Raw genomic sequence first — 114,151 nt, forward strand, 5'->3', positions numbered from 1 at the left:
GCGTCGGCGATCATCCGGCCGGTGGACTCCTGCTCGGGGCCGCAGAGGACCAGCGCCCGCCGGTGTCCCAGGCGCTCGATCTCCTGGGGCAGCGACTTCACGGCGCCGACGCCGAAGACCACCCGCATCGGCAGGGCGTGGTAGGTGAACGGGGTCACGGCCGGGGCTCCTCAGGACGGAGCACCACATCGAAGTGAACGGTACGGAACGGGTTGGGCAGGCCGGCCTCGGCCGCCCGGACGGGGTCGTCGACGGTGGGAAACTCGCGTACGAGGCTGTCCTTCACGCCGAAGACCGCGTCGGAGTCGATGTAGGGCGTGTCCGCGACGAACAGGTGGGTGACCAGGGGGCGGAAGCCGGTGGCCCGGACGTCGAAGTGCACATGCGCGGGCCGGTTCGGGTGGCGCCCGGTCGCCTGGAGCAGCCGGCCGACGGGCCCGTCGGAGGGGATCGGGTAGTGCCGGGGCACGATCGACCGGAACCAGAAGCGTCCCTCGTCGTCGGTGGTGAACAGCCCGCGCAGGTTGCGCTCGGGTTGGCGATCGGGCTGCTGTACGTCGTAGAAGCCGTCCGCGTTGGCCTGCCACACGTCCACGGCGGCGCCGGGAACTGGAGTGCCATCAGTTGTCCTGACCGTGCCGGTGACCAGGCACGGCTCGCCCTTCCCGTCCAGCGCGATGTCGGCGCCGAGCTCACGCGGTGGCGACTCGACGACGTGGAACGGCCCTTCCACGGTGGACTCCGTGGCCTCGCCCGCGCGGTTGTTCATGGTCTCCACCAGCATGGACACGCCGAGAACGTCGGACAGCAGGATGAACTCCTGCCGGACCGGCGTACAGGTCGCGCCCACCTCGGTGAGGAAGCCGATCGCGGCCGTCCACTCCTCGATCGTGGGCTCGACGTCCTTCACGAACGCGTGCAGGTGCCGTACGAGCGAGGTCATGATGGCGCGCAAGCGCGGGTCCGGGGTGTCGGCGAAGGTCGCGGCGACGATCTCGGCGGAGTGCTCCTCGCTGAAGTGCGCCGCAGGTGCGGTCATGTTTGGTCCTCACACGGTGATGTGAACTAATATTCCGGTTTTGCGCTTGAGGTTGTCAACCATCTCGCTACACTTTCGCAGTGAGTAGTAGCGACGCGTCCCCGACGCCGGTTGCCCGCCAGGCACGCAGCCGTGAGACCCAGAATCGCATCTTCGAGGCCGGCATCCGCCTCCTGGAAGAGGGCGGACCGGAGGCGCTGACCGTCGTCGCGGTCGCAGAGGCCGCCGAGGTGTCGGTGGGCAGCGTCTACCGGCGGTTCGGCGACAAGGAACGGCTGCTGCTGGCCCTCCAGGCCCGGTTCACCGACGAGTTGGCCGCGGAGTTCTTCCGGCGCCTGGCCGACCTCGACCTGTCGGCGGCGACGCCTCCCGACGTGGTGATCGCCGCGGCGGTGGAGGGCGCGGCCGGGTCGCTGCACTCCCATGCCGCCTTGATGCGGGTGTTCATGCTGCTGGGCACCCAGAACCCGGCGGTCCTCGCGCACGGTTCGGCCGTCAGCGTCCAGGGCAACCAGGTCTTTCGCGACACGGTCCTGCTGGCGGCACCGGCGCTGCGGCATCACCCGGACGTCGAGGCGGCGATCGACTTCGCCTACCGGATGATCTACGCGACCTGCGCCCACCGGATCATCCACGGTGAATACCTGGAGTCGCGCCGCCCCCTGCCCTGGCCGGAGCTGATCGACCAGTTGCGGCGAGCCGTCACGGCCTACCTGCTGAGCTCGCACTGAGTCTGTGAACTCATATTCGCATTTAATGCGAATATGGATTTACATTCTGCGGCGACCCAGCGACTCTGGCCCCCTTCGTCGAAACGGCCGGTTCCAGTGGGGTGCTGCGCACGTGGCTCGATGGCGAGCGCACGCTCTACAACCACGCGGCCGAGCGCGACGCGCTGGTCGCCGACTGGTTCGCCGACCACCTGATGTCCGGATCCTGAGAACCGTCCGCGTGCGCGGGCGGGGTGTTGGCTATATACGTTCAACGTAGTATCGTCTCGCTCCATGCTCAGAAGATCGTTAAGTGCCGTCCTGGCCGTCCTGATCGGCGCGACCCCCGCACACGCGGCGACGCCCGCGGAGGCGGCCGGGCCAGGCGGTGTCACCTTGATCACCGGCGACCGCGTCGTGGTCACCGGTGCGTACCAGCGCGTGGAGCCAGGGCTGGGCAGACGGGTGAGCTTCACCCGGCAGGTGATCGACGGCCACGTGTACGTGATCCCGTCCGACGCCCGGCCGCTGCTGGCGCAGGGCCTGCTGGATCGGCGGTTGTTCGACATCACCCAGCTCCTGGCGTGGGGTTATGACGACGTCGGCACGTCCGACATCCCGCTGATCATCCAGTCCGCGCAGGCGCCCACGGGTGCCCGGACGACCCGGAGCCTGCTCGGTCTCGGCATGAACGCGCTCAGCGTGCCGAAGGTGAGCGCCGCCCAGACGTGGAAGGATCTGACCGGCGGCACCCGCGCTCTCGGCACCGCGAAGACGAAGCTCTGGCTCGACGGCCGCCGCACCTTCGACCTCGACCGCAGCGTCAAGCAGATCGGTGCGACGCAGGCCTGGGAGCGTGGTCTGACGGGCAAGGGGGTCACGGTCGCCGTGCTCGACAGCGGCTACGACGCCGGCCATCCCGATCTGAAGGGTGTCGTCGTACAGGAGCGGAACTTCAGTGACGACGCGGACATGCGCGACACCGTCGGGCACGGCACCCACGTCGCCTCCATCGTCGCCGGTGCCGGCGAGAAGTACCGGGGCGTGGCCTACGGTGCCAAGCTGGCGATCGGCAAGGTCGGCAGCCGGTACGTGCGCGATTCCGCCGTCCTGGCGGGCATGGAGTGGGCCGCCGCCGAGGTCAAGGCGAAGGTGGTCAACATGAGCTTCGGCTCGCCTGACACCCCGGAACTCGACCCCGTTGAGCAGGCGGTGAACACGCTGTCCGAGCGTACGGGCACGCTGTTCGTGGTTTCCTCGGGCAATCGCCGCGATCTTCCCGTCTCCAGCCCCGGCAGCGCCGACGCCGCGCTCACCGTCGGCGCCGTCGACCGTGAGGATCGGCTGGCCGGCTTCTCCAGCAAGGGGCCGCGCGAAGGCGACCACGCGGTCAAACCAGACCTCACCGCGCCCGGCGTGGGCATCATGGCCGCGGCCGCCGAGGGCACCGCGGACGGCCCGTACGTCGCCCACAGCGGCACCTCGATGGCGGCCCCGCACGTGGCCGGAGCCGCCGCGATCCTCGCCGGACAGCACCCGGACTGGACCGGCCGACAGCTCAAGGCCGCGCTTGTCGGCAGCGCGAAGCCCATGGACGGGGCGACACCGTACGAAGCGGGCGCGGGCCGGGTGGATGTGGCGCGGGCGGTCACCCAGCCGGTCCTGGCCGATCAGGCCAACGTCTGGGCGGCCTTCCCCTGGGACGGCTCCGGGCGGAGCCGGACCACAACCATCACGTACGCCAACTCCGGTGACGCGCCCGTCACCCTCGACCTCACCGCCGACGGCGGCACGCTGAAACTGTCCACCCGGCGACTCGATGTGCCCGCCAAAGGGACGGCCTCGGTCACGCTGACCATCGACGCCGATGGCAAGGCGCCCGGCGACTACCCCGGAACCATCACCGCCACCTCCGGCGAGACGACGATCCGCACGCTGGCCGGCGCGTACGTCGAGCCGGAGTCGTACGACGTGACACTCACCGCCACCGGCAAAGAGGGCGACGTGACCGACCTCTTCACCCAGGCCTACCGCCCTGGGACCGGTGAGATGCGACAGCGGGTCTTCACCGGCGCGACCGGCGTGATCAGGCTGCCGAAGGGCGAGTGGAACCTGTACGCCGAGATCTACGACTCCGCCGACAAGATCACTATCGCCCACACCGCTCTAAAGGTGGACGCCGACCGGAAGGTGATCTTGGACGGCCGCCAGGCCCGGCAGGTCCGCTTCGCGGTCGACGATCCGCAGGCGACCCCCCGTGCCTCCGTCTTCGTCCAGCTCGGCAACGGGTCGTGGGAAGTGAACTGGGGCGCCGACCTCGATATCCGGCAGGACCTCTTCGTCATCCCCGTCCGGGAGGCCGGCCTGCGTTACATGGTCAGGACCCTCTGGGACGGCACGGACCCCTCCGGGCATCCATACGTTTACGACCTGGCCGACTACCGCGTCGGCGGGCTACCCGAGGACCCGTCGTACACCGCCGAACGGGACAAGCTCGCCAAGGTGACCGCGACCTACCGGGCCTTCGGAGTCGCCGTCAAGGCCAAGCCGTCCTTCTCGCCGCGGTTCGGCGATGCCCCGGGCGCCTTCGCCGAGTCGACCCTGGCCGAAGTGAACCTGCCGGGCACCGTCACGTACTACCGCACGCCGGGGATCGTCTGGGACAGCATGCTGCAGACCGGCACCACGGTGGTCTCCGACCAGGGCAGGGTCATGAAGCCCGGGCACACTCGGGAAGTGTGGAACGCGGCGGTCTCCGGCCCGTCGCTGAGCACCCCCACCGGCGCTCGCACCGGTGACGACCTGACCGTCCACGCCGGCCGGCTCTTCGCCGACGGCGTCGCGGGCCGCACCGGGGCGGACAGCGCGGCCACCGGTACCGCGACTGTCAGCACCGGCGGGCAGGTGCTCGCCAAGGCCGACCTGTCCGGCTGCGACATCGCCGACGCCTCGTCCTGCGCGTTCAACGCCGCCATGCCTCGGGAATCGGCCAGGTACACGCTCAGCATGACGATGCACAGGCAGGTCCCGCACTCGGCACTGTCCACGGCGGTGGAGACGACGTGGGAGTTCGACTCGGCGCACACCACGGAGCGACAGCCGCTGCCACTCACGGCGATGCGGTTCACCCCCGCCGACCTCAACCTCCTCAACCAGGCTAAACCCGGCACGGTGACCAGGGTGCCCATGTGGCTGGAGCGCAATCCCGGCAGCGCCGCGGCGAAAGTGAGGTCCGTACAGCTGGAAGCGTCCTTCGACGATGGAAAGTCGTGGCGGCCGATTCCGGTTACACCGTCCGGATCCAGCTGGACGGCCGCCATCCGGAACCCGCGTACGCCGGCGTTCGCCTCCCTCCGCGTTGCCGTCACCGACGCCTTTGGAACGAAGCTCGTCCAGACCGTCGCGCGCGCTTACGGCATCGCCTGACGGTCCCGGCCTTTCGCCACCTGCGGGAATTGAGGCGACCCACTTCGCGGCGGCGACGCTGTCGCCGCCGCGAACGTGCTGGTGATCGCGGTGGGCCGCATCACCTCTTCCTCGCCTCGTATCGTAGCCATGCGATCACGGTCAGCGACTCGCCGAGGCGAAGGAGCCGCGCTCGACCCGCGGGCGTTCGACCAGATCAACGCGGGCTTGGACCTGACCGTGTCCGCGCTGACCGGGATCGTCACGACCACCAACAGCGGCACCGACGAGGGCGGCGAATGGTGGCGCATGTGGCTGTCCGACCCTGATGTGCCACGCTCGTGGGCCGCGGTCACGTGCAGGCCGGGCTCGAGGATCGCCGTCCAGCAGTCTGGCGACCGGCCGTTGTGGGATGAGGTTCTTCAGGCGTACGCCCGGTGGGTGTCCTGGGGCGAGCCGGGTTGGCGTGACTTCGGCGTCACCGTCACTCCGGGGGGCCGGCAAATCTGGCTGGACACCCCGGAGCGGGTGCTGGGCCCTGAGGCGCGGACCTGAGGGAGAAGGCATGGCCTGCCGGGTGGCCCGGAGGTGAGACTCCTCCGGGCCACTCGTCGCGCCAGCCCCGTTCGGCTAGGCGGGCCCCTGTTCATATCAGGATGCAGGCGGATGATGACCTTCCTTTGGCCTATTTGCCGCCTGCGGCCTCCTCGGCCACATCCGCTACGCCGTCTGAGCGTGAGCCAGCCGGGTCAGATGGGCAGGCAGTCCCGCCGGATGAAGAACCAGCCTTGGTGGCCCTTGCCGTCGTTGTCCCCGTACTTGGTCGCGTGGATCAAGGCGTAGGCACCGTCGCGGGTGACGTACCGCCATTTGACCTGATTGTCACCGCTTGTCGCCGTCCCGTCGACGCCGACGGTGAGTGCTCCCGTAAGCCTGCGGGAGGGTCTGGACACTGCTCTCCACGGTTCGACGTTGCCCCAGCCGTCGATCTTCCCGTTCTGCACCGTGCAGGCGCCATGGGGGTGGAGCTTGATGGGTTGGCCATCGTCGCCCTGCGCGTTGGAGCCGATCATGCCGTTGGTGAACTGTTGCTTGAATTCCTCACCGCTCGGATACTTGCGAGGAGTGCCGCAGGCCGTCGACATGGTGCGCCCACCTGCGGTGGTCGCGTTGTAGAAGATCCAGAAGCATCGGTTCAGGTTGCCGCCTACGCGGGCCCAGGCGTAGGTCTGCTGCCCTCCGTCGACGCGTACGGACCAGCGCTTGTACGCGGTGCCGATCATGAAGCTGCCCGGTGCGCTGCGCAAGAGCGTGTAGTCGCTGTCTACGTGCCTCGGTGCGGGATCGGCCGAGGCGGGGCTGGCGATGGCGAGGATCACGAGCGGTGTCGCGAGCCACATTCGCATGGGATGTCTCCTTGCGGGTCGGAGGTCAGTGGCAGGCGGGAAGGTGCATGGCCTCGACGTAGCCCCAGCGGCCTGCGGCTGGCGCGTACCCGAGGATCCACTCTTCCGGGCCGTGGTGGCCGCAGGTGGCGGTGGTGATGTAGAGCGCGTCGCCGGCGCGTAGGTTGCCGATCACGAAGGACCTCGGCTCGCTGCGGAAGGAGCCGACGGAGCCGAGGTGGATCGGCGTGCCGGTCGGCGACCCGGTGTGCGCCGCGCTGATGGGAACGGCCTTCACCTGGTTGTCGCCCCCGATGGCCTGCAGATCGGGCAGCGGCGCGCCGCTGCCACCCTGGCTGCGCGCGGACGGGTCGGCGAGGCAGGACTTGGCGATGAAGCCCCAGTTGGGGCTTTCCTGCTTGGCGTAGTCGAGGACCATCGCGTACTCGTTGTAGGTGTAGCGCACCCCCACACCCTTGCCGCTGCCCTTGCTCCAGGTCCGATCGGGGACATCCGGCTTGGGGTAGTTCTCGTGGATCGCGCAGTCCTTCTGCAAGGTCGTGTGGTGGGTGTAGTGCGTGTCCGCCGCAGTCGCGGCCACTGCCGGCGTGCCGAGCTGGGAGGCCAGGGCGATGCCCAGGATCAGCGCGCTCTTGAGCGGGAAGCGGGTGGCGATTTTCTGACGCAAGATCTTGCTCCTTTGTCGAGGAGAGTTGTGTCGGAATAAAGTTCCGGATCGCTTGTGCGACCGCTCCGCATTCTTTACGGATCTCCGCCGAATCGGCGAGCGTTTTCCGCGAGAAAAATTCGGAAAGCGTGTGCAAATCGCTGAAAGGCCGCCTAGCCTGGGGGCTCTCGTTAGGGGTCGCTGCTTGACGGAGGGGCTTGAAATGGACAATTTTCACGAAAACGGCATCGCTTCGGCGGTCGTAAACCGGCAGACAGGAGAGGAAGTAAGAAGAGCGCGAGAAGCCGCAAAGATGACTCAAACGGACATCGTGCGCGAGCTTGCGCGGATAAATGTTGAAATGTCCGTTTCCACGTTGTCTCGCAGCGAGGGGGGCTCCCGGGAGTTCAAGGGGGCCGAGCTCCAGGCCATCGGGGAGGTTCTCAAAGCCAGGGGCATGGCACTGGGCCCGACTGAAATGTCGGACGCCAAGCCGCCGCACAAGATCCGTGAATTTCTCCGCCGACGCGCGATCATCATCGGTATTTCCGGGGCGTTGATAGGCCTTTTAGGGCTCCTGGGAATGATCGTGGCATTGAATGTTGCCACATCGGCCCGCCAATCAGATGTGCAGTCGGCCGCGACCGGATGCGATCATTATCGCGTCGCTTCACGCGATCTGTGGTTACGCAACCAATACGACGAAGCGGTCGAGCAGTTGCCCCACGACGCCGACGTCACATACTCCAGAAAGCAGAACGCTGCTGGCCACTGGGAGATTGTCACGGCCGACGGAAGGCACGGCTGGGTGGACTCTTCCTACTTGAAACCCCAGTGCTGATATGCAAGAAAAGGGACCCCTACGGGGGGTGCGCCCTGAGCCTCGCCTGGGCCCGCAGGACGACGATCCCATGCTCAGATACGCAATCGACGGCGAACTCGTCACGCGCCTGAACCTCATCGACGAATCGCATTTTGGAGAGCGCCATGGCCGGGTTCCGCGGCCTGAGCCTGGAGATGACGCGCGGTGCGACGCCGCGGGACCGCCCCGCCACGGGGCGGTCCCGCGGCGTCGCGAGCCGGGGTGAACGATTATTCGGTCCACTCCTGAATCTGCATCTCGTGACTGGCCTGCGCGGGAGTGTATCCGGCGTTTCCCGCCCACTCGACCGTGTACGTGTAGCGCCCTGTCTCGGCCGGGGTGTCAGTGAGTGTTTGAGATCAATGATCTTGGCTAGTCGCAGACGATTCTGGCCTGTCGCCGAGCAGGGCCACTCCGGGTGAGGCGGCGCGCCATACCGGCGATGGCAGCCCAGCGGATGATCGCTTCGGAGACGGCGGGGTCGCGTTCGTAGTCACGAGCCAATCGCCGGCAGGCGGTCAGCCAGGCCAGCGTCCTCTCCACCACCCAACGGCGGGAGATGACGCTGAAGCCGAGCTGGTCAGCGGGCTTGCGCACGATCTCCAGAGTGGTGCGCAGCGTGCCGCGCGCCCAGTCCACCAGCCGCCCCGCGAAGCCCTGGTCGGCGAAGACGTGCCGGATCGGGGTGGTCAGGTAGGCCGACAGCAGCGCAGTTTTGGCACCGTCGCGGTCCTGCCAGTTCGCCGCCATCACTGCCACCGTGATCAGCAGGCCCGTGGTGTCGGTGATGATGAACCGCTTGCGGCCGTTGACCTTCTTGGCCTTATGCCGGTCCCGGCATAAGGCCAATTATCTGGGGTTGGATGTTATGCCGGGCTGGATGGATCAGTGCTGGCTGATGATGGTGCGGCTGGTGAATTGACGTCATAACACCGGAGCTTCACCGTCTCCTTCATCCGGACCGCTCAGGGGCACGCGTATGTGCTGGCGCATCTGAGCCGCTGGCTGGAGCAGGAGGGCGTGGCTCCCGCTGAGCTGGGTGCCGAGCGGATCGCCGCGTTTGTCGCGGCGCGGCGAGCTGGCGGCTGTCGACGGTGGCGGACGGTTGGCTCGCTGCGGCCGATGCTGGGCTAGCTGCGCGGGCTTGGGCTGGTCCCGGCCGAAGAGCCGCGCGCCCTGGGTCCGGTCGATGCGGTGCTGGAGAGGTATCGCCGCTGGCTGAAGCGTGAGCGTCGGCTCGGCGAGCAGACGGCGGACTTGCGTCTGCACTGGGCCGCCAAGTTCTTGATCGCCCAGGTCGAAGGCGGACGGCTGGAACTGAACCGGATCGCTCCGCAAGCGGTGACGGCGTTCGTGCTGGAGATGTCGCGGCACTACGCGACCAGCTCGATGAAGCCGTTGACCTCGGGTCTGCGGTCGCTGCTGCGGTTCTTGTTCGCGGCAGGCGACATCGACCGTGACCTGTCGCCGGTGGTGCCGTCGGTTGCCGGCTGGCAGCTGAGCGGGATTCCGGTCGGCGCGGATGACGAGGCAGTCACCACGCTGCTTGCCTCGTGCGACCGGTCCACGGCGATCGGGCGGCGGGACTTCGCGGTCCTGCTGCTGATGGCCCGGCTGGGGCTGCGGGCGGTGGAGGTCGCGCGGCTGCGCCTGGAAGACATCGACTGGCGCGGCGGCGGCGAACTGACGGTTCGGGGCAAAGGCGGCCGCATCGACCGGATGCCGCTTCCGTCCGACGTCGGCGGCGCCCTGGCCGACTGGCTGCGCAACGGCCCTGGCCGATGGCGGTCGGCGATGACGACGCTGCGTGAGGCCGTTGACCGCTACCTGGCGATTCGCCGGAGCCTGGGCTACAAACTCAAGGTCGAGGGCCGGATGCTCGGTCAGTTCGCCGCCTTCTGTGACACCCGCGGGCTGGACCACGTCACCGTTGCCGCGGCAGTGGAGTGGGCCACCACCCCGGCGGGGGCGGATACGTCCTGGTGGGCGGCGCGGTTGACCGTCATTCGCGAGTTCGCCCGGTTCCAGGCCGCCTTCGACGCCCATACCGAGGTCCCGCCGACAGCCCTGCTCCCACGCACAGGGGACCGCTGCGAGCCCCATCTGTATTCACCGGCGGAGATCACCGCGATGCTGCAAGCGGCCCGGAGGTTCAAAAACCCGCTGCGCCGCCACCATTGAGGCGTTCATCGGTCTGATGGCCGCCACCGGCATCCGAACCGGCGAGGCGATGGGCCTGGACCGCGGTGATGTGGATCTGGGCAGCCTCATCCTGCTGATCCGGGGCACCAAGTTCGGCAAATGCCGCCTGGTCCCGCTGCACTCCAGCACCGCCGAGCACCTCGCCGCCTACCAGGCGCGGCGCGACGAACTGTGTCCGCATCCATCCACCTCGCCGCCTACCAGGCGCGGCGCGACGAACTGTGTCCGCATCCATCCACCGCGGCGTTCTTCGTCTCCTGCGCCGGCACCCGCCTGAACCACACCAGCGCGAGCACGGCCTTCGCCCGTGTGCTGAAGACCGCGGCGATCACCGCCCCTGCCGGGACGGGCAAGCCGCGGCTCTACGACCTCAGGCACACCTTCGCGGTGACCACCATGGCGAACGGGTACGCCACCGGAGCAGACGTCGCGCACCTGCTGCCGGCTCTGTCGACCTACCTCGGACACATCAGTCCCACGACCACGTGGTTTCCTGGACCATCTCGAGACCGACCGGAACAACAGCATCGCCACCAGCAACGCCTCGGCCACGCCGGCACCAAAGCGACCGACATCTACCTGCACGCCGACCTGGCCACCAAGGAGAAGGCCTTGGCCCGAACCGCGCCTCCCAGTGTCGGCACCCGGCGCTACCGCCCCGGCGACAGCCTCCTCGCCTCCCTGGAGAACCTGTAGTTATCACCGGCAACCACGCTGTCAGACCATCGCTGGCCAGCCCTGATCCACCCGGCCCGGCATAACATCCAACCCCAGATAGTTGGGCTGGGTGGCGATCGCTGAATCGTTGCCGTACGTGCTGCTCGGCATGTTCGGCCGGACGCCCATCTCCCGCGCTGCCGCGTTCTCCGTCCTGGCCGTGCTGGATGGTGGTCGTGCTGTACTGATCGCTGTCCTGCCGCCCAGGTGGTGAACGGCCGAACTCCTTGCTCAGCTGTCGCCCTACCTCACCGAGCACATCAACCGGTTCGGCATCTACCCACCGACGACCTGGCCATCAAACCCGCTGCCTTCGACGCCGCCCTGGCCGAGATCGATTCCGAGACCCTCGACAAGGCCGTGTGAACCCCATCACCAGAAACTGACCCGGTCAGTGGCCCTGCACTCCTGCAAGTCCCATCGGAGTGGTGCGCTCGGGAACCTGCCCATCTTCTGGAAGCCACCACCAGCGCCAATCACTTGGGTGCGGTCTCGCGGAGGTTCCGGAAGAACGTCCTGACGTCGCTGACAAGAAGCTCCGGTTGCTCCATCGCTGCGAAATGCCCGCCTCGCTCGTACTCCGTCCACTGCACGATGGTGTTCGTGCGGTCCGCGATATGCCGCAGCGGGATGAAATTGTCCTGCGGGAAGACGGCCAGCGCGGTCGGCGCCGTCGATGGCTCAGGGGGCGTGCCCCAGTAGTCGGCGTGCGCCCGTTCATAGTAGATGCGGGCCGAGGAGCCAGCTGTGCCCGTCAGCCAGTAGAGCATCACGTTCGTCAGCATCCGGTCGCGGTCGACGGCGTCCTCCGGACTGTCCTTGGAGTCCGTCCACTCCTTGAACTTTTCCGCGATCCAGGCCAGCTGGCCCACCGGCGAGTCGGTCAGGCCGTACGCCAAGGTCTGCGGCCGGGTGGCCTGGAGGTCGGCATAGCCCTGACGCTCGCGGCTCCACGCTTTGATGCGTTCCCAGGAGGCCAGCGTGCGCTCGCGCTCGTTCGGGGTTAGCGCCGTCAACTCGTCCGCGTCGGGTTCTTGGGCCTGGAAAGAATCCGGCAGCAGGTTCAGATGGACACCGATGACCCGATCGGGTCGGGTACGGCCGAGCTCGCGGGAGATGGCGGCTCCCCAGTCGCCGCCCTGTACTCCGTATTGTGCGTATCCGAGACGCGCCATTAGCTCGGCGAACGCCGCGGCCACTCGCTTGAATTCCCATCCCGGTTGCGTCGTAGGTCCGGACAGACCGAACCCGGGGATGCTCGGGAGCACCAGGTGGAACGCGTCAGCCGGGTCGCCGCCATGCGCGCGTGGGTCAGTGAGCGGGCCGACCACATCGGTGAACTCGACGATCGAGCCGGGCCAGCCGTGCGTCATGAGCAGGGGGGTCGCATCCGGCTCGGGCGAGCGGAGATGGACGAAGTGGATGTTCGCGCCGTCGATCATGGTGGTGTACTGCGGCCATTGATTCAACTCGGCCTCCGCGGCCCGCCAGTCGTACACGTGCCGCCAGTAGTGCGCCAGCTCCTTGAGGTAGTCGCGTGGGACACCATATGACCAGCCCACACCTGGCAACTCGTCGGGCCAGCGGGTGCGGTCGAGACGTTCGTGGAGATCGTCCAGCTCGCTCTGGGGTACGTCGATACGAAACGGGTGGATGCTCTCGTCAGCCCATGACGTCATGTCGGGCATGCTACGCCTGGGCTCTCGCAGGCAGCTCACTGAGGACGCGACCGGAGATGTCCGGGGGCACCTTGCCGGAGACCGGGAGAAACTGTGGGAACGGGTCAGGCCGGGTTAGCGGCGATGGCGGCATAGGCGGTGGAGCGTGAAATCTTCAGGGTGCGGGCAGCTTCGGTGACCGAGACGCCGTCGTCTATAAGGCGGCGGAGGGTCGCGAGCTCGGCCGGGCCGATGACGCGGGGCCGACCTGTCTTCTTCTTGCCGGGCAGCATGTGTCCTTCGGCTTCGCGGCGTGCGGCGGCGGCGATTCCGTCGGCCTGGCGCTCGGCGCGAAGCTCGAGTTCGTACTCGGCCGCGGCGGCCAGGACAGTGAACATGAACCGACCTTCCTTAGTGTCCAGGTCGAAGCTCTCTGTCAGGGAGACGACCTTTATACCCCGTTCGCGTAGGTCGTTGACGGTGGTCAGGACGTGTGCGGCCTGTCGGACTTCCAGAACTTCACGGTGTCGCCTCGGCCCGCGATCGCCAGGAGTTGGCGCCATTCGGGCCGGTCGACGCCATGCTTGCCCGAGAGCTTCTCGGTGAACATCAGGTCGTAGCCGGAGGCCCCGATCGCGTCGATCTGCGGCTGAGGGTTCTGGTCACGGGAGGAGACCCGCACGTAGGCGAAGACCCGCCCGGCGCCAGCGGCTGGCTGTGGCTCGGCGAACTCCACATCGGGGTAGAGCTCGCGGTGACGGGAGGCGTTGGCAAGCACGTTCGCCTGGCCGGCATTGTTGATGAAGGCGTAGGTACCGCGGGGCTTCCTGTCGTCGGGGACGCGTCGGTCGACCAGCGGACCCTCGGATGTCGGGCGCCGGTGGATGTCGAGGCGGATGAACTCGCGGGCAGCTTGGCTGCGGACAGCGAAGCATCCCTCTTCGGCCGCGAGGTATGCCTGGACGAGTCGACGCCAGTAGTCCCTTCGGCGGTCTCTTCGCCATCCCCGCACCTCCGTGGCGTTCAGAAACGTCTACCTGCCCGGACGATATCGGCCAGGTGCGGCGAAGTGGCGATGGATCAGGGGCGAACGCGGGGGAACAATTCGGTGGATGGCGGGCGTGTCGCCCAATGGAGGTTGTTGCTGGGAGGCGGTTGTGAGCGCTGCAGGCGGCAGGCGATCGCGGCTGCGGCGGGTGTGGTAGTCGGCGCGGTGGTGAATGTGGCTACGGGGATGCTGACCCAGCAGTGGGGTGTTGCGTGGCCTGGCGGCGACGGTGGCGTTCGTACTGGCGGGTGGTGGTCTGCTGGCGTGGCTGACGATGCGCGGGACGGAGGATTGCGGACCGGCCGGTTCGGTGCGGGTAGCTGCGTCGGGGGATGGCGCGGTTGCGGGCGGTGATGTTCGTAGCTCCCGCACCGATGTCACCGGGGACGACCCGGCGACATCGTGACCCGCCGCCGTTACCCGCCTCCCAAAGAGGCGGACGGGCAGGGCCTCGGGCGGGTGGAGGCGGCTGGTACCGGGGCGATGGCCGCTGGGGGCGACATCATCGGCTCATCCACGCATGTGGGCGATGGGGATTTGGCGGTGCGGCTGCCAAGGCCGGAGGATGTGGAGCCGCCGCAGGGTGTGCCGCCTGCGCCGCCGTTGCGCACGGCGCTGTTCGTCGGCCGTGCAGCGGAGCTGGCGGAGTTGGATGCCGCGTTGGCCTGCACCGGTGGGGCCGTGGTTCAGGCGGTGCACGGGCTGGGTGGGGTGGGCAAGAGCACGCTGGCCGCGCATTGGGCGCACCAGCATGCCCGTGACCATGTCTTGACGTGGTGGATCAACGCTGATTCGGCGGCCAATCTCACCGTGGGTCTTGCTGATCTGGCCGCGATGCTGGTGCCGGAGATGGCTCGCGCTGTCCCGACGGCGGCATTGGAGGAGCGGGCGGCGTGGGCGCGGCGGTGGCTGGCCGCCCATACCGGCTGGCTGGTGGTACTCGACAACGTCACCTATCCCGCCGATGTGGCCGAACTGGTGATAGGTGCCCCTGGCGGCCGGTTCCTGATCACCAGCCGACTGCGTGAGGGATGGCACGACATTGCCCCCACGATGATCGAGCTGGGCATTTCAGCCTGTCGGAGGCACGGGAACTGCTGCGCGGTATCGTCACCGTTGGCCGTCCCGCCGTCGACTTGGCCGGCGATGCCGACCTGTGCGCCGAGCTCGTTGATCGCCCACATACCCGACGACCACCGCCTATGCCTCTCATGAGGCCAAACGGCCAGTGGCGGAAACTGCTCACGACGCGATCTCTACCGCGCCACGTAGCGCCAAACCCGATCCGATCCTTTCCGGAAGCCTGTGCGCGTCGCGGGATGCCACGGCTGTGGCGTGCGGTCAGACGACGATGAGGACGCAGCAGTGGGCGTGCCGGCGCGGTCATGTCCGCTGCGCAATGAGGGCGGCCAGGCCGTCGAGGATGCGGTCGAGGCCGAAGCGCCGGGCGTTGTCCGTCAAGGCGTCAGCGCCACCGGAGACGGCTTCGGCGAGTGCGGGGAACTCATCACGCCTGCTGTGCAGCAGCTCGGTCAGGGTGGGGGCGAAGCGTCCGCCTGAGGCCCAGGGCTGAGTTCCCGCTGTGGCGATGGACTGGGTGTTGCGGATGTGAGCGAACAAGATGAAGGCGGTCGCCAGTCGTTCGTCGCCGCCCAGGCCGGTGCCGGACAGTGCCTGGACCGCCCGGTCGGTCCAGGCCACTTCGTTGGGTCCCATCGGCCGTTCGCCGACAGTGGCTCCGAGTAGCCAGGGATGGCGAGACCACGTCTCCGCCAGGCACTGGAGGAGGTGCTCGGTGCGCGGACGCCAGCCGCCGGGGACCGCCGAGACGGCGGGCGGCTCGCCCACCGCTATGTCGATCATGATCGCGAGCAGCTCCGCCTTGTTGCTGACATGGCGATACAGCGCCATTTTCGTGAAGCCGAGGTCGGCGGCGATGCGTTGCATGGAGACGGCGTCCAGGCCCTCGGCGTCGGCGATGCCGATCGCGGTTCGCGCGATCTTGTCGTGGGAAAGCGGGGGGCGCCTGTCCTGGCTGCTGGTCTTCGACCACAGAAGCCGGGAGGCATCCGGCAATGGGGAGCTCGACATGTCGGGTCCTGCTCTCGCTCGGGCGGGGTTGCGTTCTCTCAATGTCTGTGTCTAACTTATACCCATGTTTCCGCCGGATACATCAGATACCGCCGGATACATTCGCTACCGCAGGATACCAGGCACGGTCGCCGGGGCCGTTCACGAAGGAGCACTGACATGCCCAAGCTGCGCGTACACAACTTCACGCTCTCCCTGGACGGCTACTCCGCCGGTCCGAACCAGCGCCTGGACGCCCCGTTCGGCGACGGCGTGGACGGCATGCACGACTGGATGTTCGCCACCCGTGCCGTACGAGCGGCGCAAGGCCTCGACGGCGGTGTGGAGGGCCTGGACAACGACCGGATCCAGCTGGCCGAGCAAGGCATCGGCGCCACCATCATGGGCCGCAACATGTTCGGCCCGATCCGAGGCGAGTGGCCAGACCACTCATGGACAGGATGGTGGGGCCCCAACCCGCCGTACCACAACGACGTCTTCGTGATGACCCACCACCCCAGGCCCGCCTTCAATCTGGAAGGCGGCAACACCTTCCACTTCGTCGACCAAGGCCCCGAAGCCGCGCTGAAGCTCGCCCTCAACGCGGCCGACGGCAAGGACGTCCTGCTGGCCGGAGGGGCAACCACCATCCGGCAATTCCTGCAGGCCAGGCTGATCGACGAGATGTACCTCGTCATCGCCCCGATCTTCATCGGCGGCGGGGAGCGCCTCTTCGACAACCTGAACGGCGGCCTCGACGGCTACCACTGCATCGAACAGGTCAGCACCAGCGCCGCCACACACCTGCACATCACGCGCCGCAACCCCGACCCCGCACTTTGACGCCAGGGTGCGTCTCCTGTGGAGGCGCACCTGGCCTGAGGGATCAATGTTCAAGGCGCTCGGGACTGTTAGAGAGCAACGCGGCCCGATTAGATGAATGATTCCAAGGGGCGTGGGATCAGTGAACTGCGTGATGAGCCACCGAACCGTGTCTGAGCTGGACTTTCGTCGGCCTTGATGGCCTCGGCGATTATCCACCCTCTGCGTTTATGGTCACGTCGGGGAATCGCGCCGGGTAAGGGGAGCGTCCGTTCAGGACGATTCAGGTCTATCCGCTCCGGCCGCCGGCCAGGATGGCCTCCAGCGCATCGGCTGCCTCGCACGGGCTGGCGAAGACGTGTCCCGCCTCGGCGAGCAACTCGCGGAAGGGGGCGACCGGCGGGGTGTCGACGCACCCGCGAGGAGGATGTGCCGCACGCCCGGCAGGCCGCGGGCCCGCCACCGGTATGCGCCGTGATCAGCACCTCATCTGCCCGGCACCGGGCGTGCGGAGTCACCATTGAAGCTCTCTACCAACCCAACGAACCCGTCGGAATCAACCGTTGAGGTCTCCATCAAAGTCGGGGCGGTTCACCTGACACCTCCAGCCGGGAGAAGGAGATCTTTGACCACTGGAGCTGTCTACGCCCTGATCGACCCGCGCGACGAGCAGCGCCGGCTCAGCCGTACTTGAGCCGCTGACCGACCAGCTCGGCTGCTGCGGCGGCCGAGCCGCGCGGATGTGGACCGGGAGGGCCGCGCGCGCCGACGCCGGCTGTGACCGCCACGACAAGAGCGAGGCCGACACCCGCGCCCGCGTTCAGCTATGGCCTGCCGTGCAGCCGCGGCGGGGGCGACCCGGGTAACGCCGGACCCGTGCCCGGCGATCCCATTTGAGCGACGCGAAGGACAGACTGTTGGCACACGACGACATCTCCCGCACGATCGCCGGTTTCTGCCGCGAACTGAGCGACGGCACGCTCGAAGCGCTGGCCGCGGAAGAAGGCATGGGAGAGGCCTTCCGCCGCACCCGCGCCTCGCTCGCGACGGGCCGCGCCGAAGAGGGCGTCAACGCCGATCTGCGCGCACTCGATGAGCCGGCGCGAGCCCGGTTCGGTCAGGGCTTCATCCCCAGGAGCAGCCGCACGGTGGATCCCCTGCCCGGCGCCAGGAACGCCTCCGGGGGGATGGCATTGGAGCTGCCCGCTGGAGCTGTGCAGGCTGGTGGTTCGGGTGGAGCTGATCCTCGGGTGTCTGCGCCGACTGCTTAAGAGAAACCTTGCGTAATTCTTGAGGGTCGTCTACGGGCGTGATCCCTCTACTGAGGGGTGAGGAAGGTTTCGAGCATGCGGCGGACCTTGGGGACGGCCGTGTTGTCACCGATGCGCAGGGCCGTGTTGGTGGCCATGAGCACCGCGTCGAGTTGAAAGGCCGTCAGGTCGGGGTCCAGGGGGGCACTCTCGCCGGTTTCGGCGGCGTGGCGGAATTCGGTGGTGAGGAGGGTCACCCAGTCGCGGTGGTGGCCGAACAGGGCGTCGCGGACCGGGCCGGGGCGGCTGTCGAAGTCGGGCAGGTTCGCCGCCCAGAAGCAGCCGCCGGTGAACAGCGGGGTCTCGGCGTAGGAGATCCAGTGGTCGGTCAGGGCGCGCAGCCGAGCAGCGCCGTGGGGGGCCGCTGTCGAGGCGGGGTGTACGACCGCGTCGAGGAACGCTTCGCGGGCCGAGGCTACGGCGGCGAGTTGGAGTTTCTCCTTCGTTCCGAAAAGGGTCGCGACGCCGCTCTTGCTGAGGCCCAGGTCGGTGGCCAGTTTGCCGATGCTGAGGCCGTTCAGGCCGTCGAGTGAGGCGACGTCCACCGCGTGGCGGGCGATGGCCTGCCTGGTGCGGGCACCACGCAGGAGGCGCTGGTCGGTGGTGGCCGGTCCCAGGGTGGTGTCGCTCATGGGGACCATTTTGCCATGGGTTGCGATAAGTGTACGAACGATCGTACGGTTACTTTATGAGAGTTGAAGAGAACGATCCCTTCTGCCTGCCGGTCGGGCAGGCCGTGGAGCTGCTTCGTGGGGCGCCGTGGCGGCGGTTCGCCGTGGTCGGGGACAGTTTGTCGGCGGGAACCGGGGATCCGAGTCCTGGGTACGCGGACGCCGGGTGGGCCGATCGGGTCGCGGAGGTGCTTCGGCGGGTTCAGCCCGAGCTGGCGTACCTGAACCTCGCGCAGGTCGGGGCGACGACCGCCGACACGCTGGCCGGGCAGGTGGAGCGGATGGTGGCGTTCGGGCCGGATCTGGTGCACGTGCCGTGCGGGGCCAACGATCTGTTCCGCGCGGAGCCGGACTTCGCGGCGATCGAGCGGGGGCTGCGGCGGTTGTTCGAGGCGGCGGTCGGTACGGGGGCTCGGGTGACGGTGTTCACGCTGGGCAAGGCATTCGTGGTACCGAAATTTCGGGATTGGGGGGATCGGGTTCGCGCGGTCAACGCGATCACTCGTCGGCTGGCCGTTGAGCACGGCGTGGTGCTGGTGGACATGTGGGATCACCCCGTCAACGAGCGCCCGGATCTGCTGAGTGCGGATCGCATTCACTTCTCGACCTCGGGACAGGCCGTTATGGCCGCCGAAGTCGTCAAACGGCTCGCGGGGGCGATGAACTCATGAATGGCGACGCACACAAAATGCGGCTGCCGTGGGGAGTCGTTTCGGTGGTGCTGGTGGGAGCGTTCATGGCGACGCTCGACGCGTTTATCGTCATCGTCGCCGGGCCTGCCATTCAGGCCGACCTGGGTGCGTCCGACGGTGAACTGCAGTGGATCCTGGCCGGTTATCAGCTCACTTACGCGGTGTTCCTGATCACGGGAGGCAGGATCGGCGATCTGCGGGGGCGGAAGCGGGGTTTCATCACGGGCATGGCGGCGTTCACGCTGGCGTCGGTCGCGTGCGCGGTGGCGTGGTCGGCGGGCGTGCTCATCGTGGCGCGACTCGTTCAGGGATTGGGGGCGGCGTTGATGTTGCCCCAGGTGTACGCCGTCATCGCGGTGTTGGTGCCGGAGAAACAGCGGCACCGGGTTTTCGGGGTGCTGGGAGTGGTGGTCGGGCTCGCGACGATCGGCGGTCAGCTCATCGGCGGGCTGTTGATCGGGGCCGATCTGTTCGGGTCGGGGTGGCGGCCGGTGTTCTGGATCAACGTTCCGGTGGGGGTGGCGGCGATCGCGTTCGCGGCCAGGCGGCTGCCGGAGTCCAGAGCGGCGCTGGCTCGCAGGCTGGACGTGCGGGGTGTTGTGGTGCTCAGCGTCGCGCTGTTCCTGCTCGCCTTTCCGCTGATTCAGGCGCAGCACGAGGGGTGGCCTTGGTGGGCTTGGGCCGGAATCGGTGGGAGCGCTGTGATGCTCTTTGTGTTTGTGCTCCTTGAGCGGAGAGCCGGTGATCCGCTGGTGAGGATGTCGCTTTTTCGGGCGCGGTCGTTCTCCGTCGGGATTGTGCTGGTGCTCGTGATTTACATGGTGATCACGTCGTACTATCTCGTGCTCTCAATATCGCTTCAGGACGGGCTGGGGATGTCGGCTCTCGGAGCGGGATTGGTGTACACGCCGGCGGCGGTGACGTTCTTCGTGTTCAGCATGATCGCCAGCAGGCTCATCCCCGCGTACGGGCGGCGGGTTCTGGAGATCGGGGCCATAGTGCTCGCCGTCGGGTACGCGTCCACGGCGATCGTGCTGGGTAACGGGCTGCCTTTTGAGCCGTGGATTGTCATTCCGACGCTGATGGTGCAGAGCGCGGGCGGGGGGTTGGTCATCACGCCGTCGCTCAACGCGGTTCTGACGCGGATAGATCCGGAGGACGCCGGGATCGCGTCGGGGGTGTTGTCGACCGCGCAGCAGATCGGCGCGGCGCTCGGGGTCGCGGTTATCGGGGTGGTGTTCTTCCGGTCGTTCGACACCTCGGTGAGGGATTCGGCCGCGGCGGCCGGGCATGCGTTGGCGATGTCGTCGATATTCACGTTCGTCACGGCGACTGTGGCGGCCGTTCTAGTGCGTATGTTGCCGGACGGGCGGCGCGTTCGTACCCGAGCGATCGCCACGCGTTAGGCGGTGTCGGTCTGCCGCGTCTGAAGCGTCTTGAGCGGTGTCGGTCTGCTGGACGAGTGCATCGCCCAGCGGGGTGCGCTGGTAGAGCACCTGCTGGCCCCGGCGGTGGGAGGCCAGCAGGCCGGCGTCGCGCAGTACGGACAGGTGGGACGAGACGGACGATGGCAAGACGCTCGGCATCAGCAAAGAACGCAGACACGGTCAAGATCCACGTTCATCGAACTCATACGCCGCACTCGGCACGTGGCGGGTGCGGTGAGAGCGTCAGGTCGTGCCGAGGGCCTTGCGCAGGACATGGATGGCCTGTTCGACGGCGCCGGTGGTGGCGGCGGTCTGCCGGAGCGGGTTGAGCATCATGAAGTCGTGCAGGATGCCGTTGTAACGCAGGCTCGTCGTGCGCACCCCGGCCGCCAGGAGCTTGCGCGCGTACGCCTCGCCCTCGTCCCGCAGCACGTCGTTCTCGTCCACGATCACGAACGCCTCGGGCAACCCGTTGAGGTCCTCCAGGCTCGCCCGCAGTGGTGAGGCGGTGATCTCCGCGCGACGGTCGTGGTCCGGCAGGTACGCGTCCCAGAACCAGGCCATGGCCTTGGCGGTCAGGAAGGGCCCGTTGGCGAACTCCCGGTAGCTGCCGGTGTCCTGGGCGGCGTCCGTGACCGGGTAGTAGAGCGACTGGTGGACGAACCTCACGTCGCCGCGCTGCTTGGCCAGGATGGCCAGGGCGGCCGTCATGTTGCCGCCGACGGAGTCGCCCGCGACCGCGAGGCGTGCGGCGTCGAGCCCTTCGGCGGCACCGTCCCGGGTGATCCAGCGGGCCGTGGCGTACGCCTGCTCGATCGCCACCGGGTAGCGCGCCTCCGGCGAGCGGTCATACTCGACGAAGACCACGGCGGCCTTCGCCCCGACGGCCAGCTCGCGGACGAGCCGGTCGTGCGTGCCGGCGTTGCCGAGGATCCAGCCGCCGCCGTGGACGTACAGGACGACGGGCAGCGTGCCGGTGGCGCCCGGGGGCTTGATGATGCGGACCCGTACGTCCCCGACCTCGGCCGGCACGGTGATCCACTTCTCCTCGACGTCGAGCTTGTCGATCGGGGCGGCCTGGATGTCGTCCAGGACCTTCCGGGCGCCCTCGGGGCCCAGTTCGTACAGGAACGGGGGCTTCGAGGTCGCGTCCGCGATCTCCTGCGCCGCCGGCTCCAGAATGTGCTCAGTCATGAGACGTCCCCCTGGTCGTCATGGATGCTCGAGCCCCCCGGGCTCACGTACCCGCAATCCGGGGGGCGAACGCACGGTCGTCCAGACCCTCGCCGAGCAGGGGAGGGGAGGTGGGCAAACGCCGTACCGTCGTGCGGTGCGGTGTAGGTGAAGGTCGGGCATGGCTCAGACCTCCCCGGTGACCAGCACGGTGCGGACGCCGGCCACCTCGGGCGCGCGCCACGCGGACTCCACGTCGGCCAGCGGGACCGCCCGGGCGGTGACCGCGATCCCGCCGTGGTCGATCTCGTCCACCAGGGACGGCAGCTCCTCCAGGTACGCCCGGGTGGACACGGCACCCTGGCCGTTGCCCTGCAGCCGGAAGTTCGCCGAGCGCAGTGCCACGGATGGCAGCTCGATGGTGGGACCGGCCATCGAGCCGATCTGGATCCAGTTCAGCTCGCGGCTGCGGTCCGCGCGGCCCATCAGCAGCGCCATGATCGCGGAGGCGGCCGGCCTGCCCCACAGGTAGTCGATCACCAGGTCCACCTCGGCGGCCGCCTCGGCCAACGCGGCGTCGGCCTCGGTGGTGCCGGGCCCGGCGGTGTCTGTTTCGGCGGTGTCGGTGAGGGCGACCGTGGCGTCCGCGCCGATCCCCGGCAGCAGGGCCAGGCGGTCCTTGTCGCGTCCGGCGCCGACCACCCGCCCGGCGCCGAGCCGCTTGGCGACCTGGATCGCCATCTGACCGGCGTTGCCGGTGGCGCCCAGGACCAGCACCGACTGGCCGGGCCGGATCGGCACCCGCCGGCGAAGCGCGACCCAGGACGACATGGCCGGGTTCATCGCGGCGGCCAGCTTGACCACGTCCGCGTCGGCCGGCAGCGGGACGCACCGGCGCGCGTCGACCACGGTGCGGGTGGCCATCGGCCCGGTCAGCTCGTCGTCGGCCACGAAGTAGACCAGACGGCCGTCCGGGAGGCGGCCGACGCCGTCCACGCCGGGGACCATCGGCAGCTTGCCGGTGCTGGTGTAGTGCCGGCCGGAGGCTCCGGTGCGCACCCGGGGGTGCAGCCCGACCGCGAGCACGTCGAGGACCACCTCGTCCTCGTCGGCGGGCGCGGGCAGATCGAACAACTCGTAGCGGGGCGGGTGGTCGAACGAGCGGACCACGGCGGCGGTGATTTCCATCGGCCCTTCCTTAGGTACGAAGTGTCATGAAGGCACGCGAGATAGAGCCCTTGTCACCTTGATCAGTTATGGGTGCAGGACTACCTTGATCGCGCCGGTGGACCGGTCGGCGGCGACCTGGAACGCCTCGGTCGCCTCCGCCAGCGGGAACCGGTGCGTGATGACGGTCTCCGCGATCTCCGGCTGCTCGGCCAGCATCGCGGCCACGTCGGCGAACTCGCGGCGGCCGTCGCGGTGGTCGTACGCGATGGCGTTGATGTATGTGAGCTCTTTCACCAGGCTCGCCGAACCGGGGACCGGGGCGGTCTCGAAGTACACGCCGACCACCACGACGCGGCCGCCCGGCCGGGCCAGTTCGGCGCATCGGGTCAGCGCGGTGGGGCCGCCGGCCGTGTCGATGACCACGTCGTACCGGCCGTGCGGGCGCCCGGCCCCCAGCTTGTCGGCGGCGCGTCTCTGGTGTTCGTGCCGCGCCTCGACGTCGACCTCGAATCCCATCCGGCGGGCGGCCGCGGCGGCCAGCAGCCCGATGGATCCGCCGCCCACGACGGCCAGGCGTTCCCCGGCGACCAGTCCGGCCCTGCCTACCCCGTGCCAGGCCACCGAGCCCGGCTCGACCAGGCACGCGTCCTCCACCGGCAGCCCGCCGGGGAGCGGGAGCAGGGTGAACTCCGGGACGACGATCTCCGAGGCCATGCCGCCATCCCGGAAGATCCCCAGCACACCGTGCCCCTCGGCGTCGCAGCGCTGGACGTTGCCGCTCGCGCACTCGGCGCAGTTGCCGCAGTAGAGCGAGGGTTCGACCGCCCAGACCTGGCCGTCCGGGGTGGTGCCGGCCATTTCGTGCCCGTACGTGAAGCCGCGCAGCCCCATGGCGGCGAACGACACGTCGGTGCCGCAGATTCCGGCAGAGGCGATGCGCAGCCGCACGCCCGGACCGGACGGTTCGTCGACCGTGACGGCGCGGATCCCGGACTCGGTGTTCCTCACGGCGAGCATGACTGTCCCTTCGCTAGCGTAGTCTAAGCGAACGCAGTTCACTTAGACTAAGTGAACGCGGTTCGCTTAGCAAGAGGGTGGATGCACATGGAAGACGCCACGCCGATCCGGGCCGGCACCGCGGCCTGGTGGCTGGCCCGGGCCGAGAACGCCGATGACCGCCCGCGGCGTCGGCGGATGCTGTCACTCGATCTGATCGCCGACGCCGCGCTGTCCCTCCTGGACTCCGAAGGCGCGGACGCGCTGACCATGCGCCGTCTCGCCCAGCAGCTCCAGTGCAGTCAGGCCGCGCTGTATCGGCACGTCACCAGCCGGGACGAACTCGTGGTCCTCGCCATGGATCGAGCCGTGGGACAGGGCCTGAATCCACCGCCACAGGGCCTGGACTGGCGGCAGACCGTGGAATGGCAGTCGCACTCGTTCCGCGATTTCCTGCTCGCGCATCCGGGACTGGTCGCGTTCCTGCGCGGCACCGAGCGGCTGGGCCCGAGCTCGCTGAGCGGGATGGAGTACTGGCTCGGGCAGCTCATCGGCATCGGGCTGAGCGTCCGGGATGCCTACGCCACGGCATCAGCGCTCGCGACATTCGTGATCGGCTCGGTGCAGTTCAGCCAAGGCGTGGACACCGCCGACCCGGAGGAGCAACGGATGCGCCAGAGGCTCTACGAGCGTTTGGACCCCGACCGGCACCCCGTCCTGGTCGCCCACGCCGAAGAGCTGTCCCGCGTGGGCAGCCGCGAGGAGTTCGAGTTCGGCCTGGCCGCGCTGCTGGACGCCATCGCGGCCCGGATTCCCGGCTGAGGTCGTGCGCGGGGCGTTTGTCCCCCGTGCGAGCTACCCGCGAGTGTCCACCACGCGGTGACGATTCCCGGTCGCCGGATCCCTAGCGTTCTCGACGTAGCCGCGGCGCTCCGGCCGCGGAAGCTCAGGGAACCTCTCAGAGGAGTCGTCATGCGGCTGTTGAAGCAGCTCGTGGCCGTCGCGGTGGTTGCCTTCGTCGGCAGCCTGGTCGTGGGCGCGGTACAGGGGAACGCGTTTCTCACCCTGGTTCTCGGTGTCGCGACGGCCGGGCTCGCGGTGTTCGTGTACGCCCGGGTGGTGCGGTGGTCCGAACGCCGCGACCCGGTGGAAGTGGCCACGAAAGGTGCCGCCACCGCCGTGGGCAGGGGGACTCTGATCGGTATCGGGTTGTTCACGGCCGTCATCGCGAACATCGCCCTCATAGGCGGCTACCGGGTTGACGGCGGCGGCTCGGTGGCGAGCGCGGTCGGGATGGTCGGGTTCATGGCCGCCGCCGCCGCGACGGAGGAACTGCTCTTTCGCGGCGTTCTGTTCCGGATCGTCGAGGAACGCACCGGCACGTGGATGGCGCTGACACTGACGGGTCTGCTGTTCGGCATGGTGCACCTGTTCAACCAGCACGCCAGCCTGTGGGGCGCGCTCGCTATCGCGATCGAGGGAGGTGGCATGCTCGCCGCGGCGTACGTCGCCACCCGCACCCTGTGGATGCCGATCGGCCTGCACTTCGGCTGGAACTTCGCCGCGGCCGGCATCTTCGGCACCGAAGTCTCCGGCAACGGCGCGACGGAGGGGCTGTTGCACGGGGTGACATCAGGCCCGGCCCTGCTCACAGGAGGCGACTTCGGGCCGGAGGGCAGCCTGTACTCGGTGGTCTTCGGCGTGCTGGCGACGATCGCGTTCATGTGGCTGGCCTGCCGTCGCGGCAACCTGGTCCCTCGCCGGCGCGCCGCCCGGCCTGGCACGACCGCTACGCTCTCCCAGTGATCGGTCTCCATCGGGTCCCGGATCTGTGGCGGCGGTGCGACGTCACGGTCCGGGATTCTCCGCTCGCGCTGCTGCTGGCCGTCGCGTCGTTCCTGCCGGGCCTGCAGAGCGCCGGGACGCAGGTGGGCGACATACCGCTCCGCCCCTACGACGCGCTGGCCGTCGTGGCGGTCGCCCTTCAGAGCCTCCCGCTCGCCGTGCGCCGGCGGTGGCCGGCCGTCTGCCTCATCCTGGTGTCGCTCGGCTTCGCGCTCGATCAGCTACGCGGCTACCACGCGTTGGCGGGCACCGGGCTGGCCATCGCGGCGATGAGCGCGGGCGCCCATCTGGAGCGTCACCGTCGCGTCATCGTGGTTCTGCTCTCCGTGGCGTACGTGCCGCTGGCGGTCGCGCTGGACCGGCCCGGCGGGCCCGAGCGGCCGGAAGGATTCGTGCTTTTCTACCTGGCGGTGGTGCTCGCCTGGGGCATCGGGGCTTGGCTGCGCTCCACCCGGGCCGCCGAGGCCGAACTCCGCCGCCACGTCGCCGAGGCCACGCGCACCGCCGAGCGCACCCGCATCGCCCGCGAGCTCCACGACGTCGTGACTCACCACGTGACGGCGATGGTCGTACAGGCCGAGGCGGCTCGCTATCTGACCGCCGTACCCGACCGCCTCGACGAGACGCTGAGCGCCGTCACCGACACCGGCCGCCGGGCCATCGCCGACCTGCGGCACCTGCTCGACCTGCTCAACCCCGGCCACGACACCGACGTCAGGACGCCGTCCGTCGGCGAGCTGCACGCGCTCGTGGAGCAGACGCGCCAGGCCGGGCAGCCGGTGGAGTTCACCGAGGAGGGCCGGCCGGCGGAGTCGGCCGGCAGCGCCGAGTTCGTGACCTACCGGGTCGTGCAGGAGGCTCTGACGAACGCCCTCAAGTACGCCCACGGCAGCCGCACCGTGGTCCACGTGCGCTATGGCCGGAAGGAGATCAGCGTGGAGGTCAGCACCGATGGTTCCGGCTCACGGAGGGGCTCCCCTGGCGGGAGCGGGCGGGGTCTCGCCGGGCTCCAGGAGCGGGTCGACGCCCTGGGCGGCGAGTTCAGCGCGGACCGGCCCACGGGCGGCGGCTTCGTCGTGCGGGCACGCGTCCCCGCGGGGAACCCGTCGTGAACGCGCCGGTTGTTCGGGTCCTGATCTGCGACGACCAAGCGGGGAGCCTGTCGTGAGCGCGCCGGTTCGGGTGCTGATCTGCGACGACCAAGCGCTGATTCGTACCGGGTTCGCGACGATCATCGGTGCGCAGCCCGACCTCGAGGTGGTGGGGGAGTGCGGGGACGGTCGCGCCGCGGTCGACCTCGCCCGCCGGCTGAAGCCGGACATGGTGGTGATGGATGTTCGGATGCCGGTGCTCGACGGGATCGAGGCGACCCGCCTGCTGGCCGGTGCCGGGGTGGCGGATCCGATCAAGGTGCTCGTGGTGACGACGTTCAACCTGGACGAGTACGTGTACGAGGCGCTGCGCGCGGGCGCGAGCGGGTTCCTGCTGAAGGACGCCCCACCGGCGCAGCTGCTGAACGGCATCCGCACCGTCGCGACGGGTGCCGCCCTGCTGGCACCCGAGGTGACGCGGCGGCTCGTCGGCAGGTACGCGTCGAGGATCCGTCCCGCCGAGGACACCCCGGACGGCATCGCGCTGACCCCGCGCGAACTGGAGGTCCTGCGTCTCATCGCCGACGGCCTGTCCAACAGCGAGATCGCCGCGACACTGGTGATCAGCCAGGAGACCGTCAAGACGTACGTGTCGCGTATTCTCACCAAGCTCGACCTGCGTGACCGCGTGCAGGCCGTGGTCTATGCCTACCGCAGGGGGCTGGTGACCTGAGACGCACCACGGGCCAGAGGCGGCACTCTCAATCGGCGACGAGCCGGGCTTCGCCGGCCTGCTCGCGCTGGCGCCGCAGCTCGTAGGTACCCGGTGCGATGCCGGTGAAGGCGTGTTCGGGATGCGCGAGGTAGGCGGTCGCCCCCTCCGCGACGGTCAGCACACCGAGCACCAGTCCGCCGCCGAAGCGCTCCGGGCTGAAGAACGCCTTGCCGGTGGCCAGCAGGAGGTGGGTGTTGGCCTCGGCCTGGCCGCGGACGATCGGGACGCCGGTCTCGGGGACGGGGGTGCGGGCCGGATCCCGGTTGACCGGTACGACGGCGACATCGCCCTGGAACTGCAGGCCGGACAGGACGGGGATCTCGGCGTGCCGGTCGAGGTGCTCGTCGATGGTGACGCCGAAGGTGGCGATGGCCTGTTCGATGGTGGGCATCTTTTCGGGCTCCTTTGCCGGTGGGCGGAGGGTCAGGATCGTCGTTGCGCCGTGATGTACTGCGCGGAGGTGAGGCCGTAGGTCCAGGCGGCGGCTTGGAGCGGGTCGGCGCAGTCGGCGGGGACGGTTAGGCCGAAGCGGCGGCGGGTGCCGTCCCGTTCGACGGTGCCGTTGGTGCACAGCAGGACCCGCACGCGTGTGGCGTAGATGTCCGCGGGGACCTCGTGCAGGGTGAGGGTCTGCCCGGGGTTGCCGGGGTCGGGTACAGCGGGGCCGACCTGGGCGAGGCGGGCCTCGGTGATGAAGCGATCCCAGCCGCGACGTTCGATGGCACAGCGGCGGATCTCGACGTTGGTTTCGCGGAGGATCTCGTCGGCGGTGAGGGTGTCGTCGATGACGGCTTGGGTGACGTGGGTGCCGTGCCAGAAGTACAGCCCGAACCCGTCGGCCCAGTCGACCGCGGGGCCGTCGGCGCGATGTGGCCGATGCGTGGCTCCGGCGTCCTCGCCGACTTGCTCGAGGTGCAGCTCGGCCGGGCGCGGGCAGAGCATGACAAAGTCCTGGAAAGGCCACCACCACCAGCCGGCGGGTGCGGATCGCGCCGCGGCCTGCTCCGCGACGGTTAGCCACGACCGGTGCTCGTCGATCGGCGGGACCGCGTCCTGCACGAAGAGGCCGACCAGGGTCAGCCAGGTGTCGGACCGCTGGCCCGCCAGATGGGCCCGCCACAGCCGACGCACCTCGCCGCGGATCGTGTCCTGCCGTGGGCCGCCCACCGCCGCGTCCACCGCCGCCTCCACGGCCGCTTCCAACGCCGTGGCGAGCGTGGCCAATACGCCGGTGGGCACCTTCCGGCTCTCCTTGTAGGCAGGCGTGACGCGCGCTTTTTCCCGCACCGCGGAGGCCATCGTCTCGGCGATCTCGGTGTGCAGGGCGGTGGCCGCCGCGCCGTGCACCGGATCGCTCACCGCGCCATCGGCCGCGACCCGGACCGCGGCGCGCACCGCGTGACCGACGGCCTCACCGGCGGTATCGTCCACCGCGCGGTAGACAGACTCCAGGACGCGGTTGTTGCGGTGGCCGGTGCTCAGACAGGCGGCGATCGGTGCGGCGAACGCGCCGACGAGCGGTGAGGACACCCACACGACCCGTTCGGGGAACGGGAGCCCGATCTTCTGGTAGCAGGCACGGGCCGCGGACTCCCACGCCCGCCTCTCGGCGGCGGTGTCGTCCCGGGGCATGCGCTCCGCGTCCCGGTCGTCGGTTGCCGAACGGGCTGAACCCGGTGGATTCACGGTGGAGACCTCCAGCTGAGGCGGGCCCCTGACTCCGTCCGAGGACGCCAGGATGTACTTGTGCCGCTGGGCTGTTCACCCCAGCGATCATGTACTCGGCGCAGCAGAATACCTGCCCGCGAGGTCACTTGGGGTCTGTTCGCTGATGGTGTGCGGCGCCTTGACACATCTGTCGATCTCCGTACATTCGTACGAATGCAAGTGACCGCCGTCGAAGACGCGTTACGGGCTCATCCCGATGACCTGGCCTCGTGGGGTGCCTACAGTGACTGGCTGCTGGAGCAGGGCGACGCCAGAGGCACGCTGATCCGCCTTGAGCAGCGTCTGGCGCGTACCCGCCCCGCCGATCGCCCGGCCGTGGAGCGCGAGATCGCCGACCTCGTCGCGGAGCACGAGGACGGATGGGACGACGGGTTGCCGGCGACGGCGCGTGTGCTGGCGCGCCGGTACGGGTTCGCCGCGGAAGTGGCCGTCCAGTGGTCGGACGACGTCCGCGAGGTCGTGGAGCAGGTGCTGCGTGGGCGGTTCGTCACCACGCTGAGAATCACGCCGAACGCGACGGCCGACGAGGACGACGACGAGGACGACGACTGGGACGACGACTGGGACGACGACGATTGGGACGACGACGAGGAAGACGACGACGAGGGGGAGGTGCGCCCCGGCCGCTTGGACATGCGGATGCTCGACGGACTGGATGTCGGGCGACTCGTCGAGCTTGATCTCTCCTATCTGGATCTCGGCCCCGACGGCGCCGAGATTCTCGCCGCCTCGCTCCGCACCGACCGGTTACGGGCGCTGGAACTGCGGTATTGCCGTATCGGCGACGCCGGTCTGGCGGCCCTCGGGGCGTCCCCACACCTGCGCGGACTGCGCCGCCTGCTCCTGCAGCGCAACAGGGCGACCGCCGAGGGCGTGCGTTCCCTGCATCGGTTTCCGGAGCTGACCGTGCTCGACCTGCGGTACAACGACATCGGCGAGGCGGGCGCGGAAGCCCTGCTCGCCGCCCCGTTCGTCGGGTCCCTCACGCGGCTGTGGCTGTACGGCACCGATGTGGGCGAGGCAGGCGTGCGGAAACTGGCGAATGCCGCGAACCTTCCGTCGGGGTTGCGCAGCTTGTGGAGGTGCGTATGAGCATCGAACTTCGGGATCGGTTCTTCGTCCTGTCGACCGGGGACGTGGCCGCCGATGAGGCCGCTCGGTATCGGGCGGAGGTGGACGCGACCGATGCCGAGCCGGCCGCGACGGTCGATGGACTGGACATCTCGTGGCATCCGTCGGCGCGGTTCAAGGCGGTGCGGTTCATTGACGCCGAGCGAATCGACGAGCGGGTGCGGGATCTGTTCGCCCGGCCCAGCGCGGACGCGCCGTACCTGGCGGCGGTGTTCGTGGATCCGCACGAGTTGTCCTTTCGCACCTTCGAGAACATCGTCCCGCTGGACCGCCTGTTCGAGGACGTGCCGTTGGAGGCGGAACTGGCCGGGCGGGCGGAGCACGCTGAGGGGGTGTTCTCGTTCTCGCTGCGGTTGCCGGCGCAGGCCCGGGCCCGGCTGGCACAGCTGGATGAGCTGAACCTGTACGTGCCGCCGCTGAATGCCGCGTCCCGGGGCGGTGATCGGTTCATCTTCCACTCGGCGCTGCTGGCCGAGGCGTTGACCGAGGCGGTGGCCGATGCGTTGCCTCCGGCGGCGGTGGAGGGGTTCTCGCACGTGAACCCGGTGTTCAGGTGCAACCGGTTCGAGCCGGGCGACGCGAACTTCCACCGGCATCGGGACACGCCGTACTTCGACGCGGTGCGGCGGCACATCTCCCGGTACACGGTGCTGCTGTACCTGACCGGCGGTACGGGATCGCCGGCGCTCGACCTGGTCGGAGGTGCCGCGCTCAGCGAGATCGGCGACTTCACGTGTGTGATCTTCGATCAGCGGTACGAGCACGAGGGCGCCCCCTACCGCGACGGCCGCAAGGTGTTCCTGCGTACCGAACTCATCTTCACCGCCGACGAGGTCACCGAGGCGCCGGAGATCGGTGAGCTGTTCAGCAAGGCGTGCTACCTGACCGGTGAGAGTGTGTTCGCGCCAGAGTTGGCCCGGTCCGCCGACGCGTACTACAACCAGGTGGCGGCCGCCCACTGGAGCGGCTTGGGGGGAGGCCGCAGCCGTGAGACCTTCGTGCACAAGGAGTTCCGTGGCGTGCACTTCGTGGCCAACGGCTACGACTTCTGGTTCCCCAAGGCCGAGGCATTGTCGCTGGCGGAGTGCGCCGCGCTCACCCTTCTCGACTACTTCAACTGCAAGCTCGGCGACACCGCGTTCCGGGCGCTCTGCCGGACAGAGGTGATCGAGTCCGACAACGCCGGCTGGATCCCGGAGTTCCTGCGGGCCCGGCATAGCGGCTCGGCCATGACACGGGTCGACAAATCCGCGTTCTTCCCCGAGCCGGAGCGGCCCAACGGCCGGATCTGCTGCCCGTTCCACTCCTCCGGAGGCTACGACCCCACGCGCCACGACGAGATCATCGAGCTCTACACCGACGCGCAGTCCTTCGCCAAAGCGCACATCCTGCCCGCCCCGATCCTCATGCTCGGCGAGGACGTGGCCCTTGACCCAGACCGGTTCGTCATCCAGGACACCCTCATCCACGTGCTCGGCAAGGGCGCGCTCAAGCCGGTGAACTTCGCCGCCTGCTGGAACGACGAATCCTTTCCCGAGGACTATGTGACCGTCGCGGCCAAGGTCGGCGTGACGCAGTTCCTCGTCCCGCCCATCATGTACGCCGAGTCCGCCGGCTGCTACCACCTCAAGTTCGACTTCTTCCGCAACTCCTGGATGGTCGACCACCGGCGGGCCACCATCCCCGTCCCGAGGATCACCGAGGAGGACTGGGCCGACCCGGACGAGAGGGGCGCCTGGCGCCGCTCGGTGGACAGTTCCCTCATCGACGACGAGCACCCGCTGCCGACGAGCGACCTGTGGGACGACGATGAGGACGACTGGGACGACGAGGATGACGCCGAGGACGATTCGGATGAGGACGGTTCGGATGAGGAGGATGAGGCGGACGACTGACGCGGCGAGGACCGTCGCGATGCCGCTTCTGTGCGGCGGTCAGTGGCCGGCGCTCATACCTCCGTCTACGTGCAGGATCTCGCCGGTGACGAACGGTGCCGTCTCAAGGTAGACCACCGCGTCGGCGATGTCGCTCACCTCGCCCATCCGCCCGACCGGGTGCAGGCCGGCGAGGGTCTGGTGGATCTCGGCCGGGTGCATCGGGGTCTTGATCGTGCCCGGTGAGACGGCGTTGACGCGGACGCCGCGAGTCGCGTACTCGATGGCCAGGGACTTGGTGGCGGACTGCAGGCCGCCCTTCGTCAGCGAGGCGAGCACGGAGGGGACGTTGGCGTCGGCGTTGTCGACCAGGCTGGTGGTGATGTTGACGATGTGGCCGCCGCCTTGGGCGAGCATGTACGGGATGGCCAGCTGGGTGATCTGGAAGAACCCGGTCAGGTTCACACCGCTCACGGCGGCGTAGTCGGCGGCCGTGTAATCGGTGAAGGGCTTGGCGATGAAGATCCCCGCGTTGTTGACCAGCGTGTCGATACGGCCGAAGCGCTCGATGCCGGCGGCGATGACGCGCTCGGCGGTGACGGGGTCGGCGATGTCGCCCTGGACGGTCACGACGCCGGTGTCGTCGGCGGGGGCGATCGTCCGTGAGGTGGCGACGACGGCGTAGCCGAGCTTGCGGTAGGCGGCGACGAGTCCGGCCCCGATGCCCTGCGACGCTCCGGTGATGACCGCGACCTTTTGGATGCTCATGATGACCTTCTTGGTGAGTGAGGATGTCACCGGACGGATTACTAGCCGACCGGTCGTCTATTTGCAATGTAGACGACCGGTCGACAATTCGTCAAAGTGAGATGGGACACCCCGAGGGAGATCGATAGTCGACCGGTCTAGTAAGACGTACACTGATGGTATGGGACGAACCAGTGATGCCAAGGAGAGGATCCTCAGCGCCGCGCAGACGCTCATCGAGCTGCGTGGCTACTCCGCGCTGGGCGTGGCCGAGATCTGCAAGGCGGCAGGCGTGCCGAAGGGTAGCTTTTACTACTTCTTCAACTCCAAGGAGGAGCTCGCCCTGGCCGTCATCGACGAGCACTGGGCCGGCCAGCACGGCAACTGGAACCGTATCCTGCGCGGCGATGACCCGCCCCTCCAGCGACTGCGGCAGCTGTTCGAGGCCACCGAGGCCGACCAGCGCGCCGGGCAGCAGAGCTGCGGCACCGTCTCGGGCTGCCTTTTCGGAAACCTGACCCTGGAGATGAGCAACCAGACCGAAGCCCTCCGCGAACGCCTGCAGCAGATCTTCGAGTCGCAGGTCGACATGGTGGAGAAGGTCATCACCGAAGCCCAGGAGCGCGGCGAGGTCACTGTCGTCGACGCCCACGAGGCGGCGCGATCCGTCGTCGCTCAGCTCGAAGGCCAGGTGCTCTTCGCCAAGCTCTACAACAACACCCAACGCCTCGACGCTCTGTGGACGAACTGCCTGGCCCTGCTCGGCGCCACCGCACCCGCTCGGTGATGAACGAATTTGTTTATTTCGCTTAACGAATGGGCTGGCTAATATGAACAGATGATTTCCGGGGGTGCGGCCATATCGCCCTTACCTGCGGGTTTTAAATAACAGCCGACGTGATTATCAACGCGGCCGAAACCCCCTATATGGTGGGGTCTCGCATGATCGGGCGGGCATGGCGGCCTGCTGCGATATCTGATAATTGATGCGTCGGGGAGATATTGGTGAGCGGCGATAACCTCCGCGAGGAACAGGCGATTCGCCGGACCACCGACCACCTGGTGCAGGTCTTCGCCGGCACACATTCCGCCGAGCACGTCGAGAGCGTGATGCAGGCGGCTTATCGCCGCTTCGACGGTCTTCCGGTCCGTGACTTCGTCCCCGTCATGGTCGAACGCATCGCTCGCGGTGAGCTGACGGCACGGGTGGCGGCGCCCACGCCCGCCGAAGCACCCCCCGCCGAAGCACCCCCCGCCGAAGCACCCCCCGCCAAGGCCGCGCCCGCCGGGCCCGCGCCCGCACCCGCCGGGCCCGCGCCCGCACCCGCCGGGCCCGCGCCTGCGCCCGCTGAGCCTGCGCCCGCCAAGGTCGCGGTAATGGAGAGAATGCCCAGCCGCAAGGTGCTGCTCCCGATCGGCCTGGGCGTCGCGGTCGTCGTGGTCGCCGCCGTGGTGGTCGTGAACCTCGGGAAGACGGAGGCCCCGCCCCCGGCCCCGCCGCTCACGGTCGTGCGGGGCGTGATCGGCTCCGAGAAGAAGGCGTTCTTCGAGGACCCACAGGTGGTGCGGGCGTTCGCCGACAAGGGGGTGAAGGTCGAGATCGAATCAGCCGGTTCCCGGCAGATCGCCACCTCGGTAGACCTCAGTCGCTTCGACTTCGCGTTCCCGTCGAGTGCGCCGGCGGGTGAGTACATCCAGCGCAAGCGCAAGGTCAGTACGAAGTACACGCCGTTCTCCTCGCCCATGGCGATCGCGACGTTCCAGCCGATCGCGGACCTGCTCACCAAGGCGGGCGTCGTGAAGCAGGGCCCCGTGCCGACCTTCAACATTGGCCGCTACCTCGAACTGGTCACCACGGACACGAAGTGGGACCAGCTCACGGGCAACTCCGACTACCGCGTCGACAAGAACATCCTGATCTCCACGACGGACCCGCGCACGTCGAACTCCGCGGCCATGTACCTGGCGATCACCAGCTATGTCGCGAACGGCAGCAAGGTCGTGCACGGCACCACCGCCGAGAAGAACGTGCTGCCCCTGGTGACCCAGCTCTTCACCAGCCAGGGCTACACCGACAACACCTCCGAGGGGCCGTTCAACGAATACCTCACGGTGGGCATGGGCCCGTCGCCGATGGTGTGGATCTACGAGGCGCAGTTCGTCGACGCCGCCACGCGAGGGCAGATCAAGCCGGGGATGGTGCTGATGTACCCGTCGCCGACGGTGATGTCCAAGCACACGCTCGTGCCGCTCAACGCGTCCGGCGACCGCGTCGGACGCCTGCTCAGCACCGACGCGCAGCTGCAGCGGCTCGCCGCCGAGCACGGGTTCCGGTCGGCGGACGCCGCCGACTTCGCCAAGGTCGCCGCGGATCACCAGGTACGCGTCGCGACCGACCTCATCGACGTCGTGGACATCCCCTCCTACGACACCCTTGAGCACCTGCTCGACAGCGTCGGCAAGTCATATGGCTAGCCGCGGCTCCGGGCATGGACCCCGGCGCGGGAGATCCGCGCCGGGGTCCGCTCCTGCTCAGCCGAGGCCGAGAGAGACGCGGTCCAGGTCCGGGGCCGGGGTCGTGTCGTTGTGGAGTTTGATGGTGTTCGGGCCGGCCTTCAGCGTGACGGGGACGCTGACGGTGTAGAGGGTGTTGTTGGTCGTCCCGTTCACCTTCACCTCGGTCGGTGTGCCGCCGTTGACCGTCACGGAGTACGACTTGGGGCCGTTCACCGTGAAGTCGATGTACAGCGTGTACGCCCCTGCCTCAGGGACCGTGACGTCCTCGACCAGCACATAGGCGTTCGGTTCGCTGCCCTGGTCCGGCCCGCCACCGATGTTGCGTACCTTCTGACCGCCCGAGCAGGCCGCGCAGGCGGTGATCCCGGCTTCGCCGATCTTGTTGCGTGAGTCCTCGGCCTCCCGCATGAACACCCGGTCGGCGGGACGCGGACGCACTCCGACCTGGTTCGTGACCGTGTAGGGGCGGCCGAGCGACTGGAAGGTGGCGGAGATCGGGATGTCTGTCGCGGTCACGTCCTTTCCGGGGGGTGAGGTGAGCGTCCACGAGCCCGCCAGCGTCTGCCCGAGCCGTAGCGCGGACGCCTTGATCGGCTCGCCTTGGACGGTCCAGCCCGCCGGGACGGCAGGGGCGAACGCGACCTGGTCGAGCACGTCCTCGCTGTCCAGGCGCAGCGTGGCCGAGACCCGCAGCGTCTGCTGCCCGGGGCTGACCCACTGCAGGCCGGCCGGGTCGACGGTCATGGTGGTCTTGGGGGTGTACGAGGCGGGCGGCATCGGGGCGACCGCCAGGCGGTCCACTCCCGCGTCCCCGGACAGGGTGATCGTGTTGGCGCCCGCCTTCAGGGTGACGGGCAGGGCGCTGGAGGCGGGGACGCCCTTGTTGTCGCCCGGCACCCGCACCTGGACCGGCGCCGCGCCGTTGACGGCGACCGACAGCGTCGCGGGCGTGGCGGAGGTGTGGTCGATCTGCAGGCGGTACTCGCCCGCCGCCGGGACGCCCACGTCGCGGTAGGTGAGCGCGCCGTCCCGCAGCCCGACCACCTGGGCCCCGCCCGAGCAGGCGGCGCAGGATTCGACGCGGGCCCGGCCCGTCCGCTGCTGCCGCTCCGCCTCAAGCGGCAGGTTGTCGCGCGAGACCGGGTACGAGTCCGCGACCTGGATCTCGTCGATCCGGAGCTTGCGGTGGAAGCGTGGCGCCTGCGCGCCCGCCCAGGTGTTGAGCACCTCCAGCTTCACGTAGCGGCCGTGCTGCTCGCCGAGGTCGAGGACCTGCATGCCGCGGGCGCTGCGCATTGCGCCGGCCCGCACCGGCTTGTCCCAGCGGCGGCCGTCGTCGCTGACGTAGACGCGGTAGTCCTTGATCCGGGCGGAGTCCTCGGGCCGCCCGAAGGTCACCCTGGCCAGGACAGGCGACCATTCGCGCTGGTTGACCGCCAGATAGGCCACCTTCTTCCGCTTGCCGAGGTCCAGTGTCACCGACACCGGCAGGTTGCCCGCGGAGTCCCAATATTTCGTGAAATCACCGTCTACCAGGGCGGCGGCGGGATGGTCGGCCTGCGCGGCGGACGCCGTGGCCTTGACCCCGGTGAGGAAGCCCTGGCGGCCGGCCGTCTCGACCTTGAACACCGTGTCGTAGTCGTCCCACCGCGTGATGCCGAGGATCGTCAGGGAGCCGCCGGACTGGGTGAACCGCATCCGCTCGCCCGTACGCAGGTCGCTCACCCCGGTGACGCGATAGCCGTTGTCGCGCAGCCGTACGCGGTCGGTGCTGGGCTTGGTGAGCACGTGGACGTACTGGACCTTCCCGCCGTCGTCGCGCCGGACGGTGATCACGCCGTGCGCGCCGTCGTTCCAGAAGCCGGGCTGCAGGCCGCCGTACATGTAGCCGCCGCCCTCGGTGGCGTGCAGTGACTCCTTGATCGGCGGGACCCACGTGGACATGAAGGAGTTGAAGGCCTCCTGCTGCGGCGGGAACTTACCGTTGACCATCGCGGTCTCCGCCATCAGTGACTTCATCGACGAGCCGGCGTTGGTGATGTACCGGCCGGTGGACAGGCGGGCGTCCACGGGGTGGTCGGCACCGTCGTACCACCAGTCGCCGACCGTGGGCAGCTTGTAGTCGGCCTCGACCAGGCGCGGCATCGGGGTCCACGCCGCCTGCGGGTAGTCGTAGGCGGGGGTCATGCCGGTCTTCTGCTCGTTGCTGACCGTGTCCATGATCGGGGTGTCGGTGTTGTTGTTGCTCAGCAGCCAGTCCGGGCGCCGTTCGCGGACCTTGTCGTACAGGCCGTTCTGCTGCCAGTACTCGTTCTCGTTGTCGATCCAGAACCCCGCCAGGTCCGGATATTTCTCCATAACCTCCAGGAAAAGATCCTGGCTGTACATCCCGAAGCCGGGTCGCGTGGTGATGTCGACCTGCCGGCCCTTGTACGCCGAGTAGGCGGCCGAGTCGAGCATCTCGACGCCCGTGTTGTTGTGCCATTGCGGGTCGTCGGTCATGTAGAGCATGACCCGCACACCCTTCGCCTTCCCGGCGTTCACCAGCTCGCCGAGGAAGTCGCGGCGGGTGGCGCAGCTGCCCGGGATCGCGGACGGCCAGGGCCGGGCGTAGCCCAGCGCGCTGTGGAAGGTGGCCAGGACGATGTACGAGGCGCCGAGGTCACGGGCCTGGTCGATCCAGTAGTCAGGGGTCCAGCCGCCATCGGTGACGTCGCGTTCCCATGAGGCGCAGTCCAGGTGCCGGGGCGCGGTGAACATGCCCCAGTGCAGGAACAGGCCCGCGGTGGAGTCGCGTAACCACTGCTGGCGAGGATGGACGACTTCGGCGTGGGCCGGTACGGCGGTGAGCAGACCGACCAGCATCGCGAGGGCGAGGATGGCGCGCAGGCGCATACGGATCTCTTCCTACTTGACGCTACTTGGCGCTAATCGGCGACGCGCTATTTGGCGACGCGCTGGATGGCGGCGACCGCGGTGGTGGCGGCCTCGCTCGGGGAGGACTGTCCGGCGAGCACGGCGCTCCACGCCTCGGCCACGGGCTTGCGCATCTGCGTCAGCTCGGTGCCGAACCCGGGCAGCAGGTACGGCACGCCGTTCTCCAGGGCCTTGTTGAACTGGGTGTAGATCGGGTCCTTCATGCCCTCGGTGTCGGCCAGGTCCTTGCGCACCGGCATGCTGCCCGCCTCTAGAGCGGCGAGCTCGCCTTCCTTGCTGAGGAACATGGCGGCCACGGCGTTGAAGGCGGCGTCCTTGTCCTTGGTGAACGCGCTCACGTGCACGTTGTCGCCGAACTGGTAGACCTTGGCCGGGGCGCTCCCGTTGGGCACGGGCACGACGCCGTACTTGAAGGAGGCGGCCTTCTTGGCGTTGCCGTACTGCCAGTTGCCGCCGAGCACGAAGGCCATGCCGCCGGCGGTGAACTTCTGGAAGGCGACGTCGGGGGTCCAGGTGGCGGCGTCCCTGGGCACATAGCCCTTCTCGGCCCAGCCGCCGACCAGCTTGAGCGAGGTCTCCAGGGCGGCGGCGTCGGGCTTGGCGTAGTCGAAGCCGTACGCGGTGATGAAGGAGAAGGCGTTGACGTCCTGGTCGCCCTGGCCGGGCAGGCCGATGCCGATGTACTTCTTGCCGATCTTCTCCAGGGCGGCGCTCAGCTCGTCCATCGTCGTGGGCGGCGTTATACCCAGCTCGTCGAGGATCGTCTTGTTGTACCAGAGGGCGGTCGTGTTGTTGAAGCCCTGGACGCCGTAGACCTTGCCGTCCTTCTTGATGACGTTCGCATCGGGGATCTGCGCCTTGTCCGGGAATTTGTCGAACTGGGCGGTGATGTCGGCTATCGCGCCGGCCTTGATGAGCTGGAGCAGGTCGGCGCCGCCCTGGACGAAGACGTCGGGGCCCTGCTTGGTGGCCGCCGTGGCGATCACCTTCTGGGTGAGCTGCTCGCCGGGCACGTACACGCTGTTCAGCGGCTTGGCCAGCTTGGCCTTGGCGTAGGTGTCGTTCAGGTCCTTGGTGAACTTCGCGGTGGCGGGGATGCCCTGGGCGTAGTAGTGCCAGAACGTGACCTTGTTGGCGTCGCCCGAGCCGCCGGAGCCGGAGGTGCCGCAGGCGGCGAGGGCGCACAGGGCCGCCGCGGCGGCGACGACGCGGAGTCTTGCAGAGATCAACGAACGCTTCCCATCGTGATACCGCCGACCAGCAGGCGCTGCCCGAACAGATAGATCAATACAGTCGGGGCCGAGACCAGGACGGAGACCGCCATGAGACCCGGCCAGTTCACCCCGTAGGAGGACATTTGCTGCGCCAGCAGCGCGCTCACCGGGTATTGGCCCGGGTCGCTGAGAAAGGTGATCGCGTACAGGAACTCGCCCCACGCGCCGATGAAGGTGAGGGTGGCCACGGTGGCGATCCCGTTACGGGTGATCGGTAGCACGATCTTGACGAACCGCTGCCATCTGCTCGCGCCGTCGCTGGCGGCGGCCTCCTCGATGGCGATCGGCACGCCGGTGAAGAACGGCCGCAGCAGCAGCATGCTGAAGGGCAGGTTGGTCGCGGCGATGGCGAGCGCGACGCCGTACAGGTTGCCGGTCAGACCCCACTGGGCCAGCAGCCGGTTCAGGGGGATGAGGGTGGAGGTGGCCGGCACCATCTGCAGGATGATCAGCGCGGCCAGCCCGCCGGTCACCACGGCGCCGTTGAGCCGGGCCAGTCCGTACGAGGTGGGCACGGCGACGACGAGCACGATGACCGTGGTGGACACGGCGATGATCACGGAGTTGACGGCGGAGGTGGCGAAGCCGCCGTTCCACACGTCGATGTAGGCCTGGAGCGTGGGCTTGAAGATGACCGCAGCCGATCCGGCGAACACGTCCTTGAGACTCTTGAACGAGGTGGCCAGCAGCCAGTACAGCGGCAGCGCGTAGATCGCCAGCAGGAGGACGCAGCCGAGCACGGTGACCGGGGTGTTGCGCTTGGCGTCTGTCATGTCTGCTCCCTCCGGTTCATCCGCAGGTAGACGGCGCTCAGGAAGAGCACGATGACCAGCGACAACGTCGCGGTGAACGACCCTTGGCCGAACTCGTAGAACTTGAACGCCTGCTGGTAGCCCAGGTACGGCAGCGTGGTCGTGGAGGTGCCGGGCCCGCCGCTGGTCATCACGAAGATGAGGTCGAACGAGCGGAAGGCGTTGATCACGACGAGTACGCCGAGGATGGAGATGACCGGGCGCAGCAGCGGCAGCACGATGTGCCTGGTCACTTTCCAGCCGGCCGCGCCGTCGAGCGCGGCGGCCTCCAGCAACTCCTGGGAGACGTCGAGCAGCGCCGCGCGCAGCACGAGCGCGCAGAACGGCACCACCATCCAGGCGTTGACCAGTCCGAGCACGACGATCGCCAGCGTCCCGTTGGCCAGCCAGGGGACCGGCTGCTGGATCAGGTGCAGCCAGAGCAGCACCGAGTTGACCGGCCCGCCGGACTCAAGCAGAAATTTCCATAGATTTCCGGCGACCACCGCCGGCAGCGTCCACACGAACACCATCGCGCCCAGCGTCACGCCGCTCAGCCGGGTGCGTGGCCGCAGGATCAGCGCGGCGGCGAACCCGCCGGCCAGCCCGACGACCAGCACGATCACCACGATGGCCAGCGTCTGGAGCACCACGTGGCCGAACGACGGGTCCTCGATCACCCGCCACATGTTGTCCAGCCCGTTGAACGGCCGCTCGCCCAGCAGGTTCTCGGCGGTCACGTCGGAGAACGCCGTACGGAACAGGTCGATGAGCGGGTAGACCGACAGCACCGCGAGATAGATCGCGCCCGGCAGCAGGAACAGCATCGTCTTGGGGCCGAACAGCGTGCTGCCCGCCCGCTGCCGCGATTTGCGCGTCGCGACCCGGTCGGCGGCGGCCGTCACCATCGCCCGGCCCTCGCGGCGGAGGTCACCATTGTTCGACCCTCCTCCGCTCCCCGGTGCGGATGGAGGTCACCATTGTTCGACCCTCGTCCGCTCCCCGGTACGGGCGGAGGTCAGCGCGGCCTCCAGCATCGCGACGCTGCGCGCGTTGTCGGCGGCGGGCGAGGTCGGCTCACCCGTGCCCGCCACGGCGTCGACGAACGCCCGCAGCACCCCGGCCCGCTCGAACAGTGGCAGCTCGGGCACCTCGACCGCGCGCACCTGCCCGGCCGCGTCGGTGATCGACACGGCCCGGTGGTCGTCCGGCGCGGCCCCCCAGGTCAGCAGCCCTTCGTCACCGGAGATCCGCCACACGCCGGGCCACGGCGTCTGCGGCCCGACCCCCTGACTCGACAGGACGTAGTCGATCGTGAGCCCGCCGTCCAGCTCGACGATGAGGCTGGCTCCGGGGGTGTGGTCCTGGGCCGAGCGTATGGGCGTGACGGGCACGCAGGTGATCGCCGCCCCCTCCCGCCCGAACAGGTACCGCATCAGGTCGAAGTGGTGGATGGCCAGTTCGATCAGGGAATTGGCGTCCCGGACACCGGCGTGGTCGCGGTGCCATTCGACCGAGACCCGGCGGACGGCGCCGACGGCTCGCCGGTCGAGCAGGTCGCGGACGACCGGGGCGCCGGGGAAGATCCGGTAGTTCTGGTCGATGCCGAAGACCAGGCCCTTCCGTTCCGCGAGGCCGGCGAGCTCCCTGGCGCTCGCGGCGTCCAGGGTGAACGGCTTCTCCAGCAGCAGATGCGCGCCGGCCTCCAGGACCTGCCGGGCGACGGCCGCGTGCGCGCCGATCGCGACCGGCGCGACAGCGGCCACGGCACCGGTGGCCGCCAGCGCCTCCTCGACGGTGGCGAACACGTTGTCGTCACCGGTCTTGGCGGTGAACGCGGCCCGCGCCTCGGGGGAGGCGTCCACCCAGCCGGTCACCCGGACGTCGGGGAGCTTCGGGAAGATGTTCGCGGCCCAGTCGAGCCCCCAGGGGCCCAGGCCGATCTGGATCAGGTCGGTCATGCCTCGGCCCACCAGTTCCGCGGCCATTCGCCCTTCCTGGTGACCTTCGGCTGGGGCTGGGCGGGCGGCGTCGCCCACTCGACCGCGTTGGCCAGCACACGCCTGATCTCGGGCTGGAAGTAGATCGGGGACTCCTCGTGGCCGGGGGCGAAGAAGAAGATCCGGCCCTTGCCCCGCTGCCACGCGCAGCCGCTGCGCAGCACCTCGCCGCCCTCGTACGAGCTGATGAAGACGAGCTCGTCCGGCTCGGGGATGTCGAGCGGTTCGCCGTACATCTCGCCCTTGGGGATGACGACCGGGTTGGGGACGCCGCGGACGATGTCGTGGCCCGGCAGGATCGTCCAGAGCAGCTCACTGTCGTCGTGCCGCCAGCTGGCGATCTTGCAGGAGGTGCCCAGCAGGACCTGGGCGACCTTCGACTCGATGGCGGAGTGCAGGATGAGCAGGCCCATGCCGTCGAGCACCCGCCGCCTGACCCGCTCGACGACCTCGTCACTGACCTCGTCGTGCTTGAGATGACCCCACCAGAGCAGGACGTCGGTCTCGTCGAGCACGGCCTGGGTCAGACCGTGCTCGGGCTCCTCCTGGAGCGCGACGCGTACATGCGCCTCGGGGCCGAGGTGTTCGGCCAGCGCCTGCCCGAGGACGACGTGCAGCCCGTCGGGATACACCGACGAGACGCTGGGATACGTCCGCTCCTCATAGAACTCGTTCCACACGGTCACGTTCATTCGTTCGCGCACCCATCCGATGTTTCTGTGAGCCTGCCTCTATTTATGCAAGACTTCTGCATATTAAGATGGGGTGACTCTAGGCACAATGCCGGGGCTCCAGCAAGGTGAAAGGTCTCACATCGTGAGACTTGTGCAAGTGAGTCTGCTCCTCGCGAGTGCGATGATCTTCACTTGAGACATCCGATGACATAACGAAGAAAGGTCAGGATGACGAAGACCTCCGACGTCGCGCGGCACGTTGTTCAGCTCCGAGCCGCCGGCGTGGCCCTGATCCTCGACCTCCGGTCCGCCGGGCTGCCCACCGTCGTTCACTGGGGCGCCGATCCGGGCCCGTGCGACCAGGCCGAGCTGGACGCGATGGCCGAGGCCGCCATCGCGCCGCACGTCATCAACCTCATCGACGGACCCGTCTCGCACTCGGTGCTGCCCGAAGGTCACACGGGATGGTTCGGCATTCCCGGTCTGTCCGGCTCCCGCTCGGGTGCGGCGTGGGCGCCCCGCTTCACCGTGAGCAAGGCAGTCCAGGAGGAGCGGCGGCTCACCGTCGAGGCGGCCGATCCGGGCACCGCGCTCGGGCTGTGCCTCGTCATCGAGCTGACCGGCAGCGGGCTGGTCCGGCTGCGCACCTCCGTACGCAATGACGGGGATGACGACTACCGGGTGGACGCGGTGTCGGCCGTCCTGCCGGTGCCCGAGCGGGCGGCGGACCTGCTCGATCTGGCCGGGCGCTGGTCGCGGGAGCGGCAGCCGCAGCGGGGGGCGTTCAACATGGGCGTGCACCTTCGGGAAGGGCGGCGCGGCCGGACCGGGGCCGACGCCGCGACCGTGGTGGTGGCCGGCGTGCCGGGATTCGGGTTCCGGTCGGGGGAGGTGTGGGCGGTGCACACGGCCTGGAGCGGCAACCACCGCACCTGGGCCGAGCGTACGGGCGAGGGCTTCAGGACGCTGGGCGGCGGCGAGTCGCTGCTGCCCGGTGAGATCGTGCTGCGGCCGGGGGAGAGCTACGAGTCGCCCGAGCTGTTCTTCGGGTACGCCGACGGGCTCGACGAACTGGCCGCGCGCTTCCACCGGCACCTCAGGGAACGGCCGCACCATCCCGGCTCTCCTCGGCCGGTCAACCTCAACGTGTGGGAGGCCGTGTACTTCGACCATGACCTCGGCAAACTCCTCGCCCTGGCCGAGCGGGGCGCCGGGATCGGGGTGGAGCGGTTCGTGCTGGACGACGGCTGGTTCCACCGCAGGAACGCCTCCGACCGAGGGCTGGGCGACTGGTTCGTGGACGACCAGACCTGGCCGGACGGGCTGCATCCGCTGGTCGACCGGGTGAAGGAGCTCGGCATGACGTTCGGGCTGTGGTTCGAGCCGGAGATGGTCAGCCCGCTCTCGGAGCTCGCCGTCAAACACCCGGAATGGATCATGCGGGCCCGTCCCCAGCTGCCGCCGGCCTCGCGCTGGCAGCAGGTGCTCGACCTGGCGCACCCGGAGGCGTACGAGCACGTGCTCACGCGCATGTCCGAGGTCATCGCCGAGTACGGCGTCGGCTACCTCAAATGGGACCACAACCGCGACCTGATCGAAGCGCCGCACGTCCACCGGCAGACGCTGGCCGCCTACCGGCTGATGGACGAGTTGCGGGCCACCTTCCCCGGCCTGGAGATCGAGTCGTGCTCGTCCGGGGGCGCCCGCGTGGACCTCGGCGTCCTGGAGCACACCGACCGGGTGTGGGCCTCCGACTGCATCGACCCGCTCGAACGGCAGACCATCCAGCGCTGGACCAGCCAGCTCATCCCGCTCGAACTCATCGGCGGCCACGTCGCCTCCACCGTCTCGCACACCACCGGCCGCCGGCACGACCTCGCCTTCCGGGCGATCACCTCGCTGTTCGCGCACTTCGGGCTGGAACTCGACCTGACCAGGCTGGACGACGCCGAGACCGCGGAGCTGGCCGAGTGGATCGGGATCTACAAGCGCTACCGGACGCTGCTGCACTCCGGCACACTGGTCCGCGACGAGCACCTGAGCACGGGCCGCTGGTTGACCGGCGTGGTGACGCCGCGGTTGGCGCTGTACTCGGTGGCGGCGGTGCGCCGCTCCGACGAGGAGCCCGCGGGGCGGATGACCTTCCCCGGGCTCGACCCGGCCCTGCGGTACGCGGTGCGGATCGTCGGCCCGAACCGGGACGATCTCGGCCCCCGGCCCGGCTGGCTGGACGCGCCGGGCCTGCTCAGCGGCGCGACGCTCGGCACGGTCGGGGTACGGTTGCCCACGCTACGGCCCGAGACCGCCATGCTCATCGAGATCGCGGCACAACCGGCGCTCGACGGGCAAGCTGTGGGCAACGCTGAGTCGGTAACAGAGCAGAAGGCGAATGGATGACCTCCTCCAGGGTTCGGCCGAGCACGGGCACGCGGCTCGGCGGTGACACCTCCACCCTGCGAACGCTCAACCTGCGCTCTGTGCTGCGCGTGCTCTACGGCGGCGGCAGCCACACGATCGCCTCGGTCGCGGCGGTGGCCGGCATCTCGCGCCCGACCACGACCCAGGCGATCTCCGACCTGCTCGCCGCGGGCTGGATCCAGACCGCCGACCAGGTCATCGACAAGGTCGAGAAGAAGGACGGGCGGGGACGGCCGGCCCAGCGCTTCGAGTTCCGTCCGGGCGCGGGCCACGTGCTCGGGGTCGACATCGGCGGTCACAAGGTGCTGGTGCTGGTCAGCGACCTGTCCGGGGAGATCGTCGCCGAATGCCGCGAGAGCCTGCGCCCGACCTCACCCCGCTCCAGACGTCTGACGATCATGAACGAGGCGATCAACGAGGCTCTGGAGGCGGCGGGCCTGACCGCCGCCGACATCTCGTGCGCGGCGATCGCCACCCCTGGCGTCGTCGGCCCGGACGGCAAGGTCGCGCACGCCCCGGCCATCCCCGAATGGGCCGGCGTCGACCTGGGCGGGCACGTACGGAACCGGTTCGGCATCCCGACCCAGGTCTTCAACGACATGCGGATGGCCGCGCTGGCCGAACACTGGAAGGGCGTGGCCCGTGACGCCTCCGACGTGGTGTACGTCCACGTCGGCCGCCGCATGGGCACCGGCCTGCTGGTCGCGGGCCGGCCGCACGCCGGTCGGCACGGCGCGGCGGCCGAGATCGGTCTGTGGCGCGGGTTGCCGTGGGCGCACGCGTACGAACGGCTGCTGGATCTGGCACCGGGGCGAAGTACGGACCACGAGGACGCGATCCAGGCCATCTTCGAGGCGGCCAAGGCGGGCGACAAGGCGGCCCAGGCGGGCATAGACGGGTTCGCCGACCTGCTGGTGGAGGGTTTGGCGCCGGTGATGGTGACGATCGACCCCGAGTTGGTGATCATCGGGGGCGGCATCTCGGCCGCCGGCGAGGCCATCCGCGAGCCGGTACGCGTCCGCGTCGAACGCGAGACGGACTTTCCGCCCAAGGTGGTCTGCTCGGTGCTGGGCGACCATTCCTCCGCGATCGGAGCCGTGCGCTGCGCACTCGATGTCGCGGAGGAACGTCTCTTCGCCGAGCTCAAGCCGGGTCCGGGAACGCCGGCTCAGCAGGGGGCAGGGGTCGCGCTCAGCAGGGGGTGAAGTAGTACTTCGCCTGGCCGTCCGTCGTCCCCCACTGGCCGGGCGGCTGGGAGCATCCGGACCAGCGTTGTCCGACGATCTGGTCCCCCACGAAGTAGCTGATGACGAGGAGGAGGTCGCCACCCGGCGGGGGAGGGGGAATGGCCTGGGCCGGGGTGGAGCCGAGGGCGAGGGCGCTGAGAGTCAGCGCCACCACTAAAACGCCGCGCTTCATTTTCATGCAGGTTCCTCCAGATCAGCCGTTTTCGGGCCAGAGTGAACGCTATTCGCCTGAATGAGATCACGAGAACCGCTGTCGATCAAGAGCCGTTTCTCCGCCACCGTTCTCGGGGACTCGATGAAAGTTTCACCATTTTTGACGTGTTTCCCCAGCTCAGGCGCATCCCGGCTTGACCGGTCGCCGCTCTGCGAGGACGTTCGTGTCGAACCTTCTGAGTTGGGAGTCCGATGAGTCACCCCCGCCGCCGGTTGCTCGCCATTCTGCTCTCCGCTTTCCTGGTCGCGCTGGGCGCCTTGGCGCCTCTGACGGAACAGTCCGCCAGCGCGGTCAGCGACCCGCCCGGCCCGGTGACGGGCAACGCCACCTACTTCGACGGACTCGGCTCCCCGTACGGTGGCTGCGGCCTGCCCCAGGCGAACATCGACTCACCGGACTTCGTCGCGCTCAACGTCTACAACACGCCCGGCGACTACTCCTTCTACCCCCGGCCGTTGACCGGGGCCAACCTCAGCAAGGCCGGGCTGTGGAACAACGGCCTGAACTGCGGCCGCTACGTGCAGGTGGAGATCGGCGACTACTGCACGGGCACCAACGACGGCGCGCAGAACCAGGCGTTCTGCCGCAACGGCTCCTGGGTCGCCGACGCGTACAAGGGCGCGAAGCTGACCATGCTGGTCGCCGACAGCTGCGGCGACTCCAACGGCTGGTGCCGCGACGATCCGTACCATCTGGACCTGTCCAAGGACTCGCTCAACCGGTTCGTGAAGAACGGCGCCCCGATCGGCGACATGTATCCCAGCCATTGGAACAACCGGCACGTCACCTGGTCGTTCGTCCCCGCGCCCAACTACAGCGGCGACATCAACATCGGTTTCCTGCAGTCCGCCCAGGTCTGGTGGCCCGCCATCTCCGTCTCGCATCTGGCCAACGGCATCCACGGCGTCGAGTACTTCGCCAACGGGGCGTGGCAGACGGCCCAGATGAACGGCGACATGGGCCAGTCGTACATCATCGGCGGGACCACCTCGGGCGGCAACCAGTACCAGATCCGGGTGCGCGACGTCACGGACACGCTGATCAACGGCGGGCGCGTGTACAGTTTCACGCTTCCGTCCACCTGCAACCCGTGCGGCACGCCGTACACCAAGGTCAGCTACACCACCTCAACCGGCTCGACCTCCACACCCACCCCGACCCCCACGCCCACGCCCACACCGACGGGAGGCACCGGCGTCTCCTGCGGCGTGGACTACCAGGTCCCCAACGCCTGGCAGGGCGGCTTCACGACCAACGTCACGGTGCGGAACACGGGCACCACGACCTGGAACAACTGGACGGTCACCTGGACCATGCCGTCCGGCGTGACCCTGACCAGCGCCTGGAACTCCACCATCACGCCGTCGGGTTCCACCTGGACGATCAAGGCCCCGAGCTGGGCCACGACCCTGGCACCGGGCGCGTCGACCACCTTCGGCTTCCAGGCCAGCGGCCCGTCCACACCCGGCCCGACCAACATCACCTGCTCCTAGACCGGCCAGGTTTGCTCAGGGCGTCGTCAGCCCGGAAGGCGCCAGTTGCAGAAACCCTTGGCACAGAGTTCGGTGGTCGTCTTGCGGCGGTCCGGCGCCTTGATCGACACCTTGCCACCCCAGCGGCTGTAGCGGGTGTCGACGTGGAAGGTCTTGCCCACCAGTTCGTCCGTGCCTTCGGTCAGGGTGTACGCGCTCCGCACCCGGCTGATCAGTCCCGCCGAGGTCAGCGTGAGAGTGTAGGAGAGCTTCGTATTCTCGCCCCAAGAACTGTGGGTTGAGTGGTCGAACCAGAGGGAGACCTTGCGGAGCTCCTTGAAGCGGATGGTGCCGGTGACGGTGTTCCTGCTCCGCTGCCCGTGCTTCAGCAAGGCGGCCAGGGTGGCCGGCTCGGCCGGGTTGATGAGCTGCTCGTCGTCACCGAGCAGCTCGGTGTGCCAGAGATGAAACTGGTGAGAATCCTTCCACCAGGTCTTGCCCTTCGCCAGCCACTTCCCTACGAGGCCGCCAGACCGGTAACCGGTGCCGCCGATGTCATGGTTGAAGCCGATAACGCGTTCGCGCCCGTCCTCACCCCCGGTGGTGGTGACGTCCAGGGCTTGGACCTCGCCCTTGGCGTTGAACTCGAAGACACCCTCGCGCCGGCGTTTCGCCCGTTCGCGGGTGCCGGCTAAAAGGGTGGTCGTCTCGGTGATGTGGACCCCGTGCCCGGGTGCCAGAACGGCCTTCAGCGCCTGGACGGGGTCCTTGGTCACCGCCTGCGCCGGAGCGGCACCCGCCAGCAGGGCGGCACAGGTCGCCAGAATGGTGATCGTCTTTCTCATGATGGTGATCCTGCCGCGACGGGATCACGTCCGGAACACGGGCCGGCTACGCCGCTATCGGCGGAGCCTGGCCTTGGTGGCGGCGGACACCACCGCGTTCTTCTCGGCGGTGGTCATCAATCCGGCCCGGATCCAGTCGTCGGCAGTACGGGCCACCGCCGACACGAAGCAGCCCTGGTTGTCGAAAGGGGCCATGGCCCAGAGCGCGTCCAGGAACGTCACCGAATCCGCCCGCGTGTAGTTCGGCACGCCGGAGTCCACCTCGCCGAAGACGATCTTCGGCTCGACGCGGTGGAAGTAGGCGTGGTAGCGGTCGGTGTCGCCGCTGTAGAACGGCACCAGCGGCAGGCCGTGCGTGGTGAAGGTCATCGGCGCCGTGGATGTCATGGTCCGCGCGAGATCCCCGGACAGTGTGAAGTCCTTGTAGAAGGAGAAGTCCCGGAAGGTGGTCTCGGCGCTCTTGGCGACCATCGGCACCGGTCCGTACGCGATGCTCTGGGTGGTCGGCACGTCCAGCGCCTTCTCCACCCGCAGGGAGAACGGCATCGACACCCTGATCTTGTCGCCGCGCCGCCAGTTCCGGTTGAGCGTCACGTATTCGCCGGGCTTGGCCTGGACCTTCTGGTCGGCGCCGTTGATCCGGACCGTGAAGCCCTTCTCCACCCAGTAGGGCACGCGTAGCTTCACGGCTAGGCGGCCCGTGCCCTCCACCGTGAGTGTCGTCACCCCCGCCGGGTCGGTCGGGTAGTTCGTGGCCTGTTTGATCGTGAAGCCCTTCTCCGGCCAGCGCAGTTCCGAGGCCAGGTAGAGGTTCACGTAGAGCGCCGAGTCGTCCGCCGACCGGAAGTAGATCGAGTCCTGGAACTTGGTGTGGCTCTCCAGCCCGGTGCCGCCGCAGCAGGTGCCGAGGTTGCCGTAACTGCGGGAAGCACCCGGACGCATGGGGATGAAGTAGGTCAGCAGCGGATCGGTGGTGCTGTCGATGTTCCGGCGCGAGGCGAGGATCTGGCCGTAGAGGGCCCGCTCGTAGTACTGCATGTACTTCGGGTTCGCCGTGTGGAAGAACAGGCCCCTGCTCAGCTTCAGCATGTTGTAGACGGGACACGTCTCGGCGTTGTTGGTGCCCAGGGTGCCGACGATGACGTCGCGGGCGCCGAAGAGCTCGCCGTTGTCGGTCGGTCCGGCCGTGCCGCCGTCGGTGAAGGTGCGATGGGGTACGACCATGTCCCAGAAGTTCACGGCTGCGTCGAAGTAGTGGCGTTCCTGGTCGCGCTCGAAAATGGACAGGTAGCCGATGAACTGGGGGATGTGCTGGTTGGCGTGCTTCCTGTTGAGAGTGTCCTCGTTGTTGACCGTGGCCGTGAGGAGCGCGGTGTTGTCGAAGCACTTGGCCGTCGTCAGGTGTTCCTCCTTGCCGCCGAGGGCGTAGAGGTCGGCCATGACGGTGTTCATGCCGTTGTACTCGCCCGCGATGTAGATGCTCCACATGCGGTTGAGTTGCTCCCGGGGAAGCGGTCCAAGTCGGCTGTGCACCCAGTCGCCCATCTTCATCACGATGGTGCGCGCCTGCTCGTTGCCCGCGTACTGATAGGCGTCGAGCAGCCCGCGCATGATCATGTGGCAGGTGTAGTAGGGCGCCCAGATGGTGGGATAGGTGGCGTACTGCTCCAGCAGGATGAACTGCGTCTCGGGGTAGGCGGCCAGGAAGCCGGGGTAGCTCGGCCCGGGAGACCCGGTGGGCTCGGAGACCAGCCGGGCGTCCTTCCCCTTGCCCGAGGAGTCGCCCGCGCTCTCGCCGCTCTCCTCGTCGAAGCGGTACCACGCGACGTCGCCGCCGCCCAGCCCGCCGTCCGCGCTGGTCGTCAGTGCCGCGACCTCCGCCTCGGTCAGCGCACGGCCGTAGATCTGGAACTCGTCCACCGAGCCCTTCAGGTACGCGTCGCCGTACTGCGACTTCCCGATCCAGTTGTTTCCGGTCGGGCCGAGGCTGGATGGTTTGAGGGTCATGGCGGTGTTCGTGCCGACCGGTGCGCCGTTCACGTAGAGGGTTCCGGTGCCGCCGGACAGGGTTACCGCCAGGTGGGTCCACTGGCCGGTGGGTAACTGGGCGGTTCCGTTGATGCGCTGCTCGCCGCTGCCGCCGCTGGTGGTGATGGCGAATCTCGGGGCGGCGCCCGCGCTCACGGTCAGGAACATCGTGCGGGTCGTACCGGTGCCGAAATCGAAGATCCGCGACCAGGTGGTGATCGCGGCCGGGTTCAGCCATACGGCGATGGTGCAGTCGTCGAGGCCGCTCACGAGGTCGGCGGGCAGCGACACGTACTGGGGGCCGTCGAGTTTCGCCGCCTTGCCGAACTTCCCCGCCACCCTGGCGACCGGCTCCGGAGCGGGCGCGGGTTGCCCGACCCTGGCGGCCAGCGCGTCCTGGCACTCGCCGAGCGCCTTGACCATGTAGTCGACCTTGTCCTTGTAGAAGGCGTCGCCAGAGCCCGCGTACGCCAGGGCCAGCGCGCTGAGGAAGTGCCCGCTGTAGTGGCCGCGCAGGTTGCCCGTGGCGTCGTCCCAGCTGCCGGGCGGCTGGGCGCCCAGCGTGTCCAGTCCGGCGTTGGCCCGGAAGTTGGCCAGCATCCGGTCGGCGGGATAGGCCCGCAGGAAGTTCAGGATCCGGTCCCGGTTGACGCTGAACAGGCTCTCGCCCAAGGTGACCTGGCTGTTGGCGAACGGTTTCACGATCCAGGCGCCGGGCACCGGCGGGTCGTGCTGCGGTGGCGGGGCCAGTGGCGGACGAGCGGCCTGGGCGGTGCCGAGGGGGAGCGAGGCGAGCGCGGAGGGGGTGACGGCCGCCAGCACCGCCAGTCGCAGGGCCTCTCGCCTGGGCATCATGTTCGACATCGCACTGTCCTGTCCATGCTCGGGTCCGATGGATGGTAGCGCTAACATTTCTGGCCGAGCACCCTGGTGGTTGCGTGCTCGGTGGGAGTGTTAACGATCTCGTCGTACCCGTCAAGGCGCCGAGACGGCACTCTCACCCTGACAGTCGTTTTGACCCTTTGAGTACTGGGATTGACCTTATTGATCTATTCACTTCGACGAACGATCATCGAGGGCAGTAGCGCTTCCGCACCTCAGGAAGGATCTTCATGATTCGCCGCGCATCGCTGGCCGTCCTGGTCGCCCTCGGCGCCCTCACCGTCATCAGCTCGCCCGCGCACGCCCGTGCCTGCATGATCGACTACCACTGCGAGACGTACTACTACACCGATTCCACCCGCACCACGCTGACGGGGGTCAAGTACGAGGACTGCTTCGGGAATGAGGAGTGGGTGGGCAGGCGCGGGTCGTACCCGGTGTTCAACGAGACCCCCTGCTGAGACCGGTTAAAAGCCGCAGGCGACCGCTCTCAGCCCAGATTGAGGCGGTCGCGCTGGGCCGTGTACAGGTCGGTGACCCGGGGTCGGGTGCCGTGGTCGGCGAGCAGGTTCTCCAGGTCCCCGGTGAAGTCGGGAGCCAGCTCACCGGCCGTCCCCGTGGTGCCCTGCACCCCGACGGTGAGGCTGCGCGGCGCGACGTCCGCGATCGTGATCGCGTACGGGCTGCCGCCGGTGATACGGATGTTCCAGTGCGCGATCCGCGCCCCGAACAGCGGGCCCGAGGCCGCCGAACCGCCGACCCGGCCGTTGTTGACCAGGGTGATGTTGGTCCGCGCGTTCTCGAACGGCAGCGCCCGGTGCGAGTCGAACGTGCCCTCCGCCATCGTGCCCCTCCGCCAGACGTTCCCGGATGACAGTCCCTCCAGGTTGAGGCCATGGTGGACGGCCCCTGCGGGGACGGGCACGGTGAACGCCTCGATCTCGAAGTCGTCCACGAGGTTGTCGTGCGACTGCATCCGGCAGGCGAAGCTGTGGTGCGCGGAACGGCCGCCGACCGCGACGCGGGTCAGGGTGTTGGACTTGGCGGTGGTGAAGCCGAAGCCGAGGTCGCAGTTCTCCACGCGTACGTCCCTGGCCCAGCAGTCGTGGACGGCCTGGAAGCACACGCCGTTCGAGCCGGGGTGCTTGTTGTGGGCGGTCATCGGGACCAGGTCGTTGCGGATCGTCAGGTCCTCCACGCCGCTGTCGTGCACGGTCGGGCCGGGGGCGCGCAGCCGGGCGGGCCAGCCGGGGCGCAGGTCGTACCTGATCGGCTGGGCCAGCCTGACGAGGCGGGTGCCCAGAACGGCCTCGATCCGCACCGGCCATTGGAGGAGCGCGTACTGGATGTACTGACCGCCCGATCCGGTGACGAGCTGGGGCGCGCGGCTCGGCCAGTCGTACGACCGGGTGCCCGGAACGTCGCCCGCCAGGTGCTTCAGCAACGTCGCGTCCGGCGGGTTGTCGCATTCGAGCACGACCAGGTCGCCCGCGCGCAGCTTGCTCGTGTCGGACACCAGCAGGGTCCGCTGGCCGCGGGAGGCCGCGCCGACCTCGGCGAGCGTGTCGCCGAGCAGCCAGCCCTCGGTGCCCGCGTAGTCCTCGGACTCGGAGCGGGCGCGCCGCTCGGCCGCGATGAACCAGACCTGGCCGCCGGTCCACGACCAGCGGCTGTTGCCGTTGGACTGCCTGGCCGGCCGGTAGCCGTCGTCCAGTGTGCGGGTGAAGCGCAGGATGGTGGACTCGCGCCCGGCGCCGCGCAGGACCACGTTCGACCAGTGCATGAACACCGGCGACGACAGAAGGTAGGTCCCGCCCGGCACCAGCACCGCGCCGCCGCCCCGTTCACCGGCGGCGCGGACGGCCGCGTTGAAGGCGGCGGCACAGTCGGTCGTGCCGTCCGCGCGGGCGCCGAAGTCGGTCACCTTCGCCACCACCCGGAAGCGCGGTGGCCTGGCGCCGAGCCGGTAACCGGCCCGCGCGATGTCGGGCACCAGCGGGTGCCCGCCTTCCGCCGCCGCCCACTCCTCCAGCAGCGCCGCCGACGTGTCGCCCTGGCGGGCTCGGGTCTCCGCCTTGGCGGCGGACAGGGGGAGCGCCGGTACGGCGGCGACGCCGCCGATCAATGCCCGGCGGCTCAGTGTGAAAGGCTCAGGCACACATCGGAGGATTACATCGGCAATGATCGCGGTCAAGGTGGTATGGCCGTTGGAACGCGGCAATCCATCGGATGACTTGTCAGGACGTGGTCATGAGGGTGAGGCTTTCGTCCTTCACGGATGCCGCGATGTCGCGGGTGACGCGGTACGGGGCGAGGTCGGGACCGTCGCCGTTGGTGATCTCCGCGGCCACGAGCCGGCCGAGCTCGGGTGCGAGGTTGACGCCGCTGTGAGTGACCAGGTGATAGAGGCCGGGGGCGTCGGGGTGCGTGCCCGCCAGCGGCAGGCCGTCCGTCGGCACCGGCCGGACGCCGAGACGGACACCGGCCAGCCGGGCGGTGCGCAGCGCGGGCAGGATCCGCTGGCCACTGGCATGCAGCCGTTCCGCCAGGGCGTCGTCACCCTGGCCGGGCAGGAGCGCGTCCACGGGCCAGGAGATGGAGCAGATCCGGTCGCCGGGGGCGGGCCGCAGGTCCACCTGGGGTGTGGCGAGGATCGCGCCGAGCCGAAGGCCGGGGATGGGGGTGCTCTCGCCGACCAGGCCGGGGATCCGGGTCATGGGGAGGTCGGTGCCGGCGAGCGCCGCGATACGGTCGGCGTCCGGGCCGGTGCAGTTGACCACCCAGTCGGCCGCCCAGCGTCGGGTGCCGGTCTCGACGCCGGTGACGGTGTCGCCGCTGCGGATCAGCGCCTCTGCCCGCAGGCCGTACCTGATGTCGGCGCCGAGCGTGGCGGCGCGATCGAGCAGGCGCTGAACGAAGAGCGGGGCGTCATACCAAGCGCTCTGGTCGTGGACGACGAGCTCGCTCGCCGTGCACGCCGCCGGGTCGACGTCGGGTGCGAGGTCGCGCAGCTCGGCCGGGTCGGCGATGCGGCAGGCGTGCCCCCAGGACTTGAGGCGGACCGCGCGCTCCCTGAGGCTCCGCCGGCTCTCCTCGCTGTCACCCCACTGGATGGCGGGCATGGGGTGCCGCCATGACGGGCCCCCGAGCTCCTCGGCCAGCGTGGTGTGCAGGGCGGAGCTGGCCCGGTTCAGGTCGTAGTAGGTGCGCGGGGTCTTCAGGTGGGTGACGTCCATGGAGAAGGTCGCGCTGGAGGTGCCCGCGGCGGGGCCGCCGGCCTCGATGACGACGACCTGAGCCCCGGCGACGGCCAGGTGGTAGGCGACGGAGGCACCGAGCACTCCGGCACCGAGAACGATGACGCGGGACACGTGGATATCTTTCCTTCGGAGTCTTCGAGGTCTTCAGAGGACCTTGCTGAGGAATGCCCGGGTGCGCTCGTGCCGGGGCTCGCCGAGTACGGCGCTGGGCGGCCCGGATTCGACGACGACCCCGTCGTCCATGAAGACGATGGTGTCGCACACCTCGCGGGCGAATCCCATCTCGTGGGTGACGATGATCATCGTCATGCCGTCCTCTTTCACCAGGTCGCGCATGACGTCCAGGACCTCGCCCACGAGCTCGGGGTCGAGGGCCGAGGTCGGCTCGTCGAACAGCATGAGACCGGGCCGCATCGCCAGGGCGCGGGCGATGGCGACGCGCTGCTGCTGGCCGCCGGACAGCTGGTCGGGGCGGCTGTGCGCCTTGTCGGCCAGTCCCACCCTGGTCAGCAGGGCGTGGGCGCGCTCGCGTACCTCGGCCTTCGGCTCCTTCTTGACCATGATCGGCGCCGTCATGATGTTCTCGAGCGCGGTCATGTGCGGGAAGAGGTTGAAGCGCTGGAAGACCATCCCGATGTCCACCCGCTGGGCGGCGATGGCCTTGTCGGGCAGCTCGTAGACCTTGCCCTCACGCTCCTCGTAGCCGATGAGGCGCTCGCGGAAGTAGAGGCGGCCGGCGTCGATGCGTTCGAGGTGGTTGACGCAGCGCAGGAAGGTGGACTTGCCGGACCCCGACGGGCCGATCACGGCCAGCACCTCTCCCTCCGCGACCTCCAGGTCGATGCCTTTGAGCACGTCGACCGTTCCGTAACGCTTGTACACGCCCTCCGCGCGGACGAGGGTCTTCATCGGCTGAACCGCCGTTCGATGTAGTGCTGCCCGGCGTTCAGGACGGTCGTGGCCACGAGGTACCAGAAGCACGCCACCGTGAGCAGGGCGACCTGCTGGAAGTTCCTGGAGTAGATGCCCTGGATGGAGGTCAGGAGTTCTGGTACGGCGATGGCGAAGACGAGGGAGGTGGTCTTGAGCATGGAGACCACCTGGTTGCCCGTCGGCGGGATGATGACCCGCATGGCCTGCGGAAGAATGATCTTGCGCAGGGTCTGGAAGCGGGTCAGCCCCAGGGCGTGGGCCGCCTCCGTCTGGCCGGGGTCGACGGAGGTGATGCCGGCCCGGACGATCTCCCCCATGTAGGCCGCCTCGTGCAGGCCGAGGCCCAGCACCGCCGCGGTGAGCTGGGTGATGATCATGTTGGTGTCGAACTCGACGAACGTCGGCCCCCAGGGCACGCCGAGCCCGATCGTCGGCACCACCGCGGACAGGAAGTACCAGAACAACAGCTGTACCAGCAGTGGCACACCGCGGAAGACCCAGATGTAGAACGCGCTCAGCGCCGCCAGCAAGGGGTTGGGCGACATGCGCAGCACCGCGAGGACGATGCCGCCCGCGACGCCGACGACCATGGCGAGCACTGTGAGCAGCAGCGTGGTGCCGAGCCCGGTCAGCACCGCCGGGGAGAAGAGGTACTCCCCGACGACCTTCCACTCCATGCGCGGGTTGGCCGCCCACCCCTGCAGCAGGAAGATCACCAGGAAGCCGAGGACGCCCGCGCCCACCCAACGCCCCGGATGACGGAGCGGGACGGCCTGGATCCGCACCTGCGAATCCGGGCCCGCCGTCTGCCGGGTCGTGGTCACGACTCGCCGCCGTTGATCACCGCTTTGTCGAGGGCGCCCGACGCCATCTCCCACTTGGCGAGGATCTTGGCGTAGGAGCCGTTGTCCATCAGCTTCTGCAGCGCCTGCTGTACGGCCTTGGTCAGGTTCTGGTCCTCCTTGTTGACCAGGATCCCGTACGGGAGGAAGCGGTAGGGCTGACCCACCTGCTTCATCCGGCCGCTGGACTGGGCGGCCTGGTAGGTGATGGTGGGGGTGCCGCCGATGAAGGCGTTGGCCCGGCCGGTGGAGACGGCCTGCAGACAGCCGGCCGTGTCGGGGAACACGAGCACCTTGACCGCCGGCTTGCCCGCTCCCGTGCACTTCGTGTTCTGCTGCTCGGCGTCGTCGGCCTGGGCGGTGCCCTGCTCGACGGCCGCCGTCTTCCCACAGAGATCTTCGAGGGACTTGATCGCCTGAGCGTCCTTCTCCTGGACCAGGAGCGAGCTGCTGGTCTTGAAGTAGTCGACGAAGGTGACCTTCTCGCGGCGTTCGGGCTTGTCGAGCATCGCCTGGACGGCCAGGTCATAGCGGCGGGCCTGCACGCCGGCGATGAGGCTGTCGAAGCTGGCCTGGTTGAACGTCACCTCGACGCCGAGCACCTGGCCGATGGCCTTCATCAGCTCGGGTTCGAGGCCGATGACCGTCTTGTTGTCGGTGTCGAGGTAGACCAGGGGCGGGTAGTTGTGGCCCGCCGCGACGTTGAGCGTGCCACTCTTCTTGATCTTGTCAGGCAGAAGCTCGTGGAGCTCCTGATTCTTCTGCTGCGCTGGCGCGGCCGCCTGGGACGTGCCGCTTCCAGAACAAGCTGTCAGGGACAGGAGTCCCACCAGGCCGAATGCGGCGGCTGCTTGGGTGAACCGCATGGAGCAGGACACCCCCTCTCAGGCGTAGTGACGTTCCGTAAACACCAATATTGGGGGTCCGTTTGGAAACGACAAGGTGAGCGAGCATTCGCATTGGTGCACAGGCTGTTCAGCCGTGCTTATCCTTTTACCCGGCTCGACCAGCAAGCCGACCCAGACGGTCGGTCGCATCGCCTCTTGTCGGCTCGCGGTCTGGTGATGCTAGTCGCCGGACTGTTAAGTTGGCCCGATGCTTACCCCGGGCCAGTTGCAGGCCATCCGTGAAGTGGTCGCCACCGGTTCGCTCAGGACCGCCGCCAAGCGCCTCGGATTCACCCCGTCAGCCATCTCGCAGCAGGTCTCCTCGCTGGAGCGCAGCCTGGGGGTCCAGCTGTTCGAGCGCCTGCCGCGCAGCATCCGGCCCACCGCGGCGGGGGCCGAGCTGGCCCGCAAGGCCGCCAGGCTGCTGGCCGACCTTGAAGCGGCGGAGGAGGAGATGCGGGCCTTCGCCGCCGCCCACCGGGGCAGACTGCGGCTCGGCAGCTTCTGGTCGGCCGGGTTCCGGCTGGCGCCCGCCGTACTGGCCGAGTTCCTCCGCGACCACCCCAACGTGGACATCCGCTATGAGGAAGGCGATCCGCACCGGACCATTCCCGCCGTGAACGAGGGGCGGCTCGACCTGGCGGTGGTCTTCGAGTACGGCATGGTGCCGCACAGCTGGCCGAAGGACCTCAACATGACGTTGATCATGGAAGAGCCGCTGTACGTGCTCGTGCCGACCGGCCATCGGCTGGCCGCCCGCAAGCGCATCCAGTTCGGCGAGCTGTCGGCCGAACGATGGATCTCCTACACCGAGGGGATGGACGCCTCGCTCAATCTGTCGCACATCTGCGCGGCCAGCGGCTTCGACCCCGACGTGCTGTTCCGGACCAACGACTACAACCTGCCGTTCGAGCTCGTACGCAAAGGGCTGGGGGTGGCGATCGTGCCGGAGCTGGCGATGATCGAGTCGCACGACGTGTGCGTGTTCCGGCTCGGCGACACCTCCCACATTCGCCGGGTCTTCACCGTGTGCCGCGCCACCGACCCCAACCCGCTGCTCAGCCACGCGACGAGCATGCTCATCAGCGCGGCCGAATCCCTTCACCGGCGGACGGATCTGCCCGTCGCCGTATAAGCCGGGTGTTATCCGGCAAACCTCTTTGCGACGTCCCGCGCCCATTGAGCGGCCTTGGCCGCATCGTCGCCCGTGAAGGGCGCGCCGGGCATCCGGCTCAGGCGCTCCACCTGCTCGGCGAAGCGCAGGTGCTCCTGGTGAGCGTGTTCGCGGCAGGCGAGGCAGGTGACGCTCTCCGGGCGCGGCGAGGTCATCGCATAGGGCACCTGGAGTCCGCAGCCGGTGGTGACCACGCTCGGTGCGTCGGGCACGGCGCCCAGCGTCGACACGATCATATTGCGGAAGGCGGCACCGGCCTGCATCACCTTCTGCTCGACGTGGATGTGCGGATCGGCCTGGCTCATCTGCGTTCGCGCCTCCGTCCGAGTCGTCCGGGAATCAGATTAATGTTGGGCGCCTGACCAGTCGGGTAGTGGTTCGCAGCTTTTTCTCCACTGTGGCGGCAGTTGAGTGCTTTCGGCGGCCGCGATGATCCCGCCGACGATGGCGCACGTGGTGTCGACGTCCCCACCGGCCGCCGCCGTGGTCCACATGGCCGTCTCGAAGTCGTGGCGCTCGCGAGCCGCCACCCAGAGGGTGAACGGGACCGTGTCGTGCGCGCTGACCTGCCGGCCGTTGCCGAGCATCCGGGCCGCCAGCGTGGGGTCGCTGATGGTGAGGAGCTGCCGGGCCTCGGCGATGCCGTCATGGACCATGCTCGCGGGCACGTGTTCGCTGACCCGATCGAGGAAATGTCCAGCTGACAAGTCTGACTCTTTCACGGTGACGGCGGTGGCCACGGCTACGGCTATGGCGCCGGCCACCGCTTCGGGATGGGTGTGGGTCACCTGGGCCGACAGGGCGGCCTGTCGTACGACGTGGGTCAGGTCGTCGGCGAGTCGGGCGCCGAGGGGAGCCACGCGCATCGCGGCACCGTTTCCCCATGAGCCCATGCCGTCGAAAAGCTCCGCCGAGAGCGTCCGCCAGTCGCCGCCCTCACGCACCAGCCGGAGCATCCGGTTGGTGGCGGGGCCGTAGCCGCGGTCGAAGTCGTGGCGGGTGGCGAAGCTGGCAGCGAGTTCGTCCTGGTCGATGGTGCCGTGGTCGGACAGAACGCGATAGATGGAGCAGGCCATCTCGGTGTCGTCCGTCCACTGCCAAGGGCCGGGCGGAAGGAGGCGGGAGGAGAGGGCGTGCTTGTTGTCCGGTACGAAGAACTGGGAGCCGAAGGCGTCGCCGAGAGCCAAGCCGAGGAGAGAGGCGGCGCTCCGCGCGAAGAGATGAGCTGACATCACTCCCATTGTGCGGCACTTCAAGCGCCGCCACTCGCGAGAGTGGCGGCGCCGATGGGGGCTAGCGGGCGGTCATCGTGTACGTGTGGCCGGGCGTGGTGGCGAAGGAGAACGTCATCTCCCCGGTGTCGGCGTCGTGGCCGAAGGTGAGCGGCACGGGCCGGTGCCCGGAAGTGTCCACCACGACCGGACGGCGCTCGCCCCACGGGTTGGCGAGGGTGGCCTTGCCGCCCTTCTCGCTGGTCAGCTCGATGGCCGAGACCGGACGCCCGGCCCGCCGCTCGGCGGAGAGCAGGAAGGCGCCCTTGGCACGCAGTCGGACGAACCTGCCGTCACGCCCGGCCGGCCAGGCCGGGAAGACCCGGATGGTGTTCTCGAAGGTCTGCAGGAACATCGAGTTCACGGTCTCCAGCGAGCCCGAGGTCTCCTGTCCGCCGCCCGACTGGGACACGGTCAGGTTCGGCCGCCACAGCCGGTTGATCACGGTGGTGAACTTGCCGACGAGGTCCTCGGGATCCCAGCCCGCGCGGGCCGCGATGGTGAACGTCTTCGGGAACCCGTTGATGGAGGAGCCGCGCGAACCCGGCAGGAACGGGTCCACCCACTGCAGGGTTTCGCGGACCTTCCGCAGCTGCTCGGGGTCGCCGCCGATGGCCAGGTTGTCGCTCGGGTGGACGACGCCCTCCAGGTTGATCGGCTGGTCGTTCTTGTTGAGCAGCGCGTTGCCCTTGATCGAGTTCTCGATCTTGCTCGCGAGGAGGATGACGTCCAGGCCGTCCATGGTCGCCGTCGGATACGGGGCCAGGTCGTTCAGGTAGCCCTGCCAGACCGGCCGCAGCTCCGCGTCCACGCCGAGCACCTGGCTGTACTCGATCAGCGCGGTCAGCGTGCGCCGGATGTAGCCGAGGTCGTAGGTGGAGTCGACGTCGTCCCCGCCCTCGTTCACGGCGCTGTGCAGGACGTGGTACTTGCCGTCCTCGCCCTTCTCCAGATAGTCCATCCAGAAGTCACCCAGTTCCTTGAGGAACGGGTAGGTCGTGGTGCGCAGGAACTGCTTGTCGTGGGTGTAGTCCCAGTTCCACATGTAGGGGATCGCGACGAACGTGCCGTTCGTCTTCTGGTCGGCGAGCTTCTTCGGCGACTTGGGCCCGGTGACCGGCACCTCGGCGGGGGCGGGACGGGTCTGGTTGTACGGGTAGACGGTGCGGGCGAAGGTCAGGCCCTTGTATCCGGCGGCATGCGTGGTGTTGCGCTGGTACGGGAGCTCGGCCGTCATCGTCTTGTAGTACGGCGCCGCCAGCTCGGGCCGGTTGGCCGAGTAGACGCCGTAGAACTGGGACTGGGTGTTGTAGTTGAGCCAGTAGCGGTTGGCGCCCCCGGTCTGCTCGACGGTGCGCCACGGCGAATAGGTGCCGGGCAGGAAGGAGCCCTCGCGGCTGGCCGCGCCCATGGCGTAAAGGGCGCCGTAGTAGTACTTGTTCAGGGTCGAGTCGCCGGTGTCGACGTACGACTTCAGCCAGAACCTCCGCCACCAGTCGCGGTGGGTGGACTGGACTCTGTCGAGATCACGGCCGTCGACCTGGCCCGCCCGGTTCACCGCCTTGGTGATGAAGTCGGCCAGCGGCGTGAGGTTGGCGTAGCCGCCGTTGCCCTGGAGCGAGGTGACGAGCCGCACGGGCCGGCCGGGAGCCAGCTCGAAGGCGAGGCGGGCGAGGTTGCTCGACGGGGTGCTCGCGGTGACCGGGGTGCGCGAGCCGACGACCCTGGTCGACGCGGCCGCCTTGGAGACCCAGCCGCTCTCGCCGTCCGCGCCGGTCGCACGGGTGATCCACACCTGCCCGTCACCGGCGACGCCGGTCGTCCCGTCCGGTGTGGTCAGGTCGATCTGGAGCGGCAGGGGCCGCGCGCCGTCGGGGATCGACAGCTCGGTGACCAGGAGGTTCTCGCCGTCGGCGGTCCAGGTGCGGGTGCTCAGCGCCCGGCCGTCGACCGTCTGGGAGCCGCGTACCTCCGCGTTAAGGATGTCCTGCCGCTGCCGGTAGTTCGGGTCGGTGCCGGTCGCGCCCGTGAGGACGTTGGTCTGGCCGTCGAACAGTTGCAGGTCGCGGATGTAGGCCTTCTGGTTCGGGTCGGCGGGGTCGCGTACCGCACCGGTGATCAGCAGGCGCAGGTGGCGGGCGGTGAAAGCGGGCACGGTCCGTTCGGTCAGCTCGGCCGTGTTGCCCGTCACAGCGTCCACGTCGGTCCACGTACTGCCGTCGTCGCTCTTCTGCAGGGTGAAGCTCTGGGTGTTGAGCCGCTGGAAGGCGTCGGCCCTGCCTTGGAAGCCGTTGTGCCTGAGCACCCAGTGGTCGATCGTCTGGGTCTTGCCCAGGTCGATGGTGACCCACTGCGGGTCGCTCGTGCTCGCGTTGCTCTGTGAGACCCAGCGGGTCTCGGGATCGCCGTCGATCACGCAGGCCGCGCCGCACTCCAAGGTGTCCTTGGCGGCGGCGATGGCCGGGGTACGCACGGGGCCGATGGAGATCTTGCCGAACGGCGTCTGCCCGTTGCTGCTGTGCCAGAGGTCGGACTTGGACAGATAGTACGTCTGCCGCTGCTCGCGAGCGTCAGAGGTGACGTGCATGTCGCCGTTGCCCAGGAGCAGGCCGGAGGTGTAGCGGACGGTCTCCACGGTGTTGAGCGCGGGCGGGGCGGTGTAGGCGTCGTCGATGGCCGAGAGGATCCTGCGGATGTCCTGCCACTCCGCCGCGCCGGCCTGGGCGATCGCGGGGGTGGCGGTGACCATCGAGGTGGCCTGAGCGGGCGCGGTTTTGGCGATGACCATCGAGGTGGCTTGGGCGGGCGCGGTGTTGGCGGCGCTCATCGAGGTGGCCAGCACGGCGAGGGCGAGGAAGGTGCGTTGCCTCATTGGGGGTGCTCTCCGTTCGAGAGGGTTTGTACGGTCGCGGTGTGGCGGGCCCGTTCGGCGGCGAAGACCACGCGGTGGCTGTCGACGCTCTCCTGGATCCCGGAAAGGATCAGCTCGGGCCGGCCCTCGTGCAGGGCGGAGACGAACGACTCGATCAGCGCGGCGTCGCCGCCGGCGTGGCCTTCCGCCGCGCTGGAGCCGTCCAGCGAGGTGTCGATCGTGGTGGTTTCCTCCGACAAGAACTCATAAATGTGGATAAATCGGCCGTCGCCGGTCAGCTGGCCCTTGGTGCCGAACAGCTTGGTGTGCCGGTTCTCCAGGGGCGTGAACGCGGTCATCGTGAAGGCGGCGGTGATCCCGCCCTCGTACTCGATGGTCACCACCTGGTGATCCACCGCGTCGTTGTCGCTGGCGTACACACACCGTCCGTAGGGGCCCTCGGCCAGCGCCTCGGTGACCGCCTCCTCGGTGAGCGTGCCGCCGGTCATGACGCGGGTGAAGTACTGCTTGGTGCCGCCGTTGCGCAGCCCGTCGCGGTAGAGCCGCACGGCCGAGTACGGGCATTCGCGCTCGATCGGGCATTCCACGCACCGGTCCGCGGCGCCCGGCGGCCGCTGATCGGCACGGAAGTGGCGCAGCCCGCCGAAGGAGGAGACCTGCTCGGCCTTGCGGCTCACGACGTGGCTCAGCCAGTCGATGTCGTGGCAGGCCTTGGCCAGCAGCGCGAAGGCGCTCTCGTCCTCGCGCCGCCAGTTGCCGCGGACGAAGGAGTGGGCGAAGTGGTACCAGCCGACCGGCTCCAGGTGCTCCACGCTGACGATCTCGCCGATGCGGGGGAGCACCTCGCGGAGCCGGCGGGTGTAGGGGGTGTAGCGCATGACGTGGCAGACCGCGATCATGGCGCCAGTACGAGCTGCCGCCGCCCCGATGGCCACCGTCTGCGCCTCGGTGGGGGCGACGGGCTTCTCCAGCAGGATGTCGTACCCCTGCTGGGCGAAGACCTCGGCGGGCGCCAGGTGATCGGCGTCCAGGGTGGCCACGATGACCGCGTCGGCGATCCTGCCGAGCGCGGCGAACTCCTTCCAGTCGCGGAAGACCCGCTCCGGCGCGAGCGCGTGGCGTACCGCGAACTCCTGGCGGGCGGCCTCGCGCGGCTCGGCGACGGCCACCACGCGGGCCCGGTCCGGCAGGCGGGCGGCCAGCTCGGCGTAGGCCGTGCCGCGTGCGCCCGCGCCCACCACTGCCAGGGTGATCGGCCGGTCGAGGGCCTGCCCGATGTGGTCCCTCAGGTTGATCATCCTTTGACCGCTCCCCCGGTGAGTCCCTTGACGAAGTGCTTCTGCAGCGCGAAGTAGAAGATGAGGATGGGCAGAGCCGACAGCACCATCAGCCCGAACATGTCGCCGTAGTCCCGCTGGAACTGGCCGAGCGCGCGATAGACGCCCACGGTGACCGTGGTGCCGCCCGCCGGGCCGAGGATGATCAGCGGGTTGAGGAAGTCGTTCCAGATCCACACCCCGAGGAAGATCAGTACGCTGGCCGTCGCCGGGCGCAGCAGCGGGAAGACCACCCGCCAGAACGTGCCGAACTTGCCCGCCCCGTCGAGCGAGGCGGCCTGCTCCAGCTCGATCGGGATGGCCCGGATGAAGCCGGAGAAGACGAAGACCCCGAACGGCACGTAGTAGCCGACGTTGAACAGCACCAGGCCGCTGATCGTGCCCATGAGGCCGGTCAGGTTCAGCACCTGGGTGACCGGCACCAGGATCACCTGTGGCGGGATCATCAGCCCGGCCAGCAACACCAGCAGGGTGATCCGGGCGAAGCGCGCCGGGGTGCGGCAGATGTAGTGGCCCAGCATGGCCGAGACGACGGTGAGGATCACGATCGACGACAGCGTCACGGTGACGCTGTTGATCAGGCCGTTCCAGAACAGATGGTCGGGGCGGATCAGCGCCTGCGTGAGGTTGTCCAGCGTCGGCGGGATCGGCGGCGCCGCCGGGGAGGCGGTGATGTCGGGCCCGTGCTTGAAGACGTTGGCCACGACCAGGTAGAGCGGCAGGAAGAAGGCGGCGGCCACGATGATCGCGACCACCGGGCGCAGCGCCCTCATACGTCGACCTCTCTGCGGTTGAGCACGCGCAGCACGACGGCGGAGACCGTCGCGACGATCACGAGCATGAGGATCGCCATCGCTGAGGACTCGCCCGTGCGGTTGGCGGTGAAGCCCACCTGGATGACGTTGAACGCCACCGTCGCCGTTGTGCCCAGCCCCGGGCCGCCGGCCGTCAGGACCTGGATGTGGTCGTACGCCTTGAAACCGGTGATCAGCAGCATCACCGTGTTCGTCGTCAACGCCGGCGCCAGCAGCGGCCAGGTGACCCGGCGGAACCGCGTCCAGGAGCCCGCGCCGTCGATCGCCGCCGCCTCCAGCAGAGAGGACGGCACGCCCTGCAGCGCGGCCAGGTAGACCACCGAGCAGAAGCCGAGCATCTGCCAGCTGATGATGAAGCCGATGGAGTACAGCGCCAGATCGGGATCGGACAACCAGCCGACCCGTACCCCGAGCAGCCGGTTGATCAGGCCCTCGTCCTGGAGCATGGCCATCCAGACCACGCTCACCACCACCGAGCTGAGCACGACGGGGACGAAGAAGACGCTGCGCAGCACCCGGTAGAGCCAGCTCGTACGGTCGAGCAGCACGGCGAGGGCGACGCCCGCCACGTTCGGCACGATCACGACGATCAGCGTCAGGATCGTGGTCACCTTGAGCGAGGTCAGGAAGTCCGGGTCGGTCAGGAGACGCAGGTAGTTGTCCAGCCCGACGAAGCTCGTCCGCGCATTGAACAGGCTGGCGTTGGTGAGGCTGTAGCCGAAGCTGAGCATGATCGGCGCGAGCACGAAGCAGGCGTAGACCAGCACGCCCGGCGCGACGAAACTCAGCAGGTACGTCAGCCGCTGCCAGGGGACGGCCGCCCGCTTGTCCTGCCCCATCTACTGCCCGCCCGCCTTGACCCATTCGGCGTCCAGCGCCTTGGCCGCGGCGGCGCCGTCGGTCTTGCCGGCGATGATCTCCTGGGCGAGCGCGAACACCTTGTCGCCCACGCCCGGCAGCAGCGAGTCGTCGCCGGTCTCGACCGTGAAGGCGTTGACGACCCGCCCCGACCTGAAGACGTCGAGCGTGGCACCGTAGACCGGGCCCATCGGCGGCGGCCGGTAGCCGTTGATCGCGATGATGGCCGCGTCGGACTTGACGAGCACGTCGTTGTTGGCCGCGTTCTGGTTGAACTCCAGCGCGAACGTCCTGGCCGCCTCGAGGTTCTTGGACTTGGCGTTCACGATGGGGCCGCCGCCGGTGTACGAGGGCACGACGACCTTGCCGTCATCGGTGGGCCAGGCGAAGACCCCGATGTCGAACGGCGGCTCGCCGGCATCGGCCGACGCGGCGAACCACGACCCCATCGGGTACATCGCGCCCTTGCCGTCGAGGAACGCCTTCTCGGTCGAGGGATAGTCGCGCGACAGCCCGGCCTTGTCGATGTAGCCCTGCCTGACCAGGTCGGCGAACTTCTGGGTGGCCTTGACGAAGACCGGGTCGGCGAACCTGACCTGCCCGGCGCGCCGCTTGACCAGGAAGTCCGGCTGCTGGGCGTAGACGTCGGCACTGACGAGCGCGATCCAGAGGTAGCCGGCCGCGAACGCGTCCTTGCCGCCGCCGCCCACCACGAACGGGTTGATCCCCTTGGCCTTGAGCTTGGCCGAGGCGGTGAGCAGTTCCGCGTACGTCTTGGGCGGCGCCTGGACGCCGGCCTCGGCGAAGAGCTTCTTGTTGTAGTAGACCAGCGGGGTCGGCTGGGAGTTGTAGGGCAGCTGGTAGATCTTGCCGCCCAGCGGGTTGGAGCGCGGGTAGGTGTAGTTCTTCAGCTCCGCGTCGCTCCAGGCGTACAGGTTGCCGCTCTCCGCCAGGCCGCTGGGCGCGATGGCCTGCATGACGTCGGGCAGCTGGCCCGAGGCCAGGAGCTGCTTGGCGTAGGCGTTGCGCTCGCCCGCGCTCGGCGCGACGAGCTTCTTCACCGCGATGTCGGGGTGCTTGTCGGTGATGCGCTTGATGGCCGCGTCCCAGTACTCCGGCGTCAGATTGGGCGTCTCGAACACCAGGAAGGAGATCTCCTTCTTCCCGTCCTCCACTGGCTGCCGTGAGCCTGCCGGGGCGCACGCGGCAAGCGCCAGGGCGGCGGTGACCAGCACGATGGCCTTCTTCACCTGGGGGTCCTCTCTCAATGCCGGCCGACCGGCGGCACGTGCCCCGGCCTTCTGGAGACCGTTGAGCTCTGCGTCAGGCGGCGTTTCGCCGAGGAGGCCCTGGCGCGCGAGTTCGCCCGCAGAGGCCTCCTCTCGTCCTGGTTATTTTTAGTAGTTCATCAAATAATTAGCAATGCCCTAACATCGGATCGTGACCTTGACCGGACAGGACCCGGCGCTGCTGCGCCGCCTCAACGCCGCCGCGGTGCTGCGCGCGCTGCACGCCGCGGACGAGCTGACGCTGACGCAGCTCGTGAAGACCACCGCCGTCTCGCGGGCGACCGTCGAGGACGTGATCGCCGGGCTCGCCGGGCTCGTCGAGGAGGTCGGCGTCAAGGCCGGAGACCCCCGTCCGGTCGGTCGGCCGGCCAAGCGTTACCGGTTCCGCGCGGACGCGGGCCACGTCGTCGGGCTCGACATCGGCCCGCACAAGGTCCTGGCGCTCACCGCCGACCTCAAGGGCCGCATCGTCGACCGCCGGCGCACGGTCGTGACCCCTGAGACCAGCACCGCCGACAGGATCGCCGCCGCGAAGCTCGTCGTCCGCAGGACCCTGCGCGCCGTCGGCGTCGAGCCCGGAGAGGTGCGCGCGATCGGCGTGGCCACGACCGGCGTGGTCGACCCCGCCGACGGCCGGATACTGATCAGTGACCGGCTGCCCGGCTGGGCGGGCGTCGACCTGCCCGCCGCGCTCGGCGGCCTGGCGGCCGGCCCCGTCCTGGTCGGCAACGACACCAACCTGGCCGCGCTGGCCGAGCACTGGTGCGGCGCGGCCGTCGGGGCGAACGACGTGATCTGCCTGCTGGCCGGGCGCAGCATCGCGGCGGGCCTGCTCATCGGCGGCAAACTGCACCAGGGTCGCAACGGCGCGGCGGGGGAGATCGGCGTCATGCGGGCGTTCGGGTGGTACACCGCGTTCGACCGCTTCCTCGCCTACGGCGGCGATGTCCCCGCGGCGGAGCGCGATGTGCCTGTGGCGGCGGAGGCGGCGGGGCGCGATGTGCCTGTGGCGGAGGCGGCGGAGCGCGTGTTCGAGGCCGTGCGGCAGGGGGACGCGGAGGCGGCGGCCATCGTCCGCGCCTTCGCCCGCGACCTGGCCAAGGGCGTCGGCGCCGCCGTACTCACGATGGACCCCGAACTGGTGGTCCTGGGCGGCGGGCTGTCGGGCGCGCGGGAACTGCTCGCCGCACCCCTGCGCGAGGAACTCGCCGAGCTCTGCCTCTTCCCCGTACGGGTGGAGTCCTCGGAGCTGGGCAGCGAGTCCGTCGCGCTGGGCGCGGTACGGCTGGCACTCGACCGGGTCGAGCGGACGATCTTCGGCGTGTGACCCGGGATTGCCTGCTGCTTACGCCTGCTCGGTCACCTCGATGGCGGCGCCGGGGCAGACGGCGGCGGCCTCGCGGACCGCGCTGTGCTGGTCGGCCGCGGGCTCGGGTTCGAGCAGGATGACGATGCCGTCCTCGTCCCGCTGGGCGAACACCTCCGGCGCGATCAGCACGCACTGCCCGGCGCCGCAGCACTTGTCCTCGTCCACAATGACTTTCATCTCAGGGTTCCCCTCCTTGTCGATCAGGATCACCAGCGGACCGGCACCGTACGCAGGCCGCCGACCGCCAGCCCTTCCACGCGCTCCAGCTCCTCCACCGGCACCGCCAGCTCCAGCGTGGGCAGCTTGCGCAGCAGCACCTCCAGGACGACCTGCAGCTCGGTGCGGGCCAGCGCCTGACCGAGGCAGGAGTGCGCGCCGGACCCGAAGGCCAGGTGGGGGTTGGGGCTGCGGGTCAGGTCCATCTGGTCGGCGGCCTCGAAGGCGCTCTCGTCCCGGTTGGCGGCGGCCATGCTGCAGATCACGGTGGTGCCCTTGGGCAGTACGGTGCCGCTGACCTCGGTCTCCTCCTTGAGGTAGCGCGGCAGGCCGAAGCCGGAGTTGGCGTCGAGGCGCAGCGTCTCCTCCACGGTGGAGCGGATCAGCGCGGGCTCGGCCAGCAGGCGCTCCCACCGGGTGCGGTCGGCCAGCAGCATGGAGACCATCTTGCCGATCATGTTGGCGGTGGTCTCGTGACCGGCGACCAGCAGCGCCATGCCGGTGACGAGGATCTGGATCTCGGCCAGCCCGCCGTCTTCTGGGCCGCCGGCCGCGATCAGCTCGCTCAGCAGGTCGTCGCCCGGCTCGGTGCGCTTGGCAGCGAGATGGTCGGACATGTACTGGAAGAACTCGGCCTGGGCGGCCTCGATCTCCTCCTTGCTGTAGCGGGTGAGGTTGAGCAGCGTGTCGGACCAGTACGAGAACCGGTCCCGGTCCTCGGCGGGCACGCCGAGCATGTCGCAGATGACGTACACCGGCAGCGGGAAGCCCAGGCCCGCCCTGAGGTCGCCGGGGGCGCCACCCTCGACCATGTCGTCGATCAGGCCCTCGGCGATCCGCGCCATCTGGGGCCGCAGGGCGTTCATGCGCTTGGCGGTGAACCACTTGCCGACCAGGCGCCGCCAGTGCAGATGCTCCTCCCCGCCGTCGGGGATGATCGCCGCCATCTCGCTGTTGAACAGCCCGCCGTCGTCCGTGGCCGACAGCCGGGCCGCGTCGGGGGCGTTCAGCAGGCGGGTGAAGCGCGGATCGGCCAGCACTTCCTTGACGTCGTCATAGCGGGTCAGCAGCGTCGCCTGGTCGCCGCTGGGCAGCTTGACGTGCGCCACCGGGCACTTGCCGCGTAGCTCGGCCCACTCCGCGGGCGGGTCCAGCGGCGCGTCGTTGGGGATCGGATAGCTCAGAACCTGCTCGTTGACGCTCAACGGACATCTCCTCATGGATGGTGGTCGTGCGGGTTCTCACGCGGGCGTGAGTGGTGGGGTGGGCTGCCAGGTGCCCAAGAGCTGCTGCCGTAGGAGGCGGGCCTGCTTGGGCATGTTCCAGCCGAGTACGCCGGTGACCTGGCCGCCCTCGCGGTAGACGGCGGCGAAACGGTGCTGCTCCGGGTCGCCCTCGGCGATGGTGACTTCAGCCGCCGGTGAGGGCAGGCCGTGGGCCTGGATCTTGATGTCGTACTGGTCGGTCCAGAAGTACGGGATCGGTGTGTACGGGCGGTCGGCGCCGAGGAGGTTGGCCGCCACCACCTGGGCCTGCTCGGTGGCGTTGGTGCGGTTCTCCAGCCGGAGGCGCCTGCCGAGCCCGGAGTGCTCGAAGGAGGCCACGTCGCCGACGGCGTACACGCCCTCGACGGCGCGGCAGCGCGCGTCGCATTCCACCCCGTCGCCCAGGGTGAGGCCGCTGCCGGTCAGCCAGCCGGTCGCCGGGCGGGACCCGATGGCGACCACGACCGCGTCGGCGGGCAGCGACTCGCCGGTGGCCAGCCGCACGCCGGTGACCCGGCCGCCCATGCCGGTCAATTCGGCCACCGCGACGCCGAGTCGCAGCTGGACCCCATGCTCGGTGTGGGTGCGGGCGAGCAGGCCGCCGACCATGTCGCCGAGCTGCTCGCGCAGCGGCGTCTGCCCCATGCCGGCCAGGGTGACCTGCAAACCCATGGTGCGGGCGGTGGCGGCGAGCTCGGCGCCCAGTACGCCCTCACCGACGACCACGAGCCGGGTGCCGGGGATCAAGCGGGCGCGCAGGGCGAGCGCGTCGTCCAGGCCGCGCAGCACATGTACGCCCGCCAGCCCGTCCTGGCCCGGCAGCCGGTACGGCGTCAGCCCGGTGGCCACGACCACGGCGTCGGCCCGCAGCACGCGGCCGGAGGCGGTGGTGACCGTCCGCTCCGCCGCGTCCAGCGCGACAGCGGGCTCGCCCCGGACGAACTCGGCCGCCAGGGCGTCGAGCTGGGCCGCGGTACGGAGCTGCGCGCGGGCCGGTTCCCAGACGCCGGCCAGGACCTGCTTCGACAGCGGCGGCCGATCGTAGGGGAGGTGGGTCTCGGCGTCGACCAGGGTCAGCCGGCCCTCGTGGCCGAGCCGCCGCAGCGCCTCCCCGGTGCTGAGCCCGGCGGCCGACGCCCCGACGATCACTACGTGTCCGGGCGAGGTCACGAGGCGCTGCCTGGGGCGAGGGCGATGGGGGCATTTATCCACATAAGTCGAGATCCCTTCGTCGTCCCGGTCACACATTAGCCTACAGCTGCAAGGAAACTTGCACTTGTAGGCGTTCGATAAGATGGCGACTGTGGACACCGCAAGAGAGAGCAAGGCCGCATCGGGTGACCGGCGCGTGCGCCGCACCCGGACAGCGCTGGCACGCGCGCTGATCCAGCTGGTCGAGGAGCAGGACCTGTCCCGGATCAGCGTCTCCGACGTCGCCGAGGGCGCCGGCGTGAGCCGTTCGGCCTTCTACGACCACTACCGCGACGTCCACGAGCTGGCCGAGGACGCCTGCACCGCGATGATCGACGGCTTGATCGAGTCCTTGCCCGCTCCCGAGCTGGACTCGCCGGACCTGGTGGGGGAGGCGATCCGGTCGCTGGCGGCGTTCTTCGCCAGCCTCGCCGAGCACGCGGGGCTGTATCGCGCGCTGCTGGGGCTGGAGGGCAGCGCCCGCGTCGTCGGCCACATTCGCCACCGCATGGCCACGGTCATTCGTGAACACCTGGTCGCGGCCGACGCCGGGCAGTGGCCGGAGCTCGTTCCGCATGACGTGACGGCCGCGTTCACCGCCGGGGCGCTCCTCGGTGTGGCCGTCGACTGGCTTGAGGGCGGATGTACCCGCACCCCTGCCGAGATGGCCGAGGTGATCTGGCCGCTCTTGAACGCGCACTACCGCATCAACGAGGGCGGACGGAGATGAGGCCGACGGACCCGTCAGCCTCTGGACCGCTCAGGTCTGACGAGATGAGGCCGATGGACCCGTCAGCCTCTGGACCGTACGCGCGCCCGTTTTCCCCCGAAGGAGAGCACCATGTCCACCGCTGATGTGTCGAGCAGGTCCCTGGCCGAGCTCGTTTCCCTGACGGGCCGCCGCGCGGTCGTGACCGGAGGCGGTCGCGGACTGGGCAAGGCGATCGCGTCACGCCTGGCCGAGGCGGGCGCCGACCTGCTGATCGGCGACATCGACGAAGAGCTCGCCCTGGCCGCCGCCGGGCAGCTCGCGCGACGCCACGGTGTACGCGTGATCGGGGCCGCCATGGACGTCACCGACGCGGCGTCCGTCGCCGCAACGGCCGACCGCGCGGTCGCCGATCTCGGCGGCCTGGACATCTGGGTGAACAACGCCGGTATCTTCCCGGCGGTCCCCCTGCTGGAGATGACCGAGGAGACGTGGGACAAGGTGTTCGCGGTGAACGCGCGCGGCGTCTTCGTCGGCGCGCGTGAGGCGGCCCGGCGGATGGCGGCCGCGGGCACGGGCGGTGTCATCGTGAACATCGTCTCGACCGCTGGATTCCGCGGTAGCGCGCCCGGCCTGGCCGCCTATGTCGGGTCGAAGCACGCCGTGCGCGGCGTCACACGCGAGCTCGCCCTCGAACTCGCTCCCCTCGGCATCCGGGTGCTCGGCGTCGCACCGAGCTTCGTCCCCACCGAGGGCAACATGATGGCCGCTGCGGCCGTGATGCCCGACGACCTCCCGCCGACCGACCTCCCGATCCCGCCGACCGAGATCCCACCGACCGAGATCCCACCGACCGACCTCATGCTGAACGGGCCGATCGGGCGGGTCGGAGTCCCTGACGACATCGCGCGCGTCGTCCTGTTCTGCGCGTCGGACTTGTCGACCTTCATGACGGGCAGCACGCTGCTCGCCGACGGCGGCGACACCGCCTGACCCGCCTCGGTCAGCGTCAGTGGTCCCGCTCGGGCAGCCGCAGGTACGTGTCCGGATCGGTGATCACGCGGGCGTTGGCCGGGCGCAGGCCCGCGCCGGCGAAGCAGTAGGCCTCGGCTTGGCCCTGGTACAGGTACTTGAGCAGGACCTCCTCGGCCGAGTCGTCCTCGGACGCGTCGCCGCCGCCCGGGTGGGTGTCCCAGTCCACGACCTCGCCGTCGCGGAAGACGCAGCCCTGGTTGCCGCTCTTGGGATTGGCGTACATGCCATAGGCGACCGTGCCCGCCGACAGCGCCTCCATGACGACGGTATCCGAGGCCATGTAGCCCCATGGCTGGCTGACGACGCAGCCGCCGGGTACGTCGGTGAAGCCGATGAACTGCATGGCCTCCTCGTCGGACGGGTCTTCCGTGATCTCTTCCAGCTCTTCCTCGGCGACGGGTGTGGCGGCTAAGCGCTGTGCCGCCTCGGCGGCGCTGATGCCGCGTACGCAGGCCAGGCTGTAACCGTCCCACCCGATGCCGTCCAGCGCGCCGATCAGGCGTTCGGCCTCAGTGACGGCGGCGGTCTCCGCCTCGGTCAGCCCGGTATGGCCCGGCGGGAACGGGAAGAACAGGCCAGGCGTGGGGCCCGCCAGGCTGAGCCGGCCGGGCGACCAGCCGGCCATCATGGGCCGCCATGGGTCCGCTCCGGCGGCGACCAGGGCGAGGGCGTTCTCGGGCTGGTCGTTGAAGACCGCGTCCCAGAGCGCGGTGCGGCCCTCGCACTCCGCGTCGACGTCATCGACCCGGCCGGCCAGCTCGGCGACCACCTCCGGCGAACCGCGCTCCGCCGCGGCGTGCAGCGGCCGCTCGAAGGAGTAGGACCCTTCGTTCGGGTCGGCGCCCGCGTCGAGCCTGGCGCGGACCAGGGTGAGGTCCTTCCAGGAATCCCACCCGAAATCTGACCATCCTGCGGTTTCTTCGGTGGTCATGACAGCTCCTTCGAGATCACGTACGTGGACACGAGCGGGGCCATCATGGCGGAGGGCAAGGACAATTTCGGCGCGCGTCAGCCTGACGTGCCGAACATCTGGGCGGCCATCCGGAGCGAGGCGTCGACGGTGTCGAAACCGCGCGGGATCATGACGCGTTCGTACGCGGCGACCGCGTCGATGAGTGACTTGTCGCCGCGTGCGGCGGCGAGCAGTTCGCCGGCCAGTGTCGCGGCGTCCCGCAGCGCGGTGTTCGCGCCGACGCCGCCGGTCGGCGGCATGGTGTGGATGGCGTCGCCGAGGAGTGTGACCGGGCCGGACGTCCACGCGTCGACTCGCTCGCCGGCCCGGATCGTGATCGAGAAGAACCTGTCCGAGTCGGCGTACGCGAACAGCTCCCGGAGTGCCGGATGCCAGTCGGCGGTCATCTCGAGAGCGAGCTTCCACAGGGCCTGCGGCGAGAGCTCGAACAGCTCCTCGTCCGGCGTGCCGAGCCGCTCGGGAGTGGCGAGCAGGGTGGTCATCAGGTAGTCGGACGCGCCCTCCGGCCGGGAGCGGAACCGCACCGGCGCGAACCCGGCGCCGCACCCGCTCTCGTCGGAGACCCAGGAGAAGCCGCGGCTGAGGGCCTCCGGGATGAGGGCCTCGGTGGTCTCGTTGATCGTCATCCGGCCGTAGACGCATCGGAGGCCGAGGTCTTTCACGGTGGCGTTCGGGAGCAACTGGCGGCGTACCGGCGAACCGACGCCCTCCGCGCCGACCAGCAGGTCGCCCTCGTCGTCCCCGCCCTCGGCGAACTCCACGCGTACCCGGCCGGAATCGGTGATCCGGTAGCCGGTTAGCGTCCGTCCGAAGCGGACGGTGTCGGCCAGGCCGGTGAGCAGGCCCTCCCGGAAGGTCTCGCGATCCACGTTGGTGATCAGGTCGTCGGTGATTCCCGGGAAGGTCCGCGTCGTCACCTGCCGCAACCGGTGGGTGTAGCCGGCCACCACGTCGTCGTTGACCCCGCTGGTGCGGCGGACCAGGTCGAGTGTCGGCGCCGGTAGGCAGGCCCGCAGCGCGGCGTTGCCGTCCGGGTCGATGTGGATGCGGTAGCCCTGGCTGCGGATCTTTGGCGTGGAGTCCCGCTCGTACAGGGCGACGTCCAGGCCGCCGTGACGCAACGCCTGCGCGAGCGCCAGCCCGCCGACGCCGGCGCCCGCGATGAGGATCCGTGGTGAATCTGGCATGTCATTCTCCTTCGCTGTCCAAGGGCTGTCCCCGCCATCGTCAAACGTCCGAAGGACTCTGTCAAGCGTTCATTTGATTAAGTCATAGTGATGCTTGATATTGCCAGGCGTATGTATAGTTCTGCGTGTGTCTCCGTCGTCGAGTCCTCGTAGGTCGCCCAAGCCGCAGGAGCGGCAGCGCGATCCCGAACGCACCCGCAAGCGGATCCTGGACGCGGCATCGGCGGAGTTCGGTGCGCACGGCTACGCGGGCGCCCGGATCAGCGCGATCGCCGCCAGGGCGGGCGTCAACGTGCAGCTGATCTCGTACTACTTCGACGGCAAAGAGGGCCTGTACGAGGCCGTGTCCCAGCAATGGCAGCAGCGGCGCCGCGAGCTGGCGCCACCGGGCACGCCGCTGCCCGAGCAACTGCGCCGATACGCGATGGAGGCGTTGCACAACCCGGAGGGCACCCGGCTGCTCGCCTGGAACGGCCTGCAGTACACCGGTCCGGAAGACGACCCCGACCACGCGCCGCGCACCCGCATGCTCGCCGAGAGCGTCGACGAGCTGCGCGCGCTACAGGCTGCCGGACGGCTTCCAGCCGACGTGGACCCGGCGAGCCTGCTGGTCATGCTGATGGCCGCCGCCATGGCGACCACCACGCTGCCGCACGTCATCGAAGGCGTCTGCGGCGCGGATCCCACCTCGCCGGAGTTCATCGCGCACTTCGCCGACCAGGTCGCCGTCCTGGCCCGGCTCATCGGGCTCGACGGCTCTGAGCAGTAGTGGGGAAATGACCGCTATCGTCCCGGCCAGTACGGGCTGAGCAGGTCGAACTGGTTCGGCAGACCGAGCAGGTAGCGTGCGTCGTCGGTGTCGTAGAGCAGCTTGAACTCGCGTGGCAGATAGAGGCTGAACAGCTGGGCCCGGGACGCCGGGGAACCGGTGGCGTCGAGGATCCCGTTGGCCGCCATGCGTCCGGCCTCGTTGCCGCCCTCCATGGTGGCGAGGTTGATGCTGTTGCGGACGAAGTCGGCGGCCAGGAACAGGTTGGGGATCCGCGTCGTGGCGGTGGGGCGGTTGGTCCAGGACGCGGGCGTGTTGATGAGCAGCGGCTCGTCGTTGGCCACCGCCGGGGTGGCCTCGCCGGTGATCGCCGGATCCACGAACCAGGACCGTACGATCGAGTCGGGCAGCAGCGCCGCACCACCGGGCAGGGCCGAGCGGACCTGGGCCAGCACCTCCTGGACGATCTCCGCCCGGGTGCACTGCCGGGCGGTCTTGCCGAACAGGACGCCGGGAGTGCTCCAGTCCGAGAGGTCGAGGGACAGGCAGTCGGTGACCGTGCCGTCCCCGTAGCTGGTCGCGAAGTCCCCGCGCCAGAACTGTGCCTGGCTGATCGAGGTGAGCGCCCACGGCGTGCCCGCGTAGATGAGGTGGCCGTTGGCGATCGGACGGGGCTCCTTGAGGTAGATCATGACCCCGTTCATCCAATCCGTCTCCAGATGATCGAGCCGGGCCAGGGCGGGGTCGGCCGTCTTCATGGCGGAGGTCAGCAGGGGGCGCAGGCGCTCGACGGGAAGGGCGGCCACGAAGTGGTCGGCGGTGACGGTGCCGGCGGCCCCGCTGGGGTCGGTCACCCGCGCGCCGGTGATCCGGCCGCCGGAGTAGTCGAACCCGGTGGCGCTCCAGCCGACCTTGAACTGCACGCCGAGGCCGGTCAGGTAGCCGATCCAGGGGGTGAGCCAGACATCGTTGGACGGACCGCTGAGCACCCGGTCGGGCGGACCGTACGGGCCGAGGCCGAGCCCGCTGTAGACCAGCGCCTCGAACATCAGGCCCATGGTGCGGGTGTTGGCCTTGTTCGGCTGGGCCGCGACCAGCGACGCGGTGAACAGCCTGACCAGCAGATCCCGATATTCCTGCGACATGATGCTCGCCTTGATGAAGTCGGCGAAGCCCATGTTCTCCCACTGGCCGAGCCGCCGGCGCGGGCCGCTGGTGACGAAGGTGACGAGCTTGGAGGCGAAGAACTCGACCTGCGTCAGCGGGACGGTGGTGACGGCCGTGAGAGCGCTGCGTAAGTAGTCTCTGATCGCGTCGGGGGTGAGAACTCCGCCGACGTTGCCCGGCACCGGGACGCGTAACTCCTTCCCCTTGTACGCGATCACCTCCAGGCTCGCCGGGACCAGGTTGTCGCGTACGGTGCCGCTGCCGGTGCCGTACGGGATGCGGCTCATGGTGTCGGGCAGGTTCTGGTAGAAGCCGGGGAAGAACCGGAAGCCGTGCTCGCCGGGCAGGTCCTGCCTGCCTCCGGCGCCGGTGCCTGGAACGGGGATGCTCCTGGACTTGCCGCCCAGGGCCTTGCGCTCGTACACGGTGACCTGGAATCCGCGTTCGGCCAGTTCGTGCGCGGCGCTCAGCCCGCCCATGCCGGCGCCGAAGATGGCCACGCTCTTCCCCGCGGCGCGCACCAGGGACGGCGCCGCCGCCTTGGCCGCCGTGGTGCCCCACAGAGGGCCGGTCGCGGCGGCCATCGCGCCCGTGACGAAGCTCCGGCGCCCGATCCTGTTCCGGTTCTCTTGCTGGCCCACGACGGAACCTCCCGCCTAACCGACACACCTGTTGGTTGAGTTAGGCGAACGATGAACGCGTGGCTCACATCTGTCAATACGTGAACGTGAGCGTCACTTCCGGGGAACGTGAAGGCTCAGCGAGCGCGTCGGTGCCGGGATCGTGAAGGCTCAGCGAGTGTCGGTGCCGGGGAGTCGCGACAGCCCGTTCCACACCACGAGCATGGCGGCGTCCACGAGTTCGTCCCGTGACACCGAGGGGTGCCGCGCCCACCACTGGGCCAGGCCGTCCGTGCCCGAGATCAGCAACTCCACCACCGCCTGGGCGGCCTCGGTCTCGGGGTCGAGGCCGAGACGGCGCAGGTCACGGCCGAGCATCACGGCCACCGAACGCGTGCGGGTCTCTCTGATGCCCCAGCGCACGGCCTTGATCTCGGGATCGTCCTCGTCGGTGTGGTCGAACAGCAGGCGGCGCGCTGCGGAGTTGGCCTCGGCGAAGCTGAAGTAGGCGTTCAGCGTGGCCCGCAGCCGTCGGCCGGGCGAGCCCGAGCCGGTGATCCGGGTGCCGACATGCTCGACGAGCAGGGCGTTCTGCTCCTGAAGCACCGTGATCAGCAGCACCCGCTTGGACGGGAAATGGTCGTACAGGACCGACCGCGTGACCCCCGCCGCGATGGCGATCTCCTCCATCGCCGTGGCGTGGTAACCCCGGCCGGCGAAGACCTCCAGAGCCGCCTCGACGATGCGGGCCCGGCGGGCCGAGCCCGGCATGCGCTTCTTCAGCTCCTTGCTCGCCATGCCGTGCACACTACCGTCCGGCCGTCCGTTGACTCCGGACTTCGGGCCGCTTACCGTCCTTACAACCGACATCTTCGTCGGTTAACTCCGCGAGGAGGCCCGATGCCCGAGCAGGCCGACGTCGTCATCGCCGGGGCACGCTGTGCGGGCTCGGCCGTGGCCACCGCCCTCGCCAGGGCGGGGCGCCGGGTGATCGTGGTGGATCCGGTCCGGTTCCCTGCCACGACGGTCTCCACCCACCTGCTCTTCGCCGGGGGTGTCGCGGAACTGGCCCGCATCGGCGCGCTGGAACGGGTCGAGAAGATCGGCGCGCCGCGACTCTCGCGCGCCTTCATCGGCGGCCCCGGTCACGCGGCCGACGGCTGCTACACGCCGATCGACGGGATCGACTACGGCCTGTGCGTACGGCGCGCGCCCCTCGACACGGCCCTGGCCGAGACCGCGCGCGAGGCCGGCGCGGAGATCAGGCACGGGCATCGCGTCACCGGCATCATCTGGCGGGACGGCCGCGCGGTGGGCGTGCGCGTCCGCGACCAGACCGGACGTGGGTCCCACCGAAGCGCGCGCGGGTCCGATCGGGGCGCGCGCGGGTCCGATCAGGACGGTCGGGAGTACGAGATCCGCGCCGACCTGGTCGTCGGCGCGGACGGTCGTCGCTCGACCGTCGCGCGTCTGGTCGGTGCCGAGGGTCCGCGCATCGCCCACGCCAACGGGCGGGCCTGCTACTACGCCTACTACGAGGACCCGCACCCGGACTGGCGCTCCACCGCCGCGATGTGGCTGACCGGCCGCGAGCTCGGCAACGCCTTCCCCTGCGACGGAGGGTTGTCGCTGGTGCTGCTGATGCCGCCGGTCGAGCGCGTCGCGGACTTCCGGGGGGACCTGGAGGCGGAGTTCGATCGGACCGTGGGCCTCATCCCGGGGCTGGCCGCGCGCCTGGCGGGTTGCCGCCGGAGCACGAGGATCGTCAGCTCCGCCGAGCACCCGTCGTACTTCCGCCGCTCGGCGGGCCCCGGCTGGGTCCTGGCCGGCGATGCGGGACATTTCAAGGATCCCGTCACAGCCCAGGGCATCCGCGATGCCGTCCGGTTCGGGCGGTTGCTGGGCGAGGGCGTCGCGCCCGTGCTGGACGACCCCGCCGCGCTCGACCGGGCCACCCGCGCGTGGGAACGCACCCGCGACGCGCAGTGCGTGGACACCTACCACTGGACGAACCTGCTCGGCCGCGGTGACGGCCTGGCGCACGTACAGTTCGAGCTGCTCCGGGCGCTGACCGACCGGCCGGACGGCGTCCGGCGCGTCCTCGACGTCTACTCCCGGATCCGCGACCCGCGCGAGACGCTCGCCCTGCCCGGCCTGCTCAAGGCGACCACCCGCGCGCTCCGGAGCGGCGCCGGCGCACGACCCGCCATCGTCCGGGCGGTCGGGGACACCCTCCTCGAACTCGCCGGTCACCGGGCGGAGGTCAGACGGCTGCTGACCGGTGGGGCGGCGGCCGTCCAGCCGTGAACACGGGCCCACTGACGGCCTACCCATCGGACGCCCAAGTCACTTTGACGGACGTGGGCATCGGCCTCAATCGCATGATCCAAAAGAGGGTTGACACGAATCTGGTGACCAGGTCATCCTGTTCCGCGGCGTGCCCGGAAAGTCACAAAACTCAAAATCGGCAGGCATGACATTGGATGCACCACACTTAGCATCTGTTCTGCGGCTTTACCAAGACCGGCTGTCCACAGATCCAGTCAGGATCGCTGTTTCGGACAGTCAGGAACACCTCACCTACCGAGAGTTGGATCGCCTCGCGAACGGCATCGCCGCTCAGCTGCTTCGTCTCACGACGACCGGGCAGTCCTGGGTGGCCGTGCTGGCGGGCCGCTCGATCCGGCTGGTCGCGGGCCAGCTCGGTGCGATGAAGGCGGGCCTCGCCTTCGCGCCGATCGACCCCGCCACGCCCGCCGAGCGGATCCACACCATGGTGGCGGGAGCCGCGGCCGTGGTCACAGCGCCGGAGTGGAGAGCTCTGGTCCCTGACGGCATCCCGGTGATCGATACGCCCGGCGTGGCGGACGCGTCACCCCCGCCGGACATCAAGCCCGGCGATCTCGCCTACGTCATCCACACCTCCGGCTCGACGGGGACTCCCAAGGGCGCGCTCGTCCCCCATCGCGCGCTGACCAACCTGGTCAGGTGGTCGCACGAGACCTTCGGAACCGGCGGCCGGGCCCCGCTGCTCACCAACCCCAACTTCGACGCGTCGGTCTGGGAGATCTGGCGGTACCTGACCGCGGGCACCACGATCGTCATTCCCAGCGAGCGGACCAGGCTCTCCCTGCCCGCGTTGCGTGACTGGATCGTGGATGAGGAGCTGACCACCTGCTTCGCGCCGACCCCCATCGCCGAGGGCCTGCTCGGCCTGTCCTGGCCGGAGCGGACCAGGCTGGCGACGCTGAGCACCGGTGGCGACCGGCTCACCACGTATCCGAGGCCCGAGCTGCCCTTCCGGCTGTTCAACGTCTACGGCCCGGCGGAATGCGCCGTCATGGCGATCGTCGGCGAGGTGCCGGTCTCCGACGGCCAGAGTCGCCCGCCCGGGCTCGGCACGCCACTGCCCGGCGTCACCGTCCACTTGCTGGACGAGGCGATGCGGCCGGTCGAGGAGGGCGAGATCTACCTCGGCGGCGTGTGCGTCGGCCTGGGCTACCTCGATCGGCCCGACCTCACGGCCGAGCGCTTCGTCCACGACCAGGACGGACGGCTCCTCTACCGCACCGGAGACCTGGGCCGCCGTGACCAGGCCGGCCAGTTCGAGTTCCTGGCCCGCGCGGACGACCAGGTCAAGATCCGCGGCAACCGGGTGGAGCTCGGCGAGATCGAGACCGTGCTCGGCCGGTGCCAAGGGGTCCGGGCCGCCACCACCGCCGTCCGCGGCCACAACCTGGTCGCCTACCTCGTGGGCACGGCGACCGAGCAGGGGGCGCGCGCCCACCTGCGCAGGTTCCTGCCCGACTACATGATCCCCACCGCCTGGGTCTTCCTGGACGAGCTCCCGCTGACCCGTAACGGCAAGGTGGATCGCGCCGCGCTGCCCGACCCGGTCCGCGAGGGCCGCTCCATCACGCCGCCCGGCACCCCTACCGAGAAGTTGCTCGCCGAGATCTGGCAGGACGTCCTCGACGCCGGGCCGATCGGCGCCGACGACGACTTCCTGGCGCTGGGCGGCCAGTCGCTGCTGGCGATGCGCATCGCCGCCCGCGCCTGCGGGAGGCTGAACAAGGCGGTCGAGCCCCGGATGCTCTTCGAACATCCCACGCTCGCCGCGCTGGCCCGCGAGATCGACGGCCTGCCGCGGATGACGTCGGTGACCGCCGCCGAGGGCGGGCTCACGCCCGCACAGCGCCGGCTCTGGTACATCGACCAGGTGGCGCCCGGCTCGCAGTACAACGTGCCCATCCTGTACGCCCTGGACGGCCCCCTCGACACCGGCCGCCTGGAGAAGGCGATCAACGAGATCGTGCGCCGGCATCCATCCCTGCGCACCCGTTACGAAGAGCACGACGGCGAGCCGATGCCCATCGTCGTCGAGCCGGCCGACGGCCTCATCACGATGAAGGTCGTGGACGCCACCCCGCGTGGCGCGGACGCGCTGGTTCGGCATGCCGCCCGTGACCTCTTCGACCTGCGGACCGGTCCCGTGCTGCGGGCGCTGCTGCTCCGGCTCGCCGACGACCGGCACCGGCTGCTGGTGACCGTGCACCACATCGCCTTCGACGGCTGGTCGGCCGGGGTCTTCCTGGACGAGCTGGCCCGCCTCTACACGGGGGAGAGCCTGCCCGCGCCGACCGTGCCGTACGGGCGCAGGCAGGGTCTCGACGGCCTGCCGTACTGGAGAAAAGTCCTGGAGTCCGCGCCAGAGCGGCTGGGACTGCCCGCCGATCTCCCGGGATCGACGGGGCCGCTCCGGCCCGGCGGCCGGGTCCGGGCCACGCTGCCGGACGGGCTGCTCGCCGAGGTGGAGTCGCTGGGCAGGAGCGCTCAGGCCAGCCCGTTCATGGTGCTGTTCGCGGCTTTCCAGGCGTTGCTGCACCGCTACAGCGGCCAGGACGACCTCGTGACGGGCGTGCCGTTCGCCGTTAGGGAGGCACCGGGCGCGCACTCCATGATCGGCTTTTTCGTGGAGACGCTGCCGATCAGGACCGGCCTGGCGGGCGACCCCTCCTTCGAGCGCCTGCTGGCACAGGTGCGGGCGGCGGTCCTGGCCACGCCTACGGATGTGCCGCTCGAGGAGATCGTCCGGGAGTTCTGCCCCGACGGCCGGCCGCCCTTCGACGTGATGTTCGCGATGCAGGAGTCGCGGGACGTCAAGCGGGGCGACGGCGTGACCTTCCGGATGCTCGAGGAGGTGGAGAACGGCGGTGCCAAGGCCGACCTGGTGCTCTACGCCGAAGGGCGGGAGATGAGCCTGGAGTTCGCCGCCGACCTGTTCGAGCGCGCCACCGCGGAGCGCCTGCTGGGACATTACCTGCGCGTCCTGGAGCAGGTGACGGCCGACCCGGCCGCGCCGATCTCCACGCTGCTCGCCCGGCGGCACGAGCCCGCCGGTCGCGGTCCCGACCAGTGCCTGCACCGGCTCTTCGAACAGCAGGCGGACAGAACGCCCGGCGCGGTCGCCGTCGAGTTCGACGGCGCCGCCCTGACCTACGACGAGCTCGACCGGCGGGCCAACAAGCTGGCCCACCTGCTGCGCGAGCTGGGGGTGGGCCCGGAGGTGCCGGTCGCCCTGCACGTACGGCGCTCGCTCGACCTGCCCGTGGCGCTGCTGGGCATCCTGAAGTCCGGCGGCGCGTACGTACCGCTTGACCCCTCCTACCCCGAGGGCCGCCTCACCCAGGTGCTCGGCCTGGTCGACACCCCGGTCCTGGTGACGCACCAGGCGCTGGCCGGCGCACTGCCGCACGAGCGGCCCGTCCATGTCGACACCGACCTCGACGGCCGGCCGGAACACCGGCCGGACAGCGGCGTCACGCCCGACGACCTGGCCTACATCCTGTTCACCTCGGGCTCGACCGGTCAGCCCAAGGGCGTGGCGATGCCGCATCGCCCGGTCGCCAACCTCATGGCCTGGCACAGCGGGGCGTACCGGAGCCTGCAGTTCACCGCGCTCGGCTTCGACGTCTCGGTGCAGGAGATCTTCAGCACCTGGGCGTACGGCGGGACACTGGTCATGGTCAGCGACGAGGTGCGGAGCGACTCGGCCGCCCTGCTCGACCACATCGCCCGGACCCGGGTGGAGCGGATCTTCCTGCCCTTCGTGGCGCTGCAGGCGCTGGCCGGCGCCGGGATCGAGCCGCCCACCACGCTGCGTGAGGTGATCACCGCGGGCGAGCAGCTCCAGGTCACGCCGCAGCTGGAGCGGTTCATCAGGCCGTGGATGACGCTGCACAACCAGTACGGCCCCACCGAGGGCGCGATCATCGACATCGCCCACACGCTCACCGGCCCTCCGGAGAGCTGGCCGCGGCTGCCGCCCATAGGCAGGCCGGTCACCGGCGTCCAGACACCGATCCTGAACCGCCTGGGCCACGAGGCGCCCGACGGCGTCCCCGGTGAGCTGCACCTCGGCGGCGCCTGCCTGGCCAGGGGTTACTACGGCCGTCCCGAGCTGACGCGGGAACGGTTCATCACCTGGCGGGACGGGCGCAGGCTCTATCGGACCGGGGACCTGGCCCGCCGCGACGAGGCGGGCGAGATCGAGTTCCTGGGTCGCGCGGACGACCAGGTCAAGATCCGCGGCTACCGGGTCGAGCCCGGCGAGATCGCCGCGGTGCTGGCCGGGCACCCTGCCGTGCGAGAGGCGTTCGTCATGGTCCGGGACGGCGCCCTGGTGGCCTACGTGGTCGCCGACGACACCCCCGAGCTACGCCCTTACCTGGCCGAACGGCTGCCCGAATACATGGTGCCGAGCACATTCGTCACGCTGGAGTCCTTACCGGTGAGCCCCGCGGGCAAGGTGGACCGGCAGGCCCTGCCGGAGCCCTGCCGGAGCGCGCGGATCGTCACGCCCCCGGCCACTCCGGTCGAGCAGGCCATCGCGGCCATCTGGCAGGAGGTCCTGGGCGGGCAGGTCGGGCGGCACGACAACCTGTTCGAGCTGGGTGGCAACTCGCTCAACGCCACCCAGATCGCCTCGCGCGTGCGCGAGGCGCTGGAAGTGCGGGTGCCCGTGCGGACGCTCTTCGCCCACCCGACCGTCGCCGAGCTGGGCGCGTGGCTCACGTCGCCGGACGTGGAGGCGGCCGCCGAGCTCTATCTGATGGTCGCCGCGTATTCGGACGACGAGGCCGAGGCCCTGCTGCGCTCGATGGAAGGTGATCAATGAGCCTGTCGCCCCAGCAGCGCCAGCTCCTGGACGCGTTACGCAAGACGAAGCAGCGGCAACAGACCGAACGGCCCAGGCCCGATCGGCTGCCGATGTCCTTCACCCAGCTGCGTGTCTGGTATCTGGACAAGATGGCGCCGGGCGCCGCGCACTACCTGATACCGCTCGCCTTCCGCATCGAGGGCCCGCTCGATCGCGAAGCGCTGCACCGCGCGCTGAACGCCCTGGTGGCCAGGCACGAGAGCCTGCGCACCACGTTCGCCATGGACCAGGACGGCCCGTACCAGATCGTGGCCGACTCGCTCACGGTCGACCTGCCGGACGTCGAAGACGGCACGCCGATGGACCTGACCACCGGCCCCCTCATCCGCGCCCACCTCGTACGCGAGGGCGCGGAGCGGCACGTCCTGCACCTGCTGCTGCACCACATCGTCGCCGACGCGTGGTCGCTGGACGTGCTGCGCCGGGAGCTGAGCGCGCTCTACAACGGCCAGGAGCCGCCTGCGCTGTCGCGGCAGTACCCCGACTACGCGATCTGGCAGCGGGAGAAGGACCACAGCGAGGATCTGGCCTACTGGCGCGAGCGGCTGGCGGGCGCGCCGCCGTTCACCGAGTTACGGACGGACCTGCCGCGGCCGGCCGTCCAGACGTACGCGGGCGCCGAGCTGCCCTTCTCCCTCGACCTTCCGCGCGAGGAGTTCGCGGCCTTCTGCCGCGGCCTGGGCGCCACGCCGTACATGGCGCTGTTCGCGGCCTACCTGGTGGTGCTCTCGCGGCGCTCCGGCCGGCTGGACCTGGTGGTGGGCACGCCCATCGCCAACCGGGACCGGATCGAGGACGAGGGCCTGATCGGGTTCTTCACCAACACCCTGGCCATCCGCGCCGACCTGTCGGGCGAGCCGTCGTTCGCCGAGGTGGTCGAGCGGGTCAAGGAAGCGGTGCTCGACGCCCACGACCACCAGAGGATGCCTTTCGAGCGGCTGGTGGAGGAGCTCAACCCGGAGCGCCGCCTGGATCGTTCCCCGGTGTTCCAGACGATGTTCTCCATGCTGCCCGAGGTCACGGCGAGGTTGGAGCTGGCCGGCCTGACGGTCACCTCCGTCGACATCCCCGAGCACACGGCCAAGTTCGACCTGACCGTGAGCGTCCGCGAGACGCTGGACGGGCTCGTGGAGTACAACACGGACCTGTTCCGCGCCGGCACGATCCGCGGTCTGGTCGCCGACCTCCAGCAGGTGCTGGCCGGGGCGATGAGCGGGGACGAGACGCCGAGGGAGGTGCCGAGGGAGCTGCCGCGCCACGAGATCTCCCAGCTCGTCACCCGGGCCTGGCGCGAGGCGCTCGGCACCGACGCCTTCGGCCCCGACACCAACTTCTTCGAGGTGGGCGGCCATTCGCTGCTGGTACTCAAGGTGCATGAGCGATTACGCGAGCGGTTCAGCCTGATGGTCACCGACCTGTTCAGGTACCCGACGATCGCCTCGCTGACGGCCTACCTGAGCGCTGATGGCCCGGCACCGGCGGCGGTCTCGACCACCGCGCCCGCCGCCGACGGCGCGCTCGCCATCGTCGGCATGGCCTGCCGCTTCCCCGGCGCCACCGGGCCCGAGGAGTTATGGGCGGCGATCCGCGACGGCGTGGAGGCCGTCCAGGACTTCACCGACGAGGAGCTGCTCGCCGACGGCGAGGACCCCGACCGGCTGGCGGACCCCGCCTACGTCAGGTCGGGTACGGTGCTGGACGGCACCGACCTGTTCGACGCCACGCTGTTCGAGTTCACCCCGCGCGAGGCCGAGATCCTCGACCCGCAGCAGCGGCTGTTCCTGGAGAGCGCCTGGGAGGCGCTGGAGGACGCGGGCTGCGACCCCGCCCGCCACCCGGGGCAGATCGGCGTCTTCGCCGGCTCGGCGATGAGCGGCTATCTCATCGAGAACCTGCTGGCCGCGCCCGACGTGCTCAAAGCGGTCGGCGACTACCAGGTCATGCTCGGCAACGACAAGGACTCCCTGCCCACCCGCACCTCCTACAAGCTCGACCTGCGCGGGCCGAGCGTCAGCGTCAACACCGCCTGCTCCACCTCGCTGGTCGCGCTCCACCTGGCCAGGCAGAGCCTGATCGCGGGGGACTGCGACATCGCGCTGGCCGGGGCGGTGCGGGTCAACGCCTGGACCCGCCGCGGCTACGTCTACCAGAGCGGCGGGATCGGGTCGCCGGACGGCCACTGCCGTCCCTTCGACGCCGAGGCCCGGGGGACGATCGCCGCCGGCGGCGTCGGCGTCATCGTGCTCAAGCGGCTGGCCGACGCCATCGCCGCGGGCGACACCATCCACGCCGTCGTACGCGGCTCCGCGGTCAACAACGACGGCACCAGGAAGGTCGGCTACACCGCGCCGGCAGTGGACGGCCAGGCCGAGGTCATCACCGCGGCGCTCGCCTCGGCCGGCGTCGACCCCGGCACGATCGGCTACATCGAGGCGCACGGCACCGGCACCGCGCTCGGCGATCCCATCGAGGTCGCGGCGCTCTCCCAGGTCTTCACCGGCGATCGGCGGATCGCCCTGGGCTCCATCAAGTCCAACATCGGCCACGCCGACGCCGCCGCCGGGATGGCCGGGCTGATCAAGACCGTACTGGCGCTCAAGCACCGTACGCTGCCGCCCACGGTCAACTTCGCGACGCCCAACCCGCGCATCGACTTCAGCCCCTTCTACGTGCCCACCGCCAGCGCCGAATGGCCGCAGGAGCCGGGGCCGCGCAGGGCGGGCGTCAGCGCCTTCGGGATGGGCGGCACCAACGCCCACGTCGTGCTGGAGGAAGCGCCCGCGCAGGTCCCCCGGCCCGCCGCCCCACAGGCGATCGGCCCGCACCTGCTCGTCCTGTCGGCGGCCAGCGGCTCGGCGCTGGGGGAGACGGCCACGCGACTCCGTGCCCACCTGCGCGCGCGTCCGAACACGGACCTGGGCGACGTCGCCGCCACGCTCCGGCACGGCCGCCGTCAGCTGCGGCACCGCGGCATCCTGATCGCCGAGGACCGCCGGTCGGCGCTGGAGGCCGAACTCGTCACGGGCGAGTCACGCCCGCGTGAGGTCGCCTTCGTCTTCCCCGGCCAGGGCGCGCAACGCCGGGGGATGGGCGCGGGTCTGTACCGATCGGAGCGGGTCTTCCGCGCCACCGTCGACGCCTGCTCCGGCATCCTTGAGCCGTACCTCGGCCTCGACCTGCGCGAAGTCCTGTACGGCGAGGCCGGCGACCTCGACCAGACCTGGCTCACCCAGCCCGCGCTCTTCGTCACGGAGTACGCCTTCGCCCGCGCGCTGATCGAGCGCGGCGTCCGCCCGGCGATGATGGCCGGGCACAGCATCGGCGAGTACGTCGCCGCCTGCCTGGCCGGGGTCTTCACCCTGGAGGACGCCCTGCGCCTGGTCGCCGCGCGCGGCCGCCTGGTGCGGGGGCTGCCGCCCGGCTCGATGCTGGCCGTGCCGCTGCCCGAGTCCGAGGTGGGCGATCTGCTCGGCGCGGACGTCTCACTGGCGGCGGTCAACAGCCCCGACATGTGCGTCCTGGCCGGGCCGGAGCAGGCCATCGCGGAGCTGGAACGGCGGCTGGAACGGCAGGATGTCGCCTGCCGCACGCTGCGCACCTCCCACGCCTTCCACTCCGCCATGCTGGATCCGGTGCTCGACGCCTTCGCCGCCGAGGTCGCCTCGGTGCGGCTGGGCACGCCCGAGCTGCCGTACCTGTCCAACGTCACCGGTGGCTGGGCCTCCGCCGCCGAGACCAAGGATCCCGCCTACTGGGTGCGCCATCTGCGGGAGACCGTGCGGTTCGCCGACTGCGCCCGCGCCCTCGTGGCGGCCGACGCCGCGGTGGTGGAGGCCGGGCCGGGCCGTACCCTCACCACCCTGGTACGCCGCCAGGGTGGCCAGGCGACGGTCGCCCCCTTCGCCCTCGCCGAGCCGGAGAGCGGGCGGACCGCTCTGCTGGAGGCCGTCGGGCGGCTGTGGGTGCACGGCGCCGACGTCGACTGGACGGCGTTCGGACCATCGGGCAGGCGGGTGCCGCTGCCCACATATCCGTTCGAGCGGCGCCGCTACTGGATCGGGCCGCGCACCCGGCGCTTCGAGGTCGCGGCCGCGCCGGTGGCGGAGGCGGTCCAGGAGCCGGTGGCGGAGGCGGAGGCGGTCCAGGAGATCGACGTGGTGGCCGCCGTCTGGCGGGACGTGCTCGGCATCGCGCCCACCGGCCCGGAGGACGACTTCTTCGGCCTGGGCGGCGACTCCCTCGTGGCCACCCAGCTCGCCTCGCGCCTCGGCCTGCCCATCGAGGCGGTCTTCGACCACCCCACGCTGGGCGGCCAGCGGGCGCTCGTCGCCTCGGCGGCCTCCCGCGAAGCGATCCCGGCCGTCGCCTCGGCGGAAAACCGAAAGGTCCTTGCCTCGGCGGGCCAACCTGGGGTGACACCGGTCGTCGTCTCGGCAAGTCCCCGTGAGGTGATCCCGGTCGGCGAGGAGCCCGCGCTCGTCTCGTTCATCCAGCGGCGCATGTGGTTCATCGACCAGGTGCACGGCTCGGCCGCCTACGCCGTGGCCACGGCGCTGGACCTGCGGGGCGAGCTGGACGTGGCGCGGCTGCACGAAGCCCTGCGCGAGCTGGTGCGGCGGCACGAGACACTGCGGACCGTCTTCCGCGCCCCCGACGGCGAGCCGGTGCCCGTGGTGCTGCCCGCGGGGGAGACGCCGCTGCCGGTCGAGGACTGCGACGACGCCGAGCGGGCGCTGAGCGAGGCCGCGACCGAGCCGTTCGACCTGGCGTACGGGCCCCTGTTCCGCGTCCGGCTGCTGCGCCTCGCCCCGGATCACCATGTCCTGTCGCTCAACTTCCACCACATCGTCGTGGACGGCTGGTCGATCACCTTGCTCAGGAGCGAGTTGGTCGCGCTGTACAACGGCGAGACCCTGCCCGAGCCGCGGGTCAGATACCGCGACTACGCGCGCCGGCAGCGGGAGCAGGTCGCCGATCTCGGCTTCTGGAAGGAGCGGCTGCGCGGCATCCCGCACAGCCTGGACCTGCCCACGGACCGGCCGCGCCCGCCGATGCAGACCTTCGAGGGGGCGGTCGCCACCCACGTGCTGCCCGCGGAGCTGGCCCAAGGGCTGCGGAAGCTGAGCCAGGAGCGCGGCGCCACGCTCTACATGGCCCTGCTGACCGCGCTCCACACGCTGCTGTACCGCTACAGCGGCCAGGACGACATATGCGTCGGCTCACCGGTGGCCGGTCGCACCCGCCCCGAGCTCGAAGGCATCGCGGGCTGCTTCATCAACACCCTGGTCATGCGGGCCACGATGGACGGCGGCCTGCGCTACACCGAACTCCTGGCGCAGGTACGCGAATACGCGCTGGGCGCCTACGCCCATCAGGACGTGCCGTTCGAACAGCTGGTGGAGGAGCTCAACCCGCCCAGGGACCTGTCGCGCAACCCGCTCTTCCAGGTGCTGTTCAACCTGCTCAACCTGCCCAAGAGCGACCTGGACATGGCCGGGCTGGCCGTCGGGGAGCTGGCAGTGGAGGTCGGCACCGCCCAGGTGGACCTGGTGCTCTACGTCAACGAGCAAGGCGAGGAGCTGGAGTGCAGGCTGGAGTACAACACCGCGCTCTATGACCCCGGCACCGTCCAGCGGCTGCTCCGGCACTACGAGGCCCTGCTGTCCGCGATCGTCGCGGCGCCCGAGACCACGCTGTCCGAGCTGGACTTCCTCACCGGCGAGGAGCTGGCCGAGCAGCTGGACAGCCAGGACGTCGAGGTGCCCGACCTGTGCGTCCATGAGCTGGTGGAGGCCCAGGCCGACCGGACGCCCGACGCCGTGGCCGTCACCTTCGAGGGCGACTCACTGACGTACCGGGAGCTGGACGGGCAGGCCAACCAGGTCGCCTGGCGGCTGCGCGCGGCGGGGGTGAGGCCCGAGACGCTGGTGGGCGTCGCGATGGAGCGCTCGGCCACGATGCTGGTCACCCTGCTCGGCGTGCTGAAGGCGGGCGGCGCGTACGTGCCGCTCGACCCGATGTACCCGCAGGACCGTCAGGACTACATCCTGGACCACTCCGGCATCGGTGTCCTGGTCACCGAGCGCGAGCTCGCCGGGCGCTACACCGGCTTCCAGGGGGAGCTGATCCTGGCCGACGGCGGCTTCTCTGAGGAGAGCGCGGAACGGCCGCCCGCTCTTGCTACCCAGGTGAACCCCTCCTACGTCCTCTACACCTCCGGCTCCACCGGGCGGCCCAAGGGCGTGCGCGTCCAGCACTCCTCGGTGGTCAACTTCCTCACCTCCATGAGCCGCGAGCCCGGCCTGACCGGCCAGGACACGCTCCTGGCCGTCACGACGACCGCCTTCGACATCTCGGTGCTGGAGCTGTTCCTGCCGCTCACGGTCGGCGGCCACGTGGTGATCGCGAGCCGCGAGGCGGCCTACGATCCGCTGCGGCTGGCCGCCCTGCTGGACGGCGCGACGGTCATGCAGGCCACCCCGGCGACCTGGCGGCTGCTGCTGTCGTCGGGATGGGCGGGCAAGCCGGATCTGAAGGCCCTGTGCGGTGGCGAGGCGCTGCCCGCCGACCTGGCCGCCGACCTGCGCGGCCGGGTGGCCGAGCTGTGGAACATGTACGGCCCGACCGAGACCACCATCTGGTCCACCCTCACCCGGGTCACCGACGGGCCGATCACCATCGGCCACCCGATCGCCAACACCCAGATCCACCTGCTCGACGCCGCGATGCGACTGGTGCCCACCGGCGTGGTCGGCGAGCTCTACATCGGCGGCGCGGGCCTGGCCCGCGACTACCTCGGCCGGCCCGAACTGACCGCCGAACGCTTCATCACCTGGCGCGACGGGCGCCGGCTCTACCGGACCGGTGACCAGGCCCGCCGCCGGGCTGACGGCTTGATCGAGTTCCTCGGCCGGGCCGACGGCCAGGTGAAGGTGCGCGGCTACCGGATCGAGCTGGGCGAGATCGAGTCGCTGCTGCTGGCGCATCCCGCGGTCCGCGAGGGGGCGGTGGTGGTGCGGGGCTCGGACGATGACAAGAGCATCGCCGCCTACCTGGCCGCCGACGCCGAGCACGACTGGCGCGAATACCTGCGGCGCAAGCTGCCGGACTACATGATCCCCTCGGCGTTCGTGCTGCTGGACGCCCTGCCGCTCACCCCGAACGGCAAGGTGGACCGCAAGGCGCTGCCCGAGCCGGTCGCCCAGGTACGCGCCGAGGGCGCGGCGCCGCGCACGCCGGCCGAGGTCAAGCTGGTCGAGCTCTGGTCGGCGATCCTGGGCGTGAAGGGAATCGGGATCGACGACGACTTCTTCGCGCTGGGCGGCGACTCCTTCAAGGCCGTGCGCGCCGTACGGGACTCGGGGATCCAGGCGACCGTGCTGGACCTCTTCAAGAACCCCACCATCCGCACCTTCGCCACACTCGACGGATCATCCCGAAATATCGGGTTATTGCATGAACTGACGCCGCCACGATCCGCCGCCTCGCTGACCCTGGTCTGCGTGCCGTTCGCGGGCGGCGGCGCGATCACGTACCAGCCGCTGGCCTCGGCCCTGCCCGAGCGCATCACCATGCTCGCGCTGCAGCCGCCCGGCCACGAGACCGGCAACCCCGGCGAGCCCGTGCTGCCCTTCCACGAGCTCGTCGAGGGCTGCGTCAAAGAGATCAAGGAGAAGGTCGACGGCCCCCTCGCCCTGTACGGCCACTGCATGGGCGGCGCGCTCACCGTCCAGCTGGCCCGCAGGCTGGAGGAGGAAGGCGTCGCCCTGGAGAAGGTGGTCATCGGCGGGCACCTGCCCGCGCCCCGCCTGCCGGGCAAGACCTTCGCCTGGTTCCGCAAGGTCTTCCCGATGGAGCGGTGGACCTCCAAGCGGCAGGCGCTGGAGTTCCTGCGGGCCATGGGCTTCTTCACCGAAGCGCTGGACCCCGCCGAGCGCGACTTCATCATGGGCGTCTTCCTCCATGACACCCAGGAGGGCGAGGACTACTACACCGAGCTCTACCAGGCGCCCATCAAGAAGCTGGCCGCGCCGCTGGTCTGCGTGGTCGGCGAGAGCGACCGCGCCACCGAGCTGTACGAGGAGCGCTTCCGCGAGTGGGAGGCCTTCTCCGACGAGGTGTCGCTGGAGGTGATCCCCAAGGCCGGGCACTACTTCCAGAAGCACCAGGCGCCCGAGCTGGCCGAGATCCTCGATGGCGGGGACCGGTCACCGGCGCCGCTGCCGCCGCGCTACCAGCAGGCCAGCCTGAAGACGTTCTTCCTGGTGGCCTTCGGCCAGCTGGTGTCGCTGATCGGCACCGGGCTGACCACGTTCGGCCTGGGCCTGTGGGTCTATCAGCAGACGCGGTCGATCTCGATGTTCGCCATCGTCTCGGTCATGGCGTTGCTGCCGGCCGTCGTGCTGGCGCCGGTCGCCGGAGCGGTGGCGGACCGCTGGAACCGCCGGCTCGTCATGATCACCGCAGACTCGGCGGCCGGGGTCTCCTCCGCCTCGCTGGCCGCCCTGCTGTGGACGGGCGGGCTCCAGCTCTGGCACGTCTACCTCATCGTCGCCGTCGGCGCGGTGTCGACGGCCTTCCACCAGCCCGCGTACATGGCGGCCGTGGCCCAGCTGGTGCCCAAACGCTATTACGGCAGAGCCGGCGGCCTGGCCCAGCTGGGGCAGGCCGCGGGGACCGTACTGGCGCCGCTGCTGGGCGGCGCGCTCGTGGCCGCCATCGGGCTGCACGGCATCGTCGTGATCGACCTGTCCACCTTCGCCTTCGCGGTCACCGTGACCCTGGCGGTCCGCTTCCCGAACACGCTGTTCAAGAAGCGGGAGGAGACGTTCTGGCAGGAGATGACGGGCGGCTGGCGCTACATCACCCGCAGGCACGGGCTCCTGGCGATCATCCTGTTCACCTCGTTCCTGAACTTCCCCTTCGCCATGGTCGAGGTCCTGTCCACGCCGCTGCTGCTCAGCCTCACCGACACCCGCGGCCTGGGCATAGCGCTCTCGATGACCGGCATCGGGCTCCTGGTGGGCAGCGTGATCATGACGGTGACCGGGGGACTGGCCCGCCGCACGTACGGCATCCTCGGCTGCTTCATGGCCCTGGGCGTCTCCTTCGCCGTCATCGGAATCGCGCCCCATCCGGTGCTGCCCGCGGTCGGGCTGTTCTTCATCGGGCTGTTCACCGCGCTGCTGAACGCGCACTGGTTCGCCATCGTGCAGCAGAAGGTCGGGCTCGACCTCCAGGGCCGGGTCATCGCCACGAACCTGATGCTCAGCTGGGCCATGGTCCCGGTGGGGTTCCTGTTGGCGGGGCCGCTGGTCGAGCGGGTCTTCGACCCGATCGCCGGCGCCCCGCACGGCAGGGGGATCGCCCTGCTCACCATCGTCGCGGGCGCGGTGACCGTGCTGATCGGCCTGGCGGCCTACCGCTACCGGCCGGTCCGCTTCCTGGAGGACGACCTGCCCGACGCGATCCCCGACGCGGTGGTCATCACCGACAAGGACCTGATCCAGCGGGCGGCCGACAAGCAGCTCGTCGCCTGAGCCCTGTCCCGGACGGGAAACGCACAACGCTTTCCATCCGGGATATTGACGGTCCTGACGGAGGAAGTTACGTTTCGTCGGCAGATCGGGGGCCCGAGCGTCACAACGAGGAGCCAGCCCATGATCCGAAGAATGCTGACATTCTGCACGATCGCGATCGCGTTAGCCGCCGGACTTCCCGCTCCGGCCTGGGCGGTCGACGCGACCCGTACACCGGGCTCGGCCTCCTACACCGTGAACCTCACCAGCAACGCCTCGGGCACCACCTGGACCGGCCACGAGAGCGTCAGCTTCACGAACCTGGCGGCCGACCCCCTCACCGAGGTCTACCTGCGCCTGTGGGACAACTACCACGGCAGCTGCCCGTCCACCCCGATCACGGTCACGAACGTCACCGGCGGCACGGCCGGCTCGCTGACCGTCGCCTGCACGGCGCTGAAGATCACCCTCCCCGCGCCGCTGGCCCAGGGGCAGAACGGCTCGGTCGGCTTCGACCTGAGCATCGTCGTGCCCAGCGGCGCCGACCGGTTCGGCCACGACGGCGCGTACAACTTCATCGGCAACGCCCTCCCCGTCCTGGCCGTACGCGACGGCGCCGGGTGGCACCTGGACCCGTACACCAACAACGGCGAGTCCTTCTACCAGCTCGCCAGCGACTACCGGGTCACCCTGGACCACCCCAGCTCGCTGCTCGTGCCCGCGACCGGCACCTCCGTGGACACCCCCGGCACCTCCGGCCGGACGATCACCACCGCGACCGCCAGTCACGTCCGCGAGTTCGCCTGGGGGGCCGGCGCGTTCACCAAGACCACCGGCACGACCACCACGGGCGTCACCGTGAACGTCTACCGCGTCAGCGGCATCAGCGCCGCCAGCGCCACCTCGATGATGAACACCGCCAAGAACTCGCTCGTCGCCCACGCCGGCCGCTTCGGCGCCTACCCCTACGGCGAGGTCGACGTCGTCCTGGACAACAACTTCTGGTTCGGCGGCATGGAGTATCCAGGGTTCGTGCTCGACCTGGTCAGCTCCACGGCGCTCGCCCATGAGCTGGCCCACCAGTGGTGGTACGGCATCGTCGGCGACGACGAGTACAACACCCCTTGGCTGGACGAGTCCTTCGCCGACTACGCCACCGACCTGTACCAGGGCATCAGCGGCACCAACTGCTGGAACAGCGTCTCCTGGCAGTCGTCGGCCGAGAAGATCAGCAACTCGATGGCCTACTGGGACGCCCACTCCAGCCGCTACGGCACGGTCGTCTACACCTACGGCAAGTGCGCCCTGCACGACCTGCGCCGCCTGATCGGCACCACGGCCATGCAGACGCTCCTGCACGACTACGCCGCTTCACACTGGTACGGCATCTCCACGGTGGCCGACTTCAAGGCCGCCGCCCAGGCCGCGACGACGGTCGACCTGTCGTCGTTCTGGACCACGCACCGCATCTAAGAGTTCTGCCGGGTCAGCGTGAAGTCGATCTCGAACGAGCGCTGCCAGGCAAAGGTGACGTCTTTAGCAGCAGGCGCCGGGCGGCCGTCCGGTCCAGGGTCTCGTCCCTGGTGCCGACGACGGTCGCCACGGCGGCGGCCACCACGGCGCCGATCGTGTTGCCCGCGGTGTTCCAGCCGCCGTAGGCCACCAGGCCGTCGATGGGCGCGATCGGCTGTGGAGGATCAAGGGAAGACCAGCTCGATCAGGCTGAGGTCGCGGGCGGCGACGACGATGATCGCGATAAAGGCGAGAGCGATGATCACTCGGAACGTCTGATTGGACCGCGTCTTTCCTTCGAACTGGAGGTTGAGCTTGATGCGGGAGCGGAACATGGTGTCCTCCTTTTCTATGCTTCGACGGTAATTCACGCGGTCGGCAATGGCCATGAATTCGAAAAACGCGGTTTTGGAGTTACGCCACCCGATTTCCCCAATAAATGACCGGCCGCACAGCGTTTTCGCAAATTGATATGTCGGGCGGGTTTCCCCTGCAACACTCGGCCGCAATTTGCGTCAGATCGTGAGCACCCGGAGGTAGGCGGAGTCGGCGGCGATGGGGCGTCCGCCGAGTTCGACCCAGGCGTGGAAGCGATAGGGGTCGGTGGCCGCGCCCAGACACCAGTCGAGATGCCGCAACGAGGCCGCCGCGAACAGCACGGTGGCCAGCGAGGTCTCCAGGCAGGCGGCGCGTCCCGGATAGCGCCGGGCGGCGCGCCGTACGGCATGCGCGGCGGCCTCGGCCCACGCGGTGCTCATGTCACGTCTCCTGGCCACCCCGCGGATCCAGCCGACCACGGCGGCCGTGACGCGGAACGGGAGCACGAGCAGGAGCACGGCCAGCACGAGGCAGCACCAGGCCAGCAGCGCCGCACCCCAACCTGGCCGGAGATCGTGATCGAGGGACGTCGTCGCGTCCGCGGTCTCGCGCGAAGGGGCGGACCGGGGGCGGGTGCTTCCGTGTGCCCCGGTTCCCACGAGACCACGTCGCAGCAGGTCGTGGAGGAGGTTGACGGCGTCCTCATGAATTCGCTCCGGGGCCACGCCCGGATGCCGGGCGGAGATCTCCGCCACGCTGCGCTCGAAGTCCGCTCCCTGGGCCCAGCTCGCCCAGAGCATGCCGGCGGCCGGGTTGAGCGCGTGCCAGTGGCCCGTGGCGGTGTTGATCAGGACGACTCCGCCGTGTTCGTAGGCCCGGTGATGGACGTGGCGGGGAATCCTGACCTTCAGCATGAGCCCGGCCGGGAGCCTCGCAGCCAGCATTCGGTCGCCACGAGCTGGGCCATCGCGCCCAGCGGCGCAGGCGCTCCGGCGAGCAGCCGGTCTAGGCAGGCACGCACGGGCCCGGGCTCGACGACGCCGAGTGCCGCGAGCCGGGAGTCGGCGATGAGCCGGTGAAGCCGCTCCGCCGAGGCGCGGGCGCCGTGGTACTCCTCGGCGCTGTAGTCGCCCTTGGTCCGGCGCACGAACACACGCTCGGGCACGAGGTCGCGCAGCGCACGGGCGAGCAGGGGCTTGCCGGCGGTAGGACCCACGCGCCTGTGGGCCGGCACGGCGAGGCAGGCGCGGACGACGGCGTCGTCGAGGAAGGGCGCGTGGACCCGGGTCCCGGTCAGCACAGCCCCGAGCTCGCGTAGCTGGCGTTGGGCGTCAGCCGACTGCCTCAGCTCGGCCCTGGTCGCCACGTGAGCGGGCCCCAAGTCCGGATCTACCCGCTCGGCCAGTGCGGGGTCGGCCAGGCGGGTGGCGAGTTCGGCCCGCATCGCTCGGGTCAGCCAGCCCAGGACCGTGCCGTCGACCGGCCACCAGGCGACGGCATCGAGCCAGGTCAGACTCCCGGCACCATGCGAGGTCGGGCTCCCGGCAGCTGGATCCAGGAGGCGGCGTGCGAGCCGGATCAGGGCCTGGCGCGGGCTCGTACGCGAGACCCGCCAGGCACGGGTGGCGAGGCCGAGCGGTGAGGCATGTTTGAGAGCCGCGTTATGGGCGCAGTGCCTGGCCAGCTCGCGCAGCTCCCCTGGACGCGCGAGTTCCGCGAGGTAGGACGGGGCGGCGCCGAAGAGCGCGTCCCCGCCTTCCCCGGTGACATGCATGGGCGCCGCCTCCGCGAGGCGTAGCAGGGAGCGCCGCCAGGCGAGATTGCCGCGAACGGGTTCGCCGCCGAGCGGGTAGGTCAGCTCGGCATAGGGAAGGGTGCTCTGGTCTCCTGCCACGGCGGTCAGGTCCATGCCGTGTCCGGCCAGGCTGCTCGCGTGGGCCAGGTCGGTGGTCGGGAGATCCGGGTGGTGGTAGACGATCCCCTTGACCTGGGTGTGCCGGGCGGCGAGGAAAGCCAGCGAGGTGGAGTCGAGCCCGCCACTGAAGTCCGCGGAGATCGGCGCCGCGGAACATCTGGTCGCCACGGCCTCCGTCAGCGCGGCGCGGAGGTCGGGTGCCGGGCCGGCGGTGCCGTACCGGATCGTGCTCTGTCCCACGTGGATCAGGCGGCCGCCTGGAAGGCGGCTCACGTCCTGGTACGGCGAGCGATGCTCCCACAGTGGCAACACGCTCGGGCAGGCGATCGCGACCGCGAGGGTGACCGGATCGACGGACCTCTCGTGCAGGTCGGACAGGACTCCGGGGTGCGAGGCGAGCGCGGTCCGCCCGCCGAGCCGCGACAGGTAGAGGGGGAACTGGCCGGCGAGATCGGTGTACGCGACGAGCTCGTCCTGCCTGGCCAGCACCCATGCGTACGACCCGGGCAGGCGCGTGAGCGCACCGAGATCGTCACGCTCGAGCGCGGCCGCGATCGAGCGCCGGTCAGCGAGGCAGTGACCGACGACCAGGAGCCGATCGATCTCGGTCACCTCGGAAGCGTGCCAGGTGCCGTAGGGGCGGAGAGCCGCCTCGCCCTCGGCAAGCGTGGCGATCAGACCGGGGACGAGCGCCGGTAAATCAGGCCCAGTAATACTGGGAGTTGGCGTCCGCCGAGCCATTGCCCGAGCTTCCCTTGGTGAGCTCCCGTACACTGCCGAAATCGAGGACCGCGGGCGGGATATACGGGTATTCCGGCTCGTCGGCGTCGGGCATGGTCCCATCCAATCGCGCTGGCGGCATTGAAGGCAATGATAGTACGGCCGCCGTATATGAGAAAGCCGCGAGGCTTTTACTCAATTTGAGGTCATCATCGGGTCGGCGAGGTCCCGAAAGCCACAATTCATGCTCGGCCCTCGCCGTCGATTCCCAGCAGCAGCGCGCCGTGCGCGGTCGCGCGGGGCGACTCGGTGGCGACGACCAACGGCCTCTCCGCCTGGGCGGCCGCCATGGCGGTCCTGCTGATCCCTTCGTTGCACGCCTTGATGGCGAGGTCCCCCGCCCGGCCGAAAACCCCGCCGAGGACGATCACGTTTGGGTTGAGCAGGTTGCACACGTTGCCGATGCTCTGGCCGAGCAGAGTCGCGGCGTCGCGCACGATGCGCTGGGAGATCGGATTTCCGGCCTCCGCCTGATCGATGAGCTGGTTGACGCTGAAAGGTCTGGTGAAGATCTTGTCGCCCAGCATGGCCTGGGCGTCGCGCAGCATCGCGTCCGCGCCCACCAATGTCTCCAGGCAGCCGCGCCCGCCGCACAGGCAGAAGCGGCCGTCCGGCTGGACCATGGTGTGGCCGATCTCCCCCGCGCACCCCTTGGCTCCGCGGAAGAGCTTTCCGCCGATGATGATCCCCGCGCCCACCCCGGTGGACGCCTTGATGTAGATCAGTGTCTCCTGGTGCGGGTGGGTGTAGACGTGTTCGGCGTACGCGCCGAGATTGGCGTCGTTGTCCAGCCGTACGCGCAGGTTGGCCGGCACGCTCATGTCCTTGGCCCCGGCCAGCCGCTTCGTCAGCGCCGCGGCGGGATTCTCGCCCTCCTGCCAAGGTGGCAGCACCGGCGGCACGAGGGTCTGCTGCTGCGGATCGACCACCCTCGGGATGCCCATGCCAATGGTGGCCAGCTCGTTGGGCCCGCCGCCGACCTTGATGACCACCTTGCGGATCGCGCTCACCAGGTCGGGCAGCCAGCTTTCCCGGCCCTGCGCCGCGCCGCTGTCCAGGAACTCGGTCTCGGCCTCGTCGAAGGACTGGTGCGCCAGGCGCGCGGCGACCACCATGTGCTGGTATCCCAGCTCGACACCGACCGCGACGCCGGTGAGCGGCATGAGCCGGATGTCCTCCCTGCTGCCACGCTTCGCCGGCGCGATGATGCCGCGGTCGCGCAACTCGTCGATCGCAGTGCTGATCGTGTTGGCCACCCGACCGGTCGGCCTTGCCAGGTCTGCTCTCAGATACGGCCGTGCCATGAGCGCCTTGACGATCGACAGCTGCGTTTCTTCCTTGGGACCGTGCGGCGGCTTGAGGAGATCGAGCATATTGGGCACGGGAACACCGTTCGCTCTACGGACCTACGATGTGAGATATACACCACCCGGGCGGCTCGTGCGCGTCGCATCAGGATCCGGCGCTGCTGCGCCGCCTCAACTCCGCCGCCGTGCCGAGCCCTGGGTTCGGGTGTCCCTCAAACCTCCAGGGCGAAGAGCATCCAGGACTGGCCCGGCGCCAGCCCGGCCAGTTCCCGGCCGCACTCCCGAAGCACCTGCGGGCCCGAGGTGATGTGCTGGGTGCCGGCGTGGACGTCCCTGAACAGCCGCTGGATCAGCCCGTCCCGCAGCGCCGAGGTGCCGCCCGACGCGTAGACGAACCGGGCCACCTCGGCGATCGTCGACGTGATGTGGTTGAGCGCGAGCCGCACCATGGTCTCCTGGCGTACGTCGAGCGTCCGGCCCGCGTCCAAGGCGCGTTCGGTGTCGTCCCAGGTCTCGTGCACCAGGGCCTTGGCCGCACGGAACGCCGCCTCGGCGCGGGCGAAGTCGGCGTGGAAGGCATCGCTGGCGGCGATCTGGCCGGGCCGCCCGGCCCGCGCCCCGGCGTGACGGCTCAGCTCGTCGAGCAGCCGGCGGCCGACACCGAGCGCCCAGCCGGAGTGACAGATCAGCGCCTGGTCGAGGACGCCGAGCCGGAAGATCGCGCCGCCGCGCAGCGGTTCGTTGTGCGTGAAGATGTGCGTCTGCGACTCCGGTACGAACGCGCCGTCGATGGCGTAGTCGATGCTGCCTGTGGCGCGCAGGCCCAGGACGTCCCAGTTGCCGAGCATCTTGACGTCTTCGATCGGGGTGATGAAGATCCGGGCCTCGTCGGTGCCTTCGACGGCGCCCAGGCTGTGGGCGTACTGGGCGTGCGGCATGCCCGAGGCGAAACCCCACTGGCCGCTGAGGCGGAAACCGCCGTCTTCGCGTACGGCGGTGCCCGGCCGGGTGCCCTGGCCGGCGATGACCGGCATCCGCGGGCCCGTGAAGATCCGCGCGACGGCCTCGTCACCCAGGTAGGCGCCGGCCGTACCGTTCGCCAGAGTGGTGGCCATGACCACCCAGCCGGTCGAGGGGTCGGCGTACGACAGCTCCTCGAAGACGGCGAGCAGCTCCCTGGGGGACAACTCGGCACCGCCGAGCGGTGTAGGCACCCATATACCGAAAAGTCCCGCCTCATGCAGGGCATCCACGACGGGTGTGGTGAGCCTGCCCTGCGCCTCGGCGGCGGCTGCCTCACGCTCGATCAGTGGACGCAGGTCACGGGCTCGGTTCAGTAGGGCGGGGCCGGCTGTGTGGAGTCGCAGCGTGTCGCTCATGTCCAGGTACTCCTGTTCGTGATCGTTGACGCTCTTACTCCGTCAGATCACGTCGGCAGCACATTGTCCAGAGCCGCATCCGTTCTTCCTCCCGTTGGGATTGCTCTGGGAGGGCCTCTGCCAGGGACGGGCCGTCTTGTTCCGCGCTCTCCGTAGGGGGTGTCTGTTCTTGGGGTTTCTGCCGGGGTGGGCCGTTTTCTTTCCCACCCTCGGAGGGGGTATCCCTCCCAAAGACCCCAGCTACAACGGACCGTCACAGGGATCGAGACGGTCGCGTGACTATCCGAGGTGGGTATCGGCTCCCGTACGGATCTGGCGCGACCAGTAGTTCTACAGAAGGCGCCCGTAGCCGGCGACGGCATGCTTGGAGGCATGCAAAACGTGAACATCTGGAGCGAAGAGTTCGGCGCCGAGACGGATGCGCCGATCCTGTTGATCATGGGTTCGATGTCGCAGGGCATCCTGTGGCCGGACGAGTTCGTCGGCCGGCTGAGCGCCGGGGGCCGCCGGGTGATCCGGTACGATCACCGCGACACCGGCATGTCGGGCACCGTCGACTTCGCGGCGCAGCCGTACACATGGGATGACATCAAGAACGACGTCTACCGCGTGATGGACGACCACGGCCTGGAAAGCGCGCACCTGGTCTGTCACTCGGCGGGCGGCCTGCTCGGCCAGTTCGTCTCGGTGGAGCGGCCGGAGCGGGTGTGCTCGCTGACCGTCATCGGCTCCTCCCCGCTGGGCGGCGGCGAGGGCCAGGTGATCATGCGGGCCCTGATGGGGCAGCCGCAGCCGGAGGGGAGTCTGCCGGAGCCGGCACCGGAGTTCGTGGACTTCTACCGTGGGTTGATGGCCGCCCCGCCACCGGCGGACCGGCGCGCGCGGATCGACGGCATGATCGCCGAGCAGCGGCTGCTGCACGGCACTGGGTTGCCGTTCGACGAGGACGCGGCGCGGCGCCTGCAGGAACGGATCTACGACCGGGCCCGCGACCTGTCGGCGGTGGCCAACCACCGGCTGGCCGCCATGGCCAAGCCCGACTTCGAGCCGGTGGGCGTACTCCATCAGGTGAAGGCACCCACACTGGTCATCGAGGGCAGCCACGAGCCGGCCAAACCGGGCCACAGCGCGATCATCGCCGAGCAGATCCCAGGGGCGCGGCTGATGATCGTGGCGGGCATGGGCCACACACTGCCACCCGAGGTGCACGAAGAACTGGCCGCCGCCATCCTCGCGCACACGGCCGAGCGATGATCTCCTACCGCCCAACCGTCCCCGCCGACCTCGACCGCGTGACCGCGTGGAGCGTGACCGAGCCCGTCGGCTGGATCCCCGCCGACCGTTACCTCGCGGATCTGGCCGAGAACATGTACCGGCCGGGATGGACCTGGATCGCCGAGATCGACCACCAGGTCGTGGGACGGGCGCTGTGGTGGGGTCCGAGGGACAGCGCGCACCCGGTCGCGCTCGACTGCCTCGACGTGGATCCCGCAGTGGGTGACCGCACCGCCATCGCCGCCGAGCTGATCAGGGCCGCGCTGACCGGGTTCCCGCGGCCGGTGCAGTACGCGATCAAGGCGGCCGGCGGCTGGCGCGACGATCCGGCCACCTCGACGGCCGTGGAATGGCGGCGGGCGGCAGCACACGCGGCCGGGCTCACCCGGGAAGTGGAGCGGCTGCAATTCGAGTGGACACCCGCCGACGGGGTGCCTCCGGTGACCGGCGTGCTGCGGTTCGCCGAGGCGTCCGATGAGGAGTTCCTGACGGTGTTCACGAGAATCGCCGAAGGCAGCTTGGACGCCCAGACCCGGGCGAACCTGGCGGCCAAGGGCGTGGAAACGACCGCGCGCGAAGAGATGGACTTCTATCTCAGGGCGCCGGGCAAGCGGGAGTGGTGGCGGATCGCCTACACGCACGAGGGCGAGGTGGCGGGCATGGCGATCCCCTCGGCGACGCCGTACAACGTGAACGTCGGGTATCTGGGGGTGGTCCCGGAGCTCCGGGGGCGCGGCTACGTGGACGAAATACTCGCCGAGATCACTCGCATCCACGCGGCCAACGGAGAGCTACGCGTCACCGCCACCACCGACGTGGGCAACGCGCCGATGGCGGCCGCGTTCGGGCGCGCCGGGTACCGCAACACGGAGATCCGGATCAACCTCTCCAACGATCTCCGGCCCTAGCCCGTCCGCTGCCGATGGCCGGTCGTCATGCCGCCTGGCCGGCCTCGGCGGCCGTCAGGGGAGTGGCGATCTCCTCCAGGCCCTTGCGTTCGGCCTTGACGCCCAGGAAGAGCTCCACCAGACCCGCCGCGATCATGATGATGGCGCCGATCGAGAAGGCCAGCGCCGTGTCGCCCGGCACGCCCGTCTCGACCAGGTGGGCGAAGACGAGCGGGCCCGCGATGCCGCCCGCCGCCGTGCCGATGGCGAAGAAGAACGCGATGGCCATCGCCCGGGTCTCCATCGGGAAGATCTCGCTGACCGTCAGATACGCCGAACTGGCTCCCGCCGAGGCCACGAACAGCACCACCGACCAGCAGGCCGTCAGTGTCACCGCCGTGAGCATCCCCTGGTTGAAGAGCCAGGCCGTGCCGAGCAGCAACAGCCCCGAGCCGATGTACGTGGCGGAGATCATCGGGATCCGGCCGACCGTGTCGAAGAGCCGCCCGAGCAGCAGCGGGCCCAGGAAGTTGCCGACCGCGATGACCGCGAAGTAGTAGCCGGTATGCGTGTCGATCTTGAAGAACGTGGACAGGATCTGCGCGTACCCGAAGGTGATCGCGTTGTACAGGAACGCCTGGCCGATGAAGAGCGACAGACCGAGCACCGTCCGCTTGGGATAGAGCGCCACCATGGTGTGCGCGATCCGGACGAACCCGATGGACTTGCGCTGATGAATCGTCATCGACCGCGCCGGCTCCGGCAGGTCCCCGCCCACCTGACGCTCGATGTCGTCGACGATCTCCTCGGCCTCCTGGCCACGGCCGTGGATGAACAGCCAGCGCGGGCTTTCCGGTACGTGGCGCCGTACGAGAAGAATGGCCAGACCGAGCACCACGCCCAGCCCGAAGGCGACTCGCCAGCCGATGTTGACCGGCAGGTCGTTCAGCAGCGGCACGGTCAGCAGGGCGCCGCCCGCCGCCCCGAGCCAGTAGCTGCCGTTGATGATGATGTCGATCCGTCCCCGGTGGGCGCTCGGGATCAGCTCGTCGATGGCCGAGTTGATCGCCGCGTACTCCCCGCCGATTCCGAAGCCCGTCATGAACCTGAACAGGAAGAACCACCACGCGTCGAACGACAACGCGGTCATCAGGGTCGCGACCAGATAGACGACCAGCGTGATCAGGAACAGTTTCTTCCTGCCGAACCGGTCGGTCAGCCAGCCGAAGAACAGCGCCCCCGAGCAGGCACCCGCGACGTACAGCGCGGCGGCGAGGCCGGCGACCTGCGCCTGCGTGATGTCGAGGCCGCTGCCGGGTTTGGCGAGCTGGGCCGAGAGGTTGCCCACGATGGTCACTTCGAGCCCGTCCAGGATCCAGACGGTGCCGAGGCCGATGACGATCATCCAGTGCCAGCGTGACCAGTGCAGCCGATCGAGTCTCGCGGGCACCTTGGTGGTGATGGTGCCAGTCTCCAGGTCGCTCATGAGGTCAACTCGCTACCCCGAGGCCGGCTCGCAAACGTGCCGCGAAACTGTCGTGTGATCTTCAGCTGCCATCATCCGGTCCCATGACCCGTCCCTTACTCGCGGGCGTGTGCCTGCTGACCACACTCCTGGGCTGCAGCGCCACGCCCCCCGCCGTAGCGACGCCTCCCGCCGTGGCGGCGCAGCCCGCTCCGTCCGCCGAATCCTCCAGCGGGGCGGCGAGCCCGGCCGGAGTGCGGTATCACGCCACCGAACTACGCCCCGGCGACTGCATCGAGCCCATGCCCGAGAGCTTCATGGTGACCGTGGTGCCTTGCACGGTGCCGCACTCGGCGGAGTACGGGGCCATGTACGTCATCGCCGACGGCCCATGGCCGGGCATGGCCGAGATGCGACGCCTGTCCGAGAACGGCTGCGCGCCCAGGCTGCGGTACGTGGCGTCGAGGCGGGAGGAGGTCGGCCTCATGCAACTCTTCCCGCTGGAGCAGGACTGGCCGAGAACCAGAACGGCGTACTGCCTGGCCGTCGCCGGGAACGGCGGGATGCTCGTCGGCCGCGTGCTCAAGTAGGAGCCGGCTACGCCGGTCGGACGAGCTCCGAGACCTGATGCCCACTGCGCCTCTCGCGCCGGTACAAGATCGCCCGAGCGGCCATCACCACGCAGCCGATGCCGAGCAGCAGCCCCCAGGTGATGTCGGTGAGGAAGTGCATGCCCCGGTACAGGCGGGAGAAGGCGACGATGAGCGGCGCGGCGATGCCGAGCACCCAGATCACCACCTGGAGCGCTCGGTTACGGACATGCGCGCTCAGGATGAGCGCGACCGAGCAGTAGAACCCGACGGCGGCGCTGACGTGCCCCGATGGGAAGCTGGAGGTGGGCGGGGCCGGGTCGATGTGCTGCACCGGCGGCCGGTGCCGGCCGACGGGTGTGGTGGTGGCCAGGAAGATGAGCGACTGGCTCCAGACGGCCGCGATCAGGAAGATCGATTCCCGCCAGCGCTTGTACACGAGTCTGAAGACGATCACGGCTATCGCGGTGAGCGCCACGATGTACGGAGTGTCGGAGAGGCTGCTGCCGAAGTCGGTGAGCGTGTTCCACAAGGGGGTACGGCCGTCGGCCAGGCTCCGGCTCACCGCCGCCTCATCGGTGGGCCAGGCGACGATCAGCTTGCCCACGCCGAACGTCACCGCGGCCATCAGGACCATCGGCGATAAGATCGTCAGCGCGTAGTACTTCACGTGCTCAGCTTTGGTCATGGGTCACCTTCTCCGACTCGGGTTCCACTCCTTCGGCCAGCGGCGAGTTGGGCCTGCGGCCCTGCTCGCGCCGCCACGTCTCGAATCCCGCCGCGGTGGCGGCGATCACGGCCACGCCCAGGATGATCCCGGCGACCACGTCGCTCACCCAGTGCACGCCGAGCGCGATCCGGGTGTAGGCGACCGACAGCACCAGAAACCAGGCGACGGCCCAGGTCACGCGCCGCCCCCACCGGGGCAGCATGGGCAGGAGGAGCAGGACGACCACTCCCGCGCCGAGCGTCACGTTGACCGCGTGGCCCGACGGGAAGGAGTCGCCGGGCGCGAGCGCGACGGGGTCCGGCAGGTGCGGTCTGGCGCGGGCAGTGATGATCTTGAGTGCCAGGCCGAGCAGCCCGCCCACGGTGATGGTGACGATCGCCCAGACGGCCAGCCGTCGCGCGCCCTTGTGCCAGAGCCAGGCGGCGAACGCGATGACCGCGACCCGCCATGGCCATGGGCCGAACAGATCCGTCCACACGATGAGCACCCTGGTCACGTCTGGATGGGTCACCGCGTACGCGTGCAGATCCTCGGCGACCTGCTTGTCCAGCCCGTTGACCGGCATCTTGGCCACGACGAGCAGCAGGCTGAACGGGATCATGATGAGCGCCACGGCGAGGCTGGCGATCGTCAGCCGCAGCCCCAGGCTGCGGTCAGGATCGACGCGAGCTTTGACCCATTGGCGGCTCACTGTCCTGATCCTCCCTCGATAGGCGTTCGCGCTCGGCTACCCAGACAGGCGCCATTGATTCCTGCCTGAAAACCGGTGCCGAGGGTAGTCCGGTGACCATGTCCCCCACCGTGGCGGTCGTCGCGCACCGCAAGAAGACTCTCGGCGCAGGCCTGGACAGGCTGCGCGTGCTCATCACCGAAGAGGACGTCGGCGAGCTCCTCTGGTATGAGGTGCCCAAGAGCAAGAAGGCGCGCAAAAAGGTCCGGGAGGCGCTCAAGCAGGGCGCCGATCTGGTGTTCGTCTGGGGCGGCGACGGCATGGTGCAACGGTGCGCCGACGTGATGGCCGGCTCCGGAGTGCCGATGGCGGTCCTCCCGGCGGGAACCGGGAACCTGTTCGCCAACAACGTCGGCATCCCCATCGACCTCGAAGAGGCGGTACGCGTCGGCTTCCACGGCCGGCGGGAGAAGCTGGACCTGGGAGTGCTGAACGGCGAGCACTTCGCGGTGATGGCAGGGGCCGGGTTCGAGGCCGAGATGATCGCCGACGCCGACCGGCAGGCCAAGGAGCGGCTCGGCAGGCTCAGCTACGTCAAGGCGGCCGTCCGGCACGTCGGCGGGCCGCTGGTGCCGATGGAGATCAAGATTGATGGGACGACCTGGTTCGACGGAGAGGCGAGCTGCCTGCTGCTGGGCAACGTGAGCACGATCGCCGGCGGCATCGAGGCGTTCGACGACGCCCAGCCGGACGACGGCTGGCTGGACGTCGGGGTCTCCACCGCCCAGGGGCCGGTCCAGTGGGCCCGGGTGATCGGCAGGATGGCCACGGGACGTTCCGACGACTCGCCGTTCGTCCGGATCACCCGCGCCAGGAAGGTCTCCGCCCGGTTCGGCGCTCCGCTGACGTACGAGCTCGACGGCGGCGACCGCGAGGCCACCACCCGCCTCAAGGCGAAGGCCGTCCCGGGCGCCCTCACGATCTGCCTTCCACCGGACGAGCGCTCAGCCGAGTGGTTATGAGCCGGCGGCCGCGGTGAACCGTAGCGTGCTCGGCTCCTCACGATCCCGCAGGTCGGCGGCGGTTGCCTCGGCGCCGCGCAGCGCCCGCAGCACGTTGCGCCCGGCCACCTTCGCCAGGTCGTCGTCGGACCAGCCCCGGTCGGCCAGGGCCGCGAACAACCGAGGGTAGCCGCGCACGTCTTCCAGGCCGACGGGCAGCCCGTCGCACCCGTCGTAGTCGCCGCCGATGCCGAGATGGTCGATACCGGCCACGTCGCGTATGTGCTCCAGGTGCGCCACCACGTCGTCGAGCGTGACGGCGGGCTTGGGGTGCGACTTCTCCCAGGTGGCCAGGAACTCGTGGGTCGCCTCGTAGTCATGGGTGTTCACCCCGGCCGTGCGGGCGGCGTCGGTGCCCGCCTGCCGCCACTCCCAGTTGGCCTGCGAAACGAAGGAGGGCACGAACACGGCCATGCACACGCCGCCGTTGCCCGCCAGCGTCTCCAGCACGTCATCCGGTACGTTGCGCGGCGAGGAACAGAGCGCGCGTGCCGACGAATGGGAGAAGATCGCCGGCGCCCGCGTCACGCGCAGGGCGTGGCGCATCGTGTCGGCCGACACGTGGGACAGGTCGACCAGCATGCCCAGCCGGTTCATCTCCCGGACGACCTCCTCCCCGAACGCGGACAGCCCGTGGTTCACCGGCTCGTCGGTCGCCGAGTCGGCCCAGGGGGTGTTGTCGTTGTGGGTCAGTGTCATGTAGCGGACGCCTAGGGCGTACAGCATCCGCAACGCCCCCAGCGAGCAGTCGATCGAATGACCGCCCTCGGCGCCCATCAGCGACGCGATCCGCCCACCGGCGAAGACCCGCTCCACCTCGTCGGCGGTGGTCGCCAGGGCCAGCTGGTCGGGGTAGCGCCGGACCATGGCCCGTACGCAGTCGATCTGCTCCAAGGTCGCGGTGACCGCCTGCCCACCGGGCAGCCCGCACGGCACGAAAACCGACCAGAACTGTCCGCCGACCATCCCGGCCGCCAGCCGGGGCAGGTCGGTATGGGTCCGATCTGAGGTGTCACCGCTGATCTCAAGCCGGTCGAAGTCGTAGCCGACGAGGTGGCGCGCCGCCCAGGGCAGATCGTTGTGCCCGTCGATCAGCGGGTGCTCGCGCAGCAGCTCGGTCACGTGACGCAACGAGTCGGTGGACGTGGTCAGAGAAGGTGCTTCCATGCCGATCAGCCAATCACAGGGCATGCCACCATGGCGGATCGACCTGCGTCCGAATCAGGTACGCCGCCAGCGGGCCTCTCCCAAGCAGTACAGGGCGAACAGCAGCAACCCCAGCGCCACCACCGCCAGCAGCCAGGGCCCCGCCGGGGTGTCGGCGAACGCCCTGAGCGTCGCGTCGATGCCCCCGGCCTTGTCGGGGTCGAAGGTGATGGCCGCCTGGATCACGAAGACCCCGGCCAAGCCGGCGATCAGGCCGCGCGCGATGTACCCCGCGAGTCCCAGCCGGTTCATCACCGCGCCGGCTCGCGGCGGCATCGGCCTGAGCTGCTTGCGGAACTCCTTCTTGATGCCGTACCGCACCCAGTAGACGCCGAGCGCGACGATGCCGAGCCCGACCAGGCCCACGATGACCTGCCCGGCCGGCAGCGCGAGCAGCTTGCCCGTCAGGTCCTGGGACCGTTTGTCATCGGACCCGGTCTTGCCGGTCAGCAACATGGTCAGCAGCGCGGCGCAGATGACCACGTAGACCACGGTCCGGCTGGCCGGCTCGACCCGGTCCTTGAGCTTGTGGGCGCCGAAGATCGCCTCGGACGCCTGCCACAGGGCCAGCGCGGCGAACCCGACGACCATGATCCATAAGAGCACGGCCCCGAACGGCAGCGCGGCCACCGTACTGATCGCCCCGTTCTTGTCGGCCTGCTTCCCGCCGCCGCCGAACGCGATCTGGATCGCCAGCACCCCGATCAGCCCATAGAGCACGCCACGACAAACCAGCCCAACCCGCGCGAGCTTGTCCATAGCCGGGCTGTCTGCCGCCCGGCGTGCCATCGCCTCAGCTTCGCTCATGGATTCTCCCGAGAGTCGTCAAAGACCCTCGGACTGCCCCGGATTCCGCGCTCTAGACCTTCACCCGAGCAGACCAGGGACGGCGCTCAATCCCGATCGTCCATGACGCCGTAGGTGGAGGCCCGGAACAGGAAGGAGGCCCAGGAGCGGTAGGGCCGCCACGCCTCGGCCAGCTTCCGGTACGCACTCGGCGGCGCGTCCTCCGGCAGGCCGTACGCCTCACGCAGGATCGCGAACAGGCGCGGCTCGTCGCCCGGGAACGCGTCCGGCGCGCCCGCGCCGCGAATGAGGATGAGACCCGCGGAGAACGGCCCCACACCGGGCAGGGCCCGCAGCTCGGACAGGGCCTCCTCCGGGGCGAGCGAGCGCAGGTGCTCGGTGGTGAGCAGGCCGTCGAGCGCCGCGCGCGCCAGCCCGCGCACCCACTCCTCCTTCTGCGCGGGCAGGCCCAGGCCACCGGCCTCCAGCAGTGTCACGGGCGGGGGAAATGCCGGGTACACCTGTCCGTCCAGGGTGACCTTCGCGCCGTACCGCTCCGCGATGCGCTGCTTGAGGCGGGCGGCGATGAGCATCGACGAGCGCTGTACGATCACCGCCCAGCACGCCGCCTCCCACGGGCTCCAGAAGCACACCGGCCGCAGGCCGGGCCGGGCCCGCTGTAGGTCGCCGAGCACCGGGTCGGCCTCGCCGAGCCGGGCGAAACCGGTGCCGTCCACGTCCAGGGACAGGATCCGCGCCACCTCGCCACGGACGCCCAGCCCCGCGGGCCGCGTCGTCGCGACGGCGACCCCGCCCGGCGCGCCCGTCACGCTCACGCCGATCGGCAGCCAGTCGGACTCCGCGCAGTAGGCGAAGCGCAGCGCCCGCCCGTCGGAGGGCAGCGCGCTGGTGGCCGGCCAGTCCTCGACGAAGCGCAGCGAGGCACCGAAGTCGAACGGGCCCTCGGCGGTGAGCGTGAATCCGTGCGTGGTCATGCGCCGTATGTTAGGAGGCTGAGCGGACCGGCCGGGACTCAGGCGCTCGTCCTGGTCGCCCGGGAGATCAGGCGTCCACCTCGTCCTGGTCGTCCGGCGAATGTTTGCGCAGGCGCCAGGCGGCCTGAGCGCCGAGGCTGGTGTCGATGTGCTCGCGCATGACTTCGGCGGCGCTGCCGGCGTCGCCCGCGATCACGAACTCCAGCAGCGCCTCGTGTTCGGCTGCCTTACGGTCGCGGGCCGTCTGGCCGCGTTCGACCTCCAGCGCGAGCCGCCGGTAGCGGTCGGCCTTGTCCCACAGGCTGTCGAGCGTCTGAATGAGCAGGTCGTTGTGCGAGGCGGCGTAGAGCGCGGTGTGGAACCTGCGGTGGGCGACCAGCTGCTCGTAGGCGGGGTTGCCGGGCAGCGGCTTGAGCCCTTCGGCGGCGGCGCGCATCTCGGCGATGTCGGCCTTGGTGCGGCGCTCCGCGGCCAGCGCGACCGCCAGGGGATCGAGTGAACGCCGCATCTCCAGCAGGTCGCGGGCCTCTTCCGCGGCCAGCGGAGCGACGCGGGCGTCGCGGTGGGCGTCCAGCTCCACCAGGCCCTCGCTCTTGAGCCGGCGCAGGGCCTCACGCAGGGGAGTGGTGCTGATGCCGATGTCGCGGGCGAGCCTGGCCTGCGCGATGACGGAGCCGGGCGGCAGCTCGCCGGACAGGATCCGCTCCTTGACCCGCAGATAGGCGTAGTCCGCCTTGGTGGAGTAGAGCTCGGCCGCTGGTTCGCTCATCGCCGTCCTGTCTCATCGGTCACGGTTATAACCTACACCGCTCGCCCTCTTCGATGCCAAGCCTTGGCTCTCGATGTCCCGCAATCTCAGGGTTTGAGGGTGGCCTCTATAAGGCATCGTACCGGCTCAGGACGTTACATTCCGGAAACAGGGGGTTGACGTCATAGGTTATAACGAAGCAGAGTGTGCGCCATCGCAGGCCAGCCTGCTTGGTCTAGGAGGAAGCACATGACCACCTTCCACCCCACCTTCCGCGCCATCGGCGCCGCCGTACTCGCGCTCGGCCTCCTCACGGCCTGCGGCGGTGGCGGCGAGGCGGCGAAGGCCCCGCCGGCCAACCCGATCGCGGCGGGACAGGTCCCGTCGTACTACCCGAGCGCCTACAGCCAGACCGTGGAGGCGGCCAAGAAGGAAGGCGGCACGCTCACCATCTACTCCAACACCGACCAGGAGAACTGGGCGCCGATCTTCCGTGACTTCCAGAAGAAGTACCCCTGGGTGACCAAGATCGCGGCCAACAATCTGGACAGCGACGAGGTGTTCCAGCGCCTGCTGAGCGAGCAGGCCACCGGCAACTCACCCGCCGACCTGGCGGTCTCGAACGCCGCCCAGGCGTGGGCCGACTTCGCCGCCCGGCCCGGCACGCTGCTGGAGTACGCCTCGCCGGAGAAGGGCAAGCTCCCCGACTTCGCCGAGCTGCTGCCGAACGTCTACGCGATGTCGATGGACCCGCTGTCGATCGCGTACAACACCTCGTTGCTGCCGGAGAAGCCGACCGGGCTGAAGAGCCTGGCGGCGATCCTGGCCAAGGACCCCGCCCAGTACAAGAACAAGATCACCACGAGGGACGTGAGCGGCGCCTTCGGCTTCACCGTCTCGCACGCCTTCACCGAGGCCCGGCCCGACTCCTGGACCTCGCTGCAGTCGATCCTGCCGCTGGCCAGGCCGGAGACCTCCTCGGGTACCCAGCTGGAGAAGATCACCTCCGGCGAGTACGTGGCCGGCTTCTTCGTCAGCGCCGCCCCGGCCTACCCGGTGGTGGCCAAGAGCGGCGGCCTGCTGGCGATCTCCTTCCTGGACGACGGTACGGTCGCGCTGCCGCGTGGCATCGGCATCGCCGCCAAGGCGCCGCACCCGGCGACTGCGAAGCTGTTCGTGGACTTCGTCCTGTCGCAGGAGGGACAGCGGGCGGTGGCCGAAGGCGGGCTCACCTCCT

At 69.4% G+C, this 114,151-nt stretch carries 96 protein-coding genes and 1 pseudogene (2 of these 97 cut by a window edge); 39 read left to right on the forward strand and 58 right to left on the reverse strand.

The window, feature by feature from the left end:
* Both ACQP2T_RS13805 and ACQP2T_RS13810 read right to left on the reverse strand, forming a co-directional pair.
* A protein-coding gene (locus ACQP2T_RS13805) for a maleylacetate reductase (RefSeq protein ID WP_433516543.1) crosses the window boundary here: on the reverse strand, positions 1–158 show its 5' end (the start). The gene continues 919 nt to the left of window position 1, outside the view; the window shows 158 of its 1,077 coding nt (coding positions 1–158); it begins with the start codon at positions 156–158; its stop codon lies off the left edge, out of view.
* A complete protein-coding gene (locus ACQP2T_RS13810) occupies positions 155–1,039 on the reverse strand; it encodes an intradiol ring-cleavage dioxygenase (protein ID WP_433516544.1) in 885 nt (294 codons plus the stop codon). Before ACQP2T_RS13810 ends, ACQP2T_RS13805 begins: the two co-directional genes overlap by 4 nt.
* A gap of 80 nt (positions 1,040–1,119) precedes the next feature.
* Between ACQP2T_RS13810 and ACQP2T_RS13815 the strand changes: the two genes are divergently transcribed.
* From ACQP2T_RS13815 to ACQP2T_RS13825, 3 genes are all read left to right on the forward strand, one after another.
* Positions 1,120–1,770, forward strand: coding sequence for a TetR/AcrR family transcriptional regulator (locus ACQP2T_RS13815; protein WP_433516545.1), 651 nt, complete (start codon positions 1,120–1,122; stop codon positions 1,768–1,770).
* Between the two features lie 273 nt (positions 1,771–2,043).
* Positions 2,044–5,175 carry a S8 family serine peptidase gene (locus ACQP2T_RS13820; RefSeq protein ID WP_433516546.1) on the forward strand — a complete coding sequence of 1,044 codons (3,132 nt, stop codon included), beginning with the start codon at positions 2,044–2,046 and terminating at the stop codon, positions 5,173–5,175.
* A 129-nt stretch (positions 5,176–5,304) separates the two neighbouring features.
* Complete coding sequence (locus ACQP2T_RS13825) at positions 5,305–5,709, forward strand: hypothetical protein (RefSeq protein WP_433516547.1); 405 nt, start codon at positions 5,305–5,307, stop codon at positions 5,707–5,709.
* A gap of 194 nt (positions 5,710–5,903) precedes the next feature.
* On the opposite strand, the gene ACQP2T_RS13830 is transcribed toward ACQP2T_RS13825, so the two are convergent.
* Together ACQP2T_RS13830 and ACQP2T_RS13835 are read right to left on the reverse strand one after the other, a co-directional pair.
* Entirely contained in the window at positions 5,904–6,560 is a 657-nt protein-coding gene (locus ACQP2T_RS13830) for a hypothetical protein (RefSeq protein WP_433516548.1), read from the reverse strand.
* Between the two features lie 25 nt (positions 6,561–6,585).
* Positions 6,586–7,227 carry a hypothetical protein gene (locus ACQP2T_RS13835; protein WP_433516549.1) on the reverse strand — a complete coding sequence of 214 codons (642 nt, stop codon included), beginning with the start codon at positions 7,225–7,227 and terminating at the stop codon, positions 6,586–6,588.
* Positions 7,228–7,411: 184 nt separating this feature from the next.
* Here ACQP2T_RS13835 and ACQP2T_RS13840 point away from each other — a divergent pair, with 184 nt between their 5' ends.
* Positions 7,412–8,047 (forward strand): hypothetical protein, encoded by a 636-nt coding sequence (locus ACQP2T_RS13840; protein ID WP_433516550.1) that lies wholly within the window; start codon positions 7,412–7,414, stop codon positions 8,045–8,047.
* Positions 8,048–8,440: 393 nt separating this feature from the next.
* Here ACQP2T_RS13840 and ACQP2T_RS13845 read toward each other — a convergent pair whose 3' ends face one another.
* Entirely contained in the window at positions 8,441–8,917 is a 477-nt protein-coding gene (locus ACQP2T_RS13845) for a transposase (RefSeq protein WP_433516551.1), read from the reverse strand.
* 345 nt (positions 8,918–9,262) lie between these two features.
* On the opposite strand from ACQP2T_RS13845, the gene ACQP2T_RS13850 reads away from it, so the two are divergent.
* The 4 genes from ACQP2T_RS13850 (at position 9,263) to ACQP2T_RS13865 (ending at position 11,201) form a co-directional block, all read left to right on the forward strand.
* Positions 9,263–10,249, forward strand: coding sequence for a tyrosine-type recombinase/integrase (locus ACQP2T_RS13850; protein ID WP_433516552.1), 987 nt, complete (start codon positions 9,263–9,265; stop codon positions 10,247–10,249).
* A gap of 49 nt (positions 10,250–10,298) precedes the next feature.
* Positions 10,299–10,547 carry a hypothetical protein gene (locus ACQP2T_RS13855; protein WP_433519770.1) on the forward strand — a complete coding sequence of 83 codons (249 nt, stop codon included), beginning with the start codon at positions 10,299–10,301 and terminating at the stop codon, positions 10,545–10,547.
* The gene (locus tag ACQP2T_RS13860) at positions 10,442–10,966 is read left to right on the forward strand and encodes a hypothetical protein (RefSeq protein ID WP_433520027.1); all 525 of its coding nucleotides are present in this window, start codon (positions 10,442–10,444) and stop codon (positions 10,964–10,966) included. The genes ACQP2T_RS13855 and ACQP2T_RS13860 overlap by 106 nt, the downstream gene beginning before the upstream one ends.
* Positions 10,967–11,057: 91 nt before the next feature.
* The gene (locus ACQP2T_RS13865; protein WP_433516553.1) at positions 11,058–11,201 is read left to right on the forward strand and encodes a hypothetical protein; all 144 of its coding nucleotides are present in this window, start codon (positions 11,058–11,060) and stop codon (positions 11,199–11,201) included.
* A 262-nt stretch (positions 11,202–11,463) separates the two neighbouring features.
* On the opposite strand, the gene ACQP2T_RS13870 is transcribed toward ACQP2T_RS13865, so the two are convergent.
* The 3 genes and pseudogenes from ACQP2T_RS13870 to ACQP2T_RS13880 form a co-directional block, all read right to left on the reverse strand.
* Complete coding sequence (locus ACQP2T_RS13870) at positions 11,464–12,666, reverse strand: epoxide hydrolase family protein (protein ID WP_433516554.1); 1,203 nt, start codon at positions 12,664–12,666, stop codon at positions 11,464–11,466.
* A 104-nt stretch (positions 12,667–12,770) separates the two neighbouring features.
* A complete protein-coding gene (locus ACQP2T_RS13875) occupies positions 12,771–12,938 on the reverse strand; it encodes a helix-turn-helix domain-containing protein (protein WP_433519771.1) in 168 nt (55 codons plus the stop codon).
* A 72-nt stretch (positions 12,939–13,010) separates the two neighbouring features.
* A pseudogene (locus tag ACQP2T_RS13880) lies at positions 13,011–13,657 on the reverse strand (recombinase family protein); the annotation flags it as partial.
* Between the two features lie 438 nt (positions 13,658–14,095).
* Between ACQP2T_RS13880 and ACQP2T_RS13885 the strand changes: the two are divergent.
* Positions 14,096–14,908 carry an AAA family ATPase gene (locus ACQP2T_RS13885; RefSeq protein ID WP_433516555.1) on the forward strand — a complete coding sequence of 271 codons (813 nt, stop codon included), beginning with the start codon at positions 14,096–14,098 and terminating at the stop codon, positions 14,906–14,908.
* Between the two features lie 168 nt (positions 14,909–15,076).
* Here the strand turns inward: ACQP2T_RS13885 and ACQP2T_RS13890 are convergent, their stop codons facing one another.
* Positions 15,077–15,784, reverse strand: coding sequence for a TetR/AcrR family transcriptional regulator (locus ACQP2T_RS13890; RefSeq protein ID WP_433516556.1), 708 nt, complete (start codon positions 15,782–15,784; stop codon positions 15,077–15,079).
* A 159-nt stretch (positions 15,785–15,943) separates the two neighbouring features.
* Here ACQP2T_RS13890 and ACQP2T_RS13895 point away from each other — a divergent pair, with 159 nt between their 5' ends.
* Both ACQP2T_RS13895 and ACQP2T_RS13900 read left to right on the forward strand, forming a co-directional pair.
* Positions 15,944–16,606, forward strand: coding sequence for a dihydrofolate reductase family protein (locus tag ACQP2T_RS13895; RefSeq protein ID WP_433516557.1), 663 nt, complete (start codon positions 15,944–15,946; stop codon positions 16,604–16,606).
* 896 nt (positions 16,607–17,502) lie between these two features.
* Positions 17,503–17,856, forward strand: a complete 354-nt coding sequence (locus ACQP2T_RS13900) for a hypothetical protein (RefSeq protein ID WP_433516558.1) — start codon at positions 17,503–17,505, stop codon at positions 17,854–17,856.
* Between the two features lie 47 nt (positions 17,857–17,903).
* Here ACQP2T_RS13900 and ACQP2T_RS13905 read toward each other — a convergent pair whose 3' ends face one another.
* The gene (locus ACQP2T_RS13905) at positions 17,904–18,527 is read right to left on the reverse strand and encodes a TetR/AcrR family transcriptional regulator (protein ID WP_433516559.1); all 624 of its coding nucleotides are present in this window, start codon (positions 18,525–18,527) and stop codon (positions 17,904–17,906) included.
* Positions 18,528–18,583: 56 nt separating this feature from the next.
* On the opposite strand from ACQP2T_RS13905, the gene ACQP2T_RS13910 reads away from it, so the two are divergent.
* Positions 18,584–19,237, forward strand: a complete 654-nt coding sequence (locus tag ACQP2T_RS13910) for an SGNH/GDSL hydrolase family protein (protein WP_433516560.1) — start codon at positions 18,584–18,586, stop codon at positions 19,235–19,237.
* Positions 19,234–20,664 (forward strand): MFS transporter, encoded by a 1,431-nt coding sequence (locus tag ACQP2T_RS13915; protein ID WP_433516561.1) that lies wholly within the window; start codon positions 19,234–19,236, stop codon positions 20,662–20,664. The genes ACQP2T_RS13910 and ACQP2T_RS13915 overlap by 4 nt, the downstream gene beginning before the upstream one ends.
* A gap of 264 nt (positions 20,665–20,928) precedes the next feature.
* Here the strand turns inward: ACQP2T_RS13915 and ACQP2T_RS13920 are convergent, their stop codons facing one another.
* The 3 genes from ACQP2T_RS13920 to ACQP2T_RS13930 form a co-directional block, all read right to left on the reverse strand.
* Positions 20,929–21,879, reverse strand: a complete 951-nt coding sequence (locus ACQP2T_RS13920) for an alpha/beta hydrolase (RefSeq protein ID WP_433516562.1) — start codon at positions 21,877–21,879, stop codon at positions 20,929–20,931.
* Between the two features lie 165 nt (positions 21,880–22,044).
* Positions 22,045–23,046 carry a quinone oxidoreductase family protein gene (locus ACQP2T_RS13925; protein ID WP_433516563.1) on the reverse strand — a complete coding sequence of 334 codons (1,002 nt, stop codon included), beginning with the start codon at positions 23,044–23,046 and terminating at the stop codon, positions 22,045–22,047.
* Between the two features lie 66 nt (positions 23,047–23,112).
* On the reverse strand, positions 23,113–24,045 hold the full coding sequence (locus ACQP2T_RS13930; RefSeq protein WP_433516564.1) for a zinc-dependent alcohol dehydrogenase: 933 nt from the start codon (positions 24,043–24,045) through the stop codon (positions 23,113–23,115).
* 87 nt (positions 24,046–24,132) lie between these two features.
* Here ACQP2T_RS13930 and ACQP2T_RS13935 point away from each other — a divergent pair, with 87 nt between their 5' ends.
* The 4 genes from ACQP2T_RS13935 (at position 24,133) to ACQP2T_RS13950 (ending at position 27,693) form a co-directional block, all read left to right on the forward strand.
* Positions 24,133–24,846 (forward strand): TetR/AcrR family transcriptional regulator, encoded by a 714-nt coding sequence (locus ACQP2T_RS13935; protein ID WP_433516565.1) that lies wholly within the window; start codon positions 24,133–24,135, stop codon positions 24,844–24,846.
* Positions 24,847–24,996: 150 nt separating this feature from the next.
* Positions 24,997–25,830 carry a lysostaphin resistance A-like protein gene (locus ACQP2T_RS13940; protein WP_433516566.1) on the forward strand — a complete coding sequence of 278 codons (834 nt, stop codon included), beginning with the start codon at positions 24,997–24,999 and terminating at the stop codon, positions 25,828–25,830.
* On the forward strand, positions 25,827–26,981 hold the full coding sequence (locus tag ACQP2T_RS13945; protein ID WP_433516567.1) for a sensor histidine kinase: 1,155 nt from the start codon (positions 25,827–25,829) through the stop codon (positions 26,979–26,981). The genes ACQP2T_RS13940 and ACQP2T_RS13945 overlap by 4 nt, the downstream gene beginning before the upstream one ends.
* A 52-nt stretch (positions 26,982–27,033) precedes the next feature.
* Positions 27,034–27,693 (forward strand): response regulator, encoded by a 660-nt coding sequence (locus ACQP2T_RS13950; RefSeq protein WP_433516568.1) that lies wholly within the window; start codon positions 27,034–27,036, stop codon positions 27,691–27,693.
* 28 nt (positions 27,694–27,721) lie between these two features.
* Here the strand turns inward: ACQP2T_RS13950 and ACQP2T_RS13955 are convergent, their stop codons facing one another.
* A complete protein-coding gene (locus ACQP2T_RS13955) occupies positions 27,722–28,126 on the reverse strand; it encodes a hypothetical protein (RefSeq protein WP_433516569.1) in 405 nt (134 codons plus the stop codon).
* A 32-nt stretch (positions 28,127–28,158) separates the two neighbouring features.
* Positions 28,159–29,367 carry a DUF6745 domain-containing protein gene (locus ACQP2T_RS13960; protein WP_433516570.1) on the reverse strand — a complete coding sequence of 403 codons (1,209 nt, stop codon included), beginning with the start codon at positions 29,365–29,367 and terminating at the stop codon, positions 28,159–28,161.
* A 249-nt stretch (positions 29,368–29,616) separates the two neighbouring features.
* Between ACQP2T_RS13960 and ACQP2T_RS13965 the strand changes: the two genes are divergently transcribed.
* Positions 29,617–30,555, forward strand: coding sequence for a TIGR02996 domain-containing protein (locus ACQP2T_RS13965; RefSeq protein ID WP_433516571.1), 939 nt, complete (start codon positions 29,617–29,619; stop codon positions 30,553–30,555).
* A complete protein-coding gene (locus ACQP2T_RS13970) occupies positions 30,552–32,489 on the forward strand; it encodes a hypothetical protein (RefSeq protein ID WP_433516572.1) in 1,938 nt (645 codons plus the stop codon). The genes ACQP2T_RS13965 and ACQP2T_RS13970 overlap by 4 nt, the downstream gene beginning before the upstream one ends.
* A gap of 39 nt (positions 32,490–32,528) precedes the next feature.
* On the opposite strand, the gene ACQP2T_RS13975 is transcribed toward ACQP2T_RS13970, so the two are convergent.
* Positions 32,529–33,236: an SDR family NAD(P)-dependent oxidoreductase gene (locus ACQP2T_RS13975; protein ID WP_433516573.1), complete on the reverse strand. Its 708-nt coding sequence runs from the start codon at positions 33,234–33,236 to the stop codon at positions 32,529–32,531.
* Positions 33,237–33,396: 160 nt separating this feature from the next.
* On the opposite strand from ACQP2T_RS13975, the gene ACQP2T_RS13980 reads away from it, so the two are divergent.
* Together ACQP2T_RS13980 and ACQP2T_RS13985 are read left to right on the forward strand one after the other, a co-directional pair.
* A complete protein-coding gene (locus ACQP2T_RS13980) occupies positions 33,397–34,002 on the forward strand; it encodes a TetR/AcrR family transcriptional regulator (protein ID WP_433516574.1) in 606 nt (201 codons plus the stop codon).
* 218 nt (positions 34,003–34,220) lie between these two features.
* Positions 34,221–35,690, forward strand: coding sequence for a three-helix bundle dimerization domain-containing protein (locus tag ACQP2T_RS13985; RefSeq protein ID WP_433516575.1), 1,470 nt, complete (start codon positions 34,221–34,223; stop codon positions 35,688–35,690).
* A gap of 57 nt (positions 35,691–35,747) precedes the next feature.
* Here the strand turns inward: ACQP2T_RS13985 and ACQP2T_RS13990 are convergent, their stop codons facing one another.
* The 6 genes from ACQP2T_RS13990 to ACQP2T_RS14015 form a co-directional block, all read right to left on the reverse strand.
* Positions 35,748–38,627, reverse strand: a complete 2,880-nt coding sequence (locus ACQP2T_RS13990) for a CBM35 domain-containing protein (protein WP_433516576.1) — start codon at positions 38,625–38,627, stop codon at positions 35,748–35,750.
* Between the two features lie 47 nt (positions 38,628–38,674).
* Positions 38,675–39,898 carry a sugar ABC transporter substrate-binding protein gene (locus ACQP2T_RS13995; protein WP_433516577.1) on the reverse strand — a complete coding sequence of 408 codons (1,224 nt, stop codon included), beginning with the start codon at positions 39,896–39,898 and terminating at the stop codon, positions 38,675–38,677.
* Positions 39,895–40,716, reverse strand: coding sequence for a carbohydrate ABC transporter permease (locus ACQP2T_RS14000; RefSeq protein ID WP_433516578.1), 822 nt, complete (start codon positions 40,714–40,716; stop codon positions 39,895–39,897). Before ACQP2T_RS14000 ends, ACQP2T_RS13995 begins: the two co-directional genes overlap by 4 nt.
* The gene (locus ACQP2T_RS14005; RefSeq protein ID WP_433516579.1) at positions 40,713–41,642 is read right to left on the reverse strand and encodes a carbohydrate ABC transporter permease; all 930 of its coding nucleotides are present in this window, start codon (positions 41,640–41,642) and stop codon (positions 40,713–40,715) included. Before ACQP2T_RS14005 ends, ACQP2T_RS14000 begins: the two co-directional genes overlap by 4 nt.
* 66 nt (positions 41,643–41,708) lie before the next feature.
* Positions 41,709–42,722: a Gfo/Idh/MocA family protein gene (locus ACQP2T_RS14010; RefSeq protein ID WP_433516580.1), complete on the reverse strand. Its 1,014-nt coding sequence runs from the start codon at positions 42,720–42,722 to the stop codon at positions 41,709–41,711.
* Positions 42,692–43,438 (reverse strand): ThuA domain-containing protein, encoded by a 747-nt coding sequence (locus tag ACQP2T_RS14015; protein WP_433516581.1) that lies wholly within the window; start codon positions 43,436–43,438, stop codon positions 42,692–42,694. The genes ACQP2T_RS14010 and ACQP2T_RS14015 overlap by 31 nt, the downstream gene beginning before the upstream one ends.
* A gap of 198 nt (positions 43,439–43,636) precedes the next feature.
* On the opposite strand from ACQP2T_RS14015, the gene ACQP2T_RS14020 reads away from it, so the two are divergent.
* Positions 43,637–45,805, forward strand: coding sequence for an alpha-galactosidase (locus tag ACQP2T_RS14020; protein ID WP_433516582.1), 2,169 nt, complete (start codon positions 43,637–43,639; stop codon positions 45,803–45,805).
* Complete coding sequence (locus ACQP2T_RS14025) at positions 45,802–47,031, forward strand: ROK family transcriptional regulator (protein WP_433516583.1); 1,230 nt, start codon at positions 45,802–45,804, stop codon at positions 47,029–47,031. The genes ACQP2T_RS14020 and ACQP2T_RS14025 overlap by 4 nt, the downstream gene beginning before the upstream one ends.
* Here the strand turns inward: ACQP2T_RS14025 and ACQP2T_RS14030 are convergent.
* Positions 47,018–47,251 (reverse strand): hypothetical protein, encoded by a 234-nt coding sequence (locus tag ACQP2T_RS14030; protein ID WP_433516584.1) that lies wholly within the window; start codon positions 47,249–47,251, stop codon positions 47,018–47,020. The two genes, ACQP2T_RS14025 and ACQP2T_RS14030, sit on opposite strands and share 14 nt — an antisense overlap.
* A gap of 227 nt (positions 47,252–47,478) precedes the next feature.
* Between ACQP2T_RS14030 and ACQP2T_RS14035 the strand changes: the two genes are divergently transcribed.
* Positions 47,479–48,780: a cellulose binding domain-containing protein gene (locus tag ACQP2T_RS14035; protein ID WP_433516585.1), complete on the forward strand. Its 1,302-nt coding sequence runs from the start codon at positions 47,479–47,481 to the stop codon at positions 48,778–48,780.
* Positions 48,781–48,806: 26 nt separating this feature from the next.
* On the opposite strand, the gene ACQP2T_RS14040 is transcribed toward ACQP2T_RS14035, so the two are convergent.
* Positions 48,807–49,604 carry a hypothetical protein gene (locus ACQP2T_RS14040; RefSeq protein ID WP_433516586.1) on the reverse strand — a complete coding sequence of 266 codons (798 nt, stop codon included), beginning with the start codon at positions 49,602–49,604 and terminating at the stop codon, positions 48,807–48,809.
* Positions 49,605–49,658: 54 nt separating this feature from the next.
* Positions 49,659–52,496, reverse strand: a complete 2,838-nt coding sequence (locus ACQP2T_RS14045; RefSeq protein ID WP_433516587.1) for a beta-L-arabinofuranosidase domain-containing protein — start codon at positions 52,494–52,496, stop codon at positions 49,659–49,661.
* Positions 52,497–52,744: 248 nt separating this feature from the next.
* On the opposite strand from ACQP2T_RS14045, the gene ACQP2T_RS14050 reads away from it, so the two are divergent.
* On the forward strand, positions 52,745–52,975 hold the full coding sequence (locus tag ACQP2T_RS14050; RefSeq protein WP_433516588.1) for a DUF6289 family protein: 231 nt from the start codon (positions 52,745–52,747) through the stop codon (positions 52,973–52,975).
* A 29-nt stretch (positions 52,976–53,004) separates the two neighbouring features.
* Here the strand turns inward: ACQP2T_RS14050 and ACQP2T_RS14055 are convergent, their stop codons facing one another.
* The 5 genes from ACQP2T_RS14055 to ACQP2T_RS14075 all read right to left on the reverse strand — a co-directional run bounded on the left by ACQP2T_RS14055 (position 53,005) and on the right by ACQP2T_RS14075 (position 58,415).
* A complete protein-coding gene (locus ACQP2T_RS14055; protein WP_433516589.1) occupies positions 53,005–54,672 on the reverse strand; it encodes a glycosyl hydrolase family 28-related protein in 1,668 nt (555 codons plus the stop codon).
* A 79-nt stretch (positions 54,673–54,751) separates the two neighbouring features.
* Positions 54,752–55,885, reverse strand: a complete 1,134-nt coding sequence (locus ACQP2T_RS14060; RefSeq protein WP_433516590.1) for an NAD(P)/FAD-dependent oxidoreductase — start codon at positions 55,883–55,885, stop codon at positions 54,752–54,754.
* A 33-nt stretch (positions 55,886–55,918) separates the two neighbouring features.
* Positions 55,919–56,683, reverse strand: coding sequence for an amino acid ABC transporter ATP-binding protein (locus ACQP2T_RS14065; RefSeq protein ID WP_358544682.1), 765 nt, complete (start codon positions 56,681–56,683; stop codon positions 55,919–55,921).
* A complete protein-coding gene (locus tag ACQP2T_RS14070) occupies positions 56,680–57,531 on the reverse strand; it encodes an amino acid ABC transporter permease (RefSeq protein WP_433516591.1) in 852 nt (283 codons plus the stop codon). The genes ACQP2T_RS14065 and ACQP2T_RS14070 overlap by 4 nt, the downstream gene beginning before the upstream one ends.
* Positions 57,528–58,415 (reverse strand): ABC transporter substrate-binding protein, encoded by an 888-nt coding sequence (locus tag ACQP2T_RS14075; RefSeq protein ID WP_358544686.1) that lies wholly within the window; start codon positions 58,413–58,415, stop codon positions 57,528–57,530. The genes ACQP2T_RS14070 and ACQP2T_RS14075 overlap by 4 nt, the downstream gene beginning before the upstream one ends.
* A gap of 229 nt (positions 58,416–58,644) precedes the next feature.
* On the opposite strand from ACQP2T_RS14075, the gene ACQP2T_RS14080 reads away from it, so the two are divergent.
* Positions 58,645–59,571: a LysR family transcriptional regulator gene (locus ACQP2T_RS14080; RefSeq protein WP_433516592.1), complete on the forward strand. Its 927-nt coding sequence runs from the start codon at positions 58,645–58,647 to the stop codon at positions 59,569–59,571.
* 8 nt (positions 59,572–59,579) lie between these two features.
* Here the strand turns inward: ACQP2T_RS14080 and ACQP2T_RS14085 are convergent, their stop codons facing one another.
* The 7 genes from ACQP2T_RS14085 to ACQP2T_RS14115 form a co-directional block, all read right to left on the reverse strand.
* A complete protein-coding gene (locus ACQP2T_RS14085; RefSeq protein ID WP_433516593.1) occupies positions 59,580–59,915 on the reverse strand; it encodes a hypothetical protein in 336 nt (111 codons plus the stop codon).
* A 39-nt stretch (positions 59,916–59,954) separates the two neighbouring features.
* Positions 59,955–60,842 (reverse strand): ADP-ribosylglycohydrolase family protein, encoded by an 888-nt coding sequence (locus tag ACQP2T_RS14090; protein ID WP_433516594.1) that lies wholly within the window; start codon positions 60,840–60,842, stop codon positions 59,955–59,957.
* Between the two features lie 61 nt (positions 60,843–60,903).
* Positions 60,904–63,753, reverse strand: a complete 2,850-nt coding sequence (locus tag ACQP2T_RS14095) for a discoidin domain-containing protein (protein WP_433516595.1) — start codon at positions 63,751–63,753, stop codon at positions 60,904–60,906.
* Entirely contained in the window at positions 63,750–65,051 is a 1,302-nt protein-coding gene (locus tag ACQP2T_RS14100) for a Gfo/Idh/MocA family protein (protein ID WP_433516596.1), read from the reverse strand. The genes ACQP2T_RS14095 and ACQP2T_RS14100 overlap by 4 nt, the downstream gene beginning before the upstream one ends.
* Positions 65,048–65,863, reverse strand: coding sequence for a carbohydrate ABC transporter permease (locus ACQP2T_RS14105; RefSeq protein WP_433516597.1), 816 nt, complete (start codon positions 65,861–65,863; stop codon positions 65,048–65,050). The genes ACQP2T_RS14100 and ACQP2T_RS14105 overlap by 4 nt, the downstream gene beginning before the upstream one ends.
* A complete protein-coding gene (locus tag ACQP2T_RS14110) occupies positions 65,860–66,744 on the reverse strand; it encodes a carbohydrate ABC transporter permease (RefSeq protein ID WP_433516598.1) in 885 nt (294 codons plus the stop codon). Before ACQP2T_RS14110 ends, ACQP2T_RS14105 begins: the two co-directional genes overlap by 4 nt.
* On the reverse strand, positions 66,745–68,013 hold the full coding sequence (locus tag ACQP2T_RS14115) for an ABC transporter substrate-binding protein (RefSeq protein ID WP_433516599.1): 1,269 nt from the start codon (positions 68,011–68,013) through the stop codon (positions 66,745–66,747).
* Positions 68,014–68,203: 190 nt separating this feature from the next.
* Between ACQP2T_RS14115 and ACQP2T_RS14120 the strand changes: the two genes are divergently transcribed.
* Positions 68,204–69,379, forward strand: coding sequence for an ROK family protein (locus ACQP2T_RS14120; RefSeq protein ID WP_433516600.1), 1,176 nt, complete (start codon positions 68,204–68,206; stop codon positions 69,377–69,379).
* 18 nt (positions 69,380–69,397) lie between these two features.
* Here the strand turns inward: ACQP2T_RS14120 and ACQP2T_RS14125 are convergent, their stop codons facing one another.
* From ACQP2T_RS14125 to ACQP2T_RS14135, 3 genes are read right to left on the reverse strand one after another with little or no spacing between them, the layout of a single operon-like run.
* Entirely contained in the window at positions 69,398–69,598 is a 201-nt protein-coding gene (locus ACQP2T_RS14125; RefSeq protein ID WP_433516601.1) for a ferredoxin, read from the reverse strand.
* 29 nt (positions 69,599–69,627) lie between these two features.
* On the reverse strand, positions 69,628–70,842 hold the full coding sequence (locus ACQP2T_RS14130; protein WP_433516602.1) for a cytochrome P450: 1,215 nt from the start codon (positions 70,840–70,842) through the stop codon (positions 69,628–69,630).
* Between the two features lie 36 nt (positions 70,843–70,878).
* A complete protein-coding gene (locus ACQP2T_RS14135; protein WP_433516603.1) occupies positions 70,879–72,072 on the reverse strand; it encodes an NAD(P)/FAD-dependent oxidoreductase in 1,194 nt (397 codons plus the stop codon).
* Between the two features lie 124 nt (positions 72,073–72,196).
* Between ACQP2T_RS14135 and ACQP2T_RS14140 the strand changes: the two genes are divergently transcribed.
* Positions 72,197–72,823 carry a TetR/AcrR family transcriptional regulator gene (locus ACQP2T_RS14140; RefSeq protein ID WP_433516604.1) on the forward strand — a complete coding sequence of 209 codons (627 nt, stop codon included), beginning with the start codon at positions 72,197–72,199 and terminating at the stop codon, positions 72,821–72,823.
* 111 nt (positions 72,824–72,934) lie between these two features.
* Complete coding sequence (locus ACQP2T_RS14145) at positions 72,935–73,795, forward strand: SDR family NAD(P)-dependent oxidoreductase (RefSeq protein WP_433516605.1); 861 nt, start codon at positions 72,935–72,937, stop codon at positions 73,793–73,795.
* Between the two features lie 16 nt (positions 73,796–73,811).
* On the opposite strand, the gene ACQP2T_RS14150 is transcribed toward ACQP2T_RS14145, so the two are convergent.
* Both ACQP2T_RS14150 and ACQP2T_RS14155 read right to left on the reverse strand, forming a co-directional pair.
* Complete coding sequence (locus tag ACQP2T_RS14150; protein WP_433516606.1) at positions 73,812–74,768, reverse strand: ankyrin repeat domain-containing protein; 957 nt, start codon at positions 74,766–74,768, stop codon at positions 73,812–73,814.
* A gap of 77 nt (positions 74,769–74,845) precedes the next feature.
* Positions 74,846–75,997 carry an FAD-dependent oxidoreductase gene (locus tag ACQP2T_RS14155; RefSeq protein WP_433516607.1) on the reverse strand — a complete coding sequence of 384 codons (1,152 nt, stop codon included), beginning with the start codon at positions 75,995–75,997 and terminating at the stop codon, positions 74,846–74,848.
* Positions 75,998–76,124: 127 nt separating this feature from the next.
* Here ACQP2T_RS14155 and ACQP2T_RS14160 point away from each other — a divergent pair, with 127 nt between their 5' ends.
* Positions 76,125–76,766: a TetR/AcrR family transcriptional regulator gene (locus ACQP2T_RS14160; RefSeq protein ID WP_433516608.1), complete on the forward strand. Its 642-nt coding sequence runs from the start codon at positions 76,125–76,127 to the stop codon at positions 76,764–76,766.
* Positions 76,767–76,780: 14 nt separating this feature from the next.
* Here ACQP2T_RS14160 and ACQP2T_RS14165 read toward each other — a convergent pair whose 3' ends face one another.
* Positions 76,781–78,574 (reverse strand): FAD-dependent oxidoreductase, encoded by a 1,794-nt coding sequence (locus ACQP2T_RS14165; RefSeq protein ID WP_433516609.1) that lies wholly within the window; start codon positions 78,572–78,574, stop codon positions 76,781–76,783.
* 150 nt (positions 78,575–78,724) lie between these two features.
* Positions 78,725–79,351: a TetR/AcrR family transcriptional regulator gene (locus ACQP2T_RS14170; protein WP_433516610.1), complete on the reverse strand. Its 627-nt coding sequence runs from the start codon at positions 79,349–79,351 to the stop codon at positions 78,725–78,727.
* Between the two features lie 102 nt (positions 79,352–79,453).
* Here ACQP2T_RS14170 and ACQP2T_RS14175 point away from each other — a divergent pair, with 102 nt between their 5' ends.
* The 4 genes from ACQP2T_RS14175 to ACQP2T_RS14190 all read left to right on the forward strand — a co-directional run bounded on the left by ACQP2T_RS14175 (position 79,454) and on the right by ACQP2T_RS14190 (position 96,763).
* Entirely contained in the window at positions 79,454–80,860 is a 1,407-nt protein-coding gene (locus ACQP2T_RS14175; RefSeq protein WP_433516611.1) for an NAD(P)/FAD-dependent oxidoreductase, read from the forward strand.
* A gap of 166 nt (positions 80,861–81,026) precedes the next feature.
* Complete coding sequence (locus ACQP2T_RS14180) at positions 81,027–85,730, forward strand: amino acid adenylation domain-containing protein (protein WP_433516612.1); 4,704 nt, start codon at positions 81,027–81,029, stop codon at positions 85,728–85,730.
* Entirely contained in the window at positions 85,727–95,311 is a 9,585-nt protein-coding gene (locus tag ACQP2T_RS14185) for an amino acid adenylation domain-containing protein (RefSeq protein WP_433516613.1), read from the forward strand. Before ACQP2T_RS14180 ends, ACQP2T_RS14185 begins: the two co-directional genes overlap by 4 nt.
* A 120-nt stretch (positions 95,312–95,431) precedes the next feature.
* Positions 95,432–96,763 (forward strand): M1 family metallopeptidase, encoded by a 1,332-nt coding sequence (locus ACQP2T_RS14190; RefSeq protein ID WP_433516614.1) that lies wholly within the window; start codon positions 95,432–95,434, stop codon positions 96,761–96,763.
* Between the two features lie 13 nt (positions 96,764–96,776).
* Here ACQP2T_RS14190 and ACQP2T_RS14195 read toward each other — a convergent pair whose 3' ends face one another.
* From ACQP2T_RS14195 to ACQP2T_RS14225, 7 genes are all read right to left on the reverse strand, one after another.
* Positions 96,777–96,953 carry a DUF4127 family protein gene (locus ACQP2T_RS14195; protein WP_433516615.1) on the reverse strand — a complete coding sequence of 59 codons (177 nt, stop codon included), beginning with the start codon at positions 96,951–96,953 and terminating at the stop codon, positions 96,777–96,779.
* A 34-nt stretch (positions 96,954–96,987) separates the two neighbouring features.
* On the reverse strand, positions 96,988–97,191 hold the full coding sequence (locus tag ACQP2T_RS14200) for a hypothetical protein (RefSeq protein WP_433516616.1): 204 nt from the start codon (positions 97,189–97,191) through the stop codon (positions 96,988–96,990).
* A gap of 126 nt (positions 97,192–97,317) precedes the next feature.
* Positions 97,318–98,064: a lasso peptide biosynthesis B2 protein gene (locus tag ACQP2T_RS14205; RefSeq protein ID WP_433516617.1), complete on the reverse strand. Its 747-nt coding sequence runs from the start codon at positions 98,062–98,064 to the stop codon at positions 97,318–97,320.
* Positions 98,028–99,647: an asparagine synthase-related protein gene (locus tag ACQP2T_RS14210; protein WP_433516618.1), complete on the reverse strand. Its 1,620-nt coding sequence runs from the start codon at positions 99,645–99,647 to the stop codon at positions 98,028–98,030. The genes ACQP2T_RS14205 and ACQP2T_RS14210 overlap by 37 nt, the downstream gene beginning before the upstream one ends.
* An 88-nt stretch (positions 99,648–99,735) precedes the next feature.
* The gene (locus tag ACQP2T_RS14215) at positions 99,736–99,897 is read right to left on the reverse strand and encodes a lasso RiPP family leader peptide-containing protein (RefSeq protein ID WP_433516619.1); all 162 of its coding nucleotides are present in this window, start codon (positions 99,895–99,897) and stop codon (positions 99,736–99,738) included.
* A gap of 100 nt (positions 99,898–99,997) precedes the next feature.
* Positions 99,998–101,188, reverse strand: a complete 1,191-nt coding sequence (locus ACQP2T_RS14220) for an ROK family protein (protein WP_433516620.1) — start codon at positions 101,186–101,188, stop codon at positions 99,998–100,000.
* 146 nt (positions 101,189–101,334) lie between these two features.
* Entirely contained in the window at positions 101,335–102,501 is a 1,167-nt protein-coding gene (locus tag ACQP2T_RS14225) for an acyl-CoA dehydrogenase family protein (RefSeq protein ID WP_433516621.1), read from the reverse strand.
* Positions 102,502–102,873: 372 nt separating this feature from the next.
* On the opposite strand from ACQP2T_RS14225, the gene ACQP2T_RS14230 reads away from it, so the two are divergent.
* Together ACQP2T_RS14230 and ACQP2T_RS14235 are read left to right on the forward strand one after the other, a co-directional pair.
* Positions 102,874–103,755, forward strand: a complete 882-nt coding sequence (locus ACQP2T_RS14230; RefSeq protein WP_433516622.1) for an alpha/beta fold hydrolase — start codon at positions 102,874–102,876, stop codon at positions 103,753–103,755.
* Positions 103,752–104,684: a GNAT family N-acetyltransferase gene (locus ACQP2T_RS14235; protein ID WP_433516623.1), complete on the forward strand. Its 933-nt coding sequence runs from the start codon at positions 103,752–103,754 to the stop codon at positions 104,682–104,684. The genes ACQP2T_RS14230 and ACQP2T_RS14235 overlap by 4 nt, the downstream gene beginning before the upstream one ends.
* Before the next feature lie 25 nt (positions 104,685–104,709).
* Here ACQP2T_RS14235 and ACQP2T_RS14240 read toward each other — a convergent pair whose 3' ends face one another.
* Entirely contained in the window at positions 104,710–106,149 is a 1,440-nt protein-coding gene (locus tag ACQP2T_RS14240; protein ID WP_433516624.1) for an MFS transporter, read from the reverse strand.
* A gap of 83 nt (positions 106,150–106,232) precedes the next feature.
* Here ACQP2T_RS14240 and ACQP2T_RS14245 point away from each other — a divergent pair, with 83 nt between their 5' ends.
* Complete coding sequence (locus tag ACQP2T_RS14245; protein ID WP_433516625.1) at positions 106,233–106,718, forward strand: hypothetical protein; 486 nt, start codon at positions 106,233–106,235, stop codon at positions 106,716–106,718.
* A gap of 7 nt (positions 106,719–106,725) precedes the next feature.
* On the opposite strand, the gene ACQP2T_RS14250 is transcribed toward ACQP2T_RS14245, so the two are convergent.
* Both ACQP2T_RS14250 and ACQP2T_RS14255 read right to left on the reverse strand, forming a co-directional pair.
* The gene (locus tag ACQP2T_RS14250) at positions 106,726–107,406 is read right to left on the reverse strand and encodes a phosphatase PAP2 family protein (protein WP_433516626.1); all 681 of its coding nucleotides are present in this window, start codon (positions 107,404–107,406) and stop codon (positions 106,726–106,728) included.
* Positions 107,393–108,139, reverse strand: a complete 747-nt coding sequence (locus tag ACQP2T_RS14255) for a phosphatase PAP2 family protein (RefSeq protein ID WP_433516627.1) — start codon at positions 108,137–108,139, stop codon at positions 107,393–107,395. Before ACQP2T_RS14255 ends, ACQP2T_RS14250 begins: the two co-directional genes overlap by 14 nt.
* A 98-nt stretch (positions 108,140–108,237) precedes the next feature.
* Between ACQP2T_RS14255 and ACQP2T_RS14260 the strand changes: the two genes are divergently transcribed.
* Positions 108,238–109,140, forward strand: coding sequence for a diacylglycerol/lipid kinase family protein (locus ACQP2T_RS14260; RefSeq protein WP_433519772.1), 903 nt, complete (start codon positions 108,238–108,240; stop codon positions 109,138–109,140).
* Here the strand turns inward: ACQP2T_RS14260 and ACQP2T_RS14265 are convergent.
* From ACQP2T_RS14265 to ACQP2T_RS14280, 4 genes are all read right to left on the reverse strand, one after another.
* Positions 109,135–110,346 (reverse strand): dipeptidase, encoded by a 1,212-nt coding sequence (locus tag ACQP2T_RS14265; protein WP_433516628.1) that lies wholly within the window; start codon positions 110,344–110,346, stop codon positions 109,135–109,137. The two genes, ACQP2T_RS14260 and ACQP2T_RS14265, sit on opposite strands and share 6 nt — an antisense overlap.
* A 54-nt stretch (positions 110,347–110,400) precedes the next feature.
* Positions 110,401–111,192 carry a DUF1206 domain-containing protein gene (locus tag ACQP2T_RS14270; protein ID WP_433516629.1) on the reverse strand — a complete coding sequence of 264 codons (792 nt, stop codon included), beginning with the start codon at positions 111,190–111,192 and terminating at the stop codon, positions 110,401–110,403.
* A gap of 86 nt (positions 111,193–111,278) precedes the next feature.
* The gene (locus ACQP2T_RS14275; protein ID WP_433516630.1) at positions 111,279–112,166 is read right to left on the reverse strand and encodes a DNA-3-methyladenine glycosylase family protein; all 888 of its coding nucleotides are present in this window, start codon (positions 112,164–112,166) and stop codon (positions 111,279–111,281) included.
* A gap of 67 nt (positions 112,167–112,233) precedes the next feature.
* Complete coding sequence (locus ACQP2T_RS14280) at positions 112,234–112,935, reverse strand: GntR family transcriptional regulator (protein WP_433516631.1); 702 nt, start codon at positions 112,933–112,935, stop codon at positions 112,234–112,236.
* A 228-nt stretch (positions 112,936–113,163) separates the two neighbouring features.
* Between ACQP2T_RS14280 and ACQP2T_RS14285 the strand changes: the two genes are divergently transcribed.
* On the forward strand, positions 113,164–114,151 hold the 5' portion of the coding sequence (locus ACQP2T_RS14285; RefSeq protein WP_433516632.1) for an ABC transporter substrate-binding protein. The gene runs 158 nt beyond the window's last position; only the first 988 of its 1,146 coding nucleotides appear in the window; the start codon lies at positions 113,164–113,166; its stop codon lies beyond the right edge, outside the window.

This window comes from Nonomuraea sp. CA-143628 (assembly GCF_050942315.1).
Taxonomy (GTDB): domain Bacteria; phylum Actinomycetota; class Actinomycetes; order Streptosporangiales; family Streptosporangiaceae; genus Nonomuraea.

What these genes read in the sequence shown, in the direction of transcription:
- ACQP2T_RS14090 (WP_433516594.1), bottom strand. Translation starts at nt 60,842, where the DNA reads ATGTCAGCTCATCTCTTCGCGCGGAGCGCCGCCTCTCTCCTCGGCTTG.
- ACQP2T_RS14040 (WP_433516586.1), bottom strand. Translation starts at nt 49,604, where the DNA reads ATGAGAAAGACGATCACCATTCTGGCGACCTGTGCCGCCCTGCTGGCG.
- ACQP2T_RS13960 (WP_433516570.1), bottom strand. Translation starts at nt 29,367, where the DNA reads ATGCCCCGGGACGACACCGCCGCCGAGAGGCGGGCGTGGGAGTCCGCG.
- ACQP2T_RS14180 (WP_433516612.1), top strand. Translation starts at nt 81,027, where the DNA reads ATGACATTGGATGCACCACACTTAGCATCTGTTCTGCGGCTTTACCAA.
- ACQP2T_RS14035 (WP_433516585.1), top strand. Translation starts at nt 47,479, where the DNA reads ATGAGTCACCCCCGCCGCCGGTTGCTCGCCATTCTGCTCTCCGCTTTC.
- ACQP2T_RS14080 (WP_433516592.1), top strand. Translation starts at nt 58,645, where the DNA reads ATGCTTACCCCGGGCCAGTTGCAGGCCATCCGTGAAGTGGTCGCCACC.
- ACQP2T_RS14075 (WP_358544686.1), bottom strand. Translation starts at nt 58,415, where the DNA reads ATGCGGTTCACCCAAGCAGCCGCCGCATTCGGCCTGGTGGGACTCCTG.
- ACQP2T_RS14010 (WP_433516580.1), bottom strand. Translation starts at nt 42,722, where the DNA reads ATGGCCGCGGAACTGGTGGGCCGAGGCATGACCGACCTGATCCAGATC.
- ACQP2T_RS14025 (WP_433516583.1), top strand. Translation starts at nt 45,802, where the DNA reads ATGACCTCCTCCAGGGTTCGGCCGAGCACGGGCACGCGGCTCGGCGGT.
- ACQP2T_RS14260 (WP_433519772.1), top strand. Translation starts at nt 108,238, where the DNA reads ATGTCCCCCACCGTGGCGGTCGTCGCGCACCGCAAGAAGACTCTCGGC.
- ACQP2T_RS14140 (WP_433516604.1), top strand. Translation starts at nt 72,197, where the DNA reads ATGGCGACTGTGGACACCGCAAGAGAGAGCAAGGCCGCATCGGGTGAC.
- ACQP2T_RS13875 (WP_433519771.1), bottom strand. Translation starts at nt 12,938, where the DNA reads ATGCTGCCCGGCAAGAAGAAGACAGGTCGGCCCCGCGTCATCGGCCCG.
- ACQP2T_RS14095 (WP_433516595.1), bottom strand. Translation starts at nt 63,753, where the DNA reads ATGAGGCAACGCACCTTCCTCGCCCTCGCCGTGCTGGCCACCTCGATG.
- ACQP2T_RS14045 (WP_433516587.1), bottom strand. Translation starts at nt 52,496, where the DNA reads ATGTCGAACATGATGCCCAGGCGAGAGGCCCTGCGACTGGCGGTGCTG.
- ACQP2T_RS13855 (WP_433519770.1), top strand. Translation starts at nt 10,299, where the DNA reads ATGGGCCTGGACCGCGGTGATGTGGATCTGGGCAGCCTCATCCTGCTG.
- ACQP2T_RS13940 (WP_433516566.1), top strand. Translation starts at nt 24,997, where the DNA reads ATGCGGCTGTTGAAGCAGCTCGTGGCCGTCGCGGTGGTTGCCTTCGTC.
- ACQP2T_RS14170 (WP_433516610.1), bottom strand. Translation starts at nt 79,351, where the DNA reads ATGGCGAGCAAGGAGCTGAAGAAGCGCATGCCGGGCTCGGCCCGCCGG.
- ACQP2T_RS14225 (WP_433516621.1), bottom strand. Translation starts at nt 102,501, where the DNA reads ATGAGCGACACGCTGCGACTCCACACAGCCGGCCCCGCCCTACTGAAC.
- ACQP2T_RS14265 (WP_433516628.1), bottom strand. Translation starts at nt 110,346, where the DNA reads ATGGAAGCACCTTCTCTGACCACGTCCACCGACTCGTTGCGTCACGTG.
- ACQP2T_RS14220 (WP_433516620.1), bottom strand. Translation starts at nt 101,188, where the DNA reads ATGCTCGATCTCCTCAAGCCGCCGCACGGTCCCAAGGAAGAAACGCAG.
- ACQP2T_RS13920 (WP_433516562.1), bottom strand. Translation starts at nt 21,879, where the DNA reads ATGACTGAGCACATTCTGGAGCCGGCGGCGCAGGAGATCGCGGACGCG.
- ACQP2T_RS13975 (WP_433516573.1), bottom strand. Translation starts at nt 33,236, where the DNA reads ATGAGCATCCAAAAGGTCGCGGTCATCACCGGAGCGTCGCAGGGCATC.
- ACQP2T_RS13830 (WP_433516548.1), bottom strand. Translation starts at nt 6,560, where the DNA reads ATGCGAATGTGGCTCGCGACACCGCTCGTGATCCTCGCCATCGCCAGC.
- ACQP2T_RS13870 (WP_433516554.1), bottom strand. Translation starts at nt 12,666, where the DNA reads ATGACGTCATGGGCTGACGAGAGCATCCACCCGTTTCGTATCGACGTA.
- ACQP2T_RS13905 (WP_433516559.1), bottom strand. Translation starts at nt 18,527, where the DNA reads ATGAGCGACACCACCCTGGGACCGGCCACCACCGACCAGCGCCTCCTG.
- ACQP2T_RS14150 (WP_433516606.1), bottom strand. Translation starts at nt 74,768, where the DNA reads ATGACCACCGAAGAAACCGCAGGATGGTCAGATTTCGGGTGGGATTCC.
- ACQP2T_RS14245 (WP_433516625.1), top strand. Translation starts at nt 106,233, where the DNA reads ATGACCCGTCCCTTACTCGCGGGCGTGTGCCTGCTGACCACACTCCTG.
- ACQP2T_RS14105 (WP_433516597.1), bottom strand. Translation starts at nt 65,863, where the DNA reads ATGAGGGCGCTGCGCCCGGTGGTCGCGATCATCGTGGCCGCCGCCTTC.
- ACQP2T_RS14185 (WP_433516613.1), top strand. Translation starts at nt 85,727, where the DNA reads ATGAGCCTGTCGCCCCAGCAGCGCCAGCTCCTGGACGCGTTACGCAAG.
- ACQP2T_RS14275 (WP_433516630.1), bottom strand. Translation starts at nt 112,166, where the DNA reads ATGACCACGCACGGATTCACGCTCACCGCCGAGGGCCCGTTCGACTTC.
- ACQP2T_RS13930 (WP_433516564.1), bottom strand. Translation starts at nt 24,045, where the DNA reads ATGCTCGCCGTGAGGAACACCGAGTCCGGGATCCGCGCCGTCACGGTC.
- ACQP2T_RS14065 (WP_358544682.1), bottom strand. Translation starts at nt 56,683, where the DNA reads ATGAAGACCCTCGTCCGCGCGGAGGGCGTGTACAAGCGTTACGGAACG.
- ACQP2T_RS13935 (WP_433516565.1), top strand. Translation starts at nt 24,133, where the DNA reads ATGGAAGACGCCACGCCGATCCGGGCCGGCACCGCGGCCTGGTGGCTG.
- ACQP2T_RS14250 (WP_433516626.1), bottom strand. Translation starts at nt 107,406, where the DNA reads ATGACCAAAGCTGAGCACGTGAAGTACTACGCGCTGACGATCTTATCG.
- ACQP2T_RS14175 (WP_433516611.1), top strand. Translation starts at nt 79,454, where the DNA reads ATGCCCGAGCAGGCCGACGTCGTCATCGCCGGGGCACGCTGTGCGGGC.
- ACQP2T_RS14005 (WP_433516579.1), bottom strand. Translation starts at nt 41,642, where the DNA reads ATGGTGACGGCCGCCGCCGACCGGGTCGCGACGCGCAAATCGCGGCAG.
- ACQP2T_RS14190 (WP_433516614.1), top strand. Translation starts at nt 95,432, where the DNA reads ATGATCCGAAGAATGCTGACATTCTGCACGATCGCGATCGCGTTAGCC.
- ACQP2T_RS14155 (WP_433516607.1), bottom strand. Translation starts at nt 75,997, where the DNA reads ATGCCAGATTCACCACGGATCCTCATCGCGGGCGCCGGCGTCGGCGGG.
- ACQP2T_RS14085 (WP_433516593.1), bottom strand. Translation starts at nt 59,915, where the DNA reads ATGAGCCAGGCCGATCCGCACATCCACGTCGAGCAGAAGGTGATGCAG.
- ACQP2T_RS13925 (WP_433516563.1), bottom strand. Translation starts at nt 23,046, where the DNA reads ATGGAAATCACCGCCGCCGTGGTCCGCTCGTTCGACCACCCGCCCCGC.
- ACQP2T_RS13810 (WP_433516544.1), bottom strand. Translation starts at nt 1,039, where the DNA reads ATGACCGCACCTGCGGCGCACTTCAGCGAGGAGCACTCCGCCGAGATC.
- ACQP2T_RS13915 (WP_433516561.1), top strand. Translation starts at nt 19,234, where the DNA reads ATGAATGGCGACGCACACAAAATGCGGCTGCCGTGGGGAGTCGTTTCG.
- ACQP2T_RS13955 (WP_433516569.1), bottom strand. Translation starts at nt 28,126, where the DNA reads ATGCCCACCATCGAACAGGCCATCGCCACCTTCGGCGTCACCATCGAC.
- ACQP2T_RS13820 (WP_433516546.1), top strand. Translation starts at nt 2,044, where the DNA reads ATGCTCAGAAGATCGTTAAGTGCCGTCCTGGCCGTCCTGATCGGCGCG.
- ACQP2T_RS13980 (WP_433516574.1), top strand. Translation starts at nt 33,397, where the DNA reads ATGGGACGAACCAGTGATGCCAAGGAGAGGATCCTCAGCGCCGCGCAG.
- ACQP2T_RS14235 (WP_433516623.1), top strand. Translation starts at nt 103,752, where the DNA reads ATGATCTCCTACCGCCCAACCGTCCCCGCCGACCTCGACCGCGTGACC.
- ACQP2T_RS14200 (WP_433516616.1), bottom strand. Translation starts at nt 97,191, where the DNA reads ATGGCCATTGCCGACCGCGTGAATTACCGTCGAAGCATAGAAAAGGAG.
- ACQP2T_RS14230 (WP_433516622.1), top strand. Translation starts at nt 102,874, where the DNA reads ATGCAAAACGTGAACATCTGGAGCGAAGAGTTCGGCGCCGAGACGGAT.
- ACQP2T_RS14280 (WP_433516631.1), bottom strand. Translation starts at nt 112,935, where the DNA reads ATGAGCGAACCAGCGGCCGAGCTCTACTCCACCAAGGCGGACTACGCC.
- ACQP2T_RS14145 (WP_433516605.1), top strand. Translation starts at nt 72,935, where the DNA reads ATGTCCACCGCTGATGTGTCGAGCAGGTCCCTGGCCGAGCTCGTTTCC.
- ACQP2T_RS14125 (WP_433516601.1), bottom strand. Translation starts at nt 69,598, where the DNA reads ATGAAAGTCATTGTGGACGAGGACAAGTGCTGCGGCGCCGGGCAGTGC.
- ACQP2T_RS13890 (WP_433516556.1), bottom strand. Translation starts at nt 15,784, where the DNA reads ATGTCGAGCTCCCCATTGCCGGATGCCTCCCGGCTTCTGTGGTCGAAG.
- ACQP2T_RS14270 (WP_433516629.1), bottom strand. Translation starts at nt 111,192, where the DNA reads ATGAGCGAAGCTGAGGCGATGGCACGCCGGGCGGCAGACAGCCCGGCT.
- ACQP2T_RS14050 (WP_433516588.1), top strand. Translation starts at nt 52,745, where the DNA reads ATGATTCGCCGCGCATCGCTGGCCGTCCTGGTCGCCCTCGGCGCCCTC.
- ACQP2T_RS14020 (WP_433516582.1), top strand. Translation starts at nt 43,637, where the DNA reads ATGACGAAGACCTCCGACGTCGCGCGGCACGTTGTTCAGCTCCGAGCC.
- ACQP2T_RS14110 (WP_433516598.1), bottom strand. Translation starts at nt 66,744, where the DNA reads ATGGGGCAGGACAAGCGGGCGGCCGTCCCCTGGCAGCGGCTGACGTAC.
- ACQP2T_RS14205 (WP_433516617.1), bottom strand. Translation starts at nt 98,064, where the DNA reads ATGCTGGCTGCGAGGCTCCCGGCCGGGCTCATGCTGAAGGTCAGGATT.
- ACQP2T_RS13910 (WP_433516560.1), top strand. Translation starts at nt 18,584, where the DNA reads ATGAGAGTTGAAGAGAACGATCCCTTCTGCCTGCCGGTCGGGCAGGCC.
- ACQP2T_RS14000 (WP_433516578.1), bottom strand. Translation starts at nt 40,716, where the DNA reads ATGACAGACGCCAAGCGCAACACCCCGGTCACCGTGCTCGGCTGCGTC.
- ACQP2T_RS13990 (WP_433516576.1), bottom strand. Translation starts at nt 38,627, where the DNA reads ATGCGCCTGCGCGCCATCCTCGCCCTCGCGATGCTGGTCGGTCTGCTC.
- ACQP2T_RS14100 (WP_433516596.1), bottom strand. Translation starts at nt 65,051, where the DNA reads ATGATCAACCTGAGGGACCACATCGGGCAGGCCCTCGACCGGCCGATC.
- ACQP2T_RS14240 (WP_433516624.1), bottom strand. Translation starts at nt 106,149, where the DNA reads ATGAGCGACCTGGAGACTGGCACCATCACCACCAAGGTGCCCGCGAGA.
- ACQP2T_RS13970 (WP_433516572.1), top strand. Translation starts at nt 30,552, where the DNA reads ATGAGCATCGAACTTCGGGATCGGTTCTTCGTCCTGTCGACCGGGGAC.
- ACQP2T_RS13965 (WP_433516571.1), top strand. Translation starts at nt 29,617, where the DNA reads ATGCAAGTGACCGCCGTCGAAGACGCGTTACGGGCTCATCCCGATGAC.
- ACQP2T_RS14215 (WP_433516619.1), bottom strand. Translation starts at nt 99,897, where the DNA reads ATGCCGCCAGCGCGATTGGATGGGACCATGCCCGACGCCGACGAGCCG.
- ACQP2T_RS14030 (WP_433516584.1), bottom strand. Translation starts at nt 47,251, where the DNA reads ATGAAAATGAAGCGCGGCGTTTTAGTGGTGGCGCTGACTCTCAGCGCC.
- ACQP2T_RS13825 (WP_433516547.1), top strand. Translation starts at nt 5,305, where the DNA reads ATGCGATCACGGTCAGCGACTCGCCGAGGCGAAGGAGCCGCGCTCGAC.
- ACQP2T_RS13895 (WP_433516557.1), top strand. Translation starts at nt 15,944, where the DNA reads ATGCCCAAGCTGCGCGTACACAACTTCACGCTCTCCCTGGACGGCTAC.